The organism is Nitrincola lacisaponensis (genome assembly GCF_000691225.1).
GTDB lineage: Bacteria > Pseudomonadota > Gammaproteobacteria > Pseudomonadales > Balneatricaceae > Nitrincola > Nitrincola lacisaponensis.
Genome location: NZ_JMSZ01000015.1, coordinates 1 through 115,343, shown reverse-complemented (window position 1 = coordinate 115,343; position 115,343 = coordinate 1). Strand labels below are relative to the sequence as shown.

Sequence of the window (115,343 nt, the reverse complement as noted above, 5' to 3'; positions counted from 1 at the left end):
CACGCGGCTTTTTGTATGAACCATACATCATGCCACGGAACATATGCAGGTAAACAACCACGAAAAATGCTGAAGCGCCAGTAGAATGCAGGTAACGCAGCAACCAGCCATACTCTACATCACGCATAATGTATTCTAGTGACGCAAAAGCACCTTCAGCTGAAGGGTTATAACTCATGGTCAACCAGATACCGGTAACAATCTGATTTACCAGCACCAGCAGCGCCAGCGAACCAAAGAAATACCAGAAATTGAAATTTTTGGGAGCGTAGTATTTGGAAAGATGGTCTTCCCACAAAGCCGTTGCGGGGAAGCGATCATCGATCCACCCCATCAAACCCGGATTACCTTTATTACGATGACCAGCCATTATACATCCTCCGGATCTATACCAATTATCAGGGTGTTATCATCCAGATACGCATGCGGCGGGATGACCAGATTGGTTGGTGCAGGCTGTGCGCGGAATACACGTCCAGAAAGGTCAAAACGCGAACCGTGACACGGACAGAAGTAACCACCCAACCAGTTATCACCCAGATCAGCCGGTGCAATTTCCGGACGATAGGTAGGTGAACAACCCAGATGCGTACAGATACCGATCAGTACAGCAAACTCCGGACGCAGCGCGCGCTCAGGCGTCTTGGGAATGTAATCAGGCTGTTCAGCACGGTTGGATTCCGGATCGGCAACACGATCATCCATGGTTGCCAGATTGGCCAGCGCTTCTTCGGTACGACGAACAATCCAGACAGGACGCCCACGCCATTCAACAATCATCTGCTGACCCGGCTCCAGCTTGCTCACGTCAGCACGCGCAGGTGCCCCTGCCGCTCTGGCCTTGGCACTGGGATGCCAGGACGCTACGAACGGCACAGCCACACCTACAGCACCCACTGCGCCCAGCGCAGAAGTGGCACCGAGGAGAAGCCGACGCCGACCTTTATTCACGCCGTCATTGCTCATTAATTTCATCTCCACTCATTCAGCCTCACCCGACAGAAATTGCCTGATTCAGCCGCCAGTCATTAAACCCAAGAATCGAATTCTTCAAATGGCGCAAATATTAAAGAAAATACCCAATTTATACAAGGTAAAAACCTACCTACCTTATGCCTATTGCATTAAGTAATCACCCGTAACATCTTGATAGACAGCGCTTCAAGGGATAAATAACCACATAAAAAAACCCGGAAAGCGTGAGCTTTCCGGGTTTTCTGTAACGCAACCGAATTGATTGCTGAAAAAATTAACGCTTGGAGAACTGTGGACGCTTACGTGCTTTACGCAGACCCACTTTCTTACGCTCAACCATACGCGAGTCACGCGTAACAAATCCAGCTTCACGCAATGCAGGACGCAGAGTCTCATCGTACTCCATCAGTGCACGTGTGATACCGTGACGGATCGCACCCGCCTGACCGAAACCACCGCCACCGGCAACCGTGACATACACATCGAACTTCTCGGTAGTACCGGTCAGTTCCAGAGGCTGCATAACGATCATACGCGCTGTTTCACGACCGAAGTAGTTTTCCATAGTGCGCTGATTGATGGTGACTTTACCGGTTCCAGGACGCAGGAAGACGCGAGCGGTAGAAGTTTTGCGACGGCCAGTGCCGTAGTACTGAGTTGTAGACATATTCGCCTTCCCCTTAGATATTCAGTTCTTTAGGTTGCTGAGCCTGGTGCGGATGCTCTTTGCCCGCATAGACTTTCAGCTTGGAGTACATTGAACGACCCAGCGGTCCTTTCGGCAGCATGCCTTTAACGGCCAGCTCAATGGTACGCTCAGGGAAGGTCTGGATCATCTTGGTGAAGTTGGCTTCTTTCAGCCCACCTGGGAATCCAGTGTGACGGTAGTACATTTTGTCGTTACGCTTGTTGCCGGTTACATGCACTTTCTCTGCATTTACAACAACGATGTAATCACCGGTATCAACGTGCGGCGTGTATTCAGGCTTATGCTTGCCACGCAGACGACGTGCAATTTCAGTTGCCAGACGGCCCAGGGTCTTACCCTCTGCGTCTACAACGTACCAGTCGCGTTTAACTTCGGCTGGCTTGGCGCTAACAGTAGTTTTCATTGGTCGTTTCACCTTAACTCGTTAAGTCTCGATCCACCTTTTCACAAGGGGTTCCGACTTACCTTATAGTTATTCGTTGCCAGTCAGACTGACAAACCTTCACATACCCGCTATTGCGAGAGCGCGCAATTATACGCGGCTTTTTTCAAAAAGACGAGTCTGCCCGCTATTTTTTTAGCAGTATTTCATACCGCATGCCGTTCAGTCAGCAAGCTTGACCAGCACACGGCCTCGCACTTGTCCCTGCATCAATTGCTGCGCCGTTTCAACGACCTGATCCAGCCCAATTTCATGACCTATCATGTCAAAATCCGATGCCTGAAGCAGCTCAGCCAAACGCTGCCAGGCCTGCTCACGATCCTTCAGAGGCCGCATCACGCTGTCAATACCGGCCAGCGTGACGCCCCGCAGAATAAACGGTGCAACGGTTGCAGGAAACTCCATTCCCTGAGCCAACCCACAGGCAGCCACCACACCACCGTAACGGGTTTGCGCACAGGCATTCGCCAGCGTATGACTGCCGACCGAATCAATTACGCCCGCCCAGCGCTCTTTCTGTAACGGTTTGCCTGGTTCGCTCAGACTTTGTCGATCCAGTATTTCTGACGCACCCAGTCGGGTTAAGTAGTCCTGCTCTTCGGGTCGGCCTGTGGAAGCCACTACGTGATACCCCAACCGACTCAGCAGCCTGACAGCAAAACTGCCAACACCACCATTGGCACCCGTCACCAGCACATCGCCTGAATCCGGCCGCACCCCGTGCTGCTCAAGCGCCTGCACACACAGCATGGCCGTATAGCCCGCTGTTCCGGCTGCCATGGCTTGCGCTGGCGTCAAGCCAGCTGGCAGTGCAATCAGCCAGTCACTGCTCAGTCGCGCCTTTTCCGCCAGACCACCCCAGTGCTGCTCTCCTACCCCCCAACCATTCAGCAAGACCAGATCACCGACCTGAAAACGCCCTGCAGAGCTCTGCAAAACACGCCCGACCAGATCCACACCCGGCACCATCGGAAACTTGCGCACCACAGGTCCCTGACCGGTAATGGCCAGGCCATCTTTATAATTCAGCGTACTGTAGATCACTTCTACCAACACATCTCCCGCGGGCAACTGAGCTTCATCGATTTCAGTTAATCGGGCGTGATACCCCTGTTCGTCGTTCTTATCGATCAGGATGGCGCTAAACATGTGACCTCCAGTGTTATAATTCTATGGTGGTTGAACCCTACCCGGCACGATGTTCCCTGGCCAGATACTCATGCGACTGCATTTCCAGCAACCGACTCTTGGTACGCTCAATCTCAAAAGACAGGCGCCCTTCTGTATACAAATCGTGAATACCCACTTCTGCCGACAGGATCAGTTTGACGCCGCTGTCGTAAAACTCGTCAACCAGATTGATAAAGCGACGTGCAGCATCATCATTCTGACGCCCCAACTGCGGCACATTACTCACCAGCACCTCATGATAGATCTTGGCCAGCTCAATATAATCATTCTGTGAACGCGGCCCCTCACACAGCTCCTGGAAATCAAACCAGACGACATCTTCACAGACCCGACGACAACGGATATGGCGGCTGTTCACCTCAATCAACTGATCGTCACGCGCTTCATTTACATCAGGCGCCAGACTTTCAAAGCTCTTGTTCAGGCTGACATCTGCCGCTGCATCCAGCGGGTAGTGATATAACTCTGCCTGTTCCAGCACACGCAAACGGTAATCGATACCGCCGTCGACATTGACCACCTCGGTATACTTGTTCAACAAGGCGATCGCTGGCAGAAAACGCGCACGCTGCAAACCATCTTTATACAAGCCATCAGGCACAATATTGGACGTCGCCACCAAACTGACGCCATTAGCGAACAGCTGTTCCAGCAGGCCACCCAGAATCATGGCATCCGTAATGTCGGACACAAAAAACTCGTCGAAACAAATAATGCGCGTTTCCGCTGCATATTTTTTCCCAATTTCGACCAGCGGATTTTTGGTTCCCTCCAGCTGTTTAAGCTCCTGGTGCACACGCTGCATAAAACGGTGAAAGTGGGTACGCATCTTCTGCTCAAAGGGCAGACTGTCGTAAAAAGTGTCCATCAGGTAGGTTTTGCCACGCCCGACCCCGCCCCAGAAATACAGGCCCTTCAGAGGCTCTTTCTGCTCTTTGCGGATCATGCCAGACAAGCGACGAATCATGCTGGGCACCGGTGCATTCACCGAGGCAATCAGCTCATCGTACAAACGCTGCAGATGCTGAACAGCCATTTCCTGGGTCGCATCATAGGAAAAATCGTCCCGCAGCAAATCTTTCTGGTAACGCTCTAGGGGTGTCATAAACGCTTAAACCTCGGTCTCTATCGTGACAAGCGCAAAACTTTACTGTGCTGCCCACCGGCTTGCAATGATCCATTGGCGTAACGCCATCACTTTAGCTCCACACGGCTTTGACAATTTCCATTGCTGCCTGAATCGGTGGTTCAGAAATACGGTCTTTTCGACAGACAAGCCCTAGCGAAGCCTCCAGACTGACCTGATCAGCAATCACAATTCCCTGCTCGTGTGACGCCTGCAACGCCAGAGAGTCGCGCGCCAGCGCCAGCGCCACACCGGAATGCACCAAATCCATCATGGAAGACTCTACATCCACCTTGGCCACAACATTCGGCTCCAGCGACAACTCGGTGAACACACGCTGCAACAGACGGTGATGCACAGACTCAACAGGTGTTGCAATCCAGGGCAGCGCACAGAGTGCCTGCCAGTCTTTTCCCTTAACCTGCGACTTCCAGCCAGGCGGCGCGATGACCCGATAGTGAAAATCCGTCAGCGCCAACACACTGAAGCGCGCCTGCATGTCGGTTAACCCCGGAAATCCCAGCGTAAACGCGACATCCAGAGCGCCTGATTCAACTTCCCTCAAGACAGCCCCTGAAATGCCGTGCCGAAGCTCATAGGTCAGCCCTGGATGATGACTGGCCATCGCTTGCAGAAACGGCCCCAGACGCAAAAACTCAGGATCGACAATGGTCCCGATTTTCAGCTCGCCATGCACCATCCCCTTCAAACCGGCAGCTGCAGACTGAAATGCCGTTGCCGACTCCAGTGCCTGCTCAGCTGACGCCAGCAATCGACGCCCCTCATCAGTCAACTGCATACCACGCGGGGTGCGCTTGAACAGCACCAACCCCAGTGAGTCCTGCAGCTTTTTTAACTGCAAACTCAACGCTGGCTGAGTCATGCACAAGCGTTCTGCAGCACGGGTCAGGCTTCCGGTCTGTGCAATCGTGACAAAGGCTTTAATCAGCGCATAATCCAATCATCTATCCTTCTGCGTTATTCGGCATTCAGAATCCATGCAGCGGCTTTTTCAGCAATCATCAGTGTGGGTGAGTTCGTATTACCACTGGTAATCAGCGGCATCACACTGGCATCAACCACTCGCAGGCCCTTGACTCCACGTACCCGCAGATGCGAGTCCACCACAGCCATTGGATCACTCTCGCGTCCCATTTTAGCCGTTCCAACCGGATGAAAAATGGTGGTAGCGATATCACCCGCTAACTGGGTCAGCTCTTCATCCGTCTGATACTGAGCGCCTGGACGCCACTCTTGCGGCTGGTAAGGCTGCAGCGCAGGCTGAGACACAATCTGACGAATCTGCCTCAGGCTCTGCGCCGCAATCCTGCGATCTTCCTCAGTACTGAGATAATTAGGCGCGATCATTGGTGGCTCATCGAACCTGGATGAGCGCAGGCGCACATAACCACGACTGGTCGGATTCAGATTGCACACACTGGCGGTGAACGCCGGAAAGGGATGCAAATCTTCACCAAAAGCATCAAGACTCAGCGGTTGCACATGATACTCCAGATTGGCATAGGGCTGATCCGGATCAGACTTGGTAAAGGCACCCAACTGACTGGGAGACATACTCATCGGCCCTGAACGCTTCAGCAAATACTCCAACCCGATTGACGCCTTGCCGACCCAGCTATTCGCCATGGTATTCAGTGTTTTCACGCCACTGACTTTGTATACAGCACGAATTTGCAGGTGGTCCTGAAGGTTTTCACCCACTCCGGGCAGATCCACCAGCACTTCAATACCCTGCTCGGCCAGCAGCCTTGCCGAGCCGATACCCGACAACTGTAACAGCTGAGGAGAACCTATGGCACCCGCCGACAGAATCACCTCTTTGGCGGCAGTCACATCTACAGACTGGCCTGCTCGCCGCACCCTGGTACCCGCACAGCGTGGTGGACCGCCTGTCGATGTTTCGAACACCAGCCGCTCAACTTGCGACTCTGTCCAGACCGTCAGGTTGTGGCGCTGCTGCACTGGCTTCAAAAATGCCTTTGAGGTATTCCAGCGCCAGCCTTTGCGCTGGTTGACTTCAAAATACCCGACGCCTTCATTATCACCACGGTTAAAATCATCTGTTTTAGGAATACCGGCCTGAACCGCAGCATCGGCAAAGCTTTCGAGAATATCCCAGCGTAATCGCTGCTTCTCAATCCGCCACTCACCACCATGACCGTGCCAGTCTGAAAAACGCTGACCATCAGCCAACTGCGGATCTCGCCCCTGATCCAGCCGATAATGGTTTTCATGCTTTTTGAAATAAGGCAGGCAGTTTTGCCAACGCCAGGCATCGTCACCTGTCAAAGCAGCCCAGGCATCATAGTCACGCGCCTGACCTCGCATGTAAATCATGCCGTTAATGGAAGAGCAACCGCCCAGCGTTTTACCACGGGGATAACGCAATTGTCTGCCATTCAGTCCGGCATCCGGTTCGGTCTGAAATAACCAGTCAGTACGCGGGTTACCAATGCAATAGAGGTAACCGACAGGAATGTGAATCCAGTGGTAATTATCCTTTCGACCTGCCTCGATAAGCAGCACCCGGTTGGCAGGATTCTGACTCAATCGATTCGCCAGCAGGCAACCCGCTGAACCTGCGCCAATTACAATATAATCGTAGCAATCAATAGACATGGCGATGTCATGCGCTCTTGTTGTTATAGTCATTCTGGCACTCCACCCTGTAGATATTTGCATGCGCCTGTTTCAGCAATGTCGCAAATACACAAAGCGAAATCCAATAAGAATTTCAAAACTGCATTATTACAGTTTGTTATATCAAAAAAGATGGATTTCTATAAGCCAAACAGCCTGACCAGCGGTGGTATCAGCAACGAACTCAGCACACCGGTCAAGCCCATCGCCAAGCCGGCAAAGGCACCCGCTATCGCACTGGTCTGAACAGCATAGGCCGTACCAAAGCCATGTGCCGACAGGCCCAAAGCAAACCCCATTGCCGCATCCGATTTCAGCCTGAGCAACCTGAACACGGCTGGTGCCGTCAAACAGCCAATAACACCGGTGAGCAACGCCAACCCGGCTGACAGGGACGGATATCCCCCAATCTGCTCGGAAATACCGATCGCAATCGGTGAGGTCACCGATTTGGGCGCCAGTGACAGCAGCAACCGTGCATCACCACCCATAAGGATACCGACTGCCAGTGTGGTTGCCGCAGCAAAAATACTACCGGTGACACAGGTGACGAGTATGGGTAGTAACAGCCGACGTATCCGCGCCAGATGGTCGTACAGGGGAATTGCCAAGGCCACTGTCGCCGGTCCCAGCATAAAATGAATAAACTGAGCCCCTTCAAAGTAGGTGCTATAGTCAGTCTGAGTCAGCAGTAACACACTGATGATCATCAACATCGCCACGAACACAGGGTGCAGTAGTGCAGTCCCGCCCGCCTTGCGATTGATCCAGGTCGCGACCATAAAAGAAACCAGCGTAACGACGATCCAGAACAGCGGCCGTGCCGCAAAATACACCCAGAAATTAGCGATCTCCACGTGCCTTGCTCCTGCCAAGTTGTCGTTGTTCAAGCTTCTGCATCATCCAGGCCGTCAGGATCAGTGTCAGCACAGTACTCACCAAAATAGACAGAATCACCAGCAACCAGTGCTGTGCCAGCAGCTCTGCAAATACCATCAGTCCCACGCCAGCCGGGATAAACAGTAATGAAAGATGGCGAATTAACCACTCCGAAGGCACCCTCAAGGCATCAGGCACCTTGCCGTAGATCATCAACCCCAGCAACAGGATCAGCATACCCGCTACAGGTCCGGGAATCGGCACACCCAACCACACCATCAGCAACTCTCCGGCCAACTGGCAGAGCAATAGAATCAACACCCCCTGGATCATATTCACCTCTTTCAGCTTCGCTGTATTACCAGCCATTCAGACGCATAGACGCCCGCAGTATGCGCTGCTCTTCCGCTTCGATTTCCTGCAGATTGTCACGAATACTGTGAATATGCTCTACAGCTGCACGACGCGCCTGCTCAGGCAAGCGATCAATCACCGCATGAAACAGACGCGCATGCTGGCGATCAATCTGGCGTTTCTGTACCGGGCGGTGGTACAGGTTGTTGAGGGATGCAAACACTGAACTGATCAGCAAATCCGTCAACGACTGCAGCGTATGCACCAGCACCGGATTATGAGACGCCTCACAAACAGCCAGATGAAACGCATGATCCAGCCGGGCATGCTCACGTAACTCAATCGGATCTTCAGACTGGGTTAACGCCACCATTGCCTCATAGCGTCGCCGGATCAGAATAAAATCAGCCTCTGTTCCCCGCATCGCCGCCAGACGGGCAGACTCCCCCTCCAGCAGTGCACGAACTTCCAGCAAATCATAAATAGTCCGGGGATGCTCGCTGAACAGATGCATTAAGGGTGCAGCTGGCTCCGGCATCAGTCTGGCGACAAATGAGCCCCGCCCATGTTCGGTCACAATAATCCCGCGTGCACGCAGCAGTTTAAGTCCCTCTCGCAGAGCAGAGCGGGAAAAACCCAGCTTTTCCGACAAACGGCGCTCAGACGGCAAGCGCTGCCCCGCTTTCAAGACACCATCAAGAATCAGAGTTTCAATACGTTCCGCAACCACATCGGCAATTTGCCGCACTTCATCTGTCATGAACAACACCTGACTAACTGGTATGACCAGTTGATTGAAATCACCACAATAGAGTCAAGTATAAAATAATATAGCGCAGCAGCAACAAGTTATAGACTGATATCCATAAAGCCCCGGAATATCTGGTATGACCAGTTAATCAAAAGGTTGACCTGATCAATATCAGCAACCAAGATGCAGACATTGAAAACGATAATAAACCTGCAAGACCTGAACACAGGACTGGATCAATGAACATACTCTACGATGAGCGACTGGACGGCCCATTGCCCACGCCGGACAGAACCGCTCTGCTGCACAAGCTCAGCATTCGCGTCCCTGATCTGCAAATACTGCACACAGAAGAAGCACTGAAACCCTATGAGTGCGACGGCCTGGCTGCCTACCGTACCCTGCCGCTACTGGTCGTACTTCCAGAGACCATTGAGCAGGTACAACGGATCATGCAAACCTGCCATGAACTCAACGTCCCGGTCGTTGCACGTGGCGCGGGTACCGGCCTGTCAGGCGGAGCGCTTCCGCTACAACAGGGCGTGCTGCTGGTCATGGCCAAGTTCAACCGCATACTTGAAGTGAACCCGCAAGGACGTTTCGCCCGTGTGCAGCCGGGTGTACGTAACTTGGCAATATCAGAAGCATCTGTCGCGCACGGCCTTTACTACGCGCCGGACCCGTCCTCCCAGATAGCCTGTTCCATCGGTGGTAATGTGGCTGAAAACGCCGGGGGTGTTCACTGTCTGAAATACGGCCTGACGGTACACAACCTGATCAGCATAGAAATTGTCACCGTCGAAGGCGAGCGCATGACGCTAGGCAACGACGCTCTCGATGCCCCCGGGTTTGATCTGATGGCCCTGTTTACCGGCTCGGAAGGCATGCTCGGCATTGTGGTTGAAGTCAAGGTCAAGTTACTGCCCAAGCCCCAGGTTGCACGCGTACTGATGGCCAGCTTTGATGATGTCGAGAAAGCCGGACTGGCTGTTGGCAGCATTATTGCCGCGGGCATTATCCCCGGTGGACTGGAAATGATGGACAACCTGGCCATTCGCGCGGCCGAAGACTTTATTCATGCAGGCTATCCCGTCGACGCTGAAGCCATTCTGCTGTGCGAGCTGGATGGAGTCGAATCCGATGTCGATGAAGAAACGGCACGTGTCCGTGAAGTGCTGGAAAAATCAGGCGCTATCGCCGTTCAGATCGCTCAGGATGAAGCCGAACGTCAGCGCTTTTGGGCGGGCCGTAAAAACGCCTTCCCCGCCGTCGGACGCATTTCCCCCGACTACTACTGCATGGATGGTACCATTCCGCGCCGCGAACTACCCGGAGTATTGAAAGGCATCGCCCAGCTGTCAGAGAAGTATGGTTTACGTGTTGCCAACGTCTTCCATGCCGGAGATGGCAACATGCACCCCCTCATTCTGTTTGATGCAGACCAGCCAAACGGCCTGGAAACAGCAGAAGCACTGGGAGGCGAAATTCTGGAACTTTGTGTTCGCGTTGGCGGCACCATTACCGGTGAGCATGGCGTTGGACGTGAAAAAATCAATCAGATGTGCGCCCAGTTCAATGATGACGAACTGGAACTGTTCCATGCCGTGAAAGCCGCGTTTGACCCCAAACGACTGCTCAACCCCGGCAAGAACATCCCAACTCTGAACCGCTGTGCTGAATTTGGTGCCATGCACATTCATCGTGGCGAACTGCCCTTCCCGGAACTGGAGCGCTTCTGATGTCGACTCAACCTGATCACTCTCAAAACCGTCCCGGCGAGCGCTGCAGTACAGCCACAGAAGCCGCTCTTCTGGAGCAGGTCTGTGAAGCACTGCACGAAGCACGACCACTGCAGATTCAAGGTGGCAACAGTAAAGCATTTCTGGGCCGTCAAATACAGGCAGACCCGCTGGATACCCGCTCCCACCAGGGTATCGTCAACTATGACCCTACTGAACTGGTCATTACCGTTCGTGCTGGAACCCCGTTAAAGCAACTTGAAGCCATCCTCGCCGAACAAGGGCAAGTACTTGGATGTGAACCCCCACATCTGGGTGACAATGCGACCGTTGGCGGCATGGTAGCAACCGGGCTGTCAGGGCCCAGACGTCCCTGGTCAGGCTCCGTACGCGACTTTGTACTGGGCACCAAGGTCATCACCGGACATGGCAAGCTGCTGCGTTTTGGTGGTGAAGTGATGAAAAACGTTGCAGGCTATGACCTGTCCCGCTTAATGGCAGGCAGCTTTGGCTGCCTGGGCCTGCTGACCGAAGTCTCCATGAAAGTACTGCCCAAGCCCCGTCATGAACGGCATCTGGTGCTTTCCTGTGATCAATCCACAGCTCTGCAGCGCTTAACGGAATGGGCGCAACTGCCGCTCCCCATCACGGCAGCCTGCCACTACCAGGATCAACTTTACCTGCGTCTTGAGGGTGGTGAAGCGTCAGTGCAGCATTTTGCCGACAGCCTCAACGGCACGGCACTTGATCCAGTATTCTGGCAGCAGTTGAAAGAGCAACAACTGCCCTTTTTCCAGAATCCCAAGCCTCTATGGCGACTTTCACTGCCCGCGCATGCGGGTCAACTGGAACCTTCAGACGATTGTTTAATCGACTGGGGCGGAGCGCAACGCTGGCTGAAAACAGATCTGCCCGAAACGCAGTTGCGTGATATCGCCAGCCAGCTCGGTGGCCATGCCACCTGCTTTACCGCAGGTGTCACCGCACAGCCTTTCCAGCCTTTGCCACCCTTGCTGATGCGCTATCATCAGCAACTGAAGGCACAGTTGGACCCCAAAGGCATCTTTAACCCCGGACGCATGTACAGCGACTATTGAGCAGAGCGAGAACACCATGCAAACCAATCTGTCTGATGAAGCACAAAAGCTGCCACGCGCTGAAGAAGCCGCTGCCATCCTGCGCAGCTGCGTGCACTGTGGTTTCTGCACAGCCACCTGTCCAACCTATCAACTGCTCGGGGATGAGCTGGATGGCCCACGTGGGCGCATCTATCTGATGAAGAGTTTCTTCGAAGGTGGCGAGGTTACCCGGGAAACCCAGGCACATCTGGACCGCTGTCTGACCTGCCGGAACTGTGAAACAACCTGCCCTTCCGGAGTGCAATACCATACGCTTCTCGATATCGGCCGCGCTGCAATTGAAGAAAAGGTCGGACGTCCTTTCTCCGAAACACTGGTGCGCAACACACTGCGCAAAGTGCTGCCAACGCCACAGATTTTTGATCCACTGCTGAAAACCGGGCAGTTACTGCGCCCCGTACTGCCCAAAAGCCTGAAACAGAAAATTCCGGCCGACAGTATCAAGGCCAAACCACGCCCCAGCCAGACACATGCACGTAAGATGCTGATTCTGGAGGGTTGTGTACAACCAAGCCTGTCACCCAACACCAATGCCGCCACGGCCAGAATTCTGGACAAACTGGGCATTCAGGTCATCAGCGCCACTGAGGCAGGCTGCTGTGGTGCAGTTGACTACCATTTGAATGCACATGAAACTGGACTGCAGCGTGCCCGGCGTAATATCGACGCCTGGTGGTCCATGATTGAGTCAGGCGCAGAAGCCATTATTCAAACAGCCAGCGGCTGCGGCGCGTTTGTCAAAGAGTATGCAGACCTGCTCAAAGACGACCCTGACTATGCCGATAAGGCTGAAGTCATAAGCCGTCTGAGTCAGGATCTGGTCGAGATTCTGGCACGAGAAGACCTCAGCCAACTGACACTCAACGCCAGCCAGACACTGGCTTTCCATTGCCCTTGCACCTTGCAGCATGCCTTAAAACTGAATGGCGCTGTCGAACAGGTGCTGCGCAAACTCGGCTTTAGCCTTACCCAGGTACCCAATGCACACCTGTGCTGCGGCTCTGCAGGCACCTACTCAGTGACACAACCTGAGTTGTCGATGCAACTGAGAGACAATAAACTGGACGCGCTGGAAAGTGGCAAGCCCGATATCATTGCAACCGCAAATATCGGCTGCCAGACCCATCTGAATGGCGCTGGTCGCACACACGTGCGACACTGGATCGAAATCGTTGAAGAAGCACTAACACAATAATTTATAACAGACCCGAACAGGAGATCGTTGATGTATACCAAGCAGGCACTCACGCTGAACGAAGCCAACCAACTGATTGAGGCAGCTTTCAGCGAAGCCAGACAGCAGGGTTGGGCCGTTGCCGTTGCCGTTGTAGATGATGGTGGCCACCTACTGGCGATGCAGCGCATGGAAGACTGCGCCCCTGTTGGCGCCTACATTGCTGTTGAAAAAGCACGCACAGCCGCACTGGGACGTCGTGAAACCAAAATTTATGAAGATATGATCAATGGTGGCCGCAATGCTTTCCTGTCAGCGCCAGTAATCACCGCTACGCTTGAAGGTGGTGTCCCGGTTCTGCATGACGGACAGGTCGTTGCCGCCATTGGCGTCTCCGGTGTCAAGCCGGATCAGGATGCCCAGGTCGCCAAGGCAGGAGCTGCCGCTCTCAACGCCTGACCTGAACACAGGCTGCCACTCTGGCAGCCTGCAATACCCTTCTTCACTTTTCCTTTCACTTCAAATAGTTAAATAAATTCGCGTTAAAAATAATATATTTCTTTAAAATTCAGAAAAAAATCATATTTCTTATATAAAAATAAGTTAAATCCTATGGCCTGTTAATAGATATAAGTCTTTTGTTCCTTCAGAATAGCCAACCTTGACGTCAGAACCTTGAAGTTATGGGCCAAAAGACGGCTTATAACCTCAGGTTTCCAGGCAAGACCAACAACAATAACGAACGGAACAACATCACAATGGAAGCATTAGTTAATACTATTAACGGCTTTATCTGGAGCGATGCTCTGATATTCCTGTGCCTTGGTGCAGGTCTGTTTTACTCAATTCTTACCCGTTTCGCGCAGGTTCGTCATTTCAAAGAGATGTGGCGTCTGCTGTTCAACAACAACGAATCCGATAAAGGTATTTCCTCCTTCCAGGCACTGGCAGTGTCACTGTCAGGTCGTGTCGGGGTTGGTAATATTGCCGGTGTTGCCGCAGCGATCGGCTTTGGTGGTCCCGGCGCCATCTTCTGGATGTGGGTAGTTGCGTTTTTGGGTGCCAGCACGGCCTATGCAGAATCCACTCTCGGTCAGATCTACAAGGTCAATGATAACGGCCAGTATCGTGGTGGTCCTGCGTACTACTTCGAACGCTGCCTGGGCTGGAAGTGGCTGGGTATCGTCTTTGCCATCTCGGCTATCGTTGCCTGCGGTATCTTCCTGCCAGGCATCCAGGCTAACGCTGTCGGTAATGCTGTCACTCAGGTGTTCGGTGAAGGCCAGCTGGTTTCCAGCAGCTATGGCGAAGTGGGCACCACCAAACTGATTGCACTGGCGATTATCCTGATCGTACTGGCATTCATCATCTTCGGTGGTATCAAGCGTATCGCTCACTTTACCCAGATCGTCGTTCCTTTCATGGCACTGGGTTACATCGTCATGGCAATGATCATCATCTTCCTGAACCTGGACAAAGTACCGGGCGTATTCGGTCTGATCCTGTCCGATGCCTTTACAGCTCAGGCAGGTTTTGGCGCTGCCATCGGCTGGGGTGTAAAACGCGGTATCTACTCCAACGAAGCCGGTCAGGGAACAGGTCCTCATGCAGCAGCAGCGGCTGAAGTACAGCACCCTGCACAACAGGGTCTGGTACAGGCATTCTCTGTATATGTAGATACGCTGTTTATCTGTACGGCGACTGCACTGATGATCCTGATCACTCAGCAGTACAACGTACAAGGCACTCTGGAAGCAGGTCAGTTCATCGTTCAGAACGTTGCAGCTGAAACCGTTATCGGTTCTCCGGCCTTTACACAGATGGCGCTGCAGAGTGTGTTTGGCGGGTTTGGTCCAATTTTCGTCGGTATCGCACTGTTCTTCTTTGCGTTCACCACCATCCTGGCGTACTACTACATCGCTGAAACCAACGTCGCTTACCTGCGTCGTGCACTGAAGCTGGATATTCCGCTGACACTGGTCAAGCTGGTGATCATGTTCATGGTCGCCTATGGCACCGTCAACACCGCGGGTTATATCTGGGACCTGGGTGATATTGGTGTAGGTCTGATGGCCTGGATCAACATCGTCGGTATTCTGGTGATCTTCTTTGTCTCCAAGCCCACCATGAAGGCGCTGCGCGACTATGAAGAACAACAGAAAGCAGGCGGTCCCATCACCTTTGACCCGGTTAAACTGGGCATCAAAAATGCCACTTTCTGGGAAGAGCGACTGAAGGATCAGAAGTCCAAGTAAGGCCTTCCATCAAGCCCGGTACGCCGGGCTTTTTCTTGTATGCCACACACCCTTCACAGCTTGAGTTTTATCAATTTTCTACCTTGTTTTGCGCTTTTATATAGATTTTTTCGACAAAGCTGCTTAATATCGCAGCCAATGGACATCGCGATTCGGAACGCATTTTGTTGATCTTTTGGGAGGACCAAATGGACTTTTATCCAAAAAAAGCCATGCTCGTTGGCTTTACATGTTTCATGCTCGCCGGCTGCGCCGCAAATCAGGCTCAGGTTGAACAAACCACCCATACCCCACAAGCCATTGAAAGCATCCGCTCTGTCGCGGACAGCTTGATCAGTTCGCCTCATCTGCAAATGCAGCACCGGGACGACAACACCCTGTTGATCGAATTCCCCGGCATCCAGGCATTCAGTTTTGATGGTGCTGGCTTAAGCCAGCCTCTTCGGACTGCACTGACAGATGTCGCAGGCGTCCTGTCACAACACACCCAGCTGAATGTTGAGGTATTGGGCCATACCGACAACATTGGTAACCCAGACTATAATCAGACCCTGTCTGAAAACCGTGCTCATCAGGTTGCTGACTTCCTGAACCAGCAAGGTATCCAACGATCACGCATTCAGGTAACCGGCATGGGGCCATCTGCACCCATTGCGGATAACCGAACTGCTGAGGGCCGTGCGGCCAATCGTCGAGTTGAACTGATCATCTTTGATTGATCCAAACGGATAGACCAGGCCCTGATATCTGAAAATATTATTCATTGATCAGGGCCTGCTATCTGAGATATTCCTATGCACTTAAACAAATATACAGTATCAGCCCTGCTGATACTGACGGCATTCTTTATCTCTGGTTGCAGCCTGTCCCCATCAAAACCCAGCTGCCCGGGAAACATTCCCAGTCTGGATCAAGGTATTGCAGGATACTCGTATAAGGGTCGTCCTATCGTATATACCCGCATAGGCTGTGGACCTCAGACGACTTTGGTGTATGGTGCCATTCATGGCAATGAGCCTGCCAGTGCTACACTCACCAGACAACTCATTGAAACACTGAAACAACTGCCAGACAGCTGGCGCTATCAGCACCAGGTCATTGCAATTCCGGTTGCCAACCCTGACGGCTTGCTTGCAAACACTCGTGGTAACGCTCGGGGCGTAGACCCTAATCGTAATTTCCCGACTCGTAACCGCATCAACAATCGACAATTCGGTATGCATCCCCTCTCTGAACCGGAATCCCAAACGCTGGTGGAAATCAAAAAAATCTATCCACCAGACAGAATACTGTCAATTCATCAGCCACTTGCCTGTATTGATTATGATGGCCCGGCGCTCCAAATCAGTCGTGCGATGGCACAGTACACAGATCTTCCTATCTGCCGACTCGGTGCCCGTCCCGGATCTCATGGAAGTTATGCTGGTGTCGAACGACAGATCCCGATCGTGACCTTTGAAATGCGCCCCGATGACCACCATCTGCCACCGGGACAATTATGGACACTCTATGGCAGGTCGATTCTGGCAGGCATCAGCTACCCTCAAGCGCCGCCAGATCTCTGAAAAATTGCTTCATAGGCTCATCCAGACCATAAATATCTGAACGGAAACTCAGTCCCTTATCAGCATCCAGCTCAACGGTCCAATAGGCCAATAATACCGGAATGCGCTGTTCAAGGAATAACTCCTGAGTTCTGCCAGTACTGAGCAAATGATCGAGCTGATCAGCAGCGTCAGTCTGGCTAACCGAAAGCAACTGATGAGCCAGTTCAGGTGCCTCCTGCAAGCGAATACACCCTGAACTCAGCGCTCGCATATTTTGACTGAAGTAACCCTGACTAGGCGTATCATGCAGAAAAATTGCTTCATTATTGGGGAATCGCACCACCAGACGCCCCAGCTCATTTAGATCCCCTGGGGACTGGCGCAGCAAGATACGACCCGGATTACGCCAGTTAATGCTCGCCGGATTCAAAGGACGCCCATCAAAATCCAATACCTGGATCTGGTTGTCCTGTAAAAAACCCAGATCCTGACGTATTTGAGGCAGCATATCTTCACGATACACGGTAGGCGGCACTGTCCAGAAAGGATTGACAGTCAAATGGGTAATCTCACTCCACATCAAGGGCGTTTGCCGATCTGTACGCCCAACCTGAGAAGCTTGACGCAAAACCGGCACGGGTGACCCATCAAACAACATCAACTCAGCACCCGCAATGTCAACAAGCAACATCTGCTCTGAAACCTTGTGGCCCAATCGGCGCAAACGCTCCAGATTAATCTGTACAGTCAAGCGCTGAGCCTCTGTCAACCCGCCAAATCTCTCGGTGGCTTCAAATGTGGCACGCAACTGTTGATAGGGGCCGTAGTCCGGCCTTGCCAATGCAAAGGCTTCAGCCGGGTCATCCATGCCCGACAAGGCAAAATTCAGAATATTATTAAAATCAATCGAAATAGATCGTGTCGCTTCTGGATAGCTCAAATACGGCTCGACACCAGCTATAAGCGTTGGGCCGTAGTGTAAATCCGTCAAGGCCCTGAAATACTGATGGATCACATCAAAACGGATAGTCTCAGGAATGGCCTGATGCTGTTTCAATTGGTACAACAGCGCATCTTGTTCAATCAAGGGATAACGATGAGGTAACAACCCGTCATTCGCCAGCAACTGAACTTCATTGCTCAACAACTGAAAAAACTGAGGAGACTCCCATATCGGGCTAGACTCCGTAATGCGTAAAAACTCATCTACATAAAACGTATCCACTTTGGCAGCGAAGGCAGTAGAGAGACTCAGCCACACTACTCCCCCAGTCAACAACACCATTCGGTAACAACGTCCTAATACCGACATTTACAGTTCCTTTTTCCTTCAAAGAAATAAGCGGATTAGACTACCTTAGAAAAATAAAACTTCAACCCATACGACCTGAAAACAGCACGCTTCTACAAAATTTGCTAAAATCTGCTGACTAAGCCATCGGAATTGGCCACTATTATTCTATGGAGAGCTAAAACATGCCATCCAAGATTTTATTATCTTTAGTCTGCATTTTTCTGACATTTTCCGCCAAAGCAGTTTCTGACGATATGAGCATTGAGAAGCAGTTCATTCAAGCAGGTTTAATCGATATTCACTCAATAGATCCCACTATTCAGGTAGATCTGGTCAATTCAAATGCCAGCAATAACATCTTTAGAGAGAACTTCTACAATGGCCTTACCAGAGCCTACCTGCAAGAGGAAGTAGCCCATCAGTTATCACTCGCACAGAGTATTCTGAAGAATATACACCCAGACTACTCTATCCTGATTATGGATGCAGCACGTCCCAGAAGCGTATCCAGAAAAATGTTTGAGAAAATGCAAGGAACTCGTTTTGAACACTATGTTGCCCACCCAGACAGCGGTTCCATGCATAACTACGGGGTCGCAGTTGATGTAACACTGGTGGACAACCTAGGCAATAGAATCGACATGGGCTTCATACCATTTTACCAAAATCGATTTTCTGTATACTTTGGATATGCATATTATAAAAAATTTGGATTAAGTGATACTCAAAAAAACAACCGTCAACTCCTGCAAGACATTATGTTACAAGCAGGCTTTATTCCTTTAAGCCATGAGTGGTGGCATTTTGATGGCATCCATAAAGATATAGCAAGAGAGCGATTTAACATTATCGAATAAACCAGACGAAACCGGAAACATCAAATCCCATATAAAAATACACGAAAAATACGGTCAGCGATACGGCACATATTTATCATACAGTTTCGTACGTGGATTCTTCATAAACGCTTCGATCGCTTTTTCCGTTTTGCGTTTTTTGAACGGAAACTGAGGTAAAAACTGTAAGCGAGAGAAATGAAATAACAAGTAGTTAAGTGGGTGCACATATTTAGGTTTTCGCTTAGGGCCCAGCTGATCCAGCCATTTCGGATTGGGGTTAGCCAGGTAATCATTCAGAAAGTCTTGTAGATAATAAGGTTGCCCTAAGACCATTGCGTTAAACAATCCATGATTGGCACCTAAGCTAACGATTACATTTTTATTTTTTTTGGGATAGGGCAACCATAGATTCAAAGGCCCTGTCATATTATAAAGATCGTTTGCCTTATCTCGCATAGGTACATGAGCTTCAACAACCTGCATAGGTTGATCAATATTAGAAGGAAACTGGATGCATGCAAACTGACCGTGTATCCAGGTATACATAATACGACGCTTACGATCGATCCTTACGGGGTTTGCAATCGCTATATTTAATAAAATCCAGGTTCCCAATAAAAAACCTATGGCAAAGAGGCCAGACCCTATGCCTCTGCCATGATAAGCTATTTGATCTTTTTTGAAATCTTGATATGAGGTTCCATCACGAAGATAACCTGGATTATTTTTATCTTCGTATCGTGAAAAAGCGGATTTTATGCTCTCTTCACGATTAAACATTTTATAGATAGCAGCATAAGCTACTCCAGGCTTTCCATCGGAAGAAAACCAACCAGGATTATACGCTGCGGCACTCCCCAGCATCAATGCAATAAAAACCATCTTAAAAAACGTATTCGCACCCATTGCGGTCATATGGGGAATTTCAATCACATCATCATCGATCTTTGTAATGGACAGATTTAATGCCTCAATCACATCTGGATTTTCAGTGGGATTGGGTATCAGTTCAGATGGTGTTAACGACATTGGACAGTCCTAATTAGCATTCGTATTAGTTAAGGGTAATTTCCAGTGGTGCGATCATTGTAAATCGTTGTTGTTCACCATCTGGCATCAAACGATCAAAACTCACCGTTAATCGAAGCCGTGTTTCACCAGCATAGGCAGACAAGTCTAACGATGCGATACCAGGCCCCACCCATTCCCGACGTATCCGATGGCTTTGAATCCGTGCCCAGCTTGATGCACCTGTCATCATGCCATGCGCTCCGCGGGGCTGGTAGTTTTCTAAGCTGATAGATAATTGTGCTAAATCAGCCTCATCCATGAGGCCTTGAAACTCCACTTTGATAACCAAACTGTCTTCGATTTGCACGGCGATTATTGGCCAGACCAGTTTTTCGAAGACTCACATTTCTTGATTGAAGAAGCGTCTAAAAACTTATGCTTCGAAGCACCCTCCCCACATCCGTGACTCGCTTCAAGGTCATCCATGACACGCTCGGCTGCCGTCGTCCTGACGGCAGACGGTCACGGATGAGGCAAGGATGCTCCTCGGTAGAGTTAGCTTCATCTACAAATACTAACGATACGGCACATACTCATCATACAGTTTCGTACGTGGATTCTTCATAAACGCTTCAATCGCTTTTTCCGTTTTTCGTTTTTTGAACGGAAACTGAGGTAAAAACTGTAAGCGCGAGAAATGAAATAAAAAATAGTTGAGTGGGTGTACATATTTAGGCTTTCGCTTAGGACCCAGCTGATCCAGCCATTTCGGATTGGGGCTAGCTAGGTAATCATTCAGAAAGTCTTGTAGGTAATAAGGCTGCCCTAAGACCATTGCATTAAACAATCCATGATTGGCACCTAAGCTAACGATTACATTTTTATTTTTTTTGGGATAGGGCAACCATAGATTTAAAGGCCCTGTCATATTATAAAGATCGTTTGCCTTATCTCGCATAGGTACATGAGCTTCAACAACCTGCATAGGTTGATCGATATTAGAAGGAAACTGGATGCATGCAAATTGACCGTGGATCCAGGTGTACATAATGCGACGCTTGCGATCAATCCTGACAGGGTTTGCAATCGCTATATTTAATAAAATCCAGGTTCCCAATAAAAAACCTATGGCAAAGAGGCCAGAACCTATGCCTCTGCCATGGCGTTCGAGCATATCTAACTTAAAATTTTCATAAGACATGCCAGTTCGTGTATATCCAGGATTATTTTTGTCTTCAGAACGTGAAAAAGAGGATAATATACTTTCTTCACGATTAAACATTTTATATATAGCAGCATAAGCCACTCCAGGCTTTCCATCGGAAGAAAACCAACCAGGATTATATGCTGCTGCACTGCCTAGCATTAACGCTATAAAAACCATCTTAAAAAACGTATTCGCACCCATTGCGGTCATATGGGGAATTTCAATCACATCGTCATCGATCTTTGTAATGGATAGATTTAATGCCTCAATCACATCTGGATTTTCAGTAGGATTGGGTATCAGTTCAGATGGTGTTAACGACATTGGACAGTCCTAATTAGCATTTGTATCAGTTAAGGGGAATTTCCAGTGGTGCAATCATGGTAAATCGCTGCGGTTCACCATCTGGCATCAAGCGATCAAAACTCACGGTTAAGCGAAGTTTCTGCTCGTCAGCATAAGCAGATAAATCTAACCACGCGATACCAGGCCCCACCCATTCCCGACGTATCCGATGGCTTTGAATCCGTGCCCAGCTTGATGCACCTGTCATCATGCCATGCGCTCCGCGGGGCTGGTAGTTTTCTAAGCTGATGGATAATTGTGCTAAATCAGCCTCATCCATGAGGCCTTGAAACTCCACTTTGATAACCAAACTGTCTTCGATTTGCACGGCGATTATTGGCCAGACTAGTTTTTCGAAGGCTCGCATTTCTTGATTGAAGAAGCGTCTAAAAACTTATGCTACGAAGCATCCTCCCCTCATCCGTGACCCGCTTCAAGGTCATCCCTGACACGCTCGACTGCCGTCGTCCTGACGGCAGACGGTCACGGATGAGGCAAGGATGCTCCTCGGTAGAGTTAGCTTCATCTACAAACACTAACGATACGGCACATATTCATCATATAGCTTCGTACGTGGATTCTTCATAAACGCTTCAATCGCTTTTTCCGTTTTGCGTTTCTTGAACGGAAATTGTGGCAAAAACTGTAAGCGCGAGAAATGAAATAACAAGTAATTGAGTGGGTGTACATATTTAGGCTTTCGCTTAGGACCCAGCTGATCCAGCCATTTCGGATTGGGATTAGCCAGGTAATCATTCAGAAAGTCTTGTAGGTAATAAGGTTGCCCTAAGACCATTGCGTTAAACAATCCATGATTGGCACCTAAGCTAACGATTACATTTTTATTTTTTTTGGGATAGGGCAACCATAGATTTAAAGGCCCTGTCATATTATAAAGATCGTTTGCCTTATCTCGCATAGGTACATGAGCTTCAACAACCTGCATAGGTTGATCAATATTAGAAGGAAACTGGATGCATGCAAACTGACCGTGTATCCAGGTATACATAATACGACGCTTGCGATCAATTCTTACGGGGTTTGCAATCGCTATATTTAATAAAATCCAGGTTGCCAGAAGAAAGCCTATGGCAAATAGACCAGAACCTATACCTCTGCCATGGCGATCAAGCATTCCTGCCATAAATTCATCATAAGAACGACCAGATCTTGTATATCCTGGATTATTTGGATCCTCAGCAGAGCTAAATGATCTTTTAAAAGATTCCTCCCAAGTAAACATTCGATGAATTGATTTATATGCCACCCCTGGCTCTCCATTAGAAGAAAACCAACCAGGATTATACGCCGCAGCACTTCCCAACATTAACGCAATAAAAACCATCTTAAAAAACGTATTAGCACCCATTGCGGTCATATGGGGGATTTCAATCACATCATCATCGACCTTTGTAATGGACAGATTTAATGCCTCAATCACATCCGGATTTTCGGTAGGATTGGGTATCAGTTCAGATGGTGTTAACGACATTGGACAGTCCTAATTAGCATTCGTATCAGTTAAGGGTAATTTCCAGTGGTGCAATCATGGTAAATCGCTGCGGTTCACCATCTGGCATCAAGCGATCAAAACTAACGGTTATACGAAGTTTCTGCTCGTCAGCATAAGCAGATAAATCTAACCACGCGATACCAGGTCCCACCCATTCTCGACGTATTCGATGACTTTGAATCCGTGCCCAGCTTGATGCACCTGTCATCATGCCATGAGCTCCGCGGGGCTGATAGTTTTCTAGGCTGATAGATAAATGTGCTAAGTCAGCTTCATCCGTAAGGCCTTGAAACTCAACCTTTGCAACCAGATCGTCTTCATCTATTTGTGAAGCGTTAATCGGCCAGACCAGCTTCTCGAAGGAGCGCATTTCATTATTAAAAAAAACCTCTAGCTCCGACGAGTTAAAAAGCTCTTTCGACTTCTCTAACTGATCTTGAATGGCATCATATCTATCATTTCCCCAATACTCCTTACTACTCCCCCAAAATCCTTCAGAGATCCATTGTTCCAAGTCCGTTCGGCGAGAGGCAGTGAAGACCAGTCCGATTGCAAGGAGCACGCCCCCTATAATGACTAAAGGCCAGGCAACAGCAGCAACAGCTTTGCCAACAATAGCTAACGCAGTAATTTTACTACCCGCCAGAGAGCCTAGCAGTGATGCTGATAGCATCAAGCCACCCGCTCCTTGCAACGCATGTCCTGTCATCAGGGCATAATCTTCACGGACTTTTCCCTCCCATGCTTGCCCGGCAGAAATGAGTAAGCCAACCACCAGGCCTATTCCTCCTAACATTCTGGCTTGCTGTGCTCTCAATGCCATCTGAGTACTCGAGATCCCCAGATTGGGTCGTTGAGGAAGTACATAACCTCTACCCGGTAACCCAGCTATGGCATAGGTGGCGAAGCGGGTGGCGAGTTGGGCTGCACCTTGGCTGGCGCGGATGAAGGTGGCTTCGGCTCTTAGGCTGCTGTAACTGGCAACGACGGAGCTGAAGGCGACGCTGAGCTGTACTGCAGGCAGGTTGGCGATTGCTCCGGCTTTGGATCGTGCATCAAATCGGTGATGGTCGTGCCAGTCTTTAATGGTTTTTTGGGCACTGAAGAGGGCCAGGGCCAGGGCAATGCCCGATAGCCCGGCACTCGCTCTACCTGCTGCGGTATCCGTCACATAGTCATAGGTGGTTACGTTGATACTGCCAAAACGATGTGTCTGCTGATGTAGACCGCTGTTTCTGCCATTAGGCGGCTGCCCATCTGACGAGGCGAACAGGTTTGATGACTGGCCTGTTAGAAATTTTTCATAGTGTTGGTGTATTTGACTATTTAAGTCACTGGTGGGAATGCGAACTCTTCGCTCTACCACACCCGCGAGTGTTTCCAAGCGTGAGAGTTGTATACGACTATTCCCATGAAAGAGCGTTGTAGCCACTTCAGTGTACACATTAAAGAATACTTGCTGCACCCGTTCGATGACCGTTGAATCGCCCAGTTGATTCACCATTTCGGAAGCCACTGAGATCATGCCAGCGAAGAGTGTAGCCCATTCCGAAGCATCTGAGCTTTCTCCTTCTATCTCATCCAGACTGAGTTTTTCGTATACAGCCAATGGAGTTAATGCATTTAGTTTGACACCAGAGACATAAGCACTTAACTGACTGGCGACAAAGCCAAGGCAATCTTCGCAACGTCTCTGCTCAGCACCCTGCAGCGCCAGTTTGGCGGGTTCATGTACATTAGGGCGTTGATCCAAGGTTTTCCAGTAATCCGCAAGCCGTTGGTACTTTTGACGTTGCTCTATGCCGTAGGCCGCGAATTGATGTCGTTGCTCATCAGCTGATCGGTTAAATGGATCTGAGCTAAATACTTTCCGGGTAGCATAAGTAATGTTGTTCCATAGCTGTATTCCCGGATCGACATATCGTCTATGAATCGACTGCTCTAATTTATCAACGGCAGCAATAGCTTTAGCCGTCGTAAGAGCGTAGTGATGCTCTGTTTCATAGTATTGGATATTGGCCTCTTCAATTTCCAGTACACGCAGCAGGTCTTTTGCCTCACCCAGGGTGTCTTGAATCGCCACGATGCGTGCATATTCATAGCGCTCTCGAATATGTTCGTTGTCGCTGTGTTTCATTTGTTCGAAGGGGCTGATATCCAGTTGACCGATCGCCGTATGGCGAAGCACATTAGCCTCGCGCTCTTCCGGGGCAATGTCTTTATAGTCTTCGACCAGGGTTTGCAAATTATCCAGCGTCATGACATGAGGATCCGTACCGTCCTCCTCATGCAATGTTAAGGGTTGCATCACCTTATCGCGCCAACCAGGATTACGCTCGATCTCCTCAAACATATACGCAGGCCAGCGCTCTTCACTGTAGGCAATATAGGTGTCCATCGCCGCCATGTTGACGTAGGCATAGGGTTCGGATGTCATTGGATGAGCTACCCACTCACTCCGTGGTGTGCCATTTTTCCAGGTATATTGGTAATACTGAAAGGTACTGGCGCAGGCAGTTGGCTCGTCATTCGAGTTACAGTCATCCGCACGGGTTTGATAGCGAAAGATTAACCAGTGGCTCTTCTTATCGGTGCAGTCTTCACTATTAAAGCTTAAGTGGCCGTGAATATAGATGTAACCTTGTCGTATAGAAGCAATTTGATGATGCGGCGCGTTTCCGATCCCTGTAGGTGCTTGCAAAGCCTCGGGCAAATCATCCAGATTCGTTAACAATATCTCGTCTGACACCACATAACGACAGGGAATAATGGGAATTATTTTTCGTGGATCGCAGTATGCGATGCTGTCGTTTGTTTTTGCCATAGCGTCTATTCTTCCTTGTTTAGATAGCGTTAGTCTTGATCTTGTCCAGGTATTGGAAAGTTGATGATGTCGACCGGTACCAGATGAAAGCGTTTTCTATGATCAGGCCGTGAGTAAAGTATTAAGCTTTCACCCGTGTAATCAGACATATAGTACTGGTTGAAAATATCTTCTGGCATGGGCAACCCTTCAGGGTGCTGATAACGGAAGGTACCTTTAATCCAGAATCTGGGATCAACATACTCCCCTTCAAAAAGTTCTGGGGTTGTATTAGAGAGTTGGCAGAAACGTGCCAAGCCAAACATATCCAGCCCACCAATCAACATCAAATTATCCGGAATAGTACGTTGCCATTGGGATGCTAACTCTGCACGCGTCTCTGCTAACGTCTCTTCATAAAAATCCATTTCATTGGGGTGTTTAACATAGTTTGTAAAGCACTGTTCAGCCATAGGAGCCTCTTCTAAATTTGGTTTTACTTTCTCTGCATCATTACGGGTAAAGGTACAACCCAATAAACCACTCATTGTTACTGTTATACACATCAGGGTAAGGCACTGCCTATACCTGACAGGTATGATGCTACGGAAATTGAAAACCATTGGTAATCCTTCCTTCATTACTCACGTTCAAAGCAGGGTACTGAGTTTGTAGTGCCCGCATTTGCCGCGCCGGCACTTCAAAAGTTGGTGCGAAGGTAGACACGGCCCCTCGCGTTAAAAAATTGCCACCTTGAAGCTTTAGGTTCAGGGGATTCGCTTGTCGTATATTAAAGCCTACCCCCACTTCCGATATCACTTCCATCGCAAAGGTAAAGCAATGATTATTAGCAACATTATAGGGCTGAGCACCACCTTCAGGCCCTTCTTCTATCTGCTGCCGCCTTTGCTCTGCAAATGCCTTCATAATATCAAATGCACCATTGGGTAGTTCAATGTAAACGGCCTCAAAGTCATAACCCGCTGTCGGGTTATTGGTTTGCGCCAATGACCTTAATAAAGATGCAAAACTTGCTGAATCTGGTTTATTACTATCATCAAAGGTGATAGTTGATGGAGACAAAGCCACCTCTCTAACTCGGCCAAAACCTCTAGCGCCATCATATCTACCATATTCAAAGTATGCTACGGCCCCTGAAACTCCATTGATAATGGCTATTCCTGCATGACCCAACCCAATGACCGCAGGCCCCTGAGCCCTTACACTCTGAATAGATAGTGGCGGTGATGAGTCCGGGTCAGTAAACGTTGCTCGCATACTGGCTTCTACGTCAATGCCCTCAAAAGGTATTTGCTCGCGCACAGCAGCCACCGGAATCGTGATCGGCTGATTGGGGTAGACAATGGGAATAGCGATATCGCAAGGGCCTGGACATTTTGCTATTGACTGATTCACTCTAGGGCGCGTCATGAGAAGCACTCCGATTTACTTTAATCATTAATCGGCCTAAGCGAATAGAATCAGGCATTGACTGTTTTTCAGTCAGCTCCTCTGTCAGCTCTTCTTTGCCCAACAGGTTTTCATCATGGGCTAACGCATAGTCGAATATTTTTCGGATAGTTTCTCGCTCTCCAAACTGATAAAGCTCTACCGAACTCATCACATCTGAAAATAAATCTTCATTCATGCCCTTTTCATCGACGTACTGCTGACGCAACCGATAAACAAACAACTCCAGGCTGCGTTTATGTAATTCAGCATATAAGGTGTCATCCAGAATTAATTCACAGCCCACGTTAGGTATATTTTCCAAAGACTGGGTCTTAAAGAAATCGATACCATCCATGGAAATACACAGCATTGAGTGAATTAAATGTGGTGGCATAATAGCCAGCCCCTTTGCAGGGGATAATTGCTTTAACACCACTAAAAAAAAGTTACTGTCCCAAAAACGGTAGAACAACCACTTACCCTGTTCATTTTTTACCTTCGTAAAACGCCTGAAATGCGTTGCCAACTGATCAATAAGTGCTCTAGAGCGGAAATAAACGCCTGGATATCTATCCCATAGATCGGATGCCATGCCTGTTTTACTGAAAAGTTGACGGGTAAACTTATGATTTTCTTTCAGTTCGACAAGGTAAGGGGCAGCCGTCTTCAGACTTTCTTCTGCATCCCCTTTAAAAAGACATTGAAAAGGCAAATTAGCCTCTTCCAGCCTTTCTAACAGCAACGGAACACGGGAAGTATCTAAAACAGCATACGTTCGTAGTGGTGGCACCTGGGGCTGATTTTTATACAGATCTTGCTCTGCTAGTGATGGCGGTGAAACTTCAAATAAATACGGATGGAGCGACGGAGGTACACTCAATGGATCTAACGTGCCGAGCTGTGCATCCAGCGGTTTAACCTTGCCTAATACTTGATGTTTGAGCCAGTCTTCAGTTTTGATATCTGTTGTGTCTTTTTGATGACGCTGTACTTCGCCTAGTTCAACAGGATGCTCAGGTGATACCCGTCTGGCGAGTGAAATCGCTTCAGGGTCTGGGCCCTGCTGTCGAATCCACTGATTTGCAGGCATGACGTTATCTGCCCAGTAGAGGGTATAATGCTGACTCGCCAGGGCGTCTCGTGCTGCTTCCAGAAAGCTCTCCCGATCTGCAGCCCAGACCGCTGCCAAAACAACATAACTGTTTCTGTCATCAATACTCAGCGCTCTCAAGAAACACTGCCCTACCCAAGGGATATAGTTCATCACGGGTATTCCTTTACAGTCAGAGAATAGGGTTCATTAAGGCTGAACCTTACTGTGTGTAGCACCAGAGACTATTTGGCCACCACCTGAGGTTTTACATCCTAAATAAGCAATGGGTTGACCATCGTCCAATGAATTGGGTGCTCCTTGAACGATGACGCATCCACAGGATATTTTATCCCCAACTCGGGCAACAGCTTTGCCCTCTACTATGCCGCTCCCTCCACTGACAATAGTCCCTCTACCATGACCTTTTTTAGGGCAGACATGAGCATCTCCAACACGCGCAATTGGCAACATGGTTTACCTCTTTTTCTTTTCACACTCTTCGCATATTGGCAGTATTTCGTTAGCCGCCAGGTTCAATGTTGGCACTTGAGAACTACCGCTGCCTCCCATTGAGACTGCACCTTTTAAGCGAATATTGGGTGCTTCCAGGGTAATTCCCGAACCATCAAGAATAATTTTTCCTGATGGGCCCGAGATGATAAATTTTTCGAATGCCTGAAGGTGATGAACACCTGTATTCGTGGTTATTTTGCTGCCTACATCCAGTGTGTAAGTGCCATTAACCCGTCCTTCGTAATTGCGGCCTGTCTGGTAGAGATGATCTGCATGTATATTCTGTTTTAGAATATTGCCAACACTTTCAATATGATCCTTGCCATAATTTTCTTGCTGTGTACGCCCCACATCATAATGAACATCACGACCGATGGAGTGACGCGCATCATTACCAATCGTTTCCGTATGATCATTGCCGACAGTGATTTTCTTGTCATTACCAATGCGTTCTGACTGATTCTGACCCACTGATTTTGCACGGTCTCGCCCTATTTGATGGGTTTCATCATTTAGAATGACTGTGTTGTGGTCTTTTTGCGCATGCAGGTAGATTTGTTCCTCTCCCGCCTCATCCTCAAATGTAAGCTCATTAAACCCGTCTCCTTTATGCGTATCACTGCGCAGGGTCATGCGGGTTTTTTGGGCAGGTAAGGTGTTCGGTGGCATCTGCTCGGCATTGTAGACACGACCCGTAATGATGGGTCGATCCGGATTGCCGTCGTAGAAGTCGACAATAACTTCCTGGCCAATGCGTGGAATAAAGACGCCACCCCAGTTTTTGCCAGCCCAGTTGTTGCTCATGCGTACCCAGCAGGAACTGTTTTCGTTGTACTGGCCATAGCGGTCCCAGGGGAACTGGATCTTTACCCGGCCGTAGTTATCGGTATAAATTTCTTCACCCGCTGGTCCGACAACAACAGCATTCTGAGGCCCCTGCATTTTTGGCCAGCCGGTAATCATCGCAGGACGGTAGACCCGTGATGCTGGCATGGCCCGAAATACATTGCGATATTCACGCTCGACCTCATCCTGACTGGTGTAGCTGTAGTCACTGACAAAGTGATGCACTCCCAGCAGAACATAGTCATCCATCTCTTCTGGCGCATCATCATGCCGATTCAGGGTAAAGCTGTGTCCCGGTGTAAAACTGCGGCAGCCACTTTCACCCTTGACCTGATCATGACTGGCTTCATCCTGCTCCACGCGCAAACGCGTCAGCTGATCACCAAAACTTTTGTCTTCATAGCGGCCAGGGTAAATAAAATGTTCGAAGCGTTTGACACCCGGTAATGGGATGTCGGCCGCCATGCCTGTCTGTAACCGGTCGGATGGTTTGGTGAAGTCATAGTCTCGTTTGGCGTAACGGCCAGTGCGAAACTCATACTGATGTGTCCAGGCATGAATGGTGTGCGCTGAAAGCGAACCTGCTCGATAGCTGACTGAAGATTCGTCACAGGATTCATACGCGCCATTATGATCTGCAAGGATCAGGGTATGCTTGTCCTTTTCATGACGAAAATAATAGAAGATACCTTCTTCTTCAAACAGGCGTGATAAAAACGTAAAGTCACTTTCCTGATATTGCACACAGTATTCCCTGACCGGATGCTGTCCGATCAGGCGAAATTCAAAATCGGTAAATCCATTTTCAGAAAAGATCTCTGTGGCGATCTGTTTAATATCTTTATTCTGAAAAATTTTCGAGTCACTGGTTTGTGTCAAGAACCATAACCAGGGCACCACTTCTGCGGTATAACGACGCAATCCCTGTAACTGCTCACCTTCCCCACGGAATCGCCGGATATATCCATTGATATGTCGATACCCTCCGGATCGCACTCCCAGGGTGTCTGCCTGCATAATATTCAGGGTAACGTTTTCCCCAACAATTTTTTCAGCTGCGATCTGAGTACTGGCAGAATAGAGTTCGACTTCGAAGGAATAGAGAGCCGAAATATTCTCCTGACCTTCTAATCGCGTGAGTAGCAAGACATCCTGACCCAGTGGGGTATTAATAGCCAGGAGCCTATCCTGTTGGGTAAAAAGAGCCATAGTAATCCCTTATCAAGCACATCGTTAACGTTGTGGTTAGCATAAGCGCCGTAGCACCTTGCCGCTAGGCAACGTACTACGGCTGGCATTCCATATCGATCAGAGCTTAACGCCCAGTGCGATATCGTAGCCTGCAGGGACACTGCCTTCTGGGCGATGTGACTCATCCCATGGGGTATACTTCATTTCTACCTTGGTGAAGTTCAGTGTTACAGTTTCCTGTGGACGATTATTTTCATCCGCAGTCAGCTTGTATCCACTGACCAAAGTATTGGTCAAGGTATATTCCATGTAGGTTTCAATACCGTTTGGACTGGTTTGAACCAAATGAATCAGCGCTGTTTTACCCTGCCCTACACAAGCTTCAGAGAAGAAGATAGGAGAGGTTTTATCCATCTTAGTTGTCAGCGTAATCTCACCAATGCTTGGAGAGGTGGATTCACGATCTTTACCCTGTCCAGGTTTAGTCGAGAGCGCGCGACTGACGCTCCATTCCATGGAGTCACATTCAACCCAATTAGTATGAGTTGATTCAGTTACATCACCTTCAACGCCATCAATCTTAAGATATATAGCCATGTAAACATCCTTTTAGTTTGCATTTAAAATGTTATCCGACAGAAGCTAACTCCGGTCAGATAACACGACTCACAGATACACGACTTCCTCAACATGTACCCATACAAAACCCACCTTTCTGTTGCAATCGCAACAAAAAAACAGATTTATTCAGAAGTGCTGAGTGCTACTGGCTGATATTCAACCCAATGTTTGAAGTAGCCCTCATCACCACAATTGATGCCACTGCTGCAAAAATTTGAATTGAATACAAATTTTGCAAACCAATGGCGTTCAGCTTCAGCCATGCTGGCTTGACTGTTACGACTGAAACCAAACTGGCTTAAACCGTAAACGCCCGTATTCGAGAAGAACAAGCGCCCCTGCTCGGCCAGGTACATACCATCGGCGGACAGAGAACGACAATGACGGCGCCAATCGATGCCCAGCCCCCCTGGTAATTGCACTGCAGAACCCACGTTCACGGTTGCCTGCTCACAATCAGATGACAGATTGTTCAGAATAGAGCTGGCATACGCACGAATACCCTGAGCATTCAGCGAAAAACCTGCAGCCTCTGGTGAGTCGGTCAATACCAGTACACGAATATTACGAAAGCCCGATGCCTGCCAGGGGGCACTCACCTGCTCAGGCATCATGACCAGGGCATTTCCATGGTGCACTGCGTGAGCCGTCATGCTGAAAGGTTGATAGCTTTCAGGCAGTGCAAAGCGAAAGTTATCTGTCCCGGCAAACAACGGCGTAGCGATCATAAACAGCAAGCATGCCTGGAGATATTGGGACCCGATCCAACTCATGATGATTCACCTCGTTGCACCAGAAACTGCCCCGACTCATCCACAGAAAGATGCAGCGCATTCAATGACTGTTCTTCAGTCAAGGCATTGAGCAACACCAACGACAAGGCGGGCAGTATTTGTTTGCTGATGATATGAATGGCGTTACGAGCGCCTGTATCCACCTCTTTGCAGCGCGAGACAATATTCCGCAACAGTTGGTCATCGAAGCTCAACTGAATGTCGTGCTCCTGTGCAAGACGCTGCACAATTTTGTTCAACTGCAAACGTACAATGCCCGTCATGGCTTCATCCTGAAGCGGCAGATAAGGAATAATTCGCAGACGCCCCAAAAATGCCGGTTTAAAGTAGCGCAGCAATTCCGGCTTGATCAGGGATTCCAGCTGTTCGCCATCCGGTAATGTCTCAGGATCAGCGGCCAGCCCCGCCAGGGTTTCAGTACCTGCATTGGAGGTCATGATAATCAGAGTGTTACGGAAATCGATATCTCGGCCTTCACCGTCCTTTAATGTTCCTTTATCAAACACCTGGTAGAAAATATCCTGAATGCCCGGATGTGCTTTTTCAATTTCATCCAGGAGCACTACGCTATAAGGCTTACGCCGCACAGCCTCGGTCAGCACGCCACCTTCACCATATCCGACATAGCCTGGAGGCGATCCCATCAACAGCGAAACCTTATGTTCTTCTTTATATTCAGACATATTGATGACGGTGAGGTTTTGCTCACCACCATACATCAGATCAGCCAGTGCCAGCGCTGTTTCCGTTTTCCCAACACCACTGGTGCCACAAAACATGAAGACGGCCAGTGGCTGGCGGGGATCAGACAAACGGGCACTCGATACCCTGACACTTTCACTGACCCGATCCAGTGCATGATCCTGACCCACGATGCGCTTACCCAGCTCATCCCGCAACGACATCACTCTTTGCACATCACCAGACAGCATTTTGCCCGCAGGAATGCCTGTCCAGGCCGACACCACTTCAGACACCACCTGCAGGTCCACATGGGGACGAATCAATGGCTGCTCACCCTGCATTGACTGGAGCTGTTGCTGCAGGTCATTCAGCTGTTGCTGACGGCTCTGAATATCCTCTGATGCTTCGCTCAATTGATCTCGCACACCAACAATCTGATTGACCAGTTCACTTTCGGTCTGCCAGCGCTGCTCGATTTCCAGGCGCTCTGTTTCCAGCTGAGTCCGCTCAGCCAATAGTGAATCCAGATGTGGATGAGCTATAGCGTATGCCTGCTGCTCCCGCTCAAGCCCTTTGATCTGCAAACTTACTTGCTGGATCGCAGCATGAATATCTTCTAGACGGGACGGTGTGCTCTGGTATTGCATGCTGACACGAGAACATGCGGTATCCAGTAAAGAAATACACACATCCGGCAGTTGGCGACCACTGATGTAACGCTTACTCAGTGTGACCGCCCCCTGTATAGCCTCATCCAGAATCATGACACCATGATGCTCTTCGAAGCGATCGGCAACAGCTCGCAGCATGGAAGTCGCTTGCTCGATGGAAGGCTCCTCCACCTTGACCACCTGAAAACGGCGCGTCAATGCCGCGTCTTTCTCAAAGTATTTTTTGTATTCAGCCCAGGTGGTTGCTGCAATCGTTCTCAGTTCACCACGCGCCAATGCGGGTTTCAGGATATTCGCTGCGTCCCCTTGTCCGCCATTCCCTCCGGCACCCACCAGCGTATGCGCTTCATCGATAAACAGAATAATCGGTACAGGTGACTGCTTCACCTCCTCAATCACCGACTTGAGGCGCTGCTCAAACTCACCTCGAACACCCGCTCCCGCCTGCAGCAACGTCAGGTCCAGAATGCGGATCACAACCTGCTGTAATGCTTCAGGAACCTGCCCTTCCACAACACGTTGCGCCAGCCCTTCAACAATAGAGGTTTTACCAACACCCGCTTCGCCGGTGAGAATAGGATTGTTCTGACGACGGCGGCAGAGAATATCAATCACCTGCCGAACTTCTGCTTCACGCCCCACGACGGGGTCAATATGCCCGGCTCTGGCACGTGCTGTAAGATCCAGTGTGTAGGCATCCAGCGCCGAGGGTTTTGCAAAGCCCATCGCGGCAGGTGGCGTTTCACCAGCCGGTTCGACACCAGCTGCTTCTGCCATATCCACTTCAGCTGCATGGCCCTTGGCCGTAAATTCATGTCGGGCCAAGCGCTGACCTTCCCGGACAATCCTGTCCAGATCTGCCTGCTGCAATGATGCACAACGCGACAGCATCAATAAACGCAAAGACTCATCTTTAAACAGCACCACAAGGCAAGCCGCCGATGCAATGGCTGGAAAACCATACTCCAGACTGGATAGCATCCAGGCTTTTTTAAAGACTTCGATCACACGTGGAGAGAAGGCTGGAGACTGACTGTTGCCCTGATCAAAATGCGCAATATTGCGTTCCATCTCTTCAATCACTCGGACCGCATTCAGGTTATACGCAGCGAGTAGTCCGGCCAATTGGTTGGATTCAGTTCTCAATAAACCAATCACCAAATGCTCCAGCTCAACGGCATAGTGCCGATGTGCAACTGCAACAGAAGCTGCCGCTTCGACGCCTTGACGAGACGTGTCCGAGAGTTTTCCGATCAGAGCCCTTGCATTCATCCTTCAGTCCCTTTATTCCGATTCAATATCACCGTTTTATCCGCTTCAATAGGCACTTCGGCCATCTCTGCAATTGAGCTTGCTGCATTCAGGTCATCGACAGGCAACGCGTCACGCTGCTGATCAAAGAAGTGTTCCAACTGCTCTGCCAAATCATTGAACTGTGCTTTTAATGTACCGACCTCATCCTTTCTCTCGACATTTAGACGGGTATAAAAATTCCCCGCATACAGACTCTGCAACGCATCGTTCAAGAGCTTTATCTGCCTGAAAAAATAGCGGTAAATCAGATACACTACCGCCACAACCAGAGCACAAATCATCAGGATAAAGCTCAATAGATACAGGAAGGTTTTGTTGACGATGCCATCAAGATTTTCTGATTTTACACCAACGTAGAGACGCCCCAACGTAGAGTTGGCATACTGGATTCGACTGGAGAAACGGTAGATTTCTGACCCGGACGTATCCAGAGGATAGTGAAAAACATCATATTGTGAGTCCAGCTGCAAACGCGCCAAACCAGGCGGTGCCTGATAGTAACTGCCTGGTTCAACCGGATCAGTAGACACCATGATGCGCCCTTCGTTATCCACGATATGAACGTACAGAATTTCATCGGCAGCAGAAAAACGGTTAATAATCGCTGTCATGGATGCGTTGTCGCCTAGCAGAACCGGCTCTGCCAGATGATCATGCATCTGTGCCACGAACATATCACCATAGGAAACCAGGGTGTTCCGCAAACTGGATGAGAGCTGATTCACCGTCAGGTACAACAAGGTCGCACAGAGCATACCAAAACACAGGGCAACCAGACCGGTATTTCGCCATGTCGTGCTGATGCGAATATGTGACGCACGCCCGTCATCTTTTAACTCTGTACGCAAAGCATGCAACTGCTTAAGCAACTCAGTAGCTGACTGATACCGAAAGGCCGGATTTTTATGTAACAGTTTGCGGATAACTTTCTTGAGACTGGATGGAATCTGCTTCGACTCCAAATCCACTTCTGAGCGTTGAATAAGATCATCCAGATCCTTCAAGGTGCTGGCCTGAAAAGGCAGCTTGCCAAACACCAGATAATACAGCAGAACCCCTATCGAATAGAGATCACTCTGCGCCGTCGGGCGATGCCCTTGCAACTGCTCAGGTGCCATATAAAAAGGGGTGCCAATAACGAATGCATCATCAGTGACGCCTGAATCATTCAGGTAGGCCACACCAAAATCCGTTAACTGAACCAGACCTTCATCGTTGATCAGAATATTGCTGGGCTTGATGTCACGATGATAGATGCCCTTGGCATGGGCATGTTCAATAGCCTGAAGTAACTGATCGACAATTCGCAATGCCTGCTCAATACTCAGATCAGGATTGTCTTCCAGCCAGGATTCAAGATTGCGCGATTCAAAATGCTGCATCAGGATGAAGTGGACTTCATCCACCTGGCCTACATCGAATATCGATACAATATTGGGATGATGAAGACGGCCTGAGAGCTGAATTTCATTCAGGAAAAGTTCTACGCGCTGCGCATCTTGAGCAAACTCCGGTTTCAGAAGTTTGATTGCGAGCTCTCGTTGCAGTTTGGGATCGTAAGCCAGGTAAACCTGTGACATGGCCCCTTCACCCAACATCCTTTTAAGCTGATATCGTCCTAAGGATTCCATCCTTCCTTATCCTGTTGTTTGTCCGGTCAAGGTAAAACACACATCGTTTGCATCCATTGCCGGCATCCTGCCATCAAGCCATCCATTATAACCTAAACGAGTTGCATTGGTAAAATCATCCTGCCCCAGCGTGGCGACCGGAACTTCATCGCTGCGCAGCACGGGCTGCAGCTCAACATCAAACCCGATACCCAGATACTGTTCAGTTACAGAAGCAACCAGTTGATACAGCGGCCTGCCTGGTTGTAACGAAGCAAATACCGCATAACTCAAGGGTTGGGTTGTAATACGCAGACTCATATTGCCATCAATGACTTCATGTCCCGCAACAAAATCAACACCCAACCGCGATGCTCTGCTTCCAAGTCGATTGCACTCACTCTCGGGCAACTGGTAACGCCGTGCGTGAAACTGGCCAATCTTGATTTCAACACCCATCACTTTTGACAGGATCGCCTTTAAACCCGCAGAGGTCTTACGCTGGTTGGAAAAGTAACCACAAAAATAACTGGCAATCTGTTGCAGCACAGGCTTCTGCTGAAACAGGTCAAGATGCGTGCCGGAAAAGCCAGATAACAGATCTTCGCCACGAAATGCTGATTTTTCCTCGAGGCGCTGCCGCCGCTCATGTATAAATGGATAGCGGTTGCGATGCCATGCCGTGAACAAGAATGCCAGAGTACGACTGTTCAGGGCATCCAGATAAGCACGGAAGGCTCCATCACCCTGACGGGCACGCTGGTGAATCAGCTCGGTATAAAAAGGAGGCAACACTCCCTGGCTACCAAACAGTCCGAACATAGCTACACTGAGGATATTTTTATTGGGCATATCCGGATCACTGTTAACAGCCAGAACACTCTGCGTGCTGAAGTTCAGATCTGCTTGCTGGGTAAAACGGATAAACTCAGTATCCAGAGGATGATCAGAAGGTAATAATCCCGCAGCATGCTGCTGGGTAGCCACATAGAGGCACTCTGCCAAACGTATCAGCTGGTAGAAATCATACTCAACCGGGCGATAGCGCAAGTAGACGCTCAGATCAAACATTGCTCCCCCGTCCTGGGTGGCCAGGCATGATATAACTCTTCCGAATGACTGAGATGAACATCCAGCTGTGTAAACGAATTAATACTGGTATAGATCGATAAAAAACGTTCCAGCAAGGTGCAAAACAGAAAGGGGCTGCTACCCGGAAAGTTATTCGGGTCCAGACGCAGACTGAATCGACTGCCACGACAGAAAAAAGCCATTCCTGAGGGCGACAGAATCCGTCTGGCTTCGGGCGTAATTGCAGTCACCTCCAGCGACTCGATTATTTTGCGAGTCTCCGGGCTGTTTTTGAAATCATAAAGTGACAGGATCTCTTTCAGTATGCTGCTGGAATCAGACACATTGCCAAGACTGAGATAGTTCAGATTCAGGTGTGAAACCAGTTTCCAGTGTTGACCGTCACGATCGTAATCCACAATCTGAGGCTTGACAGGCAGACACACCCTGGCCCCTGCCACACCCGGGTTTGCTTCAAATAACGACAGATGCGCGAGCTTGCCCAGTTTCCAGAGTTCATGCGGAAGATCACCGTTGGTTACACAGCATTCCAGTAACAACAAATGACGATTTGAACTCAGTACCTCTTGCGGCAGGTTATGCAAGGATATACCGGCCTCAGGTCCCGATGCCTCGGTTTCATTCAGGTCATGACTGAAGTGCCAGAAAGGCCGTCCGGAGTAGTCTGCATAGCCTTCGAAGTCGAAGAAACGGCTCAGTGCTGTCGTACGATCACTGCCATCTGACAGCATGGCTGACTCGATTGAATACACTTTAACATCCTGACGGTTACGCGCATCTGCAACAACAGGATAGACTGATCGGGTGTGGCTGATTCGAATGGGCTCAGCCATCTGCGAATACAGATTCACAATCGGTGTCGCGTTCAACTGAAAGTGCTCTGGCATAATATGCGGGGCAATATCGTCATAGGCTTTATCAAGGTAGAAAAACACACTGAAATGGTCGCCCTCAGGCATCAACTGCTGCAATGCTGAAAGATCGAGTTCGACGAACAGAAACTTTTCCGGAAAGACAAAAAACTCGGATAAAAGACGATAGCCGGGAAAGGACTGTTCAGAATAATGCCAGGCAGCCTCTTCAGGAGCAAATCCCACTGCTTTAATGACATCAGGGCTTAAGCAGATCGGCTGGGTATCCAGCGCACTGCGGGCAAGCGCCAGTGTACTGACTTGACTGAACAGCAACTCATAAAGCTGGTAGGCTATATATTTCGGTGCATTCAGATAAATTCGAACGCGCTGCAAGGCCTCACCTGACATTGCCTGAGCATCCAGACCTGAGCAATCAAATCCAAGCTGAAGCACGGCTGCCATCTGATTCACTGTCGCAATTTGAGGCGCATCAAACGGAGCTGACTGTAACACCGCCTGCTGCACAGAAAGCGGGATGACATTGACATCATAGAGTGTTGTAAAGCGACAATGGCGTTCCGTAGAGGTAGAAGACTCCAACAGACTGCCCCGGGGGATTTGCACGACTGAAGACAAGTCCGACGATGGCTGAAAGCTCACCACACTATGACTTGGAAGCGGCTTCAAATAATGCGGGTAAATCAAATCAAATATTGCCTGACTGAGTTCAGGGTAATCATCTTCAAGTTTGGCCCGTATACGTGCATTTAATAGCGCTGTAGCCTGTATCAGACGTTCTACATGTGGATCACGACTACCCGGCTCATTCAACTGCAAACGGTGAGCTATTTTTGGATACTTCTGAGCCAGATCTGCACCCACTCGCTCCAGATAATTAAGCTCTTTCTGATAAAGATCAATCAATGCTGCTTTCATAGTCACTCGCTGATCCGAAAACGTCTGACAGTCGGCACAAAGGCCGCATTGAACATCACCAATTCGGCACTCTCGTGCAGACTCAGCACAGCATCGACCTGAAACGCTATTTGTGCACGAGTTTGTGTCGTCTCTTTAATCGATACTTTGACATCACTGAAACGAGGCTCATTGGCACGCAGGGTTTTCAGCAAGATCAAGCGCAACTGCTCCACACTCTCCTTCGATGCCACATTCACCGAGGAAAAGTCCACTACGCCAAAACTCAACAGCGTATCGAACGCAACCTGTTGATAAAAATCAACGTTCATTTTTGAGTTCAGCACCTTCTCCAGATCCGCCAGCACCGACTCCATATAAAGACGTGTCTGTATACGCGGCGAGACAGGTTGATCTTCAGAAACATCCGGCTGATCATCCAAAAAACGGTTTAAAAAGGTCGCCGACATACTTAGCACACAAACTCAACAGACATGATCTGGCTGACAGGAATGATCTCATCATCCAGGCAAAAGACTTTCTGCCCGATACCCACGATGCCAGATGCAAGCGTTTGATCATCCCAATCCGTCGCATTCAGGTTCACAACGCCTTCAAACACAAACGGATAATGATTCAGGTGCAACAGAGTTTCCGTTTCACCGGTTGTTCTCCAGGTGACGGATACACGTTGTAACAGACAGTCCAGTGGCTTATCCGGCGATTCGAATAGCAGTTTTTCCAGCAGGTTCATCGGGATTAAACGATAACGCCCCTGGGGCGATATGCATTCAAAAAAACCACGCAACAGATCATCAGGATCAAGCCACTCCCCCTGCAATACCCGTCCATCAATCAGCGTAACGCGCGCAGGAGTCGAGAGCACGTCCACTTCCTCGTCATCCGGAACGTCTGAGGTTTCTGTCAGGCGATGCAGCAACCGCTGCAGAGCCGCTTCTGAAACATCAGAAACATCCACCTCGACCAGTTTGCGCTGGTTAAAGAAGAGTTTCCTGGAAGACAGCGCCATCGCTATCTGACGATAGCAGTGCAGAGCAAAGGCTTTCTGCATGTCGGCAGCGACAGCCATGTCCAGCAGATTAAGATGCGTCAATGCTTTTTCGTACTGATTATTCAGCAGATAAAGCTGTACCAGTAAAAAACGCAGCTCCTGATCGTCAGCCTTGTTCTTCAGCGCCAACTGGGCTTCCGACAAAGCACGCTCCAATGATCCCTGATTAAACAGTGCCAACACGCTTCCCATTCCTTTCATCACACGCTCCTTCAGCGACTCTGCACAACATCGGTTGAGAACAACAGTTCAGTCTCAACACACTCCAATTGATAGTGAGGCGTCAATCTGACCACACACTTGAATACCCCCGCTTGGCCAGGTAACTCAAATACACTGACTTGAGCCTCACGCAAAGGATATTTAGCCAGCAAGTGCTCGGAAGCATCGCTGGTTGACATGACATATTGCAACAGCCAGTTTTTTAAATATGCCTGACACTCATCCACGGTGGTAAAGCTACCGACCTTATTGCGCATGAGTATTTTCAGGTAATGCGAAAAACGCGAGACACATAAGACATACTGAAGCTGCGCGGCATAACGTGCATTATGCTGCGCCGCCACATCATCATAATGTGCAGGGCTATGTAAACTGGGAGCAGTATAAACCACGGTTTTGGCGCTATTCGTGGTACTGGTCAGACTCATAAACCCATAATCCGCCAATGCCTGGGACAGCTCATCATGCACCAGCTTTTCCGCCTGTGGACAAGGATAATCATCCACCAGATTCACGAACCCCCGATGGTTTTCATCCACCGTTACCCCATGTCCTTTAACACCACAGATCTCTGCCAACCAACCGGTGGTTTCATAACAATGCGCCAGGGTACGCCCAAACACATACACAGGACTCATCCAGGTGAAATGCTCCGAACTCCGGGTTGCCAGAGATTCACTGACCATGAAGCCACTGTCAGAACGCAAATACACCGGTGTATCAATCAATACACGTGGCAAGAGCAAGCCAATAAATCGCGCGTCCGGATGGGAGCGAAAGCGGTTCCACTTCATAAACTTGAGCTGACGATAGGTCGTGTCCAGATTGATACGACCCGACAGCTGATCGTAGGTCTCCAGATCCATTAGCGCAGGTGGCGCACCCAGTATGAAGGGACAGAATGCTGCCGCACCTATCTGAGCCAAATGCTGCAGGTAGTTGATATAAGCATTCATCGCCGCCGGTGTATTAAAACTCACCGAGTGGTCGCACAAAATAGCACCATAGGGTGTGCCACCCGCCGAGCCAAACTCCTGACTATAGATCTTATGAAACAGACTGCTTTGATCAAATTCTATTGAGTATTCGAAGTCCTTGATCAGTTCGGTGTAGGCTATATCGAGCAAGCGTACTATCACGGCGGTATCAGATGTACCCTCAACCAGATAACGAACACCGTACCAGGCTGATTTCAGCGACTGAAACTCGGGATGCACGGTAATCTCGTGCAAGAGCTCACAAATCTGTTCATCAATCTCGGCAATCCAGCGACTTACCGCCAGGCGTTGGGCCATGGCGTCAAGTCGCTCAGTGGATTGGGTGGTATCCATACCAAACATCACCAACGATTAGTCCTTGCCCAGTTGGGGTATTTTCGCGACCATCCGCATGGAAACGGTCAACTCTTCCAACTGCAACCAGGGACGCATCCAGGCCACTACGTTATAGGAACCTGGCTGACCAGGAACTTCCGTCACCATAACTTTGGCTTCTTTCAGTGGATAACGTGCCTTCATTTCAGGACCTGAATTCGGGTTATCGTTGACATAATTCATCAGCCAACGGTTTAACCAGGCTTCAACATCATCAGCTTCCATAAAGCTGCCAATCTTGTCCCGCGCCATGACTTTCAAGTAATGGGTAAAGCGTGACGTTGCCATCAGGTAAGGCAAACGCGCCGAAATGGCGGCATTCGCGGTGGCTTCTGGACGATCATACTTCTTCGGTTTCTGTGTCGATTGACCACCGAAAAACACCGCATAATCGGTATTTTTATAGTGACACAGGGGCAAGAAGCCCAGTTTTGACAGCTCAGCCTCACGTCGATCAGTAATACCGATTTCAGTAGGACACTTGAGATCCAGATCACCATCATCGCTGGTGAAAATATGTGCTGGCAGATTTTCGACCTTGCCGCCACCTTCTGCACCTCGAATCGAGGTACACCAGCCTGTTGTTGAAAAAGAGTGCGTCAGACGTGTGCCCATCACATACGCTGCATTCATCCAGCAGTAATCTTCATGCGGCAGGGGAAGTGCTTTACCATCCGGTGTTTTCAGAGCCTCTTCATAGTTGAAAGCTTCAACAGACAAGGTGTCCGAGCCATAAGGCAGTCGCGCCAGCGTACGTGGTAATGTCAGACTGACAAAACGGGAATCCTCTGAATCACGGAAGCTGCGCCACTTGATATATTCCTTGGAATCAAACACCTTCTCCAGATCGCGGGGACGTGATAGCTCATTCCAGCTTTCCAACCCAAACAGGCTGTGATCTGCCGCAGAAATAAACGGACAAAAGGCGGAAGCCGCCACATTGGACATCTTGGACAGCAGTTCAATGTCTTCAGGATGATTGGTAAACTCGAAATCACCAATCACTGCACCATACGGCTCACCACCGGGTGTGCCGAACTCGCTCTCGTAGATTTTTTTGAAGGTTTCACTCTGGTCAAACTCAACAGCCCGATCCAGGTCTTTATACAGCTCTCGCTTGGTCAGGTTCAGAACCCGGATTTTCAGGTTCGCATTGGTTTCCGAGTTATGTACCAGATAAGACAAACCTCGCCAGGAGCCTTCCAGCTTTTTGAAATCATCGGCGTGCATTATCTCAGCCAGCTGCGAAGAAATTTTACTATCGATCTGTGCAATCGCACGGTTAATAGTTTTGGCAATATTGCGGTCCCAGACCACAGTGCCTTCCTGCACCTCTTCAACCAGATTGCGGATCAAGTCACGGGTATCATCTGCACTGGTTTGCTTGGTGGCAGAAATAACACGCTCGAGGATATCTCCCTCATCCAGCAGTTGGGTCTCTGTCGCGTTCTGAGTCTTGAATTCATTCATCCTGGCCACCCTTCTCTTCACCTTTCAGACGCTCTGCCAGACGAGTGACCTCATCGGTACTCTGCAGCACACCTTCCAATAACGACTCCAGTTCTTCGGACCGATCTGACTTGGTCAGCAGGTCACGTAATTTATTCCGTGTATCCAGGAGCTTTTTCAGCGGTTCGACCTGCTCAACAAGATTGCCCGGCTCAAAATCTTCCATCGACTTAAAGCTCAGATTCACGGACATCAGACTGCCATCATCTGCCAGTGTGTTTTTCACTTTCAGATTCAGGCCCGGCTCCATTTTGCGCATAACATCATTGATATTATCCCGATCAATCTGGATAAACTTGCGTTCCGAAAGCGGCTTTTTCGGCGCTGTCGGATTACCGGTAAAGTCACCCATAACCCCCATGACGAACGGCAACTCTTTTTCCACCATTGCACCTTCAGTTTCCACATCATATTTGATGTGAACCCTGGGCTTGCGGACTCTTTCCAGTTTTTTGTGAATACTTTCATTCATGGTGCTATTCCCTTACTTATTGATCACTTCAACACCGGTGATCTTGTTGAAATTTGCGCGAGCGCTGTCATCTGTAATCAACTCACCGATCAATTCCGGCAAGCTTAAATCCCCCCAACGGTTGATGCGTTCGAGATTGTAGGCGATGGGTGAATGCGGTTCTGTCTCTTTAAAAAAGACAATCAGTTTTCGAATCAGAATAAAGGCTTCTTCACGGCTGGCTGGACGGTAGCGTTCCAGATTGAACACTGGCGTGGTAACCGAAGCGGGCGCGTCCTGAGGCTCAACGTCGGGCGCCGCCACATCCTCTGCCACAGGTACTTCAGCGGTGGTCCCGCCACCCGTCACACCGGATAAATGGATCGCCCGGTCCAGAGCTTCCTGAAGCAGTCCTTTGATCTGTGAAGAGGGTGGTGATTCATGCCCGCACTGGGCATACAGAAAAGCATCAATCTGGGTAAAACGATCAACACATCGCTGCAGCGTCTGAACAGCCGCCTGATGCACATCATCACCCAACTGAGCCACTTGTGACTGCAGCTGTTCATAATCCATCAACCCCTTGCGTTTCAGGGCTTCCTTTTTCTGGGGGTCTTTGGTCTCGGACACTTCGAACGCTTTGATACAATCCAGCAGTGAAATGTTCTGTCCTTGCGCAAACAGGGGTGCCATACGCAATGGCATAATCAGTGCACCTTCCGATGACACCCCATTCAAGCCCGTCAGTGGAAACAGAGTGGACTCAAACCCATCTTCATCTTTCGGGTACAGGTTCGGCCAATAGCGTTCCAGCAACTGGTATAACAGGTCAAAGCTCTGTGCCAAACCAGCATAGCCTTCCAGACGAACCGCTGCTTCGATCACCCAGGCAACGACTTCGAGGTCCTTGCCCCCCCCTTCCAGCAGGATGATTGCTCGCTCATACAGAGTGCGCCAGCCCGGATAACCCGCATAGATATCATCAATACTCAACGCCTGACGCTCATCATTCCGAAGCGCATTTCGCAGGTCTTTTAATGTCTGAAACTCACCGGCTAATTCACCATAACGCAAGTCTTCGCCGTGAGGCATGTCGTCTGATATCGGTTGTTGCAATCGTTCCATGTTCATATTGCTGTCCTGATTTCAGCTGTTTACGATAGTGACTCAACCAGTACACGCAGGGTGCTGGGCTGATCCTTGACAGAGCCGGTATCAATCAGCTCTTCAAATTGATGCGTACCAGACACACTGCTGACTTCCAGGATGATGTCATCTTCAGGCAGAAAGCTATCCACTTCTGCGGTTAACATCACGAATGGCAGACTGCCAAGGCCTGCCAGGCGAACTTCTTCGACACGCATATTCAGATCATTCAGCAGCATTTTCAGTTTGGGATTGGATTCCATGACTTGATGCATCAAGACATAATGCAACAGATAGTCTTCCAGACGATTACCTTCGATCGCCTTGCGCTGCTGTACCTGATCCTTGAAATCACGCAAGTCAAAACCGCTATATCCCAGAATCCAACGATTTGGGGACAGTATCTCAAATGACTGAAGCTCAGCATTGTCATCTTCAATGGCACGCTCATAGCTGAATTTGTACAGACTTGGCGTGTGTGAATACACATCCACAGGCGCAGACAAAGGCTTCTTGAGATTAAATGGCTCCTCAGAGGCGATCGCCATATAGCGTTCCTGTATCAGATTAAACGCCAGGTCATCATTGGCCACCGTGGCCTTGCCCTGCCCATTGATATACTTCCCCAGAACACTGACTGGCGAAAAGGAACCCGTCAGGCAGGACAGATAGACTTCCAGGCGTTGCTGCAGCAGACCGGAGAGTTTCCGCGTCGTTCTGCGACTGGCGATTAGTTCGGCTGTATTCATCTCATCCTACCTATTACTCAATGTCACTCAAACGCGCATCCAGACGCGCCGCCCTTTCCATATACTGTCGAGCACGCGGATGTTCTGGTTCGAGGCTCAACACCCGCTGAAATTTTTCGATTGCCTGCCGTACCTCCTGAGCATGGAAATGACTCACCCCTTGACGATAAGGTGCCTCAACCAGTGATTCCTTCAACTGCTCATAAAGGCCTTGATCACGCTCAGAAGCAGGCTGCTCACGCAAAGCCCGGTAGGCAGCTGCAGACTGACCTCGCTGATGCAACTGGCGTGGTGTCGGCTGAGCAATACGCACAGGCTGCAGCGGAGTATCAGGCTCACTGACGACTTCCACCTCCTGACTGACCTCCTCCACTAGCGGTTGGATATCACTTTCTTCCACTGCAACAGTGTCCGGGGATGGCTGTTCAACCCGGGGAGAGACTGGCTGTTGCCGAACCGGCTGGCTGGCAGTGACGGCACGAGACGAGGCTTGCGGACGGCCGGACGGGCTGTTTTGGCGATAGTTTTCCAGTACAGCTATACGATTCAAATCAGGTACATAAACCTGACGTGTTGCAAGATAGTCTGGATTAAAATGTGCGTTGTAGCGTTTTAACAACACCGCGTAATATTCATTACCATAGACTCGCAATGACAGATCCGGGAGTGTTTCCTGGGCGCCCAGGTTGATACGCCGTACCTCATCCTCGCCGGCATCGCCGCTGAGCAAGCCAAACAGGTCAGCCGACTCCAGCTGAGCGGCTACCGCCTTGCTATCATCGTTAAACGGATCGGCAAACAGGGACATACGCAGGTGTTTTTGGGCTTCGGACTCATGACCACTGAAATACAATGCATTGAAACGCTGCAAATTCGCACGCCCCCCTTCACCCGCATTTTCAGTCAGTACACGCACTCCCACCTGATGAAGACCTTTGTAGAAATCCATCAGCTCAGCGTCACTCGCACGTTCCAGCGCCGATAAGGTCTCCGGCTTCTGATTACCTGCCGTACAGCCACTCAAAAGTACAGCTCCACTTATCAATAGCATGGCAACTCTAAACATCTGTGTTCCCCACGATCACAGCACTGACATTGTCTGTTGAACCTCTGAGTACGGCCGCATTAATCAGTGCCTTCAACGCTGACGTATAGTCATCGGCATAGTAAAGCGACTTACCCAGTTCTATCTGGTCCATCACGTTATAAAGTCCATCCGAGCACAACAGAAAAACGTCCTTGTCCTGGACATCGATTTCCAGCATTTCAAACTCCAACTCCTCTCGAACACCCATCGCCCGTGTCAGGATGTGATTAGCAGGATGAGATTGCGCATTTTCAGTCGCTTGCTCATCGAGTAAATGCTGACTTTTCAACACTTCATATTGCGTGTGATCAACCGTTACCTGCTCAAAATACACATCTCTCATGCGGTACAGGCGGCTGTCACCAGCCCAGAGCACATAGCCCCTATCGCGATACAGCACCAAGATAACGAAGGTCGAGCCGATAATTTGCTTCGACTCAAACATCTCATTGGAGATCGAATAGATGATCTGATTCGTGTTCTTCAACAAATCGATCAGTTTGTTGATAAATACATCTATGGAGCCAATCTCTTCAGCCTGCAAATCTTCAAGCGACTGGGTGATCAGACTGCTGGCAACGCCCCCTTCAAGATGTCCTCCCATACCATCAGCAACACACCAAAGCCCCAGCAGATCATCGGTATAGATTCGATCCTCATTGTTTTGCCTCACCGGCCCTGTAATACTCTCCCCTACGCTGATCCAGCATCCACCGGCCTTACGTTCTTCAGGCTGAGCTATTGAATCTAACGTCTCATCACGCATCGCTTACCGGTCCCTTGGTTAAAATCGACTGATAGTATTCTACTGGCGGCATACCCTCGACACGGCATAAGCGTTCCGGATGATCCAGCTCATACCACCAGGATCGCAAGCTGGAATCACTATCATGAGTGACCGAGTTTGCATCCATCATGTTCGCCAACGCGGTGACTTCTGCCCGCTCACTCAAGGCATTACACAAGGTTTCCACCTGCTTGCGACCATGCAAAGCACTCACCTGTTCTTCCAGAATAGCGGCCATGGCAGACGTCATTGTCTGTTTATCCAGATGCTCAGGAGAAACAGACTTTGAAATAAATACACCGCTGAATAACGGGAAATAACGCCCAACCCGGTCAACACTCGGGATCATGACTCCATAGAAAGAGGCTGAATCAGGACATCCGGCCTGCAAAACACAGACACAAGGCTCGGCTTGCAGAAAAGCGTCCAGCCATTGATCATGCCCCAACACCTGCTCTGTTTTTGCCAGCATTTCAACAGACCATTGATGCAAGGTTGTTTCCATGACAGCTGGCATATGCAACAACACATAATCTGAATGCGCAGGCAACTTTCCATAGATAGCCATTCTCATATCCATTAGTTGCACCTGATTGATTTAAATAAGTTCGTGTCAAAAGGGTTATAAACACTGCCCGCAACCAGCTCGAAACTTAAACGACGCCCAGAACGCGTGGAAAACTCAATCAGAAAACGTTCGCTATCAATCCGTGTCATGCGCCCATGATCAAACAGTCGGAACAGAGACCAGTCACCACGTTCGGTGATGGCTTCAGTATCCTGAGCTGTTTCAATGACCAGACGGGAAAAAGACTGGGTGGTCAACTGAGCTGATGGCCAGTCAAAGCGACGCCCCAGCTGTGGACCATGGGCATAACTTAACTCCTCGTTATCGATCACCAGTGTGACTTTCAGTATTTCAGGATCAACATCCCGGGGAACAACTTCAAAGCTGAGAGCTGGAGTATCTCCCCGGGGGCCAAAAAACATATTCTGGATGCGATTGCTCAGCTCAACCTGCCTCAACAGGGTATTAACACTGGCGGATTCAAAGCCTGTGACCTGTTGCCAACGCCATGGGGAACGGGACCGATCCACATAAGGAGACAGATAGGTTTGAAAATAGTCATCGACTATGCCACCAGCCGCAAAATAACTCGCCAGATCTCTCAGCGTAATTTCACGTGTTGCTCCTGCGGCAAAAGGATAGCGCCCTTCTATCATGTCACGACAGGCAGGCACCACATTACTGGCCCACTGGTTCTGGATGTAGCTGCGCGCCTGGGAGCCTGTTTCTGCTTTAGCAGAGTCCAGTAGCTGCGCCAGCCAGGTGGATAACGGCTGAGGTAAATTGGCAACATCCATTTCCAGCTGAGCAACCACCTCGCCCATTCCCTGATGGCTACTGGCCCGCATCCAGGCAGAGCGTTCTGCATTCACTGAATGCTGCAAGCCTTGCAGGTAAATTTTCAATGCCTCCAAACGCTCCAGCAAAGCCGACAGCAGCTCGGAGTCATCTGCCTCTGCTGATCCAGCAAAACGATTGATCTGACTGAAGACCGGCAATACTTCCAGCGACAAAAGCGACATAAGGTCATCACTGAGGGTAACCGGAACAATTGCCCCTGAAGACGGGTTAGCCAGGCGACTGACATCACCACCAGCGGATTTGAAAAAAGTCGAGAATTCAGTGTTGTCCCGTACCACACTTAACAACTGCCGTAACGGTGAGGCATCACTGGTCAACAGGTCTATTGCCTGAGCTTTAGCCTGTACATCCTCAATATTAACCAGCTGGATTGACTGTAAGGTATCCAGCCAGACCTTTTGATAGGTCTGTATGTACTGTCTGAAAAGCTCAGCCTTATAACGCTCCGCCAGTGCCTCGTCATAGCCCAGAATACTGGCATCTTCAGCCAGCATTTTTTCCAGAAAACCCGACTGTTGTGCAAAATATCGCTGGGCACCGATCCGGGTGTAAAGCCCGTCGATCAACACTTCCTGCATGCTTTTGCCTTCTACAGAGAAAATCAGCACACCATTAGTACCCATCAGATCGAGTAACCGATACCCCTGACTCACAGCGTCTGCAGCGGCATGTAACTCAATCTGAGTCAACAGGCGCGCAGCAACGGGTTGCTGCAACAGACTGCGTTGGGTCCGCACAATCAGTTCATCATTCAGTGACGGGTAGTAATGCTGTGGCAACAAGCCAACCAGTTGCTGGATATGGGCTTCCAGGGCCTGTCGACTGACTGCATCATACTGGCGAAAGCGACTGCCAAAATAACGGCTGATAAAGACAGAGTCGGGTTCCAGATACCCACCCAGCATCTGGTAAAGCTTAAGATCATCAAACACCCCATCTTCCTGGCGAACTAAGCGCTCTTCCAGATAGAACACCAGCCGGGGTAATAACAGATTAATCAACGCCCGATCGTATAACCGGACTGACTCTGAATGCATTTTGCCCGTTTGATTCAAACCAAACCCGGCAATGGCAAAACGGCCAGCAGACTGATGACTGTACCCAAACGGAATATCACGTGAGGTGTTCAGTATTGGCAGTATGTGCTCAATACTATGATCCGATTCCTGAAGCGTCTGACGTTGCGCCTCCACATCCGCAATTGCCTCATTGAACTGACTCAATTGCTTCGTATTCTGTGTAAAGCTGTAATACCATAAAGCGCTCATGCCTAAACATGCCGCAATCACCAGCGCATACCCACTCAGATAGAGCATGGAACGCACTTTTTCAAAACGGGCATTGTGTCCTGCCAAACCGGCTTCTTTGAATACCACTTCGTTCAACAGATTTTTTATAAAATAGCTTTTGCCCTTGCGTCCATCTCCATGACGACTGCGTCCCAAGTGTGCAGACAGACCACTGATGACTTTATCCAGTACCGTTCCATCCTGAATGCCGCTGGTAAAATACACACCACGCAGCATCAGGTCAGTTTCAAAACGGGTCGGCTTGAAACTGGTATCCAGCAACAGACTGATACGGTCTTGTAATGAGGCGACGATACGTGGAAACAGGTAGATCGCATCACGTTTATTCAGATCGGACTCATTTCTGAGACCATCCAGTACCTTCAGCTGCAGACGTTCAGTTAATAACTTGTGCTCAACCAGATAACGGCTGACAGGATCTTCCTGTCGGTCTGAAATTTTGAATGTACTTCCCCAGACTTGCTCTCGTCCTTCACTGTCCAGATGACCAAAAAACTCCTCAAAGCCCGGCAACAGATCCAGTTTGGTAAACACCAGATACACGGGGAACTCTATTTTCAATTTATCGTAGAGTTCATAGATCCTCTTTTTGATCAAGATCGCATCGGAAACGATATCTGCTTCATCTTTACGCACCAGATCTTCAACGCTGTATGCCACCACGATGCCGTTAATCGGCTTGCGTTTACGATACTTGGCTAATAACGACAGAAAGGTATTCCAATCCTTTTTATCTCGCGCCTGTTGATTGTCCTGTGTCGTGAAACGTCCTGCGGTATCCACCAGAATAGCCTGGTCCGTAAACCACCAATCACAGTTTTTTGTACCACCCACACCCCGGATTGATGCACCGAACTGATCCATCAACGGAAAGTGCAAACCTGAATTGATCAACGCAGTGGTTTTTCCCGATCCAGGAGGGCCAATTAACATGTACCAGGGCAGGCTATAGAGGTAATTCCCCCCGGCTCCGAGACTCTTTTGCCGTTTCAGCAAGCGAATAGCTTCTTCAAACTTGCCCTTGAACTCGGCTTCATTCGCTTTGTCACTCTGCTGCCCGTCGGATGTATCTGACTGCTGAACCATACCTTTTCCAAGCTGATCATGGCGTTTTCTCGCCAATATCCAGGTTCTGGCCTTGTACACCAGCGCAACTGCAAACAGTGTAAAAATCATGCTGCCGCGTGATAACGCGGACTGAAATGGATTGCTATTCCCCACGGACAATGCAGGCAACACAAACCAAATAATGGCAGCCAGAACCAGTAACGCAACCAGTCCCAGCACACCACCTATATTTTTAAAAACACCCAGAAACATCCTCATGCAGACATCCCTATCCTTAACGCCATTCTGAATTCGGCAACAGAACCAGCTCTACCCGGCGGTTCTGTGCACGACCTTCGGCTGTATCATTACCCGCCACAGGTTGAGTATCAGCCTTCGCATCGATGCTATAGCGTCCCTGTTCATTACCGGCTCGCTCCAACAGGCTTTTCACCTGCTCAGCACGAGCCTGAGACAAATGCCAGTTGGACGGGAAGCGCAGTGTATTGATCGGAATACTGTCGGTATGTCCCTCTACAATAATCCGCCCTTCAACATCCATCAGCGCAATACCAATATGATTCAGTAGTGCCGCGTAATCCGGTTCGACATCGGCACTGCCGGAGCGAAACAGCTGATCTGTATTAATAACGATACGAATCTGATTCTGTCGGTCATTAAGACTGACCAGTCGGCGTTCAACCTCCTGCTCCAACAAACGATTAACGCGTACCAGTACAGACTCATTTACTTCCGACACCTGCACCTGAAAATTGCCATGCTGCTCTGTCAGGGTGCGTGATGCATTCAGTAATGAATAGCTGGACTGATCATTGACCCGAATCAACAAGTAGAAATACACCACACACAACAGTGCGAGTAGAAAAATTGCCAGCACCCAAAGTGGCAGTGTGTTGCGGATTTTTTCCGCAACCACTTCTTCACCTTTCCAGTGAATAGATACAGGCTTGGGAATTGCACCACGAATCTGTGTAATGGTCCGATAAAGGCCATTTTTCAGTTCCAGCAGCTTGCTGGCTCGATCCGGCTCTATGGCATACTTTCCTTCAAACCCCAGCGCCAGACAGATATAAATCAGCTCAAGCAGATCAATGTTTTTTCTTGGATTTTTTTCCAGATTTCCCAAAATAACAAAGAAGTTCTCGCCTCCCCAGGTTTCTGCATGGAAGTAGCTGAGCAGACTGTGGCGACTCCAGTTATTTTTAGCGCCAAGAGGTGTATTCAGAACAAACTCATCGGCTGTGGCACAGAGTAAGTAACCCGCGACCTCGACCTCTTTAGAGTCGACATTGGCTTCGTAGGCTTTCTTCTCAAATGACTTGATAAGCTCAATCAGCTTGAGCTTGAGGTTTTCGGCGCTCAGCTGAGTCTCATAATTACGAATTGACGGCAGCATGGCCAAAATTTCAAACGCTGCATTTTCGATCAGGTTCAGGCCACTACTTAAGGATGAGATTTCCTCGATCGCCATTACTGACTCAACAGTACGCGCCGGACGATCCTGCCCATAGTCGATCTGACCGCGTCCGCCTGGAGTCGGTATTATGACCGTTCTATCACCACTAAAACCCATACACCATTCCTGTGTTACTGTTTGATTGCCCAGAGATCCATTTTCAATTCAGGGAATTGTTCACCTATGTGCAGTGCAATGGCACGATTCGCGCGAATGGCTTCCCACAAGCGCCCTTGAGCCTGCAATTCAAAATAAACCGCACCACCTTGATACGGAATCTGCCTGGGTGCGACTGGCATCGGCTCAATACGAATACCCGGTAGCTGACGGTTAACCAGTTGCGTAATATGTTCTACAGGCCCAATTTTCAGATGTGTCGGGAATTTGCTGCGCAGGGTTTCCTTGGGCAGCTCTGAAGACACCACCAGGACATAAGAACGCTCGCTGAGTTCTTCGCTGGGGATCATACCGATACGTACGCCATAGCTTTTTATCTCCAGCTCGATACGATACGCATTTTGTTCCAGCAACGTATTCAATGAACGGTTCAGTTCCAGCATCAACTCATCAAAGCAGCTTTGCAGATCCCGATGTTGATAATCCGGCATCTCTTTCAACACGCGGGTTTCTGATGTAAACGTTGCCAGCTCAGCCGCCAGCACCAACCCTTGCTCATACAGGTCAAGCGGGTGCAGTCCGCTTAACCGACAATAGTGCTCAAACAACGCCTTATAACGGTTCGTAATCTGCAGCAACATCAAATCGGAGATATCGGCAGCAGCCTCGGTACCGGCATTCAATATACGTTGCGAGTACAGTTGGCTGCGCAGTGTCAGCAATCCGGTAATTTCCCGGACATAACCCTGCAAATTGGGATCTGCGGTGACAAACAAGGAAGGTGGAATGAAACGTTTATCCAGACGGATTTCATCACCGGCCAAAGAATGCACTTTGGCAATCGGAATTACTGTATTTTGCTGATGTGTCAGACGCGCGGACTGCAACCGGATTTTTTTATGTGCAACTTCGATGTCAGCTACACTGTTCGTATCTGCCACAACATCGGTGAAAGGTTGTGTTTCTATACGGAACCGGGCATTACTGGCAGTTCGCTGAGGGCGATCAATCTCTATACTGCCTTGTTTCCAGAGCGGCAAACATAAATTGATCAGGTCACCTTCCTGCAGTTCACTGATATCCAGCGCATCAGGTAAGGTATCCGTGCCAGGCATATCAAAGGGCGTACCATCTTCAAAAATACCACTGCACTCTCGAAGCAGTACCTTGCCAATCTTCAAAGCCCCTTCATCAAGCAGCAACCGGGTAATACCCCATGCATTACCATTCAAGGCGGTAGTTTTCAGATTAATCAGTTTTTCGAAATAGCGATCCTGCTGTTGAAAATGCTGAGGACGAATAAACATCCCTTCAGTCCATGCGACCTTTTTTTGCCAACTCATCGGAATACTTCCCTTTATTTCTCGAATGAAACTACTTTACCTTCCAGGTTCACACGTAATTGCACATGATTATTCAAACTCAGGTATTTGCCTATAAAGCCACGGTTATCACCGACCTGAATCACATCACGCCAAACCGCTCGATCTATGTCCTGAAACGCCGCAACGACACCTACAAAACGGACATACTCGTCAATTTCGAACTGTATGCGCTCCTGAGTGCCAGGGCGTATCACTACGGATTTAGCCAAATCCGTGATACTTGCAGCCCGCTGATTGTGGAATTCAAAGTAGTCTGCTCGTACAAAAGCAGACTCCCTCTCCATCAAAAACACCTGCACTTCAACCGGCAATGACTGGTTCAGCTGGTTTGGATTAAGGTGCTCATCGGCGACCAACTCAACGCTGACAAAAAACTTGCCCTCCTGGCTACCAATAATGCGCATTGCATCAAGCGCACTACAGCCAGATAGCATCAGGAGCAGTAACAGAACAGCGCAGCGATGCTTAAGCATCATGCTTGAGTTTTTTAAGCTGATCTTCATATGCCATACCAAATTCCTTGATAAAAAATCCTTGCAGGTCATCTGACATACTTGCCTTCAGAGCCTCATAGAAATCCTTATACTCCTCCCAGCAGTTCACTTTTTTCATTCCGGGCATGCCACTCAGATGTCGCGGCTTACGCTGGAACTGCTGTTCAAGGGTTTCAGGATCCAGGCGATTTAACAGTTTAAACAAGGCTTCCTGAACACCGGACATCATCGCCAGCTGATGTGCCTGGATATCGGCAAAACTTTCCTCTATTGCTTTCTCACCCGATTGATATGCCTGGCTTTCGGAAAACAACACTATATTCAGCGCTTCACGGCCTGTTGGCGAAAACTTGAACGGATTATTGTCAGTCGGCTGGATCATGGTCTGCTGCAGACGAAACTCACCTTTTACCAACGAACGGGTAGCCAGTGTCTGGATCATGCCATTTGCAAAGGTTTTCAACAGCACACCCAGGCGGTCTGCCAGAAACGGCGCCTCCCTCACTCGGGCAGGGTCCAGATCTGCAGCCTGTAAAATGCGGTGCAGCAATTCTGTATCTGACAAGACTGACCCACCTGTACCGGAGCCCGCTTTCACAGTCTCAGAAACAGGAACATCTGGCATGGAGCGGGCTACAGGCTGACAAATAACAACCGCTTCTTCAACCTGACCCGGCTCTGGTGCTGGTTCGGCGCTACGAACCAGCTCCTCAGTAACATCAAGATGACGTTCCATACGCACGGGTGCGGGGTCAAACTCAGGAACAGGATCGGGCTCAGGAACAGACTCAGAAATAAAATCAGGCTCAGGGACAGTCTCAGCAAGAGGATCAAAAGCAGCCTCAGCTGTTACTGCATCCATGGTCAAAAACCAGTCATCAGGCAATACCGGTTGCTGAGTATCAGGCAGAGGTTTGGGCAATGGCGCTGACAGACTGGCGCGTTCAGGGCTTAAATGGTCATCGGTAGTTTTTGAATAGACCGGAACAGCAGGTGAAGAGGTATCCGCCAGCGCTGCGGCCAGCCCACCGGCAGCCACCGCATCAACTTGCAAAGCATCACCGGCATATGCAGGAGCACCTGTGTGCTGATCAATCGATACGCTGATGCGATAGTCACCAATACGAATCAGAGAGCCATGTTTAAGCACAGCGCTGCGACCTCGCCCAAGCGGGGTCTCTTGACTGTCCATAAACACGCCATTGGTGCTCAGATCCGTAATAATAAAGCTGTCATTTTTTCGACTGACAATACAATGCTTGCCAGACAAATGCAGATTCTCATCAGGGAGAACCCAGTGGTTGTCAGCGCCCCTGCCAATCGAAAGCAATTCACCTTCTAACTGGATTGAACATCTGTCTTTCAGCTGCGATTGCTGTTCGCTGATAACTCTCAGCTCCATCAGCATCTTGAACTCCTTTCAAGCTCCATTCAGACCTGCCATTTTGATTGCAGATCTTGCGTCTTAAACCCAACGTCACTGGCATACTTCCTAAACTGCCAGCCTTGGCGATAGCCGAAGATTTTAACATCTCCTACCAACCCTTTGGCAAATTTTAATTACACCTTTTGATGATTAAAATCAAAAAGGCCCCAGAAGGGGCCTTGTCAGAGTCTGATACTACTTGTCAGCTTACAGCAGCAAGCGACGAATATCGCTCAACAATGCATTCAGATCCGTGAGGAATCGACCTGCATCACCACCGTTAATGGCACGGTGATCATAGGACAGGCAGAGCGGGAGCATCAGTCGGGGCTCAAACTCCTTGCCATTCCAGCGCGGCTTGATGTCTGCACGGGATACACCGAGAATCGCCACCTCAGGCGCATTGACGATCGGGGTAAACCCGGTACCACCAATACCACCCAGGCTGGAGATCGTGAAGCAGGCACCCTGCATTTCATTCGGCTTGAGCTTGCGATCTTTGGCTTTACCGGCCAGTTCAGCCGCTTCACGCGAAAGCTCATACACGCTCTTCTTGTCTGCGTCCTTGATCACCGGCACCATCAAGCCATTCGGAGTATCCACTGCCAGACCGATGTTGACATATTTTTTGTAAACAACATGTTCACCGTCTGCATGCAGAGACGCATTGAATTTCTGATGACGACTCAGTGCAATCGCACAGGCCTTGATCAGGAATGGCAGAGGAGTCAGTTTGACGCCTGACTTCAGGGCCTCGTCCTTCATCTCTTTGCGGAAGGCTTCAAGCTCAGTAATATCGGCATCATCAAACTGGGTCACATGCGGAATATTCAACCAGCAACGCGACATGTTATCACGCGTCAGACGGTCAATCTTACTCAGCTTAACCAGTTCAATCTCACCAAACTGACTGAAGTCAACAGCCGGAATTGCCGGAATACCTGAACCACCGCTGACGACCGCACCCTGAGGCTGCTCGGCCAACTGTTTCAGGCTGGTTTTCACATACAGCTGCACATCTTCTTTCAGAATACGGTTGCGAGGGCCTGTACCCGCGACTTTAGCCAGATCAACACCAAACTCACGTGCCAGCGCACGCACAGCAGGACCGGCATGCACCTGGCGATTACTTTTCTCCAGTGCTTGCAGATCAGCAACCGGGGCGGCCTTGGCAGGCGCAGGAGGCGCACTACTCTGAGCGGCTGCAGCCGGTGCAGGTGTAGCCGGTGCGGGAGCTGCCGCCTGCACCGCAGGTGCCGCGCCCTGCACCTCCAGTTCCAGCAACAGGTCATTTTCATTCACCTTGTCGCCTTCCTTGATATGCATCGCCTTGATCACACCGGATAGCGGTGCAGGCACTTCCATTGACGCCTTGTCTGTTTCCAGTGTAATCAGACTGTCACCTTCGCTGACCGTGTCGCCAGCCTTGACCAGCACCTCAATCACATCCACATCCGTAGCGCCACTGAGGTCCGGGATCAATACTTTTTCAATACCACCCGCAACCGGTGCCGCAGCAGGTGCCGGAGCGGCAGACGCCACTGGTACACTGTCAGGTGTTGTAACCGGTGCATCTGCCACAGGTGCGGCACCTTCCACTTCAAGCTCCAGCAACAGGTCATTTTCATTAACCTTGTCACCTTCCTTGATATGCAGGGCTTTAATCACACCTGACAGGGGTGCCGGCACTTCCATCGACGCTTTATCTGTCTCCAGTGTGATCAGGCTGTCACCTTCACTCACGCTGTCACCGACCTTAACCAGTACTTCAATCACGTCAACATCACTGGCGCCGCTCAGATCCGGAATCAAAACCTTTTCTACGCCACCCGAAGCAGCAGGCGCCGATGTCTGGGGTGCTGCAGCCGCTGCTGGCGCCTCAGGTGCAGCTGCGGCTTCAGACGACGCGGCCGGAGCCGAAGAGACGTCTGCATCCGCTGCATCCACTTCCAGCTCAACCACTGCATCACCTTCACTACAGGTATCACCTTCTTTCAACAGAATTCGGGTGACTGTGCCACCCGCTGTAGAGGGCACTTCCATCGAAGCCTTGTCTGTCTCAAGAACAATCAGTGAATCACCTTCGGCAACCACATCACCTTCTTTGACACACACTTCAATGATATCAACCCCTTCATAACCACCGATATCGGGTACTGTAACCGTAATTTTGCTCACAATTCTATCCTCTCGCTTTAGCTGTCAGAAGTACCTGTATTACACGGTCCAGGGAGCCGGTTTTTCAGGGTTGATATGGAACTTCTGCATCGCTTTGGCGACCACGGCGGCCTCAAGCTTGCCCTCTTCCTGCAGCGCTTTCAGTGCAGCCACGACGACGTAGTAGCGGTTCACTTCGAAAAACTCGCGCAATTTGGCACGCGAATCAGAACGACCGAAACCATCCGTACCGAGCACTTTATAACGACGCGGGATGTACTCACGCAGTTGATCCGCGAACATGCGCATGTAGTCTGTTGATGCAATGACAGGACCTTCATGTCCTTTCAGAGCCTGCTCAATATAAGACTCACGAGGTTGCTCTTCCGGGTGCAACATATTCCAGCGATAGACGGCCTGCGCATCACGACGCAACTCGTTGATAGAGGTCGTGCTCCAGACATCCGCTTCCACGCCAAACTCATTGCGCAGAATTTCGGCAGCTTCACGCACTTCGCGCAGAATCGAACCGCAACCCATCAGTTGTACGCGCAGATCGGCCTTTTTGCCTTCTTCCAGCAGATACATGCCTTTGATGATGCCTTCTTCTGCACCAGCTGGCATATCCGGATGCTGATAGTTTTCGTTCAGCGTCGTGATGTAGTAGAACTTGTTTTCCTGGTCCTGGAACATACGCTTCAGACCGTCCTGAATAATGACAGTCAACTCGTAGCCATAGGTCGGATCATAGCTCACACAGTTGGGGATCATTTGCGCCATCAGATGACTGTGACCGTCCTGATGCTGCAAACCTTCACCATTCAGTGTGGTACGCCCGGAAGTAGCACCTATCAGGAAACCTCGCGCCTGCGAGTCACCCGCAGCCCAGGTCAAATCCATCACGCGCTGGAAACCAAACATCGAGTAAAAGATGTAGAACGGAATCACCGGGCAGTTGTTATTGCTGTAGGAGGTGGCACAAGCCAGCCAGGCACTGAATGCACCCGACTCATTGATCCCCTCTTCCAGAATCTGTCCGGTTTTGGATTCTTTGTAGTACATGATCTGATCACGGTCATGCGGGGTGTAGCGCTGGCCCTGAGAGGTATAAATACCCAACTGACGGAACATACCTTCCATACCAAAAGTACGCGCTTCATCCGGTACAATCGGAACAATACGGTTACCGATATTCTTATCCTTGACCAGGGTACTCAACACGCGGTTCAGAGCCATCTGAGTCGAAATTTCACGCTCACCGGTGCCTTTCAACTGGCTGCTGAAGACTTCCAGTTCAGGCGTTTCCAGCTTATCAAAGCTATTGCGCCGTGCCGGATAAAAACCACCGAGCTGCTTGCGCCGCTCAAACATGTATTTCATTTCCGGAGAATCGGGTGATGGACGGTAGTAAGGTACACTTTCCAGCTGCTCATCATCCAGCGGGATATTAAAGCGATCACGGAAGGCTTTCAGGTCATCCAGTGCCACTTTTTTCATTGAGTGAGTATCGTTTTTCGCCTCACCCGACTGACCCGTACCATAACCCTTGACCGTTTGAGCCAGAATCACAGTTGGCTGGCCTTTATGATTCATGGCTGCATGATAGGCCGCATACACCTTGTAAGGATCGTGACCACCGCGGTTCAGGTTCATAATATCCTGATCCGACATATCACTGACCATTTCCAGCAATTCCGGATATTTGCCAAAGAAATGTTCGCGGGTATACGCACCGCCATTCGCTTTATAGTTCTGCAACTCACCGTCACAGACTTCATCCATGCGCTTCTGCAACAGACCCTTATCGTCCTTATCAAACAACGGATCCCAGTGACGGCCCCACAGACACTTGATCACATTCCAGCCAGCACCACGGAAAATTGATTCCAGCTCCTGGACAATTTTACCGTTACCGCGCACCGGGCCATCCAGACGCTGCAGGTTACAGTTAACCACAAAGACCAGATTTTCCAGCTGTTCACGACCTGCCAGAGAGATTGCACCCAAAGACTCCGGCTCATCGCACTCACCATCACCCAGGAACGCCCAGACCTTGCGATTACCACGCTTGATCAGCTCACGCGCAGACAGGTAGCGCATAACATGCGCCTGATAGATTGCCTGAATCGGACCAAGCCCCATGGACACAGTCGGGAACTGCCAGAAATCCGGCATCAGCCAGGGGTGGGGGTAAGAAGACAGACCATTGCCATCAACCTCACGACGGAAGTTGTCCATCTGCTCTTCTGTCAAACGACCTTCCAGATAAGCGCGGGCATAAATACCCGGAGAGATATGACCCTGGAAAAATACCATATCTGATTCACGATCCCCTTCAGGACCATGGAAGAAATAATTGAAGCCAATATCATACAGCGTGGCAGAGGATGAAAAACTGGAAATATGACCACCCAGCGCATCGCTGTTGCTATTGGCACGCATCACCATTGCCATCGCGTTCCAGCGAATAAAGGAACGAATACGACGCTCCATGAACAGGTCACCCGGCATGCGTGCTTCATCTTTGGGAGCAATAGTATTGCGGTAAGGCGTCGTCAGCGAACCGGCGGCTCCCAGACCGATTTCGGAAGCCTTGTTACCCAGTTTCTGCAAAATATAACGGGCGCGGTCATCGCCTTCATGCTTGGCAACTGACTCAAGTGCTTCTAGCCACTCTTGAGTTTCTACGGGATCCACATCTTCTCTTATGTCGTGCACTTTTATTCTCTCCGAACAGTAGATAACTGTAGTTTTGAAAGCCTAGTCCTATGCCGCACGTTTTGCATGCTGCACCGCACAGATATTTTTATGTAGTAATACTACCTTTTTTAGGAAAAACTGTCCATATAGCGTCAAATTGACGCTATTCTCATAAAGGAAGCACTATTTTGTGTAATAAAAATACAAGAACGCAGGTTTTAACTGGCTGTTTTATCAGTCAGATTAAGATCTGCTCGACGAAGAGAGCGTTCAATCCGGGTGTTTTCACGCCCCTGCTCCTGCAACGCATCTTCCACATAGGCTAAATGATCCTGCACTGCTTTACGGGCAGCAAGTGGATCACCTGCTTCTATCGCCTGCAGCAACAATCCATGCTGTTCATGGATTGTTCGGCGATAATCTGCTTTGGGGTAAATTCGTGTGAGATTACCGCCAATATGATGACTTAACAAACTGAATAACGCGCGCATCATATGCAACAAGACAGTATTGTGTGCTGCTGCCGCAATAGACAGATGAAATTCGACATCCGCCCGCACTTCCTGCTCGAACTGCCGCAAGTCATGACAGCGCTGCAAATCTTCGTAGCAGCTACGTATTTTTTGCTTGTCTGCCGGAGTACTGCGCAAGGCTGCATAGTATGCCGAGACGCCCTCCAGCGCATAACGAAACTCCAACAGATCATATTGAGCTTCAGGATGACGTTCAAACAAAGCCATCAGCGGATCAGAAAACCCTGAACCCAATTGATCCGCAACATAGGTACCGCCCCCCTGACGGCTGGTCAGCAAACCTCTGGCAACCAGCTTCTGGACAGCCTCTCGCAAAGAAGGACGAGAGACACCAAAACGTGCAGCCAGTTCACGCTCAGGCGGCAAGCGCTGACCTGGACTCAGCGTACCTTCCAGAATCATCTCTTCTATCTGCTGCAAAATAACATCCGAAATTTTCGGCTGTCGTACACTCTTATATACCATTGAACCTGACACCCATCACCTGACTATCGATACTACTGCCCAACAGTCGTTCGAGATATATTATCCTCTTTGTAATGGAATTTAACCACAAACCGCCTGACATAGCAGTGACTTAATCGTATAGTCAGCCCTTTACTATCGGCAAACGGGTTGAATTGTTATGGAAGTCACCTCCTGGATGGTGGTTGAGCGTATTTTTCAGACTATTTTTCCACTCCTGGCCATCGTGCTCATCGGCTTTCTGTATGCACGTAAACGCCCAACAGACATGTCGGTTGCCAACAAGGTTAATATCGATATTTTCACCCCGGCACTGATCTTCTCGGTTATGTCAGCCGAGAGCTTTGACCTGCCGAGCTACTACCCGTTAGCCTTTGCCGCACTGCTGATCATTATTTTATCGGGCATACTGATCTGGCCACTCTGTCGCCTGATTGGCGTTCATCCAAAAACCTTCCTGCCCCCCATGATGTTTTCCAACAGCGGTAATCTGGGGATCCCGCTGATTGTACTGGCATTTGGAGAGGCCGCCCTGCCTGCTGCAGTCGTACTCTTCCTGGTTGAAAACCTGCTGCACTTCACACTGGGACTTTACATTCTGGATAATAAAACCCGCTTGTTGCACCTGTTACGCATGCCCATGATATTGGCCACGCTGGCTGGTGTGGCCTGGAGCTATACAGACTGGGTTTTGCCTGCTCCACTGCGTACGTTTGTGGATATGCTGGGCCAGATCGCGATTCCATTAATGCTGTTTGCATTGGGTGTACGCATGACCAGTATCGACTTTACCCACTGGAAGATCGGTGTCTGGGGAGCCATTCTGGCACCGGTCACCGGTTTATTGATTGCCCTGTCACTTCAGCCGCTGCTTCAACTTGAGCCCCAGCACTTTGCCTATTTGCTGGTATTTGCCGCCTTGCCGCCCGCGGTACTGAATTATATGGTGTCGGAACGTTACAATCAGGAACCTCACCTGGTTGCAGCAATCGTCTTGATCGGTAATGTCGGCAGCCTGGCATTTATTCCGCTGGTACTGGCATTTACACTCTAGTGACAGGCCACAAGGCCTGTCACTGAGTAGATAAGGTAAGCCTCACTCCTGAGAAGCTGCTGACTCACCCAGTTGCAACATGGCACGATTACGTTCCAGTGTGGCAGGACCAATACCCTGTACCTGAGTCAGCTCCTCTATACTGACAAAGCCACCCTTTTCAGTTCGATAATCAACAATAGCCTGAGCTTTTGCCGGTCCAACACCTACCAGTACTGCAGCAATTTCACTGGCACTGGCTGTATTAATATCAATCGTGGCAGACGCTTGAAGTGGTGCAGCAAACACCAGAGCGAAGAGCAGTGCTAACGCACCCAGAAGAGATCGTTTCATTGAATACCTCCATGTTAATAAAATGGCTGGCGTTCCTGGCCAGCCGGTCAACCTTAACTGATGAAGCACCGAACTGCCAGCTCAGCAACAGCTGATCTGCAACAGTATTGACCCAGATCAAACCTGCCTTACTGAAACCCTGCGGTACGTAATTCATCCACAATGGCTCGGCAGCGTGCTGCCGGATCAGCGGCCTGAGTAATCGGACGACCAATCACCAGATAGTCACTTCCCTGCTGCATAGCTGCCAGAGGCGTCATAATACGCTTCTGATCACCCGCATCGGCATCAGCCGGACGAATGCCCGGCGTGACCAGACAAAAACTGGCAGGCAAGGTTTTACGCAACGCGGCGGCTTCCTGAGCAGAGCAAACCACACCGTGCAAACCCGCCTGGGCAGTCAAATGTGCCAGACGCTCAACCTGCAACATCGGCTCCAACTGAATACCCAGCTCCTCCAGGTCAGACTTTTCCATGCTTGTCAGCACTGTTACAGCAATCAGCAGCGTCTGACACTGGCTTTGTTGTGCCAACACATTCCTGGCGGCCTCCATCATGCGACGCCCACCGGAAGCATGCACATTGACCATCCAGACACCCAGTTCAGCCGCCGCCTTGACCGCCATGGCGGTAGTATTGGGAATGTCATGAAATTTAAGATCAAGAAATACTTCAAACCCCTGTTTCTGCAGGGCCTCCACCACGGCTGGCCCCGCTCGGGTAAACAGTTCTTTACCAACCTTGACCCGGCAGTCAGCAGGATCCAGGCGTGCAGCCATATCCAGGGCAGCCGCCTGGTCTGGATAATCCAGCGCGACAATAATGGGCTTTTTTATATCTGTCATGTGTAGTTCCTGTGTTATTCACCCTCCAAACCCTGAATAACACCTGTAGTATTCCAGGATTTGCAGGAAGGGCACTGCCAGTAGAGGGTTTTACTTTCATAACCGCATTGCTGACATCGATAATCGGGTTTAGTGTGAGTTAGCTGCTGTGTCAGCTCACGCAGCACCTCAAGACTCCGCGTCGATTCGGTTTCACCCTGCTGCAACTGTAATTCAAGCAAGTAATGAAATCCTGCAACGGAGGGATGTTTCTTCAACGCCGGAATCATGAAATGAATTGCTGCAGCAACTCCCTCTTTACCGGCCAATTGCTGCGCTCTCTCAACCACCGCTGTTGCCGATGGATGCTTGGCCAGACATTGATCCAGGTAGGTGCTGTAAGCCTCCAGATTCCCCAGTTCACGATAACAGTCTGACAGCTTCGACAAGGTCTCAGGAATCATACGCGGATCCTGATCAGCCACCTCCTTCAGGTGCTTGATCGCTCCTCGCCAGGCATGGCGCTGCATTCGATGCTCAGCCAACATTAAATTGGCACGTACACAGGTCGGATCCAGTTTTAACGCCTGCTTTAACCAGTTTTCAGCCTCAGGCCCTGGCAAGTCAAACACTGCTTCTGCGAGCTGACAGGCATACTGCGCCATCTCATGCGCCACATCCGCCCGTTTTGAATCCGGCAATTTTAGCGCCGTTTTCAATGCCAGCTCCCATTCCTGCTGTATTTCATAGAGCTTCGCCAGCTGCCGTCTGGCGGTGTGCCGCTGCTCATCTCGTGGATGCTCGGTAATCACAGATTGCAGCAGTCCTTCAGCCCGGTCAAAAAGCCCCACAGCCTGATAGTCCTTGGCCAGGGAGAGCTGAATACGGATAAAGTCCTCTTCGATCAGATCTGATCGTGCGAGCAGTGTCTGATGCAGCTCAATCGCACGCTCATACTCACCTTTACGACGAAACAGATCTGCCAGCGCCAGATAAGCAGGAATCGTATCGGAGTTAATTTCCAGCGCCCGGATAAAGCTCTCAATAGCTTCATCGGTTTTATCATGAATCAACTGATGCAGGCCGCGATAGTAATCTCGGCCTGGAGGGATGTGAGAGGGAGACGCAGGACGACGCTGAAAACGCCCCAGTAACCAACCGGCAGCAACTGCTGCAACCATTGGCACTAACAGCAGGGCGAATTCCAACATATCAGACTGGATCTTTTAAACCTGTGGTACGCAGTTTATTGAGTTCCTGCCGGGTATCGGCCATCTTTTTATTCAGGTAGTAGAGTCGGGTTTTCAATGACAGCAACATCACTGAACTGAGTAACACACCCAACACACCACCCAATGCAAAGGCACCCAGCAACCAGAGTGACAGGCTGGCTTCCGGCAGCGTAAAGAAGATCAAATCGATATTAACCGGCGTCATGTTGTGCAGGGTAAACAGGATACCAGCCAACAGCACCAGCAAAACCAACAATACAACTACCAAACGCTTCAGAAAACGCACCTAATCACCTCCCTCAAAACAGCATGTCAGCTGCTCAAACTGTTATTGACCTGATCACGCATCTCCTTGCCGGGTTTGAAATGCGGAACATATTTGGCATCCAGGGAGACAGCTTCACCCGTTTTCGGGTTGCGTCCAATACGAGGCGCACGATAATGGAGTGAGAAACTGCCAAATCCGCGAATCTCGATTCTGTCTCCGTTCGACAGGGCTTCAGTCATATGATCAAGCATGGTTTTCACCGCCAGCTCCACATCCTTGACGGACAACTGTGGGTGCTGCTCGATCAGGCGTTCAATAAGCTCTGATTTTGTCATGGTTTCCTCCATTAAAATCGCTGAGTGCTCATCACGCTGCCGGTAATACACTATTGGAATGTATTAACGGCCATCTTTTTCCATCTGCGCCTTAATCAGATCACCAATGGTTGTTGGACCTGAGGCCTCCGCGGGTGCCTGTTCTTTAACCGCCTTGATGGCTTCTTTTTCTGTTTGCTCAGTCAACTGCTTGACCGACAGATTCACCGTACGATTACGACGATCCAGACTCGCGATCAGTGCTTCTACAGGCGCACCTGTCGGGTAGAGTGCTGCCAGATTCTCCACACGTTCACGAGAAACTTCAGAGACTTTCAGAATGCCTTCTACACCTTCAGCGAGTTCGACCACAACCTGACGCTCATCACTGCTGAGCACTGTACCCTGAACCTGGCTGCCTTTGGGATGATCATCAGCAAACTGGGCAAAGGGGTCATTGTGGACCTGTTTGATACCCAATGCGATACGCTCACGCTCCGGATCAACAGACAAGACAACCGCTTCAACTTCCTGGCCTTTGCTGTATGCCTTGACTGCCTGCTCACCAGGCTCATCCCAGGACAGATCAGACAAATGCACCAGACCATCGATTGCACCATCCAGCCCGATAAAAATACCAAAATCAGTAATCGACTTGATGACACCAGTGACACGATCGCCCTTGTTACTGGTACGGGCAAAGCTTTCCCACGGGTTTTCACGACACTGTTTCATACCCAGGGAGATGCGACGACGCTGCTGATCAATATCCAGAATCATAACATCAACTTCATCACCCACCTGTACGACCTTAGAGGGATGAATATTGCGGTTGGTCCAGTCCATTTCAGAGACATGCACCAGCCCCTCGACCCCCTCACCTATTTCGGCGAAACAGCCGTAATCGGTCAGATTGGTCACACGGGCACGGACTTTATCGCCGACTTTATTCTGGCTGATCAGTTGATCCCACGGATCAGCCTGCAACTGCTTCAGACCCAGAGATACACGGCTGCGCTCTTTGTCGAATTTCAGCACCTTGACATCAATTTCCTGGCCAATGCTGAGCAGCTCGCTTGGGTGCTTGACGCGTTTCCAGGCCATATCAGTAATGTGCAGCAGTCCGTCAATACCGCCAAGTTCAATAAAGGCACCATAGTCGGTCAGGTTCTTCACCACGCCTTTGATGACCAGCCCTTCCGCCATATTCTCAAGCAGTTTTTCACGCTCTTCAGTATAGGCTTCTTCAAGGACAGCGCGACGGGATACCACAATGTTATTGGTCCGGGCATCCAATTTGACCAGCTTGAACTCCAGCTCCTGGCCTTCCAGATACGCCGTATCGCGGATGGGACGGACATCAACCAGTGAACCCGGCAAGAATGCACTGATACCGTTCACATCAACAGTCAAACCACCGCGTACTTTTCCGGTAATGTGCCCTGTGACCGTTTCATTGGCCGTATAGGCTTTTTCCAGAACACCCCAGGATTCAGCACGTCGGGCTTTTTCACGTGACAGGAGGGTGGTTCCAAAACCATCTTCCAGCGCTTCAAGTGCAACCTTGACCTCATCGCCAACAGCTACAGTCAACTGGCCCTTATCATCCTTGAATTGCTCGAGCGGAATCACGCCTTCTGATTTGAGACCGGCATTGACGATCACAAAATCATTTTCAATGGCAACAACCGTTCCAGTCACAATAGAGCCTGGTGCCATCTCAAGCTCTTTCAGACTTTCTTCAAACAGCTCAGCGAAACTCTCACTCATTACCCGCATCCTCAGACTGAAACTGCCTAACGCAGCCCCTTGTGTTTTGCTTCATCCAGCACCACCTCCAACACCTCCTCAATTGTCAGTTGGGTGGTGTCCAGAATCACCGCATCAGGCGCCGGTTTCAGTGGCGAGATACTGCGGTTCATGTCCCGCTCATCCCGCGCTTGTATGTCTAACAGTATATCTTCAAGGCTAGCACTCAGTCCCTTGCTAATCAACTGCTTATATCGGCGACTTGCACGTTCTTCCGCACTGGCATCCAAATAGACCTTTAAACGGGCCTCAGGGAACACCACTGTGCCCATATCACGGCCGTCTGCGATCAGTCCCGGCAGGGCTGCAAAGTCGCGCTGCCGCTGCAATAACGCCTGCCGCACCGATGGCATCGCAGCGACAATCGAGGCATCAGCACCAATGGCTTCGGTACGAATCGCATCGGTCACCTCCTCCCCCTCCAGTACTATTTTAATCTCTGCAGCCGTACCTGCCAGAAACTGCACATCCAGGTGTGCCGCCACGACTTTCAGTGACTCTTCATCGGTCATCGGAATGCCATGATGTCTCGCAGCCACTGCTGTCAGACGGTAAAGTGCACCACTATCAAGCAGATGCCAACCCAGCTGCTGAGAAAGCAAGCGACAGATAGTGCCTTTACCGGAGCCACTGGGGCCATCTACGGTGATGATCGGTATGAAAACTGTGGTGGACATGCGTCCGCCTCCTTTTGCGTTATTACGCCCGCCGAACTCAACGCACCGGGCTAGCTGTTTTTATGCGCGTGGCCAGCGCTGTGCTCACTCACCCTGTGAGGGTACGGGCTCAGCAGTCGGAGTCTCCGAACGCGCAGCAGGTTTCAACTCATAAGCCGTACCTGAGAGCAATGTACTAAAATATTCACGCGCGACACGCGCACGTGTAAAAATACCCAGCAAGGTCTGACTGTCGCCCTGATCAATTGCTTCCCGCAAACGTGCCAGCCCGGTCGTAAACTGATCTATCTGACTGAGTAACGCATCACGGTTGGCCTGGCAGATATCATGCCACATCACCGGATCACTCGCAGCGATACGGGTAAAATCACGAAATCCGCCGGCCGCATAGCGAAAAATATCCTTATTCTGTTCCTCATGTGCCAGTGTATCGACCAACGAGAAAGCCAGAATATGCGGTAGATGACTGGTTGCTGCCAGCACCTCATCATGACGCTGTGGTGTCATCTGCAACACATCCGCACCAAGCGCCTGCCATAGCGATGCCAGCCTGCTCACAGCACTCGCATCCGTCTCTGGCAGAGGTGTCAGGATGACTTTATGCCGTTCAAACAGATGGGCATTTGAAGCCTGAACACCGCTCTTTTCAGCACCCGCAATCGGATGACCGGGAACGAAGCAGGCAGGCAGGTTCCCAAATACCCGCTGCCCGGCTTCAATAATATTCATCTTGGTACTGCCAACATCGGTCAGCAGCGTGCCGGGTTTCAATACCGGGGCCAGCGTTTCCAGTAACGCTTCGGTGGCCTTGACCGGAACCGCCAGCATCACCAGATCAGCCTCAGCGGCAGCCTGTAACAGATCCTCGGCCTGCTCATCAATAACACCCAGCTGCAACCCCAGCTGACACTCTTGAGGGTTAAGGTCATAACCCACAACCCGATCAGCCAGGCCTCGCATTTTGACCGCACGGGCAAAGGAGCCACCAATCAGGCCTAACCCCACCACCAGCACACATTTCAGCCTGTCACTCACGAGTACACCTTTTTCAATGCCGCCACAAAGCGCAGATTTTCTGCTTCGGTACCAATCGTGACACGCAAATGGCGAGGCAAGCCATAGACTGCCAAAGGCCTCACGATCACACCTTCATGCAACAACGCCTGATAAACAGGCAATGCATCCTGCTTCAGATCCAGCGTAATAAAATTGGCAACCGATGGAATATAGTCAACCTGCAATGCATCCAGCGCCACTGTCAGTTGCTGGTATCCAGCTGCATTCACTGCAACTGTGCGCTGTAAATACGCCTCATCATCCAGAGCGGCACAGGCTGCCAGCTGCGCCAGACTGCTGACATTAAAAGGCTGACGTACACGATTCAACAGATCTGTAATGACCGGATTCGCAACCGCAAATCCAACCCGCAATGCCGCCAGGCCATAGGCTTTTGAAAAGGTTCGCGTGACAATCAGATTAGGGTAGCGCGACAGCTGCTGTAGCCCCTGAGGGGTATCAATGGCCGCCGCGTATTCACTGTAAGCCTCATCCAGCACGATAATCACTGAGTCCGGAACCCGCGCCATAAATGCGTCAAACGCCTGATTGGAAAAATGGGTACCGGTAGGGTTATTGGGGTTAGCCAGAAAAATAACGCGGGTTTTGTCAGTAATCGCATCGGCCATCGCCTGCAGATCGTGCCCGTATTCCTGCGCAGGCACCTCGACTCCTTGAGCACCACAGGCGCGCGTCACCAGAGGGTAGACTATAAAGCCATACTGGGAATAGATGGCTTCAGTCCCTTCACGCAAAAACGTCCGCGCCACGATTTCCAGCAGATCATTCGATCCATTGCCCAGCGTGAGTTGCTGCGGCGAAACCGCAAAGCGACTTGCCAGGCGCTGTTTAAGACTAAAACCATTGCTGTCGGGGTAACGTGTCAGTCCAGCCAGTCCCGACTCAACAGCAGCAACCACCTGGGGGGACGGGCCAATCGGGTTCTCATTACTGGCCAGTTTGACGATCTCATCCAGACCCAGTTCACGCTCCAGCTCTTCGACTGGCTTGCCAGCCTGATAAGGCTGTAACAATTGTACGCCTGGATTGGAAAGCGCCACATAATCACAGCTCATGCATGCATTCCTGTATAAGTCAGAGAACAGCTCTGGGATAGGACCCCAGCACTTTAAGCGTATCCGGCCCCTGAGACAATTCGCTCAACAAGCCTTTTATCGGCGCATCTTCCTGATGCCCTTCAAAATCAATATAGAATAAAGAGTAGTGCTCCTGACCCTGGTGCAAGGTTCGACTTTCCAGGCGCGTCAGGCTGATACTGCGCTGACGGAAGGCCCCCAGCACATCATGCAACACCCCGGGCTGATCACGCATGGATAACAAAATCGACGTTTTGTCTTTGCCGCTGGGTGCAACATACTGCTTGCCCAATACCAGATAGCGTGTATCCGCCGCCAGGCTCTTGTCATCCACAGGATCAAGCACCAGCTCGACTTCACCACAAATGCGCAAATCATAGCGGCGAAACAAGTCCAGTGTATGACTGACCAGACCTTCATGCGTACTTTCAACGGGGGTGACCGCATAATGACAGTGCCCCTGCTCGACTGCCTTGAAAGCCTGTTCAGCATCACTCATGGCCACACCTTTGACAGAAAAGCCAAAATGCTTGCGGACAGCCTGCTCTGTATAGCTGCCTTCGGGTCCGGGGTAAGCCACATTCAAAGGCTGCTCCAACGCCAGGCAGACGGACATGATTTCACGAAACAAACGCGCCATATCCTTGCCAGGAAGTGGTCCGTCATTACGTTCCATCACCCGCCGCAGCACCTGAGCTTCACGCTCAGGGCGGTAAAACACGGCTGGATGCTGAGGACTGCAACGCAGCTTGACCTCAGCCACCTGCTGAGCACAGGCCGCACGCTGGTTAATCAGTACCTGAATCTGCTGATCTATGCTGTCGATCTGCTGACGCAACGCCAGCAGAGCTGTATCAGCATCCAGGCTGTCGGAACTGGATTCAGGAGTCTGTGTATCAGCCATGACGCTTCTCGAAATCTGCCATAAAGCTGACCAGTGCATCTACGGCCGCTTCAGGGACAGCATTGTACAGACTGGCACGCATGCCCCCCACTGATCGGTGGCCCTGCAGATTCAGCAAACCGGCCGCTTCAGCTTCCTTCAGGAAGATGGCATCCAGCGCATCATCTGCCAGCGTAAAGGGTACATTCATGATTGAACGGCTGGAAACTGCAATCGGATTGGCATAAAACGCACTCTGATCGATTGCTGCATAGAGTTTTGCCGCCTTGCGGCGATTCACCTCGGCCATCGCCTGCACACCGCCCTGACGCTTCAACCACTGGAACACCAGACCTGCCAGATACCAGCCAAAGGTGGGTGGTGTATTGTGCATCGAGCCGCCCTGGGCATGTACCTGATAATCATACATGGTGGGAGTTCCAGGCAACGTCTGACCCAGCAGGTCATCCCGCACAATCACGACCGTCAGGCCGGCAGGGCCAATGTTTTTCTGCGCACCGGCATAGATCACGCCGAACCGGCTGACATCCAGCGGGCAGGACAGAATATCAGATGACATATCCACAACCAGCGGCACATCACCAGTATCAGGAATGAAATCAAACTGCACCCCGCCAATGGTCTCATTGCTGGTGTAGTGCAGATAGGCTGTTTCCGCACTAAGCTGGATCTCTGCAGCATCAGGTGCTCTGAGGAAACGATCAGCTTCCGTAGAGGCCGCCAGATGCACATCACAGTAACGCTTGGCTTCTGCTATCGCCTTTTTCGACCAGATGCCGGTATTGATGTAATCTGCACGCGTCTTGCCTCGCAGCATATTCATCGGCAGCATCGCAAATTGACTGGTTGCACCGCCTTGCAGGAAAAGTACGCGATACTCATCCGGTATCGACATCAGATCACGCAAATCCTGTTCAGCGCGTTCCGCCACCGCCACAAATTCATCACTGCGATGGCTCATTTCCATGATTGACAGGCCTTTACCCTGCCAATCACACAAATCCCGTTGAGCTTCCAGTAACACTTCATCCGGCAGTGCCGCCGGCCCCGCACTAAAATTAAATGTACGTGTCATGTGTGTAGTTAATCCGCTTCTGACTCGGCTTCTTCTTCATCTGGCTCTTCAATACGCGCCAGTCCTACCAGCTTTTCATCCTCACTCAGGCGAATCAGCATCACGCCCTGAGTATTACGTCCCAGTACCGAGATTTCATCTGTGCGTGTACGCACCAGAGTGCCACGGTTACTGATCAGCATGACACCATCGCCGTTGAATACCTGCACGGCACCTGCCAGCGCACCATTACGCTCAGTACACTGCATGGCAATCACACCCTGACCACCACGACCACGTAACGGGAAGTCTTCGACAGCGGTTTGCTTGCCATAGCCTTTTTCAGAGGCTGTCAGAATCTTGCCATCCTGCTGAGGAATGATCAGCGAAATGACGCTGGCATCTTCCGGCATACGCACACCACGAACACCGCGTGCTGTACGACCCATCGGACGTACATCCTGCTCATTGAAGCGCACTGCCTTGCCTGCACTGGTGACCAGCATGACATCATCATTACCATTGGTAATCGCCGCACCCACCAGACAATCGCCTTCGACGATATCCAGCGCAATCAGACCGGTACTGCGAGGACGGGAGAAACTCTGCAATGGCGTTTTCTTCACGGTTCCCTGTGCAGTGGCCATGAAGATAAAGCGATCTTCATCAAACTCCTTGACCGGCAGGATGGTATTGACGCGCTCACCTTCCTCCAACGGCAGGATATTGACCAGAGGACGACCACGTGAGGCTCGGCTGGCCGGTGGAATTTCATAGACTTTCAGCCAGTACACCTTACCGCGGCTGGTGAAGCACAGGACCGTATCATGTGTATTGGCAATCAGCAGGTGCTCGATAAAGTCTTCATCCTTCATCGCTGTCGCTGACTTGCCCTTGCCACCGCGACGCTGCGCCTGGTAGGCATCCAGCGGTTGGGTCTTGGCATAACCACTGTGAGAAATGGTCAGAACCATGTCTTCTTCCGTGATCAGATCTGCAACGGTCAGATCCTGCTGGGAAGCCATGATTTCAGTACGACGAGCATTTGCATACTCCGCCACAACGGCTTCCAGCTCTTCACGAATCACTTCCATCAGACGTTCACGGGACGACAGAATCAACAGCAACTCGGCAATACGCTCGACCAGGCTGCGATATTCGGCAATCAGTTTTTCATGCTCAAGACCAGTCAGACGGTGCAGACGCAGATCCAGAATGGCCTGAGCCTGAACAGGCGACAAATAATAGTGCCCGTCTCTCAGGCCATACTGAGGTTCCAGGTCTTCCGGACGGCAGGCGTCTTCACCGGCACGTTCCAGCATATTCACCACTTCACCCGGCTGCCAGGGCATCGCCACCAGGCGCTCACGGGCATCTGCCGGCGTCGGTGACTCTTTAATCAGCTGAATCACCGGATCGATATTGGCCAGTGCAATCGCCAGACCTTCCAGGACATGTCCGCGCTCACGGGCCTTGCGCAGCTCGTACACTGTGCGACGTGTAACAACCTCACGACGGTGCAGAATAAAGCATTCCAGCATGGTCTTGAGATCAAGAATACGTGGCTGGCCATCGACCAGAGCCACCATATTGATCCCGAACACACTTTGCAGCTGCGTCTGGGTAAACAGGTTGTTAATAATCACTTCAGGCACTTCGCCACGACGCAGCTCAATAACGATACGCATACCGTCCTTGTCTGACTCGTCACGCAGTTCACTGATACCTTCCAGTTTTTTCTCTTTAACCAGCTCAGCAATTTTTTCGATGGTACGCGCTTTGTTCAGCTGATACGGAATCTCGGTGATCACCAGCATCGGGCGACCATTACGAGGGTTTTCCTCGATATGGTGACGAGCACGTACATAAATACGGCCACGTCCGGAACGATAGGCCTGCAGTATGCCGGCACGGCCATTGATGATACCGCCAGTCGGGAAGTCTGGACCGGGAATATACTCCATCAACTCATCAACGGTCAGATCTGGCTGTTCAATCAGTGCCAGACACCCTTTTACCACTTCACCCAGATTGTGAGGTGGAATATTGGTTGCCATGCCCACCGCTATACCGGAAGAACCATTCACCAGCAAGTTGGGCACGCGGGTTGGCAGGACCGCCGGAATACGCTCAGTACCGTCGTAGTTATCTACGAAATCGACCGTTTCCTTATCCAGGTCCGCCAGCAGATCATGTGCGATCTTGGCCATACGAATTTCGGTATAACGCATCGCCGCAGCGGAATCGCCATCAACGGAACCAAAGTTCCCCTGACCATCCACCAGCGGGGCCCGCATGGAAAAATCCTGCGCCATTCGGACAATCGTGTCATATACGGCGCTGTCCCCATGAGGGTGGTATTTACCGATAACATCACCGACCACACGGGCCGATTTCTTATAGGGTTTATTCCAGTCGTTACCCAGCTCGTGCATGGCAAACAATACCCGGCGATGTACCGGTTTGAGACCATCACGTACGTCAGGCAGTGCACGCCCGACGATAACGCTCATGGCATAATCGAGATAGGACTGTTTAAGCTCATCCTCAATATTGACTGGCAGGACTTCTTTGGCTAGATCACCCATTCGCTCAGCGTTCCTTGATTCGGTATGCTTACACGCCGCTCATACGGCAGTTAATTAACAGGCGATTGTACCATAAACACACGCTGACTCACCTCTGGAATGAGTGTTAGAATTCACTTGAATCGACTAATTTGGAATTTTATTGACCATGAGCAAACCCAACACGCTGAATCTGGACCCGGCAGAGATCGCCAAGTTTGAAGAGCTGGCCAGTCGCTGGTGGGACCGCAACAGCGAATTCAAACCGCTGCATGACATCAACCCGTTGCGTGTCGGCTTTATTGATCGCATCGCGGGTCTGGCAGGCAAGCGTGTGCTCGATATCGGCTGCGGCGGTGGCATTCTCTCTGAAGCCATGGCTCTGCGCGGTGCCGATGTCACAGGCATCGACATGGGCGAAGCCCCGCTAAAAGTTGCCAAATTGCATGGGCTGGAAAGCGGCGTCAAGGTCCAGTACCAGCGCATCACAGCCGAAGAGATGGCCAGCCAGCATCCCGAAAGCTTTGACGTAGTCACCTGCATGGAAATGATCGAACACGTACCCGATCCGGCATCTGTCATCCATGCCTGCGCCGCACTGGTGAAACCGGGCGGACAGGTTTTTCTGTCGACACTGAACCGCAACCCGAAAAGCTATCTGTTTGCCATTCTCGGCGCTGAACACCTGCTCAAACTGGTACCGGCCGGAACACATGACTTCAACAAATTCGTTAGACCGGCAGAACTCGCAGACTGGGTTCGCCTGAGCGGACTGATACTGGGTGAAATGACCGGACTGACCTACAACCCGCTCACACGCCAGTATCGGTTAAACCCCACCGATGTTGACGTCAACTATATGATGGCCACCCACAAACCGGAGCGCACATGAGTCACATCGACACACTGCTCTTTGACCTGGATGGCTCTCTGGTAGACACCGCACCGGATTTTTACCGTATCTGTAATGAGCTGCTGCACCAGGAAGGGCGCGAACCAATTGACTATGAAACACTCCGCCTGAGTGTCTCCAACGGTGGCCGGGCTGTCATTCAAACAGCTTTTCGCTGTAACGAATCCCACCCTGACTTCGAGCGACTGCTGAATGCCATGCTCAGCCGCTATGAAGCCATGCCAGGGCAGGACAGCAGCCTGTTTGAAGGCTTTGACAGCCTGTTGAACTGGCTGGACGCACAACGCATTCCCTGGGGTGTTGTGACCAACAAGCCCGCACGATTTACACTCCCGCTCATGCAGCAGCTGCAACTGGCAGAACGCTGCGCCGTCACCATCTGTCCGGATGACGTACAGCGCAGCAAACCTGACCCGGAAGGACTGCTACTGGCCTGTCACCGTATAGGCCGCCAGCCACAACGTACACTCTACGTCGGTGATCATGTACGTGACATTCAGGCCGGTAAAGCCGCCGGCATGTACACACTCGCCGCACGCTTCGGCTACCTGCAGCCCGAAGAACAGCCTGAAGCCTGGGGCAGTGATTTTATCATCGACACCCCCACCGAACTGCTTCCACTGCTAAAATCTCTTATAGATCCAAACGCCGCGGCGTAATCAAGGCACACAGGAGTTCAACACTATGTTTTCATATCAAGCACCCGCCGACCTGCTGAAAGACCGCATTCTGCTGGTCACCGGTGCCGGTGAAGGAATTGGCCGTGAAGCAGCAAAACAATATGCTGCACATGGCGCCACCGTCATTCTACTGGGACGCACTCAGGAAAAGCTCGATACGGTATACGATGAAATCGAAGCAGCCGGACACCCTCAGGCCGCCATCGTCCCGATGAACCTGGAAGTTGCAACCGAACACGACTACATAGAACTCTGCAACACGCTGCACCAGGAATTTGGGCGACTGGATGGCATCCTGCACAATGCCGGCCTGCTTGGCGTCAGAACACCGATTGAAAACTATGACCCGGTGATCTGGCATCAGGTGATGCAGGTGAATCTCAATGCGCCGTTCATGCTGACACAGACATTGATGCCACTCTTGTCGGCTTCGGAAGATGCCTCAATTATATTCACCTCCTCCAGCGTCGGCCGTAAGGGCCGGGCATACTGGGGTGCCTATGCTGTATCAAAATTCGGTACCGAAGGACTGATGCAGGTACTGGCAGATGAACTGGAAAACACACCGAATATACGGGTCAACGCTATTAATCCAGGGGCAACACGCACCAACATGCGCGCCTACGCCTATCCGGGCGAAAACCCGGAGACCCTGCCGACACCTGCCGACATTATGCCGGTATACCTCTACCTGATGGGTCCCGACAGCCAGGGCATTCAGGGGCAATCAATCGACGCTCAGGGATAGATACAAAAAAGGTCATCGACAGCAATCGATGACCTTTTTTATGGAAAACACACCGCCAATCAGCGACTACGCAAATTCCGCTTGCCAACCGAACGACCGCGCGGCTTTTTCGCTGCACGCACATCTGATCGACCATCTGTTGCATGTTGACGAACACGCTGACGACGGAAACGGCGCTCCTCAACTTCCAGCTGCGCAGGCGTTTTATTCAAAGGCGAGTTATCCGCTGGCAGATCCACTTCAGCCGCCAGGATATTACACTCCTTGCGACCCAGCTCACGCCAAGTCCCCACCTTGACATCGCTCGGCAAAAACACCGGTCCGAAACGCACACGCTTCAGGCGGTTCACCTGAATACCCTGGGATTCCCACAGGCGACGTACTTCCCGGTTGCGCCCTTCCATCAGAACGCAGTGATACCACTTATTCGCACCTTCACCATCGAAAAAGCGCACATCGGTAAAGCGGGCCATACCATCTTCCAGTAACACACCCTGCTTCAGACGTTCCAGCATCTCATCTGTCACATCACCCAGAACACGCACGGCATATTCACGGTCTATCTGCGCCGACGGATGCATTAACCGATTGGCCAATTCACCATCTGTGGTAAAAATCAGCAGCCCCGTCGTGTTAATATCCAAGCGACCCACCACAATCCAGCGCCCTTGCTTCAAGGGTGGCAAACTGTCAAATACAGTGGGACGCCCTTCCGGATCATGACGAGTACAGACCTCATCCAGGGGCTTGTTATAAATAAGTACGCGCCTCGGCGACTCTGATGCGAAAATCAGCTTAACCGACTGATCATCGACTCTGACCTGGTCCGCTTCGGAGACACGATCTCCAAGCGTAGCAACCTGACCATTAACGATGACCCTGCCGGTCTCGATCCAACGCTCCATCTCACGACGTGAGCCAACTCCGGAGCGCGCCAAGACTTTTTGAAGTTTTTCATCTGACATTGACGCAATCCCGATTTATCAAAAACACATTAATCAATTATTCAGCGCTCGGCAGCTGGTCTTTGCCAATACCACGAGCCTGCATGTATTCAGCAAATACTACCGGTGTTCTGCCGCGACCGGACCACTCATGACGAGCCCCCTCATCATCAACAATATAATATTTTGCCTTGACTGTTTTCTTTGGAGACGCTTCAACAACATCTGACAGATCAGATAAATCGATACCCGCCTCTTTCATCGCCAGACGAATCTGCTCGATTTTTTCAATACGCTTGCTTTCTTCAGCTGCCAGACGCGCTTCATCCTCTTTACGCTCGACCAGAATATCATTCAGATCTGCAATGACTTTTTCAATATCAGCAACAGAAACGTCCTGACACTGCTTTCTTAAAGAGTTTTTGCGCAACAGGGTTTTAATAAAATCAGACATGTTAAATAATCCCACCTTGTATTATTGACCTGCCTATTATCTTCACTGTAAAAACTTTTGCAATGATTGTTGTCAAATAGGACACATTAATTAAAGACAGAAATATTACCGGCACCTTCGCGCAATACTTCCGGTTCATCACCTGTAAGGTTAATGACACTCGTCGCTTCCATACCACAAAATCCGCCATCAATAACCAGATCTACATGATGCTGAAGCGTATCACGAATATCATAAGGGTCAGTTAAAGGGACAGTTTCATCAGGCAGAATCAGCGAGGTACTCATAATAGGCTCACCCAGCTCAGCCAACAGCGCCGCAACGATAGCATTATCCGGTACACGAATCCCGATGGTTCGGCGCTTGGGATGCAACAAGCGTCGCGGCACCTCACTGGTTGCGTCCAATATAAAGGTATAAGCACCCGGAGTATGCGCCTTTAATAACCGATAGACCGAGTTATCCACCTTGGCATAGGTCGATATCACGGACAGATCACCACACACCAATGTAAAATTGTGCTTATCGTCCAGTCGGCGAATTTGACGAATACGGTCAACCGCCTTTTTATTTTCCAGACAACAGCCAAGCGCATAAGCACAATCTGTTGGATAGACAATAACGCCACCCTCTTTTAGTATTTCCACCGCCTGCGTAATCAAACGCTTTTGCGGGTTATCTGGGTGTATTTGAAAAAACTGACTCACATCGACCTCCACTGCCGACTAGCTCCACAGAGCCTTAAATTGACCACTCGGCACCAGAGCACTTAATACATGCTGATCATTCACCTCAATTTCCGGGAAGCGCCCTGGCGCTGTCCAGGATGATTCTGGTGAATGGAAATCACTGCCTGCCGACAACAAAAAACCATAATGCTTTACCCAACGCAGCAACTCGCGTCCCTGATCAGGATTCAAACCTGGATAACTGACCTCAATAGCATCACACTGCCAGCTTTTTAACTCCTCGAATAACAAACGTAAACGTGTAAATGTCATATTATATTTTGTCGGATGCGCCAAAATAGCTCGACCACCCGCCTGGTGGATCAGTTCTATTACACGCTCAATATCAGGCCACTCTGCTTTCACATCGCCGACCTTACCCTGCCCGAGATAGATATCAAAAGCGTCTTTGACACTGCGCACAGCACCCAGCTCAACCAATGCCCTGGCAAAATGCGGACGACATAAACTCACCTCACCGGCAATCGCCTGGGCACGCACCAGCACGGATGCATCAATGCCTTTTTTAATCAGCTTTGAAGCTATTTTTTCTGCACGCTGCTGACGAATAGCGGTCAGCTGATCTAAATAGTCCTGCAGCACAGGACTGTCTATATCCAAACCAACACCCAGCAGATGCAACGTCTGACGTCGCCAAAGGCAGCTGAATTCCGCTCCGGGAATAAATGCCATCCCCAGTGCTTCTGCAGCAGAGCGTGCTGCACGGATACCCGAGAGCGTGTCATGATCTGTCAGTGCAACCAGTTTCAGGCCTTTCTCTGCACATAAATGTATCAGCGCATCTGGTGATAATGCGCCATCTGAAGCAGTACTGTGCAGATGCAGATCATATTGCAAACGCTTTCTCCGAAATTAAATAGCCGCTGGACGCATAACAAATGGCGCAGGGATTATTGATAACATTATAATGCTAACCAGTCAGAAATACTCGTGCTGTTATTTACCAGCGCTGAACAGATTCACTTTAGCATAGAGAGACCTTAAATGTTTTACGCCATTATTGCCGAAGACAAACCCAACAGCCTGGAAAACCGGCTGGCAACACGCCCGGCTCATCTCGAGCGCCTGCAACAGCTTAACAGTGAAGGGCGACTGCTACTGGCCGGACCTCATCCTAATCTGGATTGTGAAGATCCTGGCACAGCCGGTTTCAGCGGCAGTCTGATAGTCGCCGAATTTGCCAGCCTGGAAGCAGCTCAAGCCTGGGCTGACGCTGATCCCTATGCCGCTGCCGGCGTCTATGAAAAAATTACCGTGAAACCCTTTCGTAAGGTATTGCCCTGACCTGAGATATTTCTGCTATACTACTTGTGTAAATCTTGACCAGAAAAGCGTAACTTACCTCAACTTGAGCAGTGCGTTTATCTTAGGTTAAGCTTTAGTATGCTTAAATTAAGCTGAGAAAATTAACTAAAAGACCCACATCCAACCTGGCACAAGGAAATGATGATGAAGAAAATTGCTATCGCTGCCGGCCTGGCCATGACTCTCGGCTTCTCTGCCGCTCAGGCCGCTGTACCCGGCTATGCCGCAAACTCAAGTGACACTGTATGGCGCACCAGCTTCGGTGAGTGCTGGCAGACTTCCTCTTGGAATGCTAGTAAAGCAGTTCCAGGTTGTGCTGGCTATGTAGCTCAGGCTGAAGCAGCTCCTGCTCCAGCGCCTGCTCCAGCACCTGAAGTGGCTGAGCTTGAGCGTAAATTCGCTCTGTACTTTGATTTCGACAGCACCCGTGTTGGCGATATCTCTACAATCGTTAACCACATCGGTTCACTGGCAAGCGTTGAAAGCATCAAGCTGACTGGTCACGCTGACCGTATCGGTAACGTTGCATACAACGACCGTCTGTCTCAGCGTCGTGCTGATGCTGTTGCTGCTGCTCTGGCTAACGCCGGTGTTGACCGCAGCCTGATGTCTACCAGCTCTATGGGTAGCCGCTCACCAGTTGCTAACTGCTCTGGTCGTGGTGCTGAGCTGATTGCATGTCTGCGTCCTGACCGTCGTGTAGACGTTGAAATCATCGGTACTCGTCGCGCTCAGTAATCACTGAGAATGAAATAAAAAAACCAACCTTCGGGTTGGTTTTTTTGTGCCTGCAAAAAAACAGGCTTGATAACCTGGTGGGCACCCTTCCCTGGCACCCGCCGGTCATACAGAACTATTTCAGCCAGGCACGCGCATTACGGAACATACGCATCCAGCTGCCATCCTCTGACCAATCATCCGGCTTCCAGGAGTGCTGTACCGCACGGAACATACGCTCAGGATGTGGCATCATGATGGTGACACGCCCATCAGGTGTCGTGACACCCGCAATACCGGCAGGTGAACCATTCGGGTTCGCCGGATAACGCTCAGTCACCACACCACGGTTATCTACATAACGCAGCGCCACATCACCGGATTGCTGTAACCGCTGCAAGTGAGCCGAATCAGCAAATTCAGCACGACCCTCGCCATGCGCGATTGCAATCGGCATTCTGGAGCCGGCCATTCCCTGCAGGAATACCGAAGGACTGGACTGCACCTCAACCATTGCGACACGCGCCTCAAACTGCTCTGATTCATTACGCACAAAGTGCGGCCAGTGCTCTGCACCCGGAATCAGCTCATGCAGATTCGACATCATCTGACAACCGTTACACACACCCAGCGCAAACGTCGATTCACGTTCAAAAAATGCCGCGAACTGATCACGTGCACGACTGTTGAACAGTACTGATTTCGCCCAACCCTCTCCTGCACCCAGGACATCACCATAGGAGAACCCGCCGCAGGCAACCAAGCCCTGGAACTGTTCCAGAGAAATCCGTCCCGACAGGATATCACTCATATGCAGATCGACTGCCGTAAAGCCGGCACGATCAAAGGCTGCCGCCATCTCCACCTGACCATTGACACCCTGCTCACGCAGAATGGCAACCATCGGCTTCTGGCCACTGGCGATATAGGGAGCCGCAACATCCTCGTTGACATCGTAGCTCAGGGCTACATGCAAGCCAGGGTCCTCACGGTCCTGAATCTGCTCAAACTCCTGCTGGGCACACTCGGGATTATCACGTAGCGACTGAATCTGGTAAGACGTTTCTGCCCAGTAGCTTTGCAACAGCGTACGACTTTCACTGAAAATTTCCTCTTCATCGAAATACAGATTCAGCGTATCGTCGGCATTGACACTACCAATCACACAGACGCACTCTGACAGCCCGGCCGCATTCAACTCAGTCAGCACCTGCTCTGTCACTTCACGGCGCACCTGCAACACAGCACCCAGCTCTTCAGCAAACAAGGCGGCTGGCACTTCATCAAGCGATGATGCCAACATGTCAAGATTGACATCGATACCGCAATGACCGGCAAATGCCATCTCAGCCAGAGTCACAAACAAACCACCGTCGGAACGGTCATGGTATGCCAGAATCAGCCCTTGCGCATTCAGCTCCTGTATTGCGGTAAAGAAGGCCACCATCTGATCCGCGTCATCCAGATCCGGAACTGTCTGACCCACCTGGTTATATACCTGAGCCAGCGCTGACAGACCAAGACGGTTCTGACCGGCACCCAGGTCAATCAACAGCAGATCAGTTTCGCCCTGATCGACGACCAACTGCGGCGTCAATGTCTTGCGTACATCCACAACCGGAGCAAAGCCTGAGATAATCAGTGACATGGGCGCAGTCACACTCTTGTCTTCACCATCCTGCTGCCACACCGTACGCATGGACATGGAGTCCTTGCCGACCGGAATGGTAATACCCAATGCGGGGCAAAGCTCCATACCCACCGCATGAACTGTATCGTAAAGTTTTTCATCTTCGCCAGGATGACCCGCTGCGCACATCCAGTTTGCAGACAACTTCACATCACGGATATCCGCTATACGCGCCGCCGCAATATTGGTCAGGGTTTCACCAATCGCCATGCGACCCGATGCCGGAGAGTCAATCAGAGCCAGAGGTGTACGCTCACCCATCGCCATGGCTTCACCGGCATAGGTATCAAATGACGCTGCGGTTACGGCACAATCTGCCACCGGCACCTGCCAGGGGCCAACCATCTGATCCCGTGCTACCAGCCCGGTAATCGTGCGGTCACCAATGGTAATCAGGAAAGACTTGGATGCCACCGCCGGCAACTTCAGCACGCGCTCAACCGCCTCTTCCAGCTCAATATCGGCCGCATCAAAGGCAGGCACTTCATAATTGATCCGGCTTACCGAACGATGCATTTTTGGCGGCTTACCAAACAACACACTCATCGGCAAATCGACCGGCCTGGTGTCAAAGTGCTGATCATTCAAGGTGAGGTGCTGCTCATCAATCGCCTCACCCACAACCGCATAAGGGCAACGTTCACGTGCACAGATCGCCTCAAAACGCGGCATATCTTCAGGTGTCACCGCCAGAACATAACGCTCTTGCGCCTCGTTACACCAGATTTCCAGCGGCGACATGCCCGGTTCGTCATTATTAATGTTACGCAGCTCAAAGTGGCCGCCGCGTCCACCATCCTTCACCAGTTCAGGAAAGGCGTTTGACAAGCCCCCCGCACCGACATCATGAATAAAGGCAATCGGGTTTCGATCACCCAACTGCCAGCAACGGTCAATAACTTCCTGGCAGCGACGCTCCAGCTCCGGGTTATCACGCTGAACTGAGGCAAAATCCAGATCTGCAGCTGAACTACCCGAGGTCATGGAAGATGCAGCACCACCACCCAAACCAATCAACATTGCCGGACCACCCAGGCAGATCAACTTGGCGCCTACAGGGATCTCGCCTTTTTCAACGTGTGATTCACGAATATTGCCCATACCCCCGGCAATCATGATCGGCTTGTGATACCCCCGGACCTCTTCACCGGCTGCGCCGGGAACAGACTGTTCAAAGGTACGGAAATAACCCGTCAAATTGGGGCGACCAAACTCATTATTAAACGCCGCTCCGCCGATAGGACCTTCCAGCATAATATCCAGTGCAGTCACAATCCGCTCAGGTTTGCCATAACTCGACTCCCACGGCTGTTCGAAACCCGGGATGTTCAAATCCGATACACTGAAACCGGTCAGACCCGCTTTGGGTTTAGCACCCTTACCGGTAGCGCCTTCATCACGTATCTCACCACCAGAACCAGTGGCGGCACCGGGATGCGGCGCGATAGCCGTCGGGTGGTTATGCGTTTCCACCTTCATCAGAATATGAATCGGCTCCTGATGGTAGCCGTAAGCCGCTGTGTCAGGATCAGGATAAAAACGTCCGGCATCAGAGCCCCGGATCACCGCAGCATTATCCTTATACGCCGACAAGACATTATCACCCGCCACCTCATTGGTATTGCGGATCATTGCAAACAGGGACTTGTCCTGCGCCTCACCATCGATATCCCAACTGGCGTTAAAAATCTTGTGCCGACAATGCTCGGAGTTTGCCTGGGCAAACATCATCAGTTCAACATCGGTCGGATTACGCTGCAATTCAATGAAACTACGCAACAGATAGTCAATCTCATCATCTGCCAAAGCCAGACCCAGCGTTTGGTTGGCACTTTCCAGCGCCGCACGACCACCTTGCAGCACATCGACATGACCTAACGCTCTGGGCGACTCATGACGGAACAGACTGCTGGCATCGGCCATAGACGCGGCCACCATCTGCGTCATCCGGTCATGCAGCAGGGCCGCAATCACCTGACTGGCGTCAGCGTCCAGTGCAGTTTCACTGTGAATATAGTAGGCTAGCCCTCGCTCCAACCGATTTATTTGCGTCAAACCACAGTTATGTGCGATATCTGTGGCTTTGCTGGACCAGGGCGAAATGGTGCCAGGCCGTGGCATCACCAGAAAGAGCTGCCCATCCGGGTTTTCCACCCGGCCTTTAGGGCCATAACTCAGAATTCGCTCCAGCACTGCTTCTGCATCGGCATCCAGCGGTGCCTGGGCTTCTGCAAAATGGACAAACTCGGCGTACAGGCCTGTAACCTGAGAGACCTGGGCCTGAAGAAGAGATAACAGTTTATCGTGACGGAACGTTGAGAGAGCGGGAGCCCCACGCAGAACGAGCATGTCGATTTCGAGCCTCTTTTGGTGCCTGTTATAACAGGCATTAACAGCGGGAAATTAAGTGTATAGTTTACCCGAACTGGGGCACTCGATACCAGAAAAGCGAAGCCATGATACCGACACAGAAAGCCAACTTCTTGCGAGAACTGATTCTGACCCTGCTGGTGCTGGGTCTGGTCTTTGCTGTGGTCGTCATCAGTCTGAACAACGCCACCCAACTGTCACTCATCAAGAATCAGGGTAAACTCCGGGTTGCCACCCTCAACAGCCCCATGACCTGGTATCTGCAACGCGGAGAGCCAGCTGGCTTCGAATATGAACTGGCCAGTGCATTTGCCGATTATCTGGGTGTTGAACTTGAACTCAGCGTCAGCCGTGACTACCCTGACCTGTTTCAAACCCTGAACAACCGCAGCGCTCATCTACTGGCCGCCAATCTGCTGGCAACCGATCAGCGCCGCCAGCTATTCTTTACCGGGCCGATCTACCGCGAAAGCAACTCTGCGGTGATTTATCGACAACGCCAGGGCCGCCGAGCTCCGCAATCGATGGATGACCTGAAAGGAAGCCGTATTGGCGTCCTGCCCGGTACCAGCCACGAAAGCAGCCTGCGCGCGCTGATCACCGCCGAGGACAACATCGATCTGGTTATCGATGAGGAGCGCGACAGCATCGACCTGCTGCGCGCCGTACATGAAGGCGAACTTGACTACACCGTCGTCGACACCTTCTTCTTTGGCACTCAGCGCTCCTTTTTTCCCGGACTGCAGAAAGCCTTCTCGCTGGGCGACCCCATTCCGGTCAGCTGGCTGCTATCACTGCAACGTGACACCTCCTTGATCAATGCGCTGCAGGATTTTTTCTCAGAACCCGAGACTCAGACATTGATCAGCGAATTGGAAGCTCGCTACTTCACTCAGGAAAATCCGCTGAACTTCTTTGACACCCTGTCATTTCGTAGCCATCTGAGTGAACGCTTTCTGGTACTGGCGCCCTATTTTTTACAGGCAGTCGAAAATACCGGATTTGATTTGTCACTGCTGGCCGCTGTCGGCTATCAGGAGTCACACTGGAACCCGGATGCCGTATCACCTACAGGCGTAAGGGGTGTCATGATGCTGACCAACGCTGCTGCCAGCGAAGTGGGTATAGAAGATCGCACTGATGCCGAACAAAGCATACTGGGCGGTGCCCAATACCTGCTCAATGTAAAACAGCGGATACCTGAACGGATTCCTGAACCAGACCATACCTGGTTTGCCCTGGCAGCCTATAATATCGGCTATGGTCACCTGGAAGATGCCCGACGTCTCACCCAGCAGCTAGGCGGCGACCCGGACCGCTGGGCCGATGTACGCACACACCTGCCCAAGCTGGCACAGGAGCGCTACTACACACAACTTCGTCATGGCTACGCACGTGGCCATGAGCCGGTTCGCTATGTCGATAACATTCGACGCTACATTGATGTTTTTGAATGGGAATATCAGCTTCTGGCACGAGAGAGCCTGGAACCGGATGATGCCGACCTGCTGCTTAATGCCGACAGCGCAGAAGATTTCCGCGACATCAGCGAAAAGGTTCTACGTAACTTTGCCCCCAGCCTCTGATGCGCGCTTGAGTGCCCGTCGGGTACGAAAGAATGCACTTAACTGCTCTCCACACTCAGTCGCCAGCACGCCGCCGGTCACCGCAGGACGATGATTAATATGCGGCAGCTCAAACCCCTGCAAACGACTCTGCACTGCACCCGCCTTGGGTTCACTGGCGCCATAGATCAAACGCTCAATACGCGCATGCACCATTGCCCCGGTACACATCATGCAGGGTTCCAGCGTCACATACACCTGAGCACCCGGCAAACGATAATTACCGACACGCAGAGCAGCCTCCCGCAGCGCCACAATCTCCGCATGCGCACAAGGATCATGTGCACTGATCGGCTGATTATAGCCCTGACCTATGACCTGACCGTCCAGCACCACCAATGCACCGACCGGCACCTCACCCATAGCCGCTGCCTGTTGCGCCAGCACCAGCGCCTGCTTCATCCAGTCAATATCTGCCTGATCTGCCACGTGTCACAGCTCTCCTATTAATCCATTACCCGATACCATGATATCAAACACAGAGACCTTCTTGATTGTTGGTCAGAATTTAAATCACACCGCCTTAAACAATAATGATAACCATTTGCTTAAATGGCAATTTTTATGTGACACTACTCGCTGTCAGGACGTTAATCCGAGATCTACGCTATGAGTAAAACTCAAGGGAAACATACACAAACCAACAACGCCATAGACCAAGCCTGCTTATGGTTAGCAAGACTATGGGCAGACGACGCCACTGAAAAAGACCATGCAGCCTGTCAGGCCTGGAGACAAGCAGCACCGGAAAATGAATATGCATGGCAGCAAGTACAGCAGCTACAACAGCGCTTTCAGGTGTTACCTGACCCCAAGACCAGCAGCAAACTATTAAGACAACAAAAAACAGTTTCACGCCGTCAATTCTTGACGTATGCCAGTCTAACGCTAGGCACTGGACTCCTCGCTACTGAATATTTTAACTCAAGCCAACGCCATTCAAGAGACTACACTACTCGTAAAGGTGAAATTCTAAAAACTGTATTAGCTGATGGTACCCATCTGTTTCTCAACACCTCTACCCAGGTCGATATAAACTTCAGCGACCAAAAGCGTGAAATACGTCTATATGAGGGAGAAATATACGTTGAAACTGCTCCACACCGCTTACCATTTGCAGTTATTTCACGAGAAGGCACACTTCGCCCACTCGGAACTCGCTTCTCTGTAAGACTAATGCCTCTTTATGACCAACTGGCAGTCTATGAAGGCCGAGTACAAATTCAACACGCACAGTCCAAGGAACAGACTATCATCGAAGCAGGATTCGGGGCTGATTTCACACAATCCAGGCTGTTACAAAACCATACTGCAGATGCTGTAAACATCACCTGGACAACGCAAAAAATAACTGCAACCAATATGCCTTTGACCCAGTTTATCAGTGAAATTTCGCGTTACCACACAGGTAAACTGCGGGTCAGTCCCAAACTGTCAAATCTTACTGTCACAGGCATTTTCTCGTTACAAGACACCACCCGTATCCTTCATCAACTCACTGAAATCCTTCCAGTCAGGCTACAACAAATCACCCCCTACTGGATCACCTTATTACCGATTTAACATTCAACACTGCTGAGAATCCCAAGCCTTGCGTTTATGGATTCAGAGCTCTTGCTCGGTATATAGACAGACCCACCTAGAACCCCTGAATCATCACCATGGTGATCTTACAGTTACAAATAATAATCCAAATCATTTAATTTTTAATTACGGATTTCTGGTTTTCGTTCGGTATAAACCCCATGTGTTAATGAACAGCATCAGGAATTCATCATGTCACAACAACTCTCTTTACGACTTAACGCCGTCTTAATCAGCCTCTCCTTGGCGGGAATTACGCCCTTCTACGCCCAGCCGCTTTCGGCACAAACCATTGCATCAACCGTGCAAAGCTTTAACATCCAGGCAGGCAATTTCGACCAGGTACTGAACCGTTTTGGACTGGAAGCTGGCCTGGAACTTTATCTGGATGGCGCTTTGCTGCAAGGACAGACCAGTCCGGGGCTACAGGGTCAATACACCGCACATGAAGGGTTGCGCGCCCTGCTGGATGGCACCGGGCTCGTAGCCATCCAGCAAGATGATGGTGTTTACCGTATTGGCTCAGCAACAGCCTTACAGCAACAACGCAACCTGGCAAACACTGACAATGCGGATGCTGTACAGCTGGATACGATTAATGTGTTTGGTAGCGGTTTTACCCTCACCCGTGATGAACAAGGTTATAACGATGTCTATGACCGAGACATGTCGACCAGTTATATCGGTAAAACCGAGATTGAACGCTATAAGGGCGCTAACCCTGCGGATTTGTTGCAAGGTATTGCTGGCGTTTTCAGTGGTGATGCGCGCAATAGTGGATCGATGGATCCCAATATCCGCGGTATTCAAGGCCCTGGGCGGGTGCCGCTGACCATTGATGGTACAGAGCAGGCCATTACTGTTTGGCGGGGCTACAACGGTGCCACCAACCGCAACTATATTGATCCAAATCTGCTTGGCAGTATTCAGGTGATTAAGGGGCCAAGTCTGGAACGCAATGTCTACAGTGGTGTGGGTGGCGCTATCGTCGCTAAAACCATTGGGGTTGATGACATTGTTAAACCCGGCGAGGACTTTGGTGCGGAGCTGAAGGTTGAAGGCAGCAGTGGCTCGGTGAGCCCACGTGTGCCGCGCTTATATACAGGGATGGACTATCGCGATATTCCAGGATTTACTCCAGGTATGCTGGGTTCTTTAGGCGATCCAACACTTCGAGTCGAACCCAAAAACAGCCGCGACTACAATCCCTTCTCTGGTAATGATTATGCCTTGCGTCTTGCGGTGGGCAAGCGTCACGAAGACTTTGATGCCATGTTGGCCTATGCCTATCGACAAAAAGGTAATCACTATTCGGGTAAACGCAATGCAGGTTATTACTCAAATGTCTATGATTCGCGCGGTACCACACTGGCCGAGCTCAATCCGCTACGCGGATTGGCCTTAGGGTTTCCCCCTGGCACCGAGGTAATGAATACCTCCAGCGAGATGGAGTCCTGGCTGGGTAAACTGACCTGGAAAATCAGTGATGAAGAGAAGCTGAGTTTTACACTTCGGCACTCAGACAGCCTATATGGCGAGGTGATGCCTTCCCGCATCCAGAGCTCTGGCTATGAATCAGGTTCCGGCAGAATTCAGTGGCCACTGAGTCAGGTGGATGCCAGAGCCTACAGTATGGAATACACCTTAAATCCTGAAAGTAACCGCTGGATAAACTTCTATTCCAATCTATGGCATACCGATACCCGCAGTGACACCTATACCGCAGGTGGTACACCGAACTTTGTTCATCACCCAAGCACGCATCCAGACGATCCGTATATTTTTAACACCGCTCTGCGCAGCCAGGATAACGAGCGTACCGGTATTACCCTTAGCAATAAAATGGCGTTACTGAACTCACTGGACTTGACCCTGGGTGGCAATTGGCAATACGAAAAACTGCGCTCTGCTGGGCTGGAGTATGACCCTGATAGCTGGAATGGTAGCTGGAGTCTACCCCGGGCTGGGCGCAGACAAGAATGGGAAACAAACTTCAATTTTGACTGGCGACCGACTGATCGTCTGAGCTTTTCAGCTGGCGCGCGCTACTCCTCCTACTGGGCGTTTGATGACTATCTGGATCAGCAGCAGAAAGCTGGCAATATGCCAACCAGCGCTACAGCCTATCGAGGGCGTGTTGTTTCCTGGACAAGTGAGGCCGTCTATACCCAAGACGACTGGGATGCTATTTATCAAACCAGTTATGCTCAGAATGTAGAACTTCTTAATGGTCTTGTGGGCGGCATATGGACAGAAGAGCAAATAGCCACTAGAGCACATCAAAGCGCAACACAAGGGGCTAACCAGCAAGTTCAGGTGGGTGAAACATACGACAAACTCTATACCTCGGCATGGTATCACGATGGCAAAGGCAGATACTTTTCGGATGAAAGCCCCTGTACAAATGGTGAGTTAGCGGACGTCGAAAATTGCAGAGTATGGGAGAATTCGGCCATAAGTAGTGCCCCTGATGCCGTCAATGAAAAGCGTGCGGAACTCACTTATGAAGAAGATATCACTGCCAAAACCCAACGAGGGCATGCTTGGACCCCCTTTTTCTCGACCACCTATCAACTAACAGATGCCAGCCGAATCTATTTCCGTTACAGCGAAGCCAAACGCTATCCCAGTATGTTTGAAAGTACCATCGGTTTTTCGGCCAATCAGAACATCTACTACGACATTGAACCAGAACACACCTTTAACTATGAACTGGCCTTTATTCAGGACCTGACACCCTGGATAAAGGCCGAATATGCCGACTTCAAGCTGGCTTACTTTCAACATAAAACCAAAAATGTGATTGAGCGCGATGAACGGTGGACGTTTAGCAATATAGAACAGCAAACCATCCGCGGCATTGAAACACAGGCACGTTATGACTCTGGCCGCTTTTTTGCTGATTTGGGCTTGTCTTATATCTTGGAAAACGAGGTTTGTGACGAACACAGTGCGCAATATGCAAGTAGTCGTCAGAGTATTGTTGGGCAAGCCAGCCTATCTATTGCTCGATGCGTTGAGCAAGGCTTCGGTGGTGGTTATTTGTTAACCCAGGCGATCCCCAGCCTGTCCGGCAATCTGACTTTGGGGGGGCGCTTTTTGGATAGAAAACTGGAGTTGGGCACTCGCCTGACCTACTACAAGGCTCATGAAAATAAAGACCTTGATCGCTGGGTAGAGCACTTCCATGAATTTGGCCTCAATACCCCCTTTACCTGGGATGATCTACTCTTGGTTGATGCCTACGCCAGTTACAAATTTAACGAGAACATGGGCATAGAACTAACAGGCACCAACTTGACTGATCAATATTATGTGGATCCAGTCACTCGCTCAATGATGGCAGCCCCCGGAAGAGTCTTAAAACTAAGTTTAAACATGAATTTTTAGAAAATGATAAATTGGGTAACACGTTACCCAATACAACTTGAGGTGCATGACCTGATTAAGGTTTTTGAATACTAAGCCCAATAGTGAGAATTTTATGCGACAACGTCATCTTAGTGTATTGATCCTGAGCTTATTATTTTTAAGCCTGCAGCCGCATGCCAGTACAACAGACTGGCATGCGTTTCAGTCTCAGGCGACTGAAGCCTATCAACACGGAGACTATCAACAAGCGCAACAGGCGATACAACAGGCCATACGTGTGGCTGAAAAGGCTGATAATGGTGCTGCCTACCAGGCCAGCAGTCTGAATATGCTCGCATATATTTATGCCGCGCAGGGGCAAACTGATCAGGCTTTAGCCGCTATGGCTCAAGCGGTGCAACTGAGCAGGCAGACGTCTGGCGAACATCAGGAACAGCTAGGTCAGTTATTATTCAACCAGGGGCAGCTATTGCAACAGGCCCATCAATTCGAACAGGCCAGACAGGCTTATCAACTGTCGATTGAGCATTACCTCACGCTGATGAATACCGGTGAGGGTAAATTGTGGCAGGCGGTATTGGAACAAGCCCGGATGCTCACCATGGAACACCAGTATGCTGAAGTGGAAAAGCTGATCCGCAATGCCCTGGCAGGCTTCGAGGAGATGGATCAGTATAATCCGCAGCCCGATAGCGCATCGGATAGAGCGGATTTATTGATATTGCTGGCACAGGCGCAAATGGCGCAGCAGCAATATCAACAGGCAATGGCCACATGGCTACAGGCCAAAGACCTGCTACAACAGATGTCACCGCCAAATCATGCGCACATGTTGCAAATACTGGAATCCCTTAATGAACTGGCACTGCACTATCAAATGACTGGGCACCCTCAACAGGCCGAAAGTATGTACCAGCAAGCGCTTGATCTGCTGGATCAGCTGAATATGAGTGAATCAATCGAACAGGCACTGATTCTGGGAAACCTGGCCAGCCTGAAGCTTTCACAAAAAGATAATTCAGCCGCTCTGACTTTATTGGAGCAGAGTCTGCTGCTACATGACCAGCTGAATCAACGGCCGCTGGAAGCATCACAAGTGGCCAGCTATACTGCAACACTGTATTACAACCAGCGTCAATATACACAAGCAGAGCCCCTGTTTTTAAAAGCCTTGGCGTTACTGGACAGTATTCCGGCAGCTGATGAGGATAGTCTGCTGATCGCACTGGATAATCTGGCTGCTCTGTACACAGCCTGGGGAAAGCCTGGTGAGGCAAGACCTTATAGCAACCGATCCAGAACAGTAAAAGACCATACCCGATAAAGACAGTCCTAATGTATTGTTACGGAAGCGGGTATGTCATTCGGTATATAAGGTAACTCTAGGAAATCTACATAGGCAACATAATGATACTAACCGTTCATTCAGACATACAAAGCCCTGTCATCCACCTATGTTGATCATTGCATTTTGGCGTTTACTGGCTCTGTTTTTTGTCGGGCTGGCTTTTATCGGCGCCATCCTGCCTGGCTTGCCTACAACAGTCTTTCTGCTGTCAGCAGTATGGGCCTCCTCCAAAGGCTGGCCAAAACTGCATGACTGGCTTTTGAGGCACCCCCGCTTCGGCCCCTTAATCAGCCAATGGCAAACACATCGTGCCGTTCCCCGTCGGGCAAAGTGGATAGCGGGGCTCAGTATGCTCGCCAGTACTTTCATACTGCTGTACAGTAGCGCTCCCTTATGGGTTAAATGCACGGCACCTACCATCATGATAGTAGTAATGATCTGGCTGGCCAGTCGACCTGAAATGCCAACCACTTGCCCATTGAAAGCTAAAACAAAAATCATCAATCCTGATTAATGCCTGCCATACAGACCTGAAGCGCTTTAGCTACATATTTCTCCACAGAGGAGACCGATACTGACAGGCGCTCCGCAATATCCTTATAGCTTAAATGATCCAGTTGCCTGTATATAAACGCCTGACGCACCTTATCCGGTAAACTGCGCAGCAAAGTATCAATTTCCATGAGCGTTTCTATCATTTGCACATGCGCTTCTGCAGAAAGCGCATGTACTTCAGGAAGGCTTTTCAAGTGCTCTTGATAGGCTATTTCAAATTGCTTTCGTCGATATCGATCAATCAACAGACCTTTGGCAATATGTGTTAGAAAACGTTTCGACTCTACACCAGATGGAATATGGTTACTCTTAAGAACTCGTAAGTAGGTATCATGCACTAGATCAGCCGCATCATCCGAGCACCCAAGACGTCTTTGGATAAAAATGGATAGCCACGTACGGTTTTCAAGGTACAGCTGTTCAACTTGCTCCGCATGCTGTGTACTAATAGCTGTCATGAACCACTACTCCGATAGGCTCTCGCTTAAATGATATTAGTTATCATTATTATTAATATCGAAGCCTGATGCAAGTACTTCTGCTTTTCTGACTCAGTGAAAATCTACTCTGAAATTAACCGTTTCTACATACCTGAGGAATCAGTGGATTAAAAACTCATACTCATTTCATCCCAGCGGTAGACGACTGGAAGACTTGATTTCCCGCAGCGACAAACTGGAGCGGATCGCCGACACACTGGGAAGCCTCCGAAGCGTTTGCTCAACGAAACGACTGTAATCATCCAGATCTTTCGCAACGACCTGGAGCAGAAAATCTGCATCACCAGTCGTGTTATGGCAAGAAAGCACATTATCGGACTGCTGGATAATCTCAACAAATGCCCGGGTAGTGGCTTCGTCATGTTCTGTACAGCTTAACTGGACAAACGCCATCACCCCAAATCCCAACTTGCGGCGGTCCAGATTAGCCTGATAGCTTTCAATATACCCCTCCTCTTCTAACCGCTTCAAACGCCGCCAGCAGGGTGTTTCACTAAGAGAGAGCTGCAGCGCCAGTTTTGCATTCGACAAGCGACCGTCTCGCTGAACCCCCTTGAGTATGTCAAGATCAACTCCATCCAAATCACTCATAGAAAGAATCACTCTATAAACAATATAAAAAAGGCAGACTATTTCTTTTCAAGCAATCTTTCAACCCGGATTCGCAAGGCTATTTCGACGCTGAAACAGTACAATTTTCAATGACCGGTTCAACTGCCAATCAAGAGGACCCAGAGATGAAAGCCGTCGTCTACGAACACTTTTCCAGCACACCTAAAATCATGACAGTAGAAGATCCCACACCGACTCCTGAAGGGGTGGTGATAAAAGTCATGGCCACCGGCGTCTGTCGTAGCGACTGGCACGGCTGGATGGGCCATGACCCAGACATCATCCTGCCTCATGTACCGGGACATGAATTTGCCGGCATCATCGAAGCCACTGGCCGTGACGTACGTCGCTTCAAGGTTGGAGACCGGGTCACCGTGCCCTTTGTGGCAGGCTGTGGCAGTTGCCCGGAATGCCACTCAGGCAACCATCAGGTATGCGGCAGTCAAACCCAGCCAGGATTCACACACTGGGGCTCTTTTGCAGAATACGTGGTCGTGCATCATGCCGACGTTAACCTGGTGCATTTGCCGAAAACCCTGGATTATGCCACCGCAGCGAGCCTGGGCTGTCGGTTTGCAACCTCATTCAGAGCCGTCGTCGACCAGGGCAAGACCTCGGCAGGACAGTGGGTCGCGGTTCATGGCTGTGGTGGCGTAGGACTGTCCGCTGTTATGATCGCCACCGCTGTAGGCGCCAACGTAATCGCGGTCGACATCTCTGAAGGTGCGTTGGCACTCGCTCGATCACTCGGAGCAGTGGCAACAATAAACGCCAGTGAAACGCCCGATGTCAGCGACGCCATTCGGGAAATCACCAAAGGAGGCGCACATGTATCACTGGATGCACTTGGCCATCCGATGACCTGTGTCAATTCGATCAAAAGCCTGCGCAAACTGGGTAAACACATTCAGGTCGGACTGCTACTGGCTGACCAGGCCACACCCGCTATCCCGATGGACAGAGTCATCGCCCACGAACTGGAGATTCTTGGCAGCCATGGCATGCAAGCACACCGATACGATGCCATGCTCGCTATGATCCAGTCCGGCAAGCTCACCCCGGAAAAACTGCTAGGTAAAACGATCAGCCTCGAAGAATCCATCGATGCCCTGACCCGGATGAACGAGCAGAGCTCACCTGGCGTCACGGTTGTTACGCGGTTTTAAGGCTGGGTGACTGAATTCAATACAAAGCTAGGCAAGAAGCAACAGAAAAAACCGAAGCCGGTCACAGCTCTTTGATGATGCAGGTGAAAGCTTCGCTGTAGCCTTTGCAACTTCAACTACCTGAGCTCTTGTGCACTTTCCGCAGACGCGGAAATATGCCATTGTTCACCCAGATCTGAGCCTTAAGTAACGCCAAACAAGTCGCAACACTTTTCCACCGTTATCAAAGGGACACGCATACGAACTGCAGCACACTTACCTAAACTAAAGCGATTAGCTGCTAAGGGGAAGCTTAAATGCGTACCGAAGAAGTCGTTTTTTCATCTGCCGGGACATCCCTTGCTGGCACGCTGACGCTGCCTGCAAATCAGTCGCCCTGCTCATGTGTGGTCATGGTGCACGGAAGTGGCCCACAAGATCGCGACGGGAACATATCTGGATTTAATGTTCGTATCTTTAAGTTATTAGCCGAATATTTTGCCCAAAAGGGTATCGCTGCTCTGCGATATGACAAACGAGGCTGCGCTCAAAGCGGTGGGAGCTTTATAAATTCAGGGCTGAGTGAAATGGTTAATGATGCCTGCTCAGCTATAGACTATGCTGGCGAGCGGATCGAAGTTGATAAAAGATGCATCTACGTACTTGGGCACAGTGAGGGAGCGGTATTAGCACCAGAAATTGGCCTTAAAAGACCAAATCTTGCTGGCCTTATCATGTTGTGCGCAAGCATACGCAGCTTCGAAGAGGATTTCATAAAAAATTCCGAGGTGCTTAATCAGGATTTGGCAAAAGTGACAGGGATAAAAGGGATATTGGCCAGGTGGCTCTTTCATACAAAAGACCCAGCAAAAAGCGTGGCAGATCTCAGACGGAAAGTGGAGAAAACAAATTCCAAGCGGATGTGGATTTCTTTCTCACGCGTTAGTACCAAGTTTTATAGGGAGACATTTAACTACGATATTAAAACGTATTTGAGAGAGAACAAACTCCCAATTTTGGCTATTGGCGGTAGTAAAGATTTTCAGTGCCACCCTGATGACACCCGTCAAATACCATCAATATCGCAAAGTGAAACCACGGTTCATATTATTGAAAACATGGATCATATGCTTCGAACCCAAGAAGAAAACCCCACCTTGCTTAGCTATAAAAACGCAGGGGAAAAACCTATGATGCAAGAAGTAAAAGAGCTGATTAGCAACTGGGTGAGGTCTAAAACTTAGCCAATACAGCACGATTGCAAACTGCATCTACCACATGGATATTGGGCAATATGCCTTCTGACACATGACGCTTACATTTCCTGAAAATACACTTGAATCACTTGAAACAAGATAAGTGATTATCGGAGGCATGAATCCACCTTTCGTACCTGAGGCGTTAGTTGGACCATTCATAGCAACCATACAGAGGGATTTTCAATGAGAATCAGGATCTACGTTATGACATTAGCCGCCATCACCAGCGTCGGCTGTTCCACTATCACCCAGAACGAGAATCAGACTTTGTTGCTCACTGCCAGCTATCAAGGCAACCCAGTTGATGCTGAGTGTCGACTTAAAAATGACAAGGGCGAGTGGCATTCAGAAGCACCAGCAAGCGTAAGTGTGAGGAAATCCAACGAAGGCCTTGAAGTGACCTGCAAGAAAGAAGGAATGCCTGACGGTATATTGAAAGCCATATCACGAGTAGCTGGATCAATGTATGGGAACATCGTCTTTGGTGGTGGCATTGGCGCAATGATCGATCACAGTAAAGGCGTCGGCTACGACTACCCAGATCAATTGCCGGTAAAGATGGGCGAATCTGTTGTAGTTGACAAGAAGCCTAATAAACAAACAACCGCTCAACAAACCGCCCACTAACGCTTGATAGTTATATGCAGGAAGAGAACAACAATGAAAAAAATCATGGCATTAGGCTGTCTATTGTCAGTCATTTTTTCCCAATCAGTGTTCGCTACAGACAGTTGCAGCTGTATAGGCTATTCAGGCCCCGGTGGCCCATGTTATGCGGGCGTTGGTGGTGCATGCTACTCTGGCATTGGCGGCACCGGTATAAACTGCCCAAGCATCTGCACTTCCCAATCAACGTCGACAGTAAAACCTAAAAAATGCATAGGCTATGCTGGCCCCGGTGGTCCATGCTATGCAGGACCAGGAGGCCCCGCGTACGACGGTGTCGGCGGTCCATGTTATGCCGGTGTTGGTGGTGCGTGCTACTCCGGTATTGGTGGGACTGGTATAAACTGTCCTAGCATCTGCCAACAAAAATAATCAAATAGTTATCAGACTCTGATTAGTTTTTGGCGATCGCGCTGACAGATACAAATAAAAATATTAGTGTAGAAAAAACTCTGACACAATCCATAATAATAATCACCTTTTCAATCGCTGATTTTTCTTAATACAGGTTCTAGAGGTCCACGACCAAACAATCTGGCATAACCACCTACAAGCAACATGGAAAGAATACCGATCAAAGCCGAGACAGGTACCAGTGCCAAAAGTCCATACTGATTGAATAATCCTAGCCCGTAGCCACTGAAAACGAAGCCACATGTAACCCCTTGTAAAATATAGGTCGATAGAGAGTTTCGGCCTGCCATCAAAAGCAACAATGGAAAGCTGAAGCGACGAGAAGCAATAATGATCAAATACAGATAGATAGCAGATAACGCTGGCGCCCCCAACCCAATCACAATAAACCCGACAAAACTCAACCATTCAGAAGTGACTGGAATCACTCCGCTCATAGTCATTGCATAGAGCAGATTACAAGGTAATGCGATTGCTAACAGTAGAGGCAGTGACGACCTCAGGGCCAAAAACCCATCGTTTCCCGGCACAAAGAAGTTGGTCTTGGCCGCAGCCAGGCCACAACTAAATGCGCCCAGCGCCAAGGGTCCCTGTAAGAACAATAAAAAGAGAAAGGTCACTGGCCATTCATGCAGCCGCCCCTGTGTCGCCTGAACAAATGAGCCCGCAAGATGATGCCCCTCAACCCCAATATTGATCATATCGCTTTTGAGCAACTCATCAATGACAACTGCCAGTACTGACAAACATGCGAGGCTGACGGGGATCATACTGAACGCAAAATAGATAAGGAAACGTGGAGAGCTCCCCCTTAATAGCCAAAGCAAGACGCCCAACAAAGCATACAGCAACAGGATGTCACCACTGAAGACCAGGACAGCATGCCCAACACCTATCAAAGCCAGCCCCATCAACCGGCGAAAGTAGCGCTCGGAAAACGCCTGACCGGAACGCTCAGCTGTACGTGCCTGAATCGCCATCCCCCATCCAAAAATAAAAGAGAACAGCAGGAAAAACTTAAGTTGAAACAGGCCTTCGACAATGAAGGCACCCAGCATGTCGGGTGCATTGGCTGGCACCATGAATACCGCCTCCACCGGCAATGCCATAAACGGTACGTTGACGATGCAGATTCCTATCAATGCCACCATTCTGATCACATCTACTTCATCATTGCGCTGCCCGTCCATTTCACCACCTTTCCTTTTTTTCATCGTTGACTATCGCTACACACAAGGACAGACTATTTGAAGCACACAGACATCGCATGTGACAAATGTAATGACATTTGCCCTATGCTGGCAGACCCCGATCTATGGAATACTGACCAGATGAATGGACATCAGACTGCCAAATACAAAATATACGACCTTTCCCTGAGCATCATTGCCTGGGCCTTTGTGTTTTCCCTTACCTTTTACCTCTGGGAAATTGATTATCCGGATGTACACAACAGACTCAGTTTCACCCTGCCCAATATCGCTTTGACTGCGACATGTTTCGCACTTTATATCGCTGGGGTAGTCTGGCGAATTTTTTCCCGTCAGATCAATTATCGAGGTCTGATCCTTCAAGCCGCTGGACTGTCTATTCTGCTTTTCTTGTTTCCTAATGGTGTCATTGTCATTCTGGCCATTCTGCTGATTGCGCAACTGAGTGAATATCTTAGCGCGCCGGTAATCCTTGTGGTCGCTGTTGCGACGCCTCTGATCTACTTTCTTCAAATGCCTGCCGAATTTGCCTGGTTCAACATCATCCTGTTTATTCTCCTCAACCTGTTTTCCTTCTATGCATCCAATCGCATGCTGGAGGAGCGCAAGGCCAAGGAAATTAACTCACACCTGCTACGTGAGCTTCGTGCAACACAGAGCCTCCTCCACTCAACCACCCGGCGCGATGAACGCCTGCGCATTGCGCGAGACCTTCATGATGCTCTCGGACATCATCTAACTGCGCTCAGCATTCAACTGGAAGTAGCCAGTCAGATAAGTATGGATAATGCACAACCGCATATCATCAAGGCGCAAAGTATCGCCCAACTCCTGCTCAGTGATGTTCGCGAAGCGGTATTGGATATGCGCAGCAGCAATGAACTGGATCTGCACAGTGCACTCATTGCTCTGACTGATGATCTGGACAACCTGGATCTTCAGGTAGTCATTGAACCTGACCTGGTTGTTTCTGACGCCAGAGCAGCAGAAATACTCTTTCGCTCGGCTCAAGAAGCCATCACCAATGTACTGAAACATAGTCATGCAACACACTGTCGACTGAGCCTGATACGAGATACAGGAGAGTTGCTTCTCACTATTGAAGACAATGGCAGGGTTAAATTCCCTATAAAGCCAGGTAACGGCTTATGTGGAATGAAGGAACGGGTTCGCACATTGGACGGCCGCCTGATCCTGAACACAGACAAAGGCGGACTCAATCTGCAGATCAGAATACCGGAACCCATATGACACATATCAAGATACTATTGGTGGATGACCAGAATCTGATTCGCGAGGGCATCAAGAGCTTGGTTCAGTTAAGGCCAGATATGCATGTCGTTGCAGAAGCAGATGATGGGACAGAGGTGATTTCATTGATTGCCCGCCATCAACCGGATGTACTCTTGCTGGATTTGCAAATGCCCTGTGTTAATGGTCAAGATGTACTACGACAAATGCAGAACAGGAATATAAACACGCCCGTCCTGATCCTTACCACGTTTGATAATCATAACCTGGTACTGGAGTGCATCAAGCTGGGAGCTAAAGGCTATCTCCGCAAGGATGTTAGTTTTAAGGCACTGACCAATGCTATTCTGAGCCTTGCACAGGGCAAAACCTGGTTACAGCCTGCTGTCACCTGTCGAGTCGAAAAAGGCAAAGAGCAGATGGCAACTAACGACATTCTGGTAGTTGAGCAGCTAACCGAGATAGAAACTCAAGTGCTTCGACTGGTAGCAGGAGGCTACTCAAACCAGGAGATCGCAGATGCACTTCACAAATCCGTAGGCACCATTCGAAATCAAGTCTCATCCATACTGAGCAAACTCGATGTGCGCGACAGAACCCGAGCTGTTCTGAAAGCTCTGGAAATTGGTTTGATATAATTGACACTGAGTAAACACTCTCGGATAAAAATTTCGTCACCCTAACTCTTCATTAACTTTAGTTCCTTATCAGCAACAGCTATCAACCGCAGTATTTCACGGGTAGTTATCCTCTCTTGTATAAAAAATTTACGTTATTGATTAAAGCATATCTATGACATTTGACACATGGAGCACATTGTTAAATGCAGTAATCTTCAGACTTAGACAGTACGACATCATGCCATTTTTTATTTTCAAGGAAGTTAGTGCGGTGAAGGATACGCCTTGGCAGGAACAGTTAAAGCTTAATTTTCAGAAAAAAATCTGTAAACACAGCACAGACTAACAAGGGGATAGATAATGAAAAATCACTGGATGTTACTTGCTATCACATCAACAGCTTTATTGGCGATATCAGGCAACTCGCACGCAACAGGTAATTTTGGTATAGGATTGGGAGTCTTTAGTGGCTCAAATGAATACAAAGACATTGATACGAAAAATTATGTATTGCCTGTTATAACTTACGAAAGTGAAAATTTTACGCTGTCTCCAACTCGTGGCGAATATCATTTCCAATTTACCAGCAACATGTGGATCAGCATAATTGGTTCGGCCAGATTACAAGGATATAAAGCCAAGGATAGTGCTGCATTCAAAGGAATGGACGACAGGAAAAACGGTTTTGATTTAGGCGCCAGCATTAACATATACGATCAAGAAATTGGCTTATTGTCTTTAGAATGGCTAACAGATGTAACGGGCAAGTCGAAAGGTGACGAAGTGACAGCAGCTTGGTCATACCCATTTGAAGGAAAGTCACTCGCTATTACACCAAGTATATTTTGGAGGTGGCAAAGTGCTGACTTAGTTAATTACTACTATGGTGTCAAGGAAAAAGAGGTTACATCAAATCGTTCAGTTTATTATCCAAAATCAAACTCAAACGTTGGTGCTGCAATTTCAATTAATTATCCACTATCACAAAGCACTGGCCTGTTTAGTGGAGTTAGCGTTTATTCGCTAGGTAATAAAATAAAGAAGAGTCCATTAGTGGATGATGGCAAAGACCTAGGCTATTCGGCTTCTATTGGCTTAATATACAAATTCTAAGGTTAGCGAGGAGAAGCCCTATGGAACAGATCTATACATCAAAAATTGATACGTGGCTGGCGCTGGTTTTGTTTGGTGCCGTGGCTGCATGTCTCATTGTATTTGTGTTCGCTTTCCGTACCGGAAGCACCTCTGCAATTCTCGTGACATTGCCAGTACTCATTATTGGAGCTGGTTTCCCCGTATGGCTGATGACAGGTACAACCTACACGTTGAGTAGCACGAGTCTCCTGGTGAAGAGTGGGCCATTCAAGTGGCAGGTCCCGATTGAGCAGATCACAAGCATCACGCCAACTTCGAATCCGCTGTCTAGCCCAGCACTTTCTCTGGATCGACTAAGGATTGATTATGGGCGCGGGCAATCAATAATGATCTCGCCAAAGGACAAGGCTCAATTTGTCCAGGATTTGGAGGCCCGTCGTGGGAAAAATCGCTAAGAAAAGCGTTAGTTAGCCCAGCCCTCTCCATGGATCGACTTCGGATTGATTATGGCAGAAGACGATCGATTATGATCTCTCCCAAAAATAAAGGAAGGGCCGATGATGCTGGTGATTTTGATTTCAACATATCTAATCCGATAGGCTCATTAGCAACTTTTGAATGAAAAAATGGAGAAACGATGTCTAACTCAAACATAAACAGCGTGGTCGCAGTTGTCCCTGTCAATGATCAAAGCACAGCCGTTAAGTGGTACAAGAAGTTGATAGGACGATGCGCGGATCTCGTACCGGTCGAAGGTGTCGCCGAATGGCAACTCGCAGAGAACGCTTGGCTTCAGGTTTCCACTGACCCGGAGCGCGCAGGCAGAACAACAGTCGTCATTGGCGTCAACAATATCGACGATCAATGCCGTGCTTGTGCGTTGGCCAATGTGTCATGTGGAGAGATTGTTGAGTACCCGGATGTTATCCGGATGATCGAAGTGACTGATCCGGACGGCAACAAGGTTACATTTGTTCAAGACATTTCTCAAAGGACATAGCATGCCCGTAATGGCTAACAATTCGCTGCTGCGGGAAAATGGGCGCTGGCAAAAGGAGCAACATGAACCAGCGCAGTTCGACACTGAGGAAGTCTTCAGGATGGTAACTGGATAGGTAATCCCCCCGAAGAATCAGAGAGGTTCAATGTCAAGGTTATAGAAACAGAGGTGGAATAACAGTGTGCTAGACAATATCAGTCCAGCAGAGTTTGAGCGCAAATGCGCATAACAGTGTCTACTTTATGTGGGCAGGACCAGACTAAAGATGAAAATTTTTACGGCTACAATCATAGTAGCCTCATTCTTGTGCGGACTCGCGATAATAGCTTCGAGCTACAGTCATACTATTTCAAAGGTAAAGAGAGGAGATGGGTCTCCTATTTATTATTATATGGAATCAGCGAAAAGTGGGCTCAAATCGGACACGCTTCTAGTTGCCTTTCAGGGCTCTGATTGTAATAGCGTAAAGCACAACGATTTCATTAAAGATTTTTCCAAAGGTTCTTGGCCTTCAGCGGATTTACTTTTGATCGAGAAGCCGGGGATTACGCCAAGTCTACCTCATGATATGAGTACAGAAAGGACTGATTGTCCCGTCTACTATCTGCAAAATGATAGCCCGATACAAAGAGTGCAGGACGCCAGGGCCGTCGTGAGTCGTGTGCTAGAAGGCAGGAGGTACAATAATGTGATCGCCCTGGGAGGTAGTGAGGGTGCAACCGTAGCCGCTATGTTTGCTGCGGAAAGCCGCATACCAGATGTTGTCGTTTTGATTAATGGAGGTGGTCGCTGGTTTCTCGAAGATGTGCTTCATAATATAAAATCGACTACCTCGGAACATCAACTTTCGTCAGAGCTGGAAGACTTTAAAGGTTTTGCAGAGCATATTCTAGAAGCAAAACCCTTTGATATTGAAGTAAGCAATCATGGATATGATTGGTGGCGAAGCATGCTAACGATAGATCAGCAGTCCGTTTTAAGTCAGATAAACATGCCGACTTTAGTGGTTCAAGGTGGGAGAGACAAGTCTGTCTCACCTAAAGCGGTCACGGAAATGATCGAAGGACTTCAAAAAGCGGGTAAAGACAATATCGAGTTGCTTGCCTACCCTGAAATGGATCATGGTCTCATCGCGCAAGACGGACAAAGCATGATGCAGAAAGTCACTGGAGATATATTTTTATGGCTAAAGACTTCGCTTCGGCCTGAGCTCAACAAGTCTGTACATTAAACAATATCGCCGTTAAGTATACTGGCGACAGTCGGGAGGGTCGGCTGGTCAGCTTAGTCGATCGCCAGTTCAGCAACTAGCATTCTCCGACCTGTAAGATAAAACTTCTTGGACGAATGGATATGCTGGCCCCGCCCCTAATTCACTGCACTGGAGAGTTATGTTATTTTTAAGGTCACATCTGTGGTGGGTTTTGTTGTTATCCATTGCTTGCGGGGACGCGCTGGCGAGCGCAGATTACTTTCAGCACGGAGATCAAAAGCTAGTAGCCTATTTCCTGACACCTGAAGACCATCAGCAAACTAAAGGCGTGATCATTTTTGTGCACGGTGATGGAGCAATGCCATATGATGCTCACGGGTACTACCAGCCTATCTGGCAGCGACTATCCAGAGCTGGATTTGCAATTTTCAGTTGGAATAAACCAGGAGTTGGAGGTTCGTCGGGTCAGTGGCTGCTTCAGTCTATGGAGGATCGTCAATCGGAAGTGCTAGCAGCCATTGAGCATGTAAAGGCTCGTTATGGTTTTCAGGCAGGACAGATTGGAATCGTTGGGTTTAGTCAGGCAGGTTGGGTAGTACCCAAAATCGCCAAGAACAACCAGGATGTTTGCTTCCTGATTGGCGCCGGCTTTGCTTTAAACTGGATGGAACAAAGCTGGTATCTGACCAATACACGAATGCAATTACAGGGCAGCAGTAGTGCAGAGGTTGACTCAGCTTATCAACGGTATTTAGACGAGCAAGTTTTTTTCAGTCAGTCACCCAATTATCATGATTACCTATCACGCTTTGGTGACAAACGCTCAGCTATATCACGTGAGCGCTTTCAATTTATAGCATTAAATCATCAAGCAGATGCCACTACAGATTACACCGCGATCACACAGCCATTTTTACTGTTACTGGGTGAACAGGATCGGAATGTTGATATTAAGACTACGTACGAGACATTGCAGCACATTACTGCACAACAGAACAACATTCAGATCCAAATAGTTGCCGATGCCACGCATGGACTATTAAAACATCCACAGTTTAACACTCAAACGCCGGGGTTCTGGTGGTGGTTGCGCTTTACTCTGAGCGGGGAAAAGGCTTTTGCTGATGGGGTACTCGATCAAATTGAACACTGGTCAATAAATGCATCTAAACAGTGCAAGCCTCATATCCAACCCAGCTCAATACCACGTAGTACCGCACGAACCCGATCACGGACACCCAGCTTGGAAAGAATACTCGAAACCTGATTCTTCACCGTTCCTTCAGCAGTTCCCAGGGCTAGAGCCACCTCCCGGTTGTTGAGCCCACTGGCCAGCAGACGCAGGATCTCAGTTTCCCGTACAGTCAGTTGGCAAGGCGGATCAAGACAGTCGAAATCGGACACCGTCTGCCGGACGCCCGACAGCACTCGTTCGGTAATCGAGGGGCGAATGGCCGTACCTCCCGCAGCAACATGCCGGATATCATCGGCCAGCCGTTCCAGCGAGATATCCTTAAGCAGAAAGCCGCGAGCTCCTGCACGGATGCCGGAAAGCAGCGCCTCGTCATCATCGAAGGTTGTCAGAAGGATAGTAGCTGGCAATCTCCCCTCCATGCTCAAACGGGTAAGAACATCGATGCCACTCATGACGGGCATGCGGACATCCAGTAGCATCACATCAGGATCTCTGGCAGCAACCAGCGCCATGGCCTCCTCTCCGCTCGCAGCCTCGCCGACTATTTCAATATCGTGCGTAAGTCCCAGCAACCCGGCAATACCACTTCGCACCAGATGCTGATCGTCAACCAGAAGTACCCGGATCATGCTTTTCCACCCTCCATAGGCAGCCATAATTGAACCTGACAACCGACCCCAGGCCGTGCTTCTACCTCCACACTGCCACCGACCTCCTCGACTCTTTCACGTATTCCCGTAAGCCCATTACCTGGCACGATCCTGGTGGCACCACAACCATCATCGACAATACAGACATGAATGTCGTTGGCCTTGCACGCCACGCTGATCTCAACCTTGTGTGCATTGGCATGACGCAGGGTATTGGAAAGCGCCTCCTGTACACAACGGAAGATGACGTGTGCCAGTGCCGGATCACGCACCTGACAGCCTGGATCATAGCGCAACTCAATATGGGGTTCCGGAATCCCGGAGCAAAGCGTCTGCAAACTCCGAGAAAGATTGATCGGCACAGCAAGGAGCTCACGCTCGATCGTCATCCTGACTTCCTGATAGAGCTCCTTGGCAATATCTCGTGCGGTGTATACCGAGGACATCATGCTCTCTGGCTTGCGTATGGCAAGTTCCAGGTGCAGATTCAAAGCCGCCAGGTGATGACCGAGCCCATCGTGCATGTCACGGGAAATGCGCAGGCGTTCGCTGGATCGTGCGCTATCCTCCAGCAGCTGTCGAGTGGCCATGAGCTCGGCATAGGCTTTGGCCAGCCGGTAACGCTGACGACGTTCAGACATGGCCATGAAACCCAGGCAGAAGGCAAACAGCTGCCAAAAGAAAAACATCACAATCGCCATTGCCAGCAAACTGACCAGGTGGATAGCCGGTAATTCGATATCGGCCAGCTCTGCCGCAATGATAACAGCGCCCATCGGGTCCGCTGTCATCAGGATAACACTCCACAACAGTACCTTGAGCAGGGCTTGGGCCAGTAACCAGACAAATGCCTTAGGCAGGGGATAAAGAAAAGGGAGCTGAGCAGCCACGATCAACAGGAGCTCTTCATTAAATATCAGGCCGATGGCTATCTGAACGGTCAGCACTCGGGGTGTTCGACTGTGGCGGTAGGCATAGGGTGCCATCACCATACAAAATGCCACAACGAAGATGACGAATGCAGCCAGCACAAACGCTTCACTGAAAATCAGTGCCGTCACCGCGTCACCAAGCCATTGACGCGCCAAGGTCTCGCCACTGAGCGTGAGAATCATATCGTTTTCTGCAGACAGCGCTTCTCGCATACGGCCCAGGACGTAGATCGCCACACACGCGAGCAGGCAAATAGCGCGAAACAATCCGGTCGGAGAAGCAAAGAAGCGCACAAACGCTTGCCACATCTCAAAGGTCTCATGGCGCCAGTCCGATCTTGATACTCCCGCACTCATCCAACAGTTCTCCTGATGCACTGGCCTGCCTATACCTCCCAGCGACGTAAGGCTGAGGCCATTTTGAACAAGATTATCAGGTTCTGCACTGCCTGACGTATGCAAGAAGTCACACGAGCAGCACCTGACCCATGGGACATGTGGATGCTGCGATAGCTCTCTATTCTGGCATCTCGTCGAGGCCATTCACGTTCAGGTGACCGGCCCACCAGCAAGGAGATAAGTATGCAACGATTTTCGTTACAACGCCCAGCTGCTGTGCTGTCGGGCATCATTCTGTTGAGCATTCCGATGATGAGCCAGGCCGATGGATATATCACACTGGGCACGACCAGTGAAAGCACTCCAGTCATCAGCCTGGGGCTGGATCATACCTTCGAGTTTGAACGCTGGCATCCACAGCTAACACTAAGACTCGGCAGCGGGATATTGCTGCTCCCGGGTGATATTGACGATGATAACGCCGCCTGGACGCTGACCCCAGCCTTGCGATGGAGTTTTGCCGGTGAGCACGGTATGTTCGTTGAGGCTGGAATCGGTATGGCACTTTTTCTTAACACACATCTTGAAAAGCGCCAACTTTCCACCTCTTTTCAGTTCGAAGACCGTTTAGCCCTTGGCATGCCACTGGGCAACGGTGAACTCTCAGTCAGTCTGATCCACTACTCTAACGCAGGTATCAAAAAACCGAATAGTGGTTTCGAAACCCTATCAATTGGCTACCGCCATCCTTTCTGACAGCATGGTGATATCACCAACCAGCCCTTTGGGATCGTGGTGGCCGTTCAGGCCACCACAGCGTGAGGCTAAAACTGCAGTTTTAGATGCAGCATTTCATACAGGCTATCGTTCAACTGCAGGAGCTTGAAACTTCACCTGCAATTGCTACCAGTAACTATCACTCCCAATCTATTATAAATTACAACAAAAAACCATTTTATAACAATCAATTACAAACATAATCAGCATAGGTGCCATAAAAAGTGCCATGCAAATACTCACAGAACCTTTGATCTAACTTATCGAGGGTCGCCTTTCAGCTCACCGTCTACGTTCAAAAGCCCCTCCACCTGCTCTAGGAACGCAATGAGTTCGCCCTGTTTACTAGCACCTTCCGATTGCCATTCCTCCAACGGCCTAACCATGGCAAACCCGCGTGCATCCCATGATAGCTGTTCTAAGTTTTGATCGGTCGCACCGCGCTCACGTAGATAGAACTCACTCCATCTGCCAAAAGCCAGTATCCACAGTGACACTCTAAGCGCGTCGTCCCATCGGGCCCAGTTCGAGGTGCTGGCGAGTGGCTGTTGCACGATCCGCCGTTGCCGCTTCAAGATGTCATTCATCACCATCAGGCTTGCCTCCCGCCGTTCAGGGCTACTATAGGCGAAAAGGAACGAAGCTATATTAGTCGTCTGCCCTTCACGGGCTCGATCAAACAAGCGAGACCGGTTGTTCAATAGTGGTCCCAACATGCTAGCCAGCTCCTGCATCCATATTTCACAGGCATCTTCAGTGGAGGCTCGGTCACTCTGTAGCAAAGGTAAAACCACATCTCGGAATAACCATGGCTCAGCCCACGCTAATTGCCGCATATGGCCTCGCATGGAGTCGATCAAGTGCCGCAGCTCCTCCACAGTGATTGCTTCTGGCAAGATTTTATGCAGCGCTGCAACCAAGTCTTTAAAAATTTCTTCTTTATTCGAATCCATGGCCGCATGGTGAACCATCCAGCCTAGTGCACGCACTCGTTCCCGGCTGGGAAAAGATTCCAGTAACGATAGTACCGAGATAAGTCCATCCTGCGTATCTAACTGCCGCTCAACTGCGTTAAGCCCCAACCAGTGCAGCAAGCCCTGGCCGCTATAAACAAGAGTATCAAGTTGAGTTTTGCTGATATCAAATTCTATCGACAACGAAATTTCGCTAACAATCTGGCTTAATAGAGACAATCTAACAGCTTCGCTCTCATCGGGCTCAACGGGTAGAATCGAAATCTGTTCTTCGGCAATTTTCAGCAAGCAATCTGGCGCGTACCACCACAGAAATCTGATGGCAAAGTATTCAGACCAAGTTAAAGCTGCGTATTTTGTAGGGTGGAATAGTTGCCTTGTGTGATAAGAGCTGCGTAGCAATACTTCGACTGGCATGTGAAAGAACTGCACATCCACAGTGGCCAATTCCTTGCACGTATTGTCATGCACCCGCTCGAACGCAGTTTTAAGGAATTTTTTCAAAAACTCCAGAAAATCGCGTTCGGATTCAAGATATCTTAGCTCCATGTCACCTATGGAAGAATGTGCGAGTACCTCACCCAACACTTCCCATATTGGAGTGAAGTCCTTAAAGTTGATTTCTTGCTTGGCAACACAGTTTTTCAGTCCATCTGTCAACAAGAGGGAGTTATCTCTGAGTAAGCCTAATGCTTCCATCTGCATCCTTAGCTGACCACCACTCAATCCCTTCAGGGAAGTTTCGCCGGACCAAACGCTGAGCACACTGCCTGCCCCAGGCTTTTCGATAAAGCTTAGAGGCTCGTAGCGTCTAGGTGCCGAAGGTGATGCCGTAGAATCGAAGAGAAGCCGCATTGCTGGATTCTCAGCCTCACCGCCAAACTGAGTAGTCTTTGCCTCTCTCACCAACGTGGATTTATACTGCTCTACTTGGAGCAGAACATCTGCTGGGATCGGTGTGATCAGCAAGGGAAAATTTTCTGCCGCTTTTTGAAAGGAATTAGACAAATGAAACCCAGCGACGGGAAGTTCGTCTGCCCCCATGACCAAAACGTAACGATCATGTAGCCGCCCTTCTTTCAGGCCATATATACAAAATTTAATGCGACTTAGTAAATCTCTATTATGCTCACAGCTCGCTATCAGATTGTTGACTCGCCCCGAAATAGGATGTTCACATTCATCTTGAGCATCTTCTTCCCCCTTCGATAGCTTCGGTAGCGACGTAAATACGATATAATCCGAATTCATTGCCGCACAAATCAATACAAGCCCCAGTCCAGCAGTCTCGAAATAAGGATCGAAAATCACGATTTGATGCTGCTGGTACTTGGCCAATAGAGATCTAAACCATTCCACGAACTGCAGTCGCCCTTCGCCATCCCCCATGCTCCATCTCTCGAAAAACATCCCTTCTGACTTAGGCGGATTAAGCCGCGCAAAAAGAGAGGAAAGTTCACGGTTAGCAGTAACCCAAGGGTCCGCCTCCCGCCCACCGATGCGGTTACCAAAGCCCATGATGCCACGGTTAACCGTAAGGGCAGCCTTTACACGATCGGACATACCCGGCCTAGTTGCCTTTTCAAGCCAGTCGAACTTGACGGGACTGCTTCCTGTCCCCACCATGTGCCCCTGAAAATTAATCTCTCGGACATACCCGACCTGCCACCGACAGCAGAGCTCGCCCTGATGAGGACTATCATTTGAGAAGCCAAAAATCTCCAATTCTGTGCTATCGGCCCTCTCTCTCAACTCCTCGCTTACTTGAAACACATATTCAAACACTCCCTCCTCGTCACGATTTGCTGAAGCAATAGTCGAGGAGACGATTTGGCCATCATTTGCGATGCTTAAGCGAAACTGAAATTTCTCAAAGAGCGGCACTTGTATCGGATCAAAGCAAGCGGACAGAGCACGCGGTGAGTCAGTCCATTTTACACTTAGTAAGTTCTGCTCAAGGTCATCCAGGGTAGGAAAGACCAATAATTCTAGATCGCCAAATCGCGTGGCATCTGCTCCACCAAAATCTAAACCAGTTTCCGCATCGAGCTGTTCAACTAATGAAGCAGTTAAGTTAGCACTGTATTCCCCGTTCAACAGAAATAATGCTTTTTTATTCGCTTGGGTAATGGAAGCGCTGAAAGCACCAGCTGCACTATGTGGGCTAGAAAGTGACCGGCGCTCGTGCGCATCTCGATTGAGTAGATAAGCGACAGGGCGATAGACCAAGTTATCGGTCACAAGAGTAGTAGATCCGAACTGCTTTCTTAACTTTTCCGGACATTCAAGCCCCAGCGTCTTATTTATTGCTGAAATAGACTGCCCAGCACTGAATTGCCTTAAAAGTTCCGCACAGTGGATGCTGTCTATATATAGGTTAAGACGAGTAATCTTTACCTTAATGTTTCCGAAGACAAGGTGGTTGTCGTTGTTGCTGAAGGACCAACCGTTGCTAGAATGACTGTATGGGAGTATGCGACCATAGACTACACGCATTTCAGTCGACTGCTCAGATTTAATCTGCAAGACCCATAGCTGAAGCGCACAAGCGCGATTTTGGTTAGAAAAAAGGCGCTCCAGTCGTCTATCGCCTAAGAGATCATCTAGTGTAGAAGCCATCGAATTCTGCGAACTCCCTTCAAAATTGATATTGCACGACATTACGCGCAACTCTGATCCTCTGTCATAGTTTTGGCGGCCCCCGCCGCCTAAACCCAGATATAGAAATATCTATATTGTAGTGAACCCCGCTTCTTCATAGCAGTATTTTCGGATTAACGGGGCGAAAGCTCGGATAGTGCGGCCTTCATTCAAATCGTTGTTCGCGCTTTTCATCCTCCTGTTGCTCGTACAGTTTTTCATGCTTGATCCACTTAACCAGTTCTTCAGACACCAATCCAGCCGCCGCAGCGATTTCTGGACTCTTATGTTCTACTAATCTTTTAATCGCATCAACTCTCTGCTGCACCACGCTCACTCGGCTACCAGAACAAGATAAAGGTGCGGTTCGCTTGGCGAACACTTCAAGAACGGCCTCTGGCTCAGGAGCAGATTCCAAAAGCCGGATCGCTGATTCCGACATCGTAACTATCCCTTGATCTCCATCCTTTGACCAAAGGTTGATACCCGCTGCAACACAAGCCCATACCCTGGTATCGGTTCTGGAGCGGCACCACTCAATCAAAACATCCATATCGATTGCGGTTAGCGGAGATCGACACGAATCATCGTGCTCAATAAAAAACAGTCTTCTCTGCTGTTCCTCTTCAGTGCCCTCAAAAACACGATTGAGAAATGCTTCTGGCATTAATGCGGCGGTCGTTGCGATGGCACTTTCAAACGCATGGATATAGCCATAGTGCTCATGAATTACAGCGAAGATTGTATCCAGCCACTCCAGCTTTTCTACTTCGTTGCCATCAAAACGTAACGCGGCAGCGATAACGCACTCCACCTTATAATCCATAGATCCATCAGAGCCACGATGATCTCTTTGGATTCTCTGGATTGCTGCTCTTAGGCCGACCAGACGAAGGGCTGAGCCAAGTGTATCTATAGCTTCATCTTTGCCATGTAGCTTCATGCTTAGGGCATCTAAAACCACATCATCACCGTTTGGCTTACTCAGAAGTCGCTGAGCAAGATCAAGAACACGGGCTTCAGGCAAACCAGCATAAGTGTCCCGCCACAAGATGGGTTCATACATCCACACAGGAGTATCTGGGTCATCCAGAAGTGCCATACAGCGATCCAGATCGGTTTCTGTAAACGCCCGCCGTGGATGTAAACCAACTAATACGCGTCGAAGTTCAGGGTGCTGTGCACACTGGTCGAGTAGCGCTTGGGCTAGCTCTGGATCAACAGAATCCACTTCCTCGATAAAACCGCCAAAGACTTCAAAGCTCTTGCTGTCTTCCTGGCACTGCTCCAGCAGCTTAACAAGCTGTTGCCAGTCGGCTCGCAGGTCATGCGCGCCTTTGGCTAATCCTTTCCCGAATGCGACCCGGTGCGGCATCCAGTCGTTGACAAACAGACTAGATTCCAACGCCTTTAGGTCATAATCTGAAGCAGCAAAGTCCTCTCCTAGTCGGAGTGCCTTGGTTTCAAGTCGTACCTGGGCTTCTTCATACTTGCTGGTGTCGTTATGATCGAAGTCAGTATCTAGCACCCAATAATCTTGGCCCTTACTCAGCACATAGGTCATGATTGTTGGAATCAGGTCTTTTGGCTTAAGCTCCTTCTCCAATACAGCAAGGATATCCGGTAACGGTTCAGCATCACCTCTATCTTTACGTCTGGTGTGGTCAAAATAGATCGTTGAGCGGATGGCTTTCCAACCTTCACCCCAGGGGCGGTAAGCATGTAGCTTATGAGCCGCATCGACGAGCTTATCCCTCATCGCTTTTTGGCGCCACATTCCTCTAAACCTCTCTGCCAAGATCAGTCGTGCTGGAGTCTCAAGATTGGTATTTGCAGAAGTTCCTAAGCGTACGGCAATGTCGATGAAGGCACTGCGCCATTCCACAAGTTCTTTATGGCTGGGTTGAAATCCAAAGTCTCTTGGTCGAGCACCAAACTCGTGTATCCCTGACCCTCTCCATGATGAGCCATAGAGGGCAGTCGAAAGCATTTTGAAGCCTAGCGCCCTGCGTCCAGCCTTGTCTGATAAAAGGCACTCATTCATGATTGTAGTGGCATAGTTAATTT

General features: G+C 49.9%; 102 protein-coding genes and 1 pseudogene (1 of these 103 running past the window's edge). 31 read left to right on the top strand and 72 right to left on the bottom strand.

The features are described from left to right. From ADINL_RS02860 to glcC, 11 genes are all read right to left on the bottom strand, one after another. Window positions 1-370 carry the beginning of a cytochrome b gene (locus ADINL_RS02860; protein ID WP_036543761.1) on the bottom strand. Its footprint begins 887 nt before the window's first position, so only the first 370 of its 1,257 coding nucleotides appear in the window; it begins with the start codon at window positions 368-370; its stop codon lies beyond the left edge, outside the window. After that, the gene (gene petA, locus ADINL_RS02855) at window positions 370-966 is read right to left on the bottom strand and encodes a ubiquinol-cytochrome c reductase iron-sulfur subunit (RefSeq protein ID WP_036543760.1); all 597 of its coding nucleotides are present in this window, start codon (window positions 964-966) and stop codon (window positions 370-372) included. The genes ADINL_RS02860 and petA overlap by 1 nt, the downstream gene beginning before the upstream one ends. Before the next feature lie 283 nt (window positions 967-1,249). Continuing rightward, the gene (gene rpsI / locus ADINL_RS02850; protein WP_036543759.1) at window positions 1,250-1,642 is read right to left on the bottom strand and encodes a 30S ribosomal protein S9; all 393 of its coding nucleotides are present in this window, start codon (window positions 1,640-1,642) and stop codon (window positions 1,250-1,252) included. A gap of 13 nt (window positions 1,643-1,655) precedes the next feature. Then, entirely contained in the window at window positions 1,656-2,087 is a 432-nt protein-coding gene (gene rplM / locus ADINL_RS02845) for a 50S ribosomal protein L13 (protein WP_036543758.1), read from the bottom strand. Between the two features lie 201 nt (window positions 2,088-2,288). Next, window positions 2,289-3,275 (bottom strand): acrylyl-CoA reductase (NADPH), encoded by a 987-nt coding sequence (gene acuI / locus ADINL_RS02840; RefSeq protein WP_036543756.1) that lies wholly within the window; start codon window positions 3,273-3,275, stop codon window positions 2,289-2,291. A 37-nt stretch (window positions 3,276-3,312) separates the two neighbouring features. After that, window positions 3,313-4,422 carry a cell division protein ZapE gene (zapE, locus tag ADINL_RS02835; protein ID WP_036543754.1) on the bottom strand — a complete coding sequence of 370 codons (1,110 nt, stop codon included), beginning with the start codon at window positions 4,420-4,422 and terminating at the stop codon, window positions 3,313-3,315. Window positions 4,423-4,516: 94 nt separating this feature from the next. After that, window positions 4,517-5,404, bottom strand: coding sequence for a LysR family transcriptional regulator (locus tag ADINL_RS02830; RefSeq protein ID WP_036543742.1), 888 nt, complete (start codon window positions 5,402-5,404; stop codon window positions 4,517-4,519). Window positions 5,405-5,421: 17 nt separating this feature from the next. Then, on the bottom strand, window positions 5,422-7,116 hold the full coding sequence (locus ADINL_RS02825) for a GMC family oxidoreductase (protein ID WP_239644321.1): 1,695 nt from the start codon (window positions 7,114-7,116) through the stop codon (window positions 5,422-5,424). A 128-nt stretch (window positions 7,117-7,244) separates the two neighbouring features. Continuing rightward, window positions 7,245-7,961 carry an LrgB family protein gene (locus ADINL_RS02820; protein WP_338036390.1) on the bottom strand — a complete coding sequence of 239 codons (717 nt, stop codon included), beginning with the start codon at window positions 7,959-7,961 and terminating at the stop codon, window positions 7,245-7,247. Further along, window positions 7,948-8,352: a CidA/LrgA family protein gene (locus tag ADINL_RS02815; protein ID WP_239644320.1), complete on the bottom strand. Its 405-nt coding sequence runs from the start codon at window positions 8,350-8,352 to the stop codon at window positions 7,948-7,950. The genes ADINL_RS02820 and ADINL_RS02815 overlap by 14 nt, the downstream gene beginning before the upstream one ends. Next, complete coding sequence (gene glcC / locus ADINL_RS02810) at window positions 8,342-9,097, bottom strand: transcriptional regulator GlcC (RefSeq protein ID WP_036543736.1); 756 nt, start codon at window positions 9,095-9,097, stop codon at window positions 8,342-8,344. The genes ADINL_RS02815 and glcC overlap by 11 nt, the downstream gene beginning before the upstream one ends. A gap of 230 nt (window positions 9,098-9,327) precedes the next feature. Between glcC and glcD the strand changes: the two genes are divergently transcribed. The 7 genes from glcD to ADINL_RS02775 all read left to right on the top strand — a co-directional run bounded on the left by glcD (window position 9,328) and on the right by ADINL_RS02775 (window position 16,960). After that, window positions 9,328-10,827 (top strand): glycolate oxidase subunit GlcD, encoded by a 1,500-nt coding sequence (glcD, locus tag ADINL_RS02805; RefSeq protein WP_036543735.1) that lies wholly within the window; start codon window positions 9,328-9,330, stop codon window positions 10,825-10,827. Then, the gene (glcE, locus tag ADINL_RS02800; protein WP_084154364.1) at window positions 10,827-11,924 is read left to right on the top strand and encodes a glycolate oxidase subunit GlcE; all 1,098 of its coding nucleotides are present in this window, start codon (window positions 10,827-10,829) and stop codon (window positions 11,922-11,924) included. Before glcD ends, glcE begins: the two co-directional genes overlap by 1 nt. Before the next feature lie 16 nt (window positions 11,925-11,940). Next, complete coding sequence (gene glcF / locus ADINL_RS02795; RefSeq protein WP_036543734.1) at window positions 11,941-13,161, top strand: glycolate oxidase subunit GlcF; 1,221 nt, start codon at window positions 11,941-11,943, stop codon at window positions 13,159-13,161. A 30-nt stretch (window positions 13,162-13,191) separates the two neighbouring features. Beyond that, on the top strand, window positions 13,192-13,599 hold the full coding sequence (locus tag ADINL_RS02790) for a heme-binding protein (RefSeq protein ID WP_036543726.1): 408 nt from the start codon (window positions 13,192-13,194) through the stop codon (window positions 13,597-13,599). A gap of 299 nt (window positions 13,600-13,898) precedes the next feature. Then, on the top strand, window positions 13,899-15,395 hold the full coding sequence (locus ADINL_RS02785; protein ID WP_036543724.1) for an alanine/glycine:cation symporter family protein: 1,497 nt from the start codon (window positions 13,899-13,901) through the stop codon (window positions 15,393-15,395). A 188-nt stretch (window positions 15,396-15,583) separates the two neighbouring features. After that, complete coding sequence (locus ADINL_RS02780) at window positions 15,584-16,114, top strand: OmpA family protein (RefSeq protein WP_152547605.1); 531 nt, start codon at window positions 15,584-15,586, stop codon at window positions 16,112-16,114. 75 nt (window positions 16,115-16,189) lie between these two features. Next, the gene (locus tag ADINL_RS02775) at window positions 16,190-16,960 is read left to right on the top strand and encodes a M14 family zinc carboxypeptidase (protein ID WP_051632502.1); all 771 of its coding nucleotides are present in this window, start codon (window positions 16,190-16,192) and stop codon (window positions 16,958-16,960) included. Here ADINL_RS02775 and ADINL_RS15825 read toward each other — a convergent pair. After that, window positions 16,929-18,254 (bottom strand): L,D-transpeptidase family protein, encoded by a 1,326-nt coding sequence (locus tag ADINL_RS15825; RefSeq protein WP_084154363.1) that lies wholly within the window; start codon window positions 18,252-18,254, stop codon window positions 16,929-16,931. The two genes, ADINL_RS02775 and ADINL_RS15825, sit on opposite strands and share 32 nt — an antisense overlap. A gap of 164 nt (window positions 18,255-18,418) precedes the next feature. On the opposite strand from ADINL_RS15825, the gene ADINL_RS02765 reads away from it, so the two are divergent. Next, window positions 18,419-19,093, top strand: coding sequence for a M15 family metallopeptidase (locus tag ADINL_RS02765; RefSeq protein ID WP_051632500.1), 675 nt, complete (start codon window positions 18,419-18,421; stop codon window positions 19,091-19,093). A gap of 54 nt (window positions 19,094-19,147) precedes the next feature. On the opposite strand, the gene ADINL_RS02760 is transcribed toward ADINL_RS02765, so the two are convergent. The 35 genes from ADINL_RS02760 to ADINL_RS02595 all read right to left on the bottom strand — a co-directional run bounded on the left by ADINL_RS02760 (window position 19,148) and on the right by ADINL_RS02595 (window position 62,540). After that, a complete protein-coding gene (locus ADINL_RS02760) occupies window positions 19,148-20,104 on the bottom strand; it encodes a hypothetical protein (protein ID WP_036543723.1) in 957 nt (318 codons plus the stop codon). A gap of 25 nt (window positions 20,105-20,129) precedes the next feature. After that, the gene (locus ADINL_RS02755; RefSeq protein ID WP_036543722.1) at window positions 20,130-20,453 is read right to left on the bottom strand and encodes a hypothetical protein; all 324 of its coding nucleotides are present in this window, start codon (window positions 20,451-20,453) and stop codon (window positions 20,130-20,132) included. Between the two features lie 207 nt (window positions 20,454-20,660). Beyond that, the gene (locus ADINL_RS02750; RefSeq protein ID WP_036543721.1) at window positions 20,661-21,617 is read right to left on the bottom strand and encodes a hypothetical protein; all 957 of its coding nucleotides are present in this window, start codon (window positions 21,615-21,617) and stop codon (window positions 20,661-20,663) included. A 25-nt stretch (window positions 21,618-21,642) separates the two neighbouring features. After that, window positions 21,643-21,966 (bottom strand): hypothetical protein, encoded by a 324-nt coding sequence (locus ADINL_RS02745; RefSeq protein WP_152547604.1) that lies wholly within the window; start codon window positions 21,964-21,966, stop codon window positions 21,643-21,645. 207 nt (window positions 21,967-22,173) lie between these two features. Continuing rightward, window positions 22,174-23,130 carry a hypothetical protein gene (locus tag ADINL_RS02740; protein WP_036543719.1) on the bottom strand — a complete coding sequence of 319 codons (957 nt, stop codon included), beginning with the start codon at window positions 23,128-23,130 and terminating at the stop codon, window positions 22,174-22,176. 25 nt (window positions 23,131-23,155) lie between these two features. Then, the gene (locus ADINL_RS02735; protein ID WP_036543717.1) at window positions 23,156-25,975 is read right to left on the bottom strand and encodes a toxin VasX; all 2,820 of its coding nucleotides are present in this window, start codon (window positions 25,973-25,975) and stop codon (window positions 23,156-23,158) included. A gap of 29 nt (window positions 25,976-26,004) precedes the next feature. Further along, window positions 26,005-26,502, bottom strand: coding sequence for a hypothetical protein (locus ADINL_RS02730; RefSeq protein WP_152547603.1), 498 nt, complete (start codon window positions 26,500-26,502; stop codon window positions 26,005-26,007). Window positions 26,503-26,557: 55 nt separating this feature from the next. Then, window positions 26,558-27,385 carry a hypothetical protein gene (locus ADINL_RS02725; protein ID WP_036543710.1) on the bottom strand — a complete coding sequence of 276 codons (828 nt, stop codon included), beginning with the start codon at window positions 27,383-27,385 and terminating at the stop codon, window positions 26,558-26,560. Further along, window positions 27,372-28,670, bottom strand: a complete 1,299-nt coding sequence (locus ADINL_RS02720) for a DUF4123 domain-containing protein (RefSeq protein WP_036543709.1) — start codon at window positions 28,668-28,670, stop codon at window positions 27,372-27,374. Before ADINL_RS02720 ends, ADINL_RS02725 begins: the two co-directional genes overlap by 14 nt. A 36-nt stretch (window positions 28,671-28,706) precedes the next feature. Continuing rightward, window positions 28,707-28,970 (bottom strand): PAAR domain-containing protein, encoded by a 264-nt coding sequence (locus tag ADINL_RS16180; protein ID WP_084154362.1) that lies wholly within the window; start codon window positions 28,968-28,970, stop codon window positions 28,707-28,709. 3 nt (window positions 28,971-28,973) lie between these two features. Beyond that, window positions 28,974-31,067 (bottom strand): type VI secretion system Vgr family protein, encoded by a 2,094-nt coding sequence (locus tag ADINL_RS02715; protein WP_036543708.1) that lies wholly within the window; start codon window positions 31,065-31,067, stop codon window positions 28,974-28,976. A 99-nt stretch (window positions 31,068-31,166) separates the two neighbouring features. After that, the gene (locus ADINL_RS02710) at window positions 31,167-31,646 is read right to left on the bottom strand and encodes an Hcp family type VI secretion system effector (protein WP_036543707.1); all 480 of its coding nucleotides are present in this window, start codon (window positions 31,644-31,646) and stop codon (window positions 31,167-31,169) included. 146 nt (window positions 31,647-31,792) lie between these two features. Further along, window positions 31,793-32,443, bottom strand: coding sequence for a hypothetical protein (locus tag ADINL_RS02705; protein ID WP_036543706.1), 651 nt, complete (start codon window positions 32,441-32,443; stop codon window positions 31,793-31,795). Next, the gene (gene tssH, locus ADINL_RS02700) at window positions 32,440-35,091 is read right to left on the bottom strand and encodes a type VI secretion system ATPase TssH (RefSeq protein ID WP_036543705.1); all 2,652 of its coding nucleotides are present in this window, start codon (window positions 35,089-35,091) and stop codon (window positions 32,440-32,442) included. Before tssH ends, ADINL_RS02705 begins: the two co-directional genes overlap by 4 nt. Beyond that, window positions 35,088-36,764 carry a serine/threonine protein kinase gene (locus ADINL_RS02695; RefSeq protein WP_084154361.1) on the bottom strand — a complete coding sequence of 559 codons (1,677 nt, stop codon included), beginning with the start codon at window positions 36,762-36,764 and terminating at the stop codon, window positions 35,088-35,090. Before ADINL_RS02695 ends, tssH begins: the two co-directional genes overlap by 4 nt. 6 nt (window positions 36,765-36,770) lie before the next feature. After that, window positions 36,771-37,814, bottom strand: coding sequence for a type VI secretion system baseplate subunit TssG (gene tssG / locus ADINL_RS02690; protein ID WP_084154372.1), 1,044 nt, complete (start codon window positions 37,812-37,814; stop codon window positions 36,771-36,773). Beyond that, window positions 37,802-39,625, bottom strand: a complete 1,824-nt coding sequence (gene tssF, locus ADINL_RS02685) for a type VI secretion system baseplate subunit TssF (RefSeq protein ID WP_036543698.1) — start codon at window positions 39,623-39,625, stop codon at window positions 37,802-37,804. Before tssF ends, tssG begins: the two co-directional genes overlap by 13 nt. Window positions 39,626-39,627: 2 nt before the next feature. Further along, window positions 39,628-40,074 (bottom strand): type VI secretion system baseplate subunit TssE, encoded by a 447-nt coding sequence (gene tssE, locus ADINL_RS02680; RefSeq protein ID WP_036543696.1) that lies wholly within the window; start codon window positions 40,072-40,074, stop codon window positions 39,628-39,630. A 2-nt stretch (window positions 40,075-40,076) separates the two neighbouring features. Beyond that, complete coding sequence (locus tag ADINL_RS02675) at window positions 40,077-40,877, bottom strand: type VI secretion system accessory protein TagJ (RefSeq protein WP_036543695.1); 801 nt, start codon at window positions 40,875-40,877, stop codon at window positions 40,077-40,079. Between the two features lie 11 nt (window positions 40,878-40,888). Next, window positions 40,889-42,229, bottom strand: coding sequence for a type VI secretion system contractile sheath large subunit (gene tssC, locus ADINL_RS02670; protein ID WP_161667726.1), 1,341 nt, complete (start codon window positions 42,227-42,229; stop codon window positions 40,889-40,891). An 18-nt stretch (window positions 42,230-42,247) separates the two neighbouring features. Continuing rightward, window positions 42,248-43,741 (bottom strand): type VI secretion system contractile sheath large subunit, encoded by a 1,494-nt coding sequence (gene tssC, locus ADINL_RS02665; protein ID WP_036543693.1) that lies wholly within the window; start codon window positions 43,739-43,741, stop codon window positions 42,248-42,250. Continuing rightward, complete coding sequence (tssB, locus tag ADINL_RS02660) at window positions 43,734-44,252, bottom strand: type VI secretion system contractile sheath small subunit (RefSeq protein ID WP_036543692.1); 519 nt, start codon at window positions 44,250-44,252, stop codon at window positions 43,734-43,736. The genes tssC (ADINL_RS02665) and tssB overlap by 8 nt, the downstream gene beginning before the upstream one ends. A 12-nt stretch (window positions 44,253-44,264) precedes the next feature. Then, window positions 44,265-45,362, bottom strand: coding sequence for a type VI secretion system protein TssA (tssA, locus tag ADINL_RS02655; RefSeq protein ID WP_036543691.1), 1,098 nt, complete (start codon window positions 45,360-45,362; stop codon window positions 44,265-44,267). Between the two features lie 23 nt (window positions 45,363-45,385). Continuing rightward, complete coding sequence (locus ADINL_RS02650) at window positions 45,386-46,126, bottom strand: hypothetical protein (RefSeq protein WP_036543690.1); 741 nt, start codon at window positions 46,124-46,126, stop codon at window positions 45,386-45,388. Window positions 46,127-46,139: 13 nt separating this feature from the next. Continuing rightward, window positions 46,140-47,177, bottom strand: coding sequence for a zinc-binding metallopeptidase family protein (locus tag ADINL_RS02645; protein WP_152547600.1), 1,038 nt, complete (start codon window positions 47,175-47,177; stop codon window positions 46,140-46,142). Window positions 47,178-47,184: 7 nt separating this feature from the next. Further along, window positions 47,185-47,979, bottom strand: a complete 795-nt coding sequence (locus tag ADINL_RS02640; RefSeq protein WP_051632499.1) for a PP2C family protein-serine/threonine phosphatase — start codon at window positions 47,977-47,979, stop codon at window positions 47,185-47,187. Continuing rightward, window positions 47,972-48,568 (bottom strand): type VI secretion system-associated protein TagF, encoded by a 597-nt coding sequence (tagF, locus tag ADINL_RS02635; protein WP_161667725.1) that lies wholly within the window; start codon window positions 48,566-48,568, stop codon window positions 47,972-47,974. Before tagF ends, ADINL_RS02640 begins: the two co-directional genes overlap by 8 nt. A gap of 11 nt (window positions 48,569-48,579) precedes the next feature. After that, entirely contained in the window at window positions 48,580-52,065 is a 3,486-nt protein-coding gene (tssM, locus tag ADINL_RS02630; RefSeq protein WP_084154360.1) for a type VI secretion system membrane subunit TssM, read from the bottom strand. A gap of 16 nt (window positions 52,066-52,081) precedes the next feature. Beyond that, a complete protein-coding gene (gene tssL, locus ADINL_RS02625) occupies window positions 52,082-53,380 on the bottom strand; it encodes a type VI secretion system protein TssL, long form (protein ID WP_036543681.1) in 1,299 nt (432 codons plus the stop codon). A 14-nt stretch (window positions 53,381-53,394) separates the two neighbouring features. After that, window positions 53,395-54,723 carry a type VI secretion system baseplate subunit TssK gene (gene tssK, locus ADINL_RS02620; RefSeq protein ID WP_036543680.1) on the bottom strand — a complete coding sequence of 443 codons (1,329 nt, stop codon included), beginning with the start codon at window positions 54,721-54,723 and terminating at the stop codon, window positions 53,395-53,397. 14 nt (window positions 54,724-54,737) lie between these two features. Then, entirely contained in the window at window positions 54,738-55,241 is a 504-nt protein-coding gene (gene tssJ / locus ADINL_RS02615) for a type VI secretion system lipoprotein TssJ (RefSeq protein WP_161667724.1), read from the bottom strand. After that, window positions 55,231-56,667 (bottom strand): type VI secretion system-associated FHA domain protein TagH, encoded by a 1,437-nt coding sequence (gene tagH, locus ADINL_RS02610; protein ID WP_036543676.1) that lies wholly within the window; start codon window positions 56,665-56,667, stop codon window positions 55,231-55,233. Before tagH ends, tssJ begins: the two co-directional genes overlap by 11 nt. A gap of 225 nt (window positions 56,668-56,892) precedes the next feature. Further along, a complete protein-coding gene (gene aceF, locus ADINL_RS02605; RefSeq protein ID WP_036543673.1) occupies window positions 56,893-58,863 on the bottom strand; it encodes a dihydrolipoyllysine-residue acetyltransferase in 1,971 nt (656 codons plus the stop codon). Window positions 58,864-58,902: 39 nt separating this feature from the next. After that, complete coding sequence (aceE, locus tag ADINL_RS02600) at window positions 58,903-61,551, bottom strand: pyruvate dehydrogenase (acetyl-transferring), homodimeric type (protein WP_036543921.1); 2,649 nt, start codon at window positions 61,549-61,551, stop codon at window positions 58,903-58,905. A 209-nt stretch (window positions 61,552-61,760) separates the two neighbouring features. Beyond that, window positions 61,761-62,540 carry an FCD domain-containing protein gene (locus ADINL_RS02595; RefSeq protein ID WP_036543671.1) on the bottom strand — a complete coding sequence of 260 codons (780 nt, stop codon included), beginning with the start codon at window positions 62,538-62,540 and terminating at the stop codon, window positions 61,761-61,763. A 160-nt stretch (window positions 62,541-62,700) separates the two neighbouring features. Here ADINL_RS02595 and ADINL_RS02590 point away from each other — a divergent pair, with 160 nt between their 5' ends. After that, window positions 62,701-63,594, top strand: a complete 894-nt coding sequence (locus ADINL_RS02590) for an AEC family transporter (RefSeq protein ID WP_152547599.1) — start codon at window positions 62,701-62,703, stop codon at window positions 63,592-63,594. A gap of 42 nt (window positions 63,595-63,636) precedes the next feature. Here ADINL_RS02590 and ADINL_RS02585 read toward each other — a convergent pair whose 3' ends face one another. The 12 genes from ADINL_RS02585 to gyrA all read right to left on the bottom strand — a co-directional run bounded on the left by ADINL_RS02585 (window position 63,637) and on the right by gyrA (window position 75,750). Next, a complete protein-coding gene (locus ADINL_RS02585) occupies window positions 63,637-63,927 on the bottom strand; it encodes a ComEA family DNA-binding protein (RefSeq protein WP_036543669.1) in 291 nt (96 codons plus the stop codon). 128 nt (window positions 63,928-64,055) lie between these two features. Continuing rightward, window positions 64,056-64,772, bottom strand: a complete 717-nt coding sequence (gene pyrF / locus ADINL_RS02580) for an orotidine-5'-phosphate decarboxylase (protein WP_036543667.1) — start codon at window positions 64,770-64,772, stop codon at window positions 64,056-64,058. Between the two features lie 14 nt (window positions 64,773-64,786). Next, the gene (lapB, locus tag ADINL_RS02575; protein WP_036543665.1) at window positions 64,787-65,962 is read right to left on the bottom strand and encodes a lipopolysaccharide assembly protein LapB; all 1,176 of its coding nucleotides are present in this window, start codon (window positions 65,960-65,962) and stop codon (window positions 64,787-64,789) included. Between the two features lies 1 nt (window position 65,963). Further along, window positions 65,964-66,269: a LapA family protein gene (locus ADINL_RS02570; protein WP_036543663.1), complete on the bottom strand. Its 306-nt coding sequence runs from the start codon at window positions 66,267-66,269 to the stop codon at window positions 65,964-65,966. A 26-nt stretch (window positions 66,270-66,295) separates the two neighbouring features. Then, entirely contained in the window at window positions 66,296-66,604 is a 309-nt protein-coding gene (gene ihfB, locus ADINL_RS02565; RefSeq protein ID WP_275574400.1) for an integration host factor subunit beta, read from the bottom strand. A gap of 45 nt (window positions 66,605-66,649) precedes the next feature. Beyond that, the gene (rpsA, locus tag ADINL_RS02560; RefSeq protein WP_036543660.1) at window positions 66,650-68,335 is read right to left on the bottom strand and encodes a 30S ribosomal protein S1; all 1,686 of its coding nucleotides are present in this window, start codon (window positions 68,333-68,335) and stop codon (window positions 66,650-66,652) included. A gap of 26 nt (window positions 68,336-68,361) precedes the next feature. Then, window positions 68,362-69,051 carry a (d)CMP kinase gene (gene cmk, locus ADINL_RS02555; RefSeq protein WP_036543658.1) on the bottom strand — a complete coding sequence of 230 codons (690 nt, stop codon included), beginning with the start codon at window positions 69,049-69,051 and terminating at the stop codon, window positions 68,362-68,364. Window positions 69,052-69,135: 84 nt separating this feature from the next. Further along, window positions 69,136-70,086 (bottom strand): prephenate dehydrogenase/arogenate dehydrogenase family protein, encoded by a 951-nt coding sequence (locus tag ADINL_RS02550; RefSeq protein ID WP_152547598.1) that lies wholly within the window; start codon window positions 70,084-70,086, stop codon window positions 69,136-69,138. Continuing rightward, window positions 70,083-71,183, bottom strand: a complete 1,101-nt coding sequence (gene hisC / locus ADINL_RS02545) for a histidinol-phosphate transaminase (RefSeq protein ID WP_036543655.1) — start codon at window positions 71,181-71,183, stop codon at window positions 70,083-70,085. The genes ADINL_RS02550 and hisC overlap by 4 nt, the downstream gene beginning before the upstream one ends. 19 nt (window positions 71,184-71,202) lie before the next feature. Further along, window positions 71,203-72,108, bottom strand: a complete 906-nt coding sequence (pheA, locus tag ADINL_RS02540; protein WP_051632497.1) for a chorismate mutase — start codon at window positions 72,106-72,108, stop codon at window positions 71,203-71,205. Beyond that, on the bottom strand, window positions 72,101-73,183 hold the full coding sequence (gene serC, locus ADINL_RS02535) for a 3-phosphoserine/phosphohydroxythreonine transaminase (protein WP_036543653.1): 1,083 nt from the start codon (window positions 73,181-73,183) through the stop codon (window positions 72,101-72,103). The genes pheA and serC overlap by 8 nt, the downstream gene beginning before the upstream one ends. 8 nt (window positions 73,184-73,191) lie before the next feature. Continuing rightward, window positions 73,192-75,750, bottom strand: coding sequence for a DNA gyrase subunit A (gyrA, locus tag ADINL_RS02530; RefSeq protein WP_036543652.1), 2,559 nt, complete (start codon window positions 75,748-75,750; stop codon window positions 73,192-73,194). Between the two features lie 148 nt (window positions 75,751-75,898). Here gyrA and ubiG point away from each other — a divergent pair, with 148 nt between their 5' ends. The 3 genes from ubiG to ADINL_RS02515 are packed head-to-tail and all read left to right on the top strand — an operon-like array spanning window position 75,899 to window position 78,070. Further along, on the top strand, window positions 75,899-76,621 hold the full coding sequence (gene ubiG / locus ADINL_RS02525; RefSeq protein WP_036543650.1) for a bifunctional 2-polyprenyl-6-hydroxyphenol methylase/3-demethylubiquinol 3-O-methyltransferase UbiG: 723 nt from the start codon (window positions 75,899-75,901) through the stop codon (window positions 76,619-76,621). After that, window positions 76,618-77,301 (top strand): HAD family hydrolase, encoded by a 684-nt coding sequence (locus ADINL_RS02520; RefSeq protein WP_036543648.1) that lies wholly within the window; start codon window positions 76,618-76,620, stop codon window positions 77,299-77,301. Before ubiG ends, ADINL_RS02520 begins: the two co-directional genes overlap by 4 nt. A 25-nt stretch (window positions 77,302-77,326) precedes the next feature. Continuing rightward, window positions 77,327-78,070: a YciK family oxidoreductase gene (locus ADINL_RS02515; protein ID WP_036543646.1), complete on the top strand. Its 744-nt coding sequence runs from the start codon at window positions 77,327-77,329 to the stop codon at window positions 78,068-78,070. A gap of 59 nt (window positions 78,071-78,129) precedes the next feature. Here ADINL_RS02515 and rluB read toward each other — a convergent pair whose 3' ends face one another. The 4 genes from rluB to ADINL_RS02495 form a co-directional block, all read right to left on the bottom strand. Next, window positions 78,130-79,035 carry a 23S rRNA pseudouridine(2605) synthase RluB gene (rluB, locus tag ADINL_RS02510; RefSeq protein ID WP_036543644.1) on the bottom strand — a complete coding sequence of 302 codons (906 nt, stop codon included), beginning with the start codon at window positions 79,033-79,035 and terminating at the stop codon, window positions 78,130-78,132. 37 nt (window positions 79,036-79,072) lie between these two features. Then, window positions 79,073-79,468 (bottom strand): H-NS histone family protein, encoded by a 396-nt coding sequence (locus tag ADINL_RS02505; protein WP_036543642.1) that lies wholly within the window; start codon window positions 79,466-79,468, stop codon window positions 79,073-79,075. A gap of 86 nt (window positions 79,469-79,554) precedes the next feature. After that, on the bottom strand, window positions 79,555-80,175 hold the full coding sequence (locus tag ADINL_RS02500) for an L-threonylcarbamoyladenylate synthase (RefSeq protein ID WP_036543914.1): 621 nt from the start codon (window positions 80,173-80,175) through the stop codon (window positions 79,555-79,557). A gap of 18 nt (window positions 80,176-80,193) precedes the next feature. Next, entirely contained in the window at window positions 80,194-81,054 is an 861-nt protein-coding gene (locus tag ADINL_RS02495; protein ID WP_036543640.1) for a PHP domain-containing protein, read from the bottom strand. 147 nt (window positions 81,055-81,201) lie between these two features. Between ADINL_RS02495 and ADINL_RS02490 the strand changes: the two genes are divergently transcribed. Together ADINL_RS02490 and ADINL_RS02485 are read left to right on the top strand one after the other, a co-directional pair. Beyond that, window positions 81,202-81,501: a YciI family protein gene (locus tag ADINL_RS02490; protein WP_036543639.1), complete on the top strand. Its 300-nt coding sequence runs from the start codon at window positions 81,202-81,204 to the stop codon at window positions 81,499-81,501. A 165-nt stretch (window positions 81,502-81,666) separates the two neighbouring features. After that, entirely contained in the window at window positions 81,667-82,260 is a 594-nt protein-coding gene (locus ADINL_RS02485; RefSeq protein ID WP_036543637.1) for an OmpA family protein, read from the top strand. 115 nt (window positions 82,261-82,375) lie between these two features. Here the strand turns inward: ADINL_RS02485 and purL are convergent, their stop codons facing one another. Beyond that, window positions 82,376-86,278, bottom strand: coding sequence for a phosphoribosylformylglycinamidine synthase (gene purL, locus ADINL_RS02480; protein ID WP_036543628.1), 3,903 nt, complete (start codon window positions 86,276-86,278; stop codon window positions 82,376-82,378). 107 nt (window positions 86,279-86,385) lie between these two features. On the opposite strand from purL, the gene mltF reads away from it, so the two are divergent. After that, window positions 86,386-87,885 carry a membrane-bound lytic murein transglycosylase MltF gene (gene mltF, locus ADINL_RS02475; RefSeq protein WP_051632496.1) on the top strand — a complete coding sequence of 500 codons (1,500 nt, stop codon included), beginning with the start codon at window positions 86,386-86,388 and terminating at the stop codon, window positions 87,883-87,885. On the opposite strand, the gene tadA is transcribed toward mltF, so the two are convergent. Beyond that, complete coding sequence (tadA, locus tag ADINL_RS02470) at window positions 87,859-88,326, bottom strand: tRNA adenosine(34) deaminase TadA (RefSeq protein ID WP_051632514.1); 468 nt, start codon at window positions 88,324-88,326, stop codon at window positions 87,859-87,861. The two genes, mltF and tadA, sit on opposite strands and share 27 nt — an antisense overlap. A 207-nt stretch (window positions 88,327-88,533) precedes the next feature. On the opposite strand from tadA, the gene ADINL_RS02465 reads away from it, so the two are divergent. From ADINL_RS02465 to ADINL_RS16175, 4 genes are all read left to right on the top strand, one after another. Continuing rightward, entirely contained in the window at window positions 88,534-89,487 is a 954-nt protein-coding gene (locus tag ADINL_RS02465; protein WP_051632495.1) for a FecR domain-containing protein, read from the top strand. 213 nt (window positions 89,488-89,700) lie between these two features. Further along, window positions 89,701-92,898, top strand: a complete 3,198-nt coding sequence (locus ADINL_RS02460) for a TonB-dependent receptor (protein WP_036543624.1) — start codon at window positions 89,701-89,703, stop codon at window positions 92,896-92,898. Between the two features lie 94 nt (window positions 92,899-92,992). After that, window positions 92,993-94,204, top strand: a complete 1,212-nt coding sequence (locus tag ADINL_RS02455) for a tetratricopeptide repeat protein (RefSeq protein WP_036543621.1) — start codon at window positions 92,993-92,995, stop codon at window positions 94,202-94,204. A gap of 130 nt (window positions 94,205-94,334) precedes the next feature. Further along, complete coding sequence (locus tag ADINL_RS16175) at window positions 94,335-94,742, top strand: YbaN family protein (RefSeq protein ID WP_084154358.1); 408 nt, start codon at window positions 94,335-94,337, stop codon at window positions 94,740-94,742. On the opposite strand, the gene ADINL_RS02445 is transcribed toward ADINL_RS16175, so the two are convergent. Next, a complete protein-coding gene (locus tag ADINL_RS02445; protein WP_036543615.1) occupies window positions 94,729-95,241 on the bottom strand; it encodes a sigma-70 family RNA polymerase sigma factor in 513 nt (170 codons plus the stop codon). The two genes, ADINL_RS16175 and ADINL_RS02445, sit on opposite strands and share 14 nt — an antisense overlap. A 168-nt stretch (window positions 95,242-95,409) precedes the next feature. After that, complete coding sequence (locus ADINL_RS02440) at window positions 95,410-95,874, bottom strand: Lrp/AsnC family transcriptional regulator (protein ID WP_036543613.1); 465 nt, start codon at window positions 95,872-95,874, stop codon at window positions 95,410-95,412. 146 nt (window positions 95,875-96,020) lie between these two features. Here ADINL_RS02440 and ADINL_RS02435 point away from each other — a divergent pair, with 146 nt between their 5' ends. The 3 genes from ADINL_RS02435 (at window position 96,021) to ADINL_RS02425 (ending at window position 98,926) form a co-directional block, all read left to right on the top strand. Then, complete coding sequence (locus ADINL_RS02435; RefSeq protein ID WP_036543611.1) at window positions 96,021-97,061, top strand: zinc-dependent alcohol dehydrogenase family protein; 1,041 nt, start codon at window positions 96,021-96,023, stop codon at window positions 97,059-97,061. 296 nt (window positions 97,062-97,357) lie between these two features. Next, a complete protein-coding gene (locus ADINL_RS02430) occupies window positions 97,358-98,284 on the top strand; it encodes an alpha/beta hydrolase family protein (RefSeq protein ID WP_036543609.1) in 927 nt (308 codons plus the stop codon). Window positions 98,285-98,503: 219 nt separating this feature from the next. Further along, window positions 98,504-98,926 (top strand): hypothetical protein, encoded by a 423-nt coding sequence (locus ADINL_RS02425; RefSeq protein ID WP_084154357.1) that lies wholly within the window; start codon window positions 98,504-98,506, stop codon window positions 98,924-98,926. 521 nt (window positions 98,927-99,447) lie between these two features. Here the strand turns inward: ADINL_RS02425 and ADINL_RS02420 are convergent. Further along, complete coding sequence (locus ADINL_RS02420) at window positions 99,448-100,593, bottom strand: DUF418 domain-containing protein (protein WP_084154356.1); 1,146 nt, start codon at window positions 100,591-100,593, stop codon at window positions 99,448-99,450. An 81-nt stretch (window positions 100,594-100,674) separates the two neighbouring features. Here ADINL_RS02420 and ADINL_RS15820 point away from each other — a divergent pair, with 81 nt between their 5' ends. The 8 genes from ADINL_RS15820 (at window position 100,675) to ADINL_RS16165 (ending at window position 107,036) form a co-directional block, all read left to right on the top strand. Continuing rightward, window positions 100,675-101,841: a sensor histidine kinase gene (locus ADINL_RS15820; protein ID WP_084154355.1), complete on the top strand. Its 1,167-nt coding sequence runs from the start codon at window positions 100,675-100,677 to the stop codon at window positions 101,839-101,841. Further along, complete coding sequence (locus tag ADINL_RS02410; protein ID WP_036543602.1) at window positions 101,838-102,479, top strand: response regulator; 642 nt, start codon at window positions 101,838-101,840, stop codon at window positions 102,477-102,479. The genes ADINL_RS15820 and ADINL_RS02410 overlap by 4 nt, the downstream gene beginning before the upstream one ends. A 342-nt stretch (window positions 102,480-102,821) precedes the next feature. Further along, window positions 102,822-103,574 carry a MipA/OmpV family protein gene (locus tag ADINL_RS02405; RefSeq protein WP_036543600.1) on the top strand — a complete coding sequence of 251 codons (753 nt, stop codon included), beginning with the start codon at window positions 102,822-102,824 and terminating at the stop codon, window positions 103,572-103,574. Window positions 103,575-103,594: 20 nt separating this feature from the next. Then, window positions 103,595-104,011 carry a PH domain-containing protein gene (locus ADINL_RS02400; protein WP_036543597.1) on the top strand — a complete coding sequence of 139 codons (417 nt, stop codon included), beginning with the start codon at window positions 103,595-103,597 and terminating at the stop codon, window positions 104,009-104,011. Beyond that, window positions 103,936-104,178 (top strand): PH domain-containing protein, encoded by a 243-nt coding sequence (locus ADINL_RS16850; protein WP_420835588.1) that lies wholly within the window; start codon window positions 103,936-103,938, stop codon window positions 104,176-104,178. The genes ADINL_RS02400 and ADINL_RS16850 overlap by 76 nt, the downstream gene beginning before the upstream one ends. A 15-nt stretch (window positions 104,179-104,193) precedes the next feature. Continuing rightward, a complete protein-coding gene (locus ADINL_RS02395; protein ID WP_036543594.1) occupies window positions 104,194-104,556 on the top strand; it encodes a VOC family protein in 363 nt (120 codons plus the stop codon). Between the two features lie 265 nt (window positions 104,557-104,821). After that, window positions 104,822-105,787: an alpha/beta hydrolase family protein gene (locus ADINL_RS02390; protein WP_036543591.1), complete on the top strand. Its 966-nt coding sequence runs from the start codon at window positions 104,822-104,824 to the stop codon at window positions 105,785-105,787. 160 nt (window positions 105,788-105,947) lie between these two features. Continuing rightward, on the top strand, window positions 105,948-107,036 hold the full coding sequence (locus ADINL_RS16165; protein ID WP_084154353.1) for an alpha/beta hydrolase family protein: 1,089 nt from the start codon (window positions 105,948-105,950) through the stop codon (window positions 107,034-107,036). Here ADINL_RS16165 and ADINL_RS02385 read toward each other — a convergent pair. Next, entirely contained in the window at window positions 106,952-107,593 is a 642-nt protein-coding gene (locus tag ADINL_RS02385; protein WP_036543589.1) for a response regulator, read from the bottom strand. The genes ADINL_RS16165 and ADINL_RS02385 overlap by 85 nt on opposite strands. Continuing rightward, window positions 107,590-108,903, bottom strand: a complete 1,314-nt coding sequence (locus ADINL_RS02380) for a sensor histidine kinase (protein ID WP_051632493.1) — start codon at window positions 108,901-108,903, stop codon at window positions 107,590-107,592. The genes ADINL_RS02385 and ADINL_RS02380 overlap by 4 nt, the downstream gene beginning before the upstream one ends. Window positions 108,904-109,128: 225 nt before the next feature. Here ADINL_RS02380 and ADINL_RS02375 point away from each other — a divergent pair, with 225 nt between their 5' ends. After that, a complete protein-coding gene (locus tag ADINL_RS02375; protein ID WP_051632492.1) occupies window positions 109,129-109,641 on the top strand; it encodes an acyloxyacyl hydrolase in 513 nt (170 codons plus the stop codon). A 281-nt stretch (window positions 109,642-109,922) separates the two neighbouring features. On the opposite strand, the gene ADINL_RS02370 is transcribed toward ADINL_RS02375, so the two are convergent. Both ADINL_RS02370 and ADINL_RS02365 read right to left on the bottom strand, forming a co-directional pair. Continuing rightward, window positions 109,923-113,255 (bottom strand): VPA1262 family protein, encoded by a 3,333-nt coding sequence (locus ADINL_RS02370; RefSeq protein ID WP_036543903.1) that lies wholly within the window; start codon window positions 113,253-113,255, stop codon window positions 109,923-109,925. 187 nt (window positions 113,256-113,442) lie between these two features. Next, window positions 113,443-115,343, bottom strand: a pseudogene (locus ADINL_RS02365) (hypothetical protein); the annotation flags it as partial.

Excerpts from the sequence above, each read along its gene's own strand:
- ADINL_RS02515 (WP_036543646.1), top strand. The coding sequence starts at position 77,327 with ATGTTTTCATATCAAGCACCCGCCGACCTGCTGAAAGACCGCATTCTG.
- ADINL_RS16165 (WP_084154353.1), top strand. The coding sequence starts at position 105,948 with ATGTTATTTTTAAGGTCACATCTGTGGTGGGTTTTGTTGTTATCCATT.
- tssB (WP_036543692.1), bottom strand. The coding sequence starts at position 44,252 with ATGAATGAAAGTATTCACAAAAAACTGGAAAGAGTCCGCAAGCCCAGG.
- ADINL_RS02375 (WP_051632492.1), top strand. The coding sequence starts at position 109,129 with ATGCAACGATTTTCGTTACAACGCCCAGCTGCTGTGCTGTCGGGCATC.
- ADINL_RS02675 (WP_036543695.1), bottom strand. The coding sequence starts at position 40,877 with ATGAAAGGAATGGGAAGCGTGTTGGCACTGTTTAATCAGGGATCATTG.
- ADINL_RS02595 (WP_036543671.1), bottom strand. The coding sequence starts at position 62,540 with ATGGTATATAAGAGTGTACGACAGCCGAAAATTTCGGATGTTATTTTG.
- ADINL_RS02760 (WP_036543723.1), bottom strand. The coding sequence starts at position 20,104 with ATGTCGTTAACACCATCTGAACTGATACCCAATCCCACTGAAAATCCA.
- ADINL_RS02640 (WP_051632499.1), bottom strand. The coding sequence starts at position 47,979 with ATGCGTGATGAGACGTTAGATTCAATAGCTCAGCCTGAAGAACGTAAG.
- rpsA (WP_036543660.1), bottom strand. The coding sequence starts at position 68,335 with ATGAGTGAGAGTTTCGCTGAGCTGTTTGAAGAAAGTCTGAAAGAGCTT.
- ADINL_RS02455 (WP_036543621.1), top strand. The coding sequence starts at position 92,993 with ATGCGACAACGTCATCTTAGTGTATTGATCCTGAGCTTATTATTTTTA.
- ADINL_RS02490 (WP_036543639.1), top strand. The coding sequence starts at position 81,202 with ATGTTTTACGCCATTATTGCCGAAGACAAACCCAACAGCCTGGAAAAC.
- ADINL_RS02790 (WP_036543726.1), top strand. The coding sequence starts at position 13,192 with ATGTATACCAAGCAGGCACTCACGCTGAACGAAGCCAACCAACTGATT.
- ADINL_RS02405 (WP_036543600.1), top strand. The coding sequence starts at position 102,822 with ATGAAAAATCACTGGATGTTACTTGCTATCACATCAACAGCTTTATTG.
- ADINL_RS02430 (WP_036543609.1), top strand. The coding sequence starts at position 97,358 with ATGCGTACCGAAGAAGTCGTTTTTTCATCTGCCGGGACATCCCTTGCT.
- ADINL_RS02410 (WP_036543602.1), top strand. The coding sequence starts at position 101,838 with ATGACACATATCAAGATACTATTGGTGGATGACCAGAATCTGATTCGC.
- ADINL_RS02695 (WP_084154361.1), bottom strand. The coding sequence starts at position 36,764 with ATGGAATCCTTAGGACGATATCAGCTTAAAAGGATGTTGGGTGAAGGG.
- rplM (WP_036543758.1), bottom strand. The coding sequence starts at position 2,087 with ATGAAAACTACTGTTAGCGCCAAGCCAGCCGAAGTTAAACGCGACTGG.
- ADINL_RS16175 (WP_084154358.1), top strand. The coding sequence starts at position 94,335 with ATGTTGATCATTGCATTTTGGCGTTTACTGGCTCTGTTTTTTGTCGGG.
- pheA (WP_051632497.1), bottom strand. The coding sequence starts at position 72,108 with ATGGCTGATACACAGACTCCTGAATCCAGTTCCGACAGCCTGGATGCT.
- tagF (WP_161667725.1), bottom strand. The coding sequence starts at position 48,568 with ATGGCTATCTATGGAAAGTTGCCTGCGCATTCAGATTATGTGTTGTTG.
- zapE (WP_036543754.1), bottom strand. The coding sequence starts at position 4,422 with ATGACACCCCTAGAGCGTTACCAGAAAGATTTGCTGCGGGACGATTTT.
- ADINL_RS02440 (WP_036543613.1), bottom strand. The coding sequence starts at position 95,874 with ATGAGTGATTTGGATGGAGTTGATCTTGACATACTCAAGGGGGTTCAG.
- ADINL_RS02785 (WP_036543724.1), top strand. The coding sequence starts at position 13,899 with ATGGAAGCATTAGTTAATACTATTAACGGCTTTATCTGGAGCGATGCT.
- ADINL_RS02425 (WP_084154357.1), top strand. The coding sequence starts at position 98,504 with ATGACATTAGCCGCCATCACCAGCGTCGGCTGTTCCACTATCACCCAG.
- tssG (WP_084154372.1), bottom strand. The coding sequence starts at position 37,814 with ATGTTTGATCTGAGCGTCTACTTGCGCTATCGCCCGGTTGAGTATGAT.
- ADINL_RS02400 (WP_036543597.1), top strand. The coding sequence starts at position 103,595 with ATGGAACAGATCTATACATCAAAAATTGATACGTGGCTGGCGCTGGTT.
- ADINL_RS02395 (WP_036543594.1), top strand. The coding sequence starts at position 104,194 with ATGTCTAACTCAAACATAAACAGCGTGGTCGCAGTTGTCCCTGTCAAT.
- ADINL_RS02735 (WP_036543717.1), bottom strand. The coding sequence starts at position 25,975 with ATGGCAAAAACAAACGACAGCATCGCATACTGCGATCCACGAAAAATA.
- acuI (WP_036543756.1), bottom strand. The coding sequence starts at position 3,275 with ATGTTTAGCGCCATCCTGATCGATAAGAACGACGAACAGGGGTATCAC.
- ADINL_RS02465 (WP_051632495.1), top strand. The coding sequence starts at position 88,534 with ATGAGTAAAACTCAAGGGAAACATACACAAACCAACAACGCCATAGAC.
- ADINL_RS02370 (WP_036543903.1), bottom strand. The coding sequence starts at position 113,255 with ATGGCTTCTACACTAGATGATCTCTTAGGCGATAGACGACTGGAGCGC.
- ADINL_RS02705 (WP_036543706.1), bottom strand. The coding sequence starts at position 32,443 with ATGAGTTGGATCGGGTCCCAATATCTCCAGGCATGCTTGCTGTTTATG.
- glcF (WP_036543734.1), top strand. The coding sequence starts at position 11,941 with ATGCAAACCAATCTGTCTGATGAAGCACAAAAGCTGCCACGCGCTGAA.
- serC (WP_036543653.1), bottom strand. The coding sequence starts at position 73,183 with ATGACACGTACATTTAATTTTAGTGCGGGGCCGGCGGCACTGCCGGAT.
- ADINL_RS02815 (WP_239644320.1), bottom strand. The coding sequence starts at position 8,352 with ATGGCTGGTAATACAGCGAAGCTGAAAGAGGTGAATATGATCCAGGGG.
- purL (WP_036543628.1), bottom strand. The coding sequence starts at position 86,278 with ATGCTCGTTCTGCGTGGGGCTCCCGCTCTCTCAACGTTCCGTCACGAT.
- ADINL_RS02590 (WP_152547599.1), top strand. The coding sequence starts at position 62,701 with ATGGAAGTCACCTCCTGGATGGTGGTTGAGCGTATTTTTCAGACTATT.
- lapB (WP_036543665.1), bottom strand. The coding sequence starts at position 65,962 with ATGTTGGAATTCGCCCTGCTGTTAGTGCCAATGGTTGCAGCAGTTGCT.
- rpsI (WP_036543759.1), bottom strand. The coding sequence starts at position 1,642 with ATGTCTACAACTCAGTACTACGGCACTGGCCGTCGCAAAACTTCTACC.
- tssA (WP_036543691.1), bottom strand. The coding sequence starts at position 45,362 with ATGAACATGGAACGATTGCAACAACCGATATCAGACGACATGCCTCAC.
- tssK (WP_036543680.1), bottom strand. The coding sequence starts at position 54,723 with ATGAGTTGGCAAAAAAAGGTCGCATGGACTGAAGGGATGTTTATTCGT.
- tssC (WP_036543693.1), bottom strand. The coding sequence starts at position 43,741 with ATGAATGAATTCAAGACTCAGAACGCGACAGAGACCCAACTGCTGGAT.
- tagH (WP_036543676.1), bottom strand. The coding sequence starts at position 56,667 with ATGCTGATGGAGCTGAGAGTTATCAGCGAACAGCAATCGCAGCTGAAA.
- gyrA (WP_036543652.1), bottom strand. The coding sequence starts at position 75,750 with ATGGGTGATCTAGCCAAAGAAGTCCTGCCAGTCAATATTGAGGATGAG.
- petA (WP_036543760.1), bottom strand. The coding sequence starts at position 966 with ATGAGCAATGACGGCGTGAATAAAGGTCGGCGTCGGCTTCTCCTCGGT.
- ADINL_RS02380 (WP_051632493.1), bottom strand. The coding sequence starts at position 108,903 with ATGAGTGCGGGAGTATCAAGATCGGACTGGCGCCATGAGACCTTTGAG.
- tssL (WP_036543681.1), bottom strand. The coding sequence starts at position 53,380 with ATGGGTTTTAGTGGTGATAGAACGGTCATAATACCGACTCCAGGCGGA.
- ADINL_RS15820 (WP_084154355.1), top strand. The coding sequence starts at position 100,675 with ATGCTGGCAGACCCCGATCTATGGAATACTGACCAGATGAATGGACAT.
- ADINL_RS02720 (WP_036543709.1), bottom strand. The coding sequence starts at position 28,670 with ATGAACTATATCCCTTGGGTAGGGCAGTGTTTCTTGAGAGCGCTGAGT.
- ADINL_RS02520 (WP_036543648.1), top strand. The coding sequence starts at position 76,618 with ATGAGTCACATCGACACACTGCTCTTTGACCTGGATGGCTCTCTGGTA.
- ADINL_RS02725 (WP_036543710.1), bottom strand. The coding sequence starts at position 27,385 with ATGACGCGCCCTAGAGTGAATCAGTCAATAGCAAAATGTCCAGGCCCT.
- ADINL_RS02445 (WP_036543615.1), bottom strand. The coding sequence starts at position 95,241 with ATGACAGCTATTAGTACACAGCATGCGGAGCAAGTTGAACAGCTGTAC.
- mltF (WP_051632496.1), top strand. The coding sequence starts at position 86,386 with ATGATACCGACACAGAAAGCCAACTTCTTGCGAGAACTGATTCTGACC.
- ADINL_RS02435 (WP_036543611.1), top strand. The coding sequence starts at position 96,021 with ATGAAAGCCGTCGTCTACGAACACTTTTCCAGCACACCTAAAATCATG.
- tssJ (WP_161667724.1), bottom strand. The coding sequence starts at position 55,241 with ATGATGCTTAAGCATCGCTGCGCTGTTCTGTTACTGCTCCTGATGCTA.
- cmk (WP_036543658.1), bottom strand. The coding sequence starts at position 69,051 with ATGTCCACCACAGTTTTCATACCGATCATCACCGTAGATGGCCCCAGT.
- rluB (WP_036543644.1), bottom strand. The coding sequence starts at position 79,035 with ATGTCAGATGAAAAACTTCAAAAAGTCTTGGCGCGCTCCGGAGTTGGC.
- ADINL_RS02730 (WP_152547603.1), bottom strand. The coding sequence starts at position 26,502 with ATGAGTGGTTTATTGGGTTGTACCTTTACCCGTAATGATGCAGAGAAA.
- ADINL_RS02765 (WP_051632500.1), top strand. The coding sequence starts at position 18,419 with ATGCCATCCAAGATTTTATTATCTTTAGTCTGCATTTTTCTGACATTT.
- tssM (WP_084154360.1), bottom strand. The coding sequence starts at position 52,065 with ATGAGGATGTTTCTGGGTGTTTTTAAAAATATAGGTGGTGTGCTGGGA.
- ADINL_RS02460 (WP_036543624.1), top strand. The coding sequence starts at position 89,701 with ATGTCACAACAACTCTCTTTACGACTTAACGCCGTCTTAATCAGCCTC.
- ADINL_RS02825 (WP_239644321.1), bottom strand. The coding sequence starts at position 7,116 with ATGACTATAACAACAAGAGCGCATGACATCGCCATGTCTATTGATTGC.
- ADINL_RS02505 (WP_036543642.1), bottom strand. The coding sequence starts at position 79,468 with ATGTCTGATTTTATTAAAACCCTGTTGCGCAAAAACTCTTTAAGAAAG.
- ADINL_RS02750 (WP_036543721.1), bottom strand. The coding sequence starts at position 21,617 with ATGTCGTTAACACCATCTGAACTGATACCCAATCCTACTGAAAATCCA.
- pyrF (WP_036543667.1), bottom strand. The coding sequence starts at position 64,772 with ATGACAGATATAAAAAAGCCCATTATTGTCGCGCTGGATTATCCAGAC.
- ADINL_RS02775 (WP_051632502.1), top strand. The coding sequence starts at position 16,190 with ATGCACTTAAACAAATATACAGTATCAGCCCTGCTGATACTGACGGCA.
- tssH (WP_036543705.1), bottom strand. The coding sequence starts at position 35,091 with ATGAATGCAAGGGCTCTGATCGGAAAACTCTCGGACACGTCTCGTCAA.
- ADINL_RS02585 (WP_036543669.1), bottom strand. The coding sequence starts at position 63,927 with ATGAAACGATCTCTTCTGGGTGCGTTAGCACTGCTCTTCGCTCTGGTG.
- ADINL_RS02740 (WP_036543719.1), bottom strand. The coding sequence starts at position 23,130 with ATGTCGTTAACACCATCTGAACTGATACCCAATCCTACCGAAAATCCG.
- ADINL_RS15825 (WP_084154363.1), bottom strand. The coding sequence starts at position 18,254 with ATGTCGGTATTAGGACGTTGTTACCGAATGGTGTTGTTGACTGGGGGA.
- ADINL_RS02385 (WP_036543589.1), bottom strand. The coding sequence starts at position 107,593 with ATGATCCGGGTACTTCTGGTTGACGATCAGCATCTGGTGCGAAGTGGT.
- ADINL_RS02485 (WP_036543637.1), top strand. The coding sequence starts at position 81,667 with ATGAAGAAAATTGCTATCGCTGCCGGCCTGGCCATGACTCTCGGCTTC.
- tssF (WP_036543698.1), bottom strand. The coding sequence starts at position 39,625 with ATGAAAGCAGCATTGATTGATCTTTATCAGAAAGAGCTTAATTATCTG.
- tssE (WP_036543696.1), bottom strand. The coding sequence starts at position 40,074 with ATGTCGGCGACCTTTTTAAACCGTTTTTTGGATGATCAGCCGGATGTT.
- ADINL_RS16180 (WP_084154362.1), bottom strand. The coding sequence starts at position 28,970 with ATGTTGCCAATTGCGCGTGTTGGAGATGCTCATGTCTGCCCTAAAAAA.
- ADINL_RS02645 (WP_152547600.1), bottom strand. The coding sequence starts at position 47,177 with ATGCTATTGATAAGTGGAGCTGTACTTTTGAGTGGCTGTACGGCAGGT.
- ADINL_RS02650 (WP_036543690.1), bottom strand. The coding sequence starts at position 46,126 with ATGAATACAGCCGAACTAATCGCCAGTCGCAGAACGACGCGGAAACTC.
- ADINL_RS02710 (WP_036543707.1), bottom strand. The coding sequence starts at position 31,646 with ATGGCTATATATCTTAAGATTGATGGCGTTGAAGGTGATGTAACTGAA.
- hisC (WP_036543655.1), bottom strand. The coding sequence starts at position 71,183 with ATGAGCTGTGATTATGTGGCGCTTTCCAATCCAGGCGTACAATTGTTA.
- ADINL_RS02390 (WP_036543591.1), top strand. The coding sequence starts at position 104,822 with ATGAAAATTTTTACGGCTACAATCATAGTAGCCTCATTCTTGTGCGGA.
- ADINL_RS02780 (WP_152547605.1), top strand. The coding sequence starts at position 15,584 with ATGGACTTTTATCCAAAAAAAGCCATGCTCGTTGGCTTTACATGTTTC.
- ADINL_RS02715 (WP_036543708.1), bottom strand. The coding sequence starts at position 31,067 with ATGGCTCTTTTTACCCAACAGGATAGGCTCCTGGCTATTAATACCCCA.
- glcC (WP_036543736.1), bottom strand. The coding sequence starts at position 9,097 with ATGACAGATGAAGTGCGGCAAATTGCCGATGTGGTTGCGGAACGTATT.
- tssC (WP_161667726.1), bottom strand. The coding sequence starts at position 42,229 with ATGGATACCACCCAATCCACTGAGCGACTTGACGCCATGGCCCAACGC.
- ubiG (WP_036543650.1), top strand. The coding sequence starts at position 75,899 with ATGAGCAAACCCAACACGCTGAATCTGGACCCGGCAGAGATCGCCAAG.
- glcE (WP_084154364.1), top strand. The coding sequence starts at position 10,827 with ATGTCGACTCAACCTGATCACTCTCAAAACCGTCCCGGCGAGCGCTGC.
- ADINL_RS02420 (WP_084154356.1), bottom strand. The coding sequence starts at position 100,593 with ATGAAAAAAAGGAAAGGTGGTGAAATGGACGGGCAGCGCAATGATGAA.
- glcD (WP_036543735.1), top strand. The coding sequence starts at position 9,328 with ATGAACATACTCTACGATGAGCGACTGGACGGCCCATTGCCCACGCCG.
- tadA (WP_051632514.1), bottom strand. The coding sequence starts at position 88,326 with ATGAAGCAGGCGCTGGTGCTGGCGCAACAGGCAGCGGCTATGGGTGAG.